Genomic DNA, 113,936 nt, shown 5'->3' with positions numbered 1-113,936 from the left:
GTAGGCGAGGTTCTCGTTGTTGAAGACGCGCTTGAGGTCGTAGGCGTAGCGGAACTCCTGGACGTCCCCGTTGCCCGCGTACTCGGTGGGCTGCACGGCCTCCCCGCTGCCGTGGATGGCTTCCTGCTTCCAGTACGCGTTCGGGTTGGTCAGCCGGGACCTGACGGCGGCGAGGTCGGCGGAGTCGACGTGCTTGGCCGCGTCGATGCGGAAGCCGTCGACGCCGAGGGTGAGCAGGTCGTTCAGGTAACCGGCGACGGTCTTGCGGACGTAGTCCTCGCCCGTGTCGAGGTCGGCGAGGCCGACGAGTTCGCAGTGCTGGACGTTCCAGCGGTCCTGATAGTCGGTCACCTGGGACGTGCAGTCGTCGAAGTCGTAGGAGGAGTACAGGCCCGGATAGTCGTACTTGGTGTACGACGAGCCGCCGGTGCCGGTGCCGCCGCCCGCCGCCATGTGGTTGACGACGGTGTCGACGACGACCTTCACCCCGGCCGCATGGCAGGTGTTCACCATGGTCCGGAAGGCCGTGCGGTCACCGAGCCGGCCCGCGATCCGGTAGCTCACCGGCTGGTAGGACGTCCACCACTGGGAGCCCTGGATGTGCTCGGCGGGCGGCGAGACCTGGACGTAGCCGTAGCCCGCCGGGCCGAGGGTGTCGGTGCACTCCTTCGCGACCGAGGCGAACTTCCACTCGAAGAGGACGGCGGTGACGTCCTTGGCGCCGGGCGGGGAGGCGTGCGCGGTGGTGGCGGGAGCGACGAGGGCCGCGGCGATGGCGGCGAGCGCGGTCGCGGTGACGGACCATCTCGATATCACAGGCGTGTACTCCTTGCGACGACGGCCAGGCGTCTTTGCCTGGCGCCGCGCGAACGTACCGCCGTGAAATGTTTACAGCAAGAGAGTTGAAACCCTGAGCAAATAATTTCACGGGGAACCGCCGAAGCGATCCCCCGTGAGAGGTGACCGGTTGTCAGGCCGTCGTCCACCACACCGTGGTGTCCGCCGGGATCTTCATCTCGCCGTCCGTCTCGGCGATCTCGTCGCTGGCGAGGAGGAGGCGGCCGTGTGCGGGGGTCGTCACCGACTCGCCGCCGGTGTTGGTGACGCACACGAACTCCCCGCGCCGGAAGGCCACAACGCCCTCCGGAGCCTTCAGCCACTCCACCGAGTCGCCCGCGCCGAGGTCGGGCTGCTCACGGCGGACGGCGAGCGCGGTGCGGTAGAGCTCGAGGGTGGAGCCGGCGGCTCCCGTCTGCGCCTCGATGCTCAGCTCCCCCCAGCTCTCCGGCTGGGGCAGCCAACTGCCGCCGCTGCCGAAGCCGTACGACGAGCCCGTGCGGGTCCACGGGATCGGCACCCGGCAGCCGTCACGGAAGCCGTCCTGGCCGGCGCCGCGGAAGTACGCGGGGTCCTGGCGCACCTCGTCGGGCAGGTCGACGACGTCCGGGAGGCCCAGCTCCTCCCCCTGGTAGATGTACGCCGAGCCGGGCAGCGCCAGCATGAGCAGGGTGGCCGCCCGGGCGCGCCGGAGGCCCAGCTCGCGATCGCCGGCGAGGCGGATCTGGGTGCCGAGGCCGGGCGGGTTGGCGAAGCGGGTGGCGTGCCGGGTGACGTCGTGGTTGGAGAGCACCCAGGTGGCGGGGGCGCCGACGGGCCGCATGGCCTCCAGGGTGAGGTCGACGACCTTGCGCAGCTCCTTCGCGTCCCAGTCGGTGCTCAGGTACTGGAAGTTGAAGGCCTGGTGCAGTTCGTCGGGGCGGACGTAGTTCGCGGTGCGCTCGACGGTCGGGGTCCACGCCTCGGCGACGAAGACACGTTCGCCCGCGTACTCGTCGAGGACCTTGCGCCACTGCCGGTAGATCTCGTGGACGCCGTCCTGGTCGAAGAACGGCATGACGTCGTTGCCCAGCAGCTTGAGCTGGTCGTGGGATCCGAGGTCGGGAAGGCCTTCCGCCTTCACCAGTCCGTGTGCCACATCGATGCGGAAGCCGTCCACGCCCATGTCGAGCCAGAACCGCAGGATCGAGCGGAACTCGTCGCCGACCGCCGGGTGTTCCCAGTTGAAGTCGGGCTGCTCGGGCGCGAAGAGGTGCAGGTACCACTCGCCGTCCTCGACGCGCGTCCAGGCGGGCCCGCCGAAGATGGACTCCCAGTCGTTGGGCGGGAGTTCGCCGTTCTTCCCGGTGCCGGGGCGGAAGTGGTAGCGCTCCCGCAGGGGTGAGCCGGGGCCCTCGGCGACGGCCCGCCGGAACCACTCGTGCTGGTCGGAGGAGTGGTTGGGCACCAGGTCGACGATGATCCTCAGGCCCAGTTCGTGGGCGTCGCGGATCAGCGCGTCGGCGTCGAGGAGGTTGCCGAACATGGGGTCGACGGCCCGGTAGTCGGCCACGTCGTAGCCGGCGTCGGCCTGCGGGGAGGCGTAGAAGGGGCTGAGCCACACGGCGTCCACGCCGAGGTCGCGCAGGTACGGGAGGCGGGATCGTACGCCTTCCAGGTCCCCCATGCCGTCGCCGTTGCTGTCGGCGAAGCTGCGCGGATAGACCTGGTAGATCACCGCGTCCCGCCACCAGTCGCGGCGCTTGGCGACGGTGGCGACGGCGGAGTTCGGTGCCGGGTCGGCGGAGTGCTGGCTCATGGTGTCCTTGGTAGGTAACGGAGTCGCGGTCACGGTCGGTGCTCTGGGTTTCGGCGGCGGGTGACGAGGCGGCCGCGGTGCCTGCGGGGTCGGAAGGGCACCGCGGCCGCCGCCCGCGCGGCGAGACGCGCGGGAGTTGTGTCCACGGCCGGGGCGTCAGCCCTTCGTGCCGCCGGCGGTGAGGCCGGTCACCAGGTTCTTCTGGACAAGGTAGAAGAAGACGGAGACGGGTATCGCGATCAGCACCGCGGTGGCGGCCATCAGGTTGCGCTGGGCGTCGTGCTCGCTGACGAAGCTCTGCAGGCCGACGGCGAAGGTGTACTTGGAGTCGGACAGCATGAACGTCGAGGCGAAGGCGACCTCACCGAAGGCGGTGAGGAAGTTGTAGAAGGCGGCGACGGCGAGGCCGGGCCTGGCCAGCGGCAGGACCAGCCGCAGGAAGGCGCCGAAGGGGCTGAGTCCGTCGACGCGTCCGGCCTCGTCGATCTCGAACGGGATGGTGTCGAAGTAGCCCTTGAGCAGCCAGGCGCTGTAGGGCACGACGGTGGTGCAGTTGACGAGGATCAGTCCGAGGTAGGTGTCGATGAGCTGCAGCTCCGACATGATCTGGTACATCGGCACGATCAGGACGGCGACCGGGAACATCTGGGTGACGAGCAGGACCCACATGAACTTCTTGTAGCCCGGGAAGCGCATCCGGGAGACGGCGTAGCCGCTGGTGGCGGCGATGATCACGCCGATGGCGGTGGTGCCGAGGACGACGACGAGCGTGCTGCGCAGCCAGTCGAAGAACGCGGTGTGCTGGAGGACGAACGTGTAGTTGTCGAGCGTCGCTTTGCGCCAGATCCCGCCGGGGTGCAGGTAGTCGTCCTTGTCCGGGCCGAGGGAGAGGAAGACCAGCCAGGCGACCGGGAAGAAGGCGACGAGGCTCGCCGCGACGAGGACGCCGTGGGTGGCGAGGGTGGCGAGGGGGCCGCGCCGGCCGCGGCGGCGGACGGCGCCCGCCGGGGCGGTCCCGGCGGGCCGGTCGGTCGTCGCGACGGAGGTGGGGGCGGTGCTGGTGCTCATGGGGGCTCCTGCCTCAGATCGCGAGCTGCTCGTCGTTGCGGCTCAGCCAGCGGCGGTAGAAGGAGGTGAAGACGATCAGGACGGCCAGCAGCAGGATGCCGTAGGCGGCCGACTGGGCGAAGTCACGCGGCTGCTGTCCGAAGCCGAGGTAGTACGCCCAGGTGACGAGGATCTGCGCGTCCGGGGCGGTGTCGCCGAACAGCAGGAAGATGATGGCGAACTGGTTGAAGGTCCAGATGACGCCGAGGAGGACGACGGTGGAGCTGACGGACCTCAGGCCGGGCAGGGTGACGTACCGGAACCGCTGCCAGGCGTCGGCCCCGTCCATCTCGGCCGCCTCGTAGAGCGAGGAGTCGATGGACTGGAGGCCGCCGAGCAGCGAGAGCATCATGAACGGCACACCGCACCAGGTGTTGACCATGATCGCGGCGAACCGCTGCCAGAAGGTGTCCTCCAGCCACAGCGGCGAGGGCAGGTGCAGGGCGTCCAACGCCGCGTTGACGACGCCGCCGTCGGCGAGCATGAAGCGCCAGCCGAAGACGGTGACGAACGTGGGGACGGCCCAGGGCAGCACGAGGATCATGCGGTAGAGGGTGCGGCCGCGGAACTCGCGGTTGAGCAGCAGCGCGAGGCCGAGTCCGATGAAGTAGTGCAGGGCGACGCAGAGCGCGGTCCAGGCGATGGTCCACAGGAAGTGCGACCAGAAGCGGTCGTAGGCCGTCGGGCCCCACAGGATGTCGGCGTAGTTGTCGAGGCCGATGAACTTGTAGGTGGCCTCGATCTCGTTGACGCCGATGGTGCGGGCCGTGTTGAGGCTGTCGGCGTCGGTGAGGGTGAGGTAGAAGCCGTAGGCGAGGGGGTAGAGCACGAGGACGCCGATGACGATCGCCACCGGGGCGATCATCGCGTAGGCGTACCAGTGCTTCTGATAGGCCTGCTTCAGGCGCCCGCCCGGCCCGGGCCGCGGGTCTCGCTCACCGCGCCGCTTGCCGGTCGCTCGGTCGATGGCGACTGTCATGGTTCGACACCTTCTGGGGGATCAGGGGGTGGGCCGGGCGGCTGGGGGCCGTCCGGCGGATCAGGTCGCAGGAAAGCAGCGGGACCGTTCGTCTGCGGCGTGATCCGCCGGACAGCCCCCGGGGCGGTGGCCGCCGGGCCTTCCCCCGAGGGAGGTCCGGCGGCCGGGCGTGCCCGCGGTGTGGCCGGCGTCCAGGGCGGCCACGGCGGGGCTCACTTGCCGAAGTCGGGCACCAGCTTGGCGATGGCCGTCTCGGCGTTGCCGAGGCCCTCGTCGAGGCTCTCCTTGCCGCCCGCGATCTTGGGCAGCTCGCTGTCGAGCGGGCCCCACAGGGAGCTGTACTCCGGCAGCGCGGGGCGCGGCCGGGCGGCGGACAGGACGGCGCCGTAGCCGGCGATGCCCGGGTCGGCCTTGACCTGGTCGGTGTAGGCGTCGTCGCGGGTGGGCAGCGTGGAGTTCTTCTGCGCGACGGTCGCCTGGGACTTCGCGGAGGTCATGAAGTTGAGGAACTTCAGCGCGGCCTTCTGGTGGGCGGCGTCGGAGCCGGCGTAGACCGACAGGTTGTGGCCGCCGGTCGGGGCGCCCGCCTTGCCGGTGGAACCGGCCGGGACGGTGGCGATGCCCAGGTTGGCCTTGTCCTTGAACGCCGAGCCCTTGTAGAAGTTCGTGATCTCCCAGGGGCCCTGGACGATCGCGGCGACCTTGCCGTTGACGAAGGCGTCCTGGATGTGGGCGTAGGCGTCGGCGGTGGTGTCGGCCTTGTGCAGGCCCTTGCCGTCGAAGAGGCCGAGCCAGGTGCCGTACGCCTTCTTCGCGGCCGGCGAGTTGACGGTGATCTTCTTGGCTTCGACGTCGACGGTGTCGGCGCCCTCGCCGTGGAGGAAGGACTGGGCGTAGTAGGCCTGGGTGGAGCCCCAGTAGCCGTCGACGCCGGTCTTGTCCTTGACGGTGGCGGCGGCCGTCTTCAGCTCGTCCCAGGTCTTCGGGGCGGCGGTGAGGCCGGCCTTGGCGAAGAGCTGCTTGTTGTAGACGAGCGCGAGCGTGTCGGTGACGATCGGCACGCCGTAGGTCTTGCCCTCGTACTGGGCCTGCTGGATCAGGTTGGGCTTGAACTTCGCCTGGTCCGCGAGGGCCTCGGTGCCGTCCAGCGGCAGGAAGAAGCCCTTCTTGGCGAAGGCGGGGGTCCAGCCGACCTCCGAGCGCAGCACGTCCGGGGCGCCCTTGGAGCCGGCGGCGGTGTCGAACTTGTTCTGCGCCTGGTCGAAGGGGACGTTGACGTACTTGACCTTGATGTCCTTGTTGGCGGCCTCGAACTCCTTGACCAGGGCCTGGTACGTCGGCGCCTCGTTGGTGGCGTTGGAGGTGTCCCACCAGGTGATGGTGACCGGGCCGCCGGCCGAGTCGCCGCTGTCGCTCCCGCCGCACGCCGTCGCCGCGAGGGCGAGGGACGCCACCAGCGCGCTGGCCGCTATGCCACGCCGCATTGAGTTCTCCTTGAGGGTGAAGGCCCGAGTAGCCGCAGGGGGCGGTCCCGTCCGCACCCCTGTCGACTTGCCGACTTGCCGACTGCGCCGTTGCGGCGGCCGCCGGGCGACGTGAACGTAACAGCGTTGTAAGCGTTGCGAAAGACCTTGCAGCAAAAAAGCGCAAGACGGCTTCGAAGTTATCCGGGCGTGACCTCTCGGCGACCGCCATGAGACGCTTGTTCACAAGGGTCGAGCGCTATACGGACGCCCCTGCAAGGCTCTGCAAGCCCTTGCCTTCACTTTCAAGAGGGAGCGCGATGACACAGCAGCCCGGGCCCGGCCGTTCGACCGGTCGGCCACTACGGCCGTCCGGTGCGCCGGGTGTCACCCGGCGGGTACAGTCCAGCCCTGTGACCACACGGCTTGCCGACATCGCAGCGCAGGCGGGGGTGAGCGAAGCGACCGTCAGCCGGGTGCTCAACGGCAAGCCCGGCGTCGCCGCCACCACCCGTGAGTCCGTGCTCGCCGCCCTCGACGTGCTGGGCTACGAGCGCCCCGTCCGGCTGCGGCAGCGCAGCGCGGGCCTCGTCGGCCTCATCACGCCGGAGCTGGAGAACCCGATCTTCCCGGCGCTGGCCCAGGTCATCGGCCAGGCCCTCACCCGCCAGGGCTACACGCCGGTCCTCGCCACCCAGACCCCGGGCGGCTCCACCGAGGACGAGCTGACCGAGATGCTGGTCGACCGCGGCGTCGCCGGCATCATCTACGTATCGGGGCTGCACGCGGACACCACGGCCGACATGCAGCGCTACGAGCAACTGCGCGCACAGGGCGTTCCCTTCGTCCTGGTCGACGGGTTCTCGCCGAAGGTCCAGGCCCCCTTCATCTCCCCCGACGACCGCGCGGCGATGATCCTCGCGGTCACCCATCTGGTCTCCCTCGGCCACACCCGCATCGGCCTCGCCCTCGGCCCGAAGCGCTTCGTCCCCGTGCAGCGCAAGATAGAGGGCTTCGTCCGCGCCGTGCAGGAGCAGCTGGGCATCAGCCCCGAGACCATCGAGTCGGAGCTGGTCCAGCACTCCCTGTACACCCTGGAGGGGGGCCAGGCGGCCGCCGCCGCCCTGTTGGAGAGGGACTGCACGGCGGTGGTCTGCGCCAGCGACATGATGGCCCTGGGCGCGATCCGGGCGGCCCGCCAACGGGGCCTCGACGTCCCCAAGGACGTCTCCGTGGTCGGTTTCGACGACTCCCCGCTGATCGCCTTCACCGACCCGCCCCTGACGACCATCCGCAAGCCGGTGCCCGCGATGGGCCAGGCCGCCGTGCGCACGCTCCTGGAGGAGATCGGCGGCACACCCGCCCCGCACAGTGAGTTCGTGTTCATGCCGGAACTGGTCGTCCGCGGCTCCACCGCCTCCGGGGACCGCAACCGCGCGTGAGCTCTCCCCTCGGCATGCGGGTGGGACGACACCGAGGGACGATTCGGAGATAACGCCGATCTGGCAGACTTTGTGTCCATGGGCGAACCGACCGTGACATGTCCGGAAGGCCACGACAAGGCCGTCCCACACCCTTTCACGGCCGCGAACCCCCTGCGGCGGCTGCGCGCTCCCCGCCGGCCCCGGGTGTGGTTCGAGGTCCTGCTCATCGCACTGAGTTACTGGACGTACTCCCTGATCCGCAACGCGGTCCCGGAACAGCGGACCGAGGCGCTGCGCAACGCCGACTGGATCTGGCGGGCCGAGCACCAGCTCGGCATCGCGGCCGAACAGTCCATCAACCACACCGTCAACTCGGCGACCTGGCTCATCGTCGGGATGAACTACTACTACGCCACCCTGCACTTCGTCGTCACCCTCGGCGTGCTGGTCTGGCTCTACCGCGCCCACCCCGGCCGCTACGCCGCCTGCCGGCTGGGCCTCTTCGCGACCACGGGCGTGGCCCTGGCCGGCTACTACTTCTACCCGCTGGCGCCGCCGCGTCTGATGACCGGCGCCCACTTCGTCGACACGGTGGTGGTCCACCGGACCTGGGGCTCGATGGCCTCCGGCGACCTGAAGAGCATGTCCAACCAGTACGCCGCGATGCCGTCCATGCACATCGGCTGGTCCCTGTGGTGCGGTCTGACGGTCTTCGCCCTGGCCGCGACGCCCTGGGCCCGCGTCCTGAGCCTGCTCTACCCGACCCTCACCCTGGTGGTGATCGTCGCCACCGCCAACCACTTCTGGCTGGACGCGGTGGGCGGCGCCCTGTGCCTCGCCTTCGGCTGCGCCCTGTCCCGCCTCTGGTACGGCACCCTCCCGCACCGCCTCCCGAGGACGACGGCACCGGGCGTGCTGCTCCCGGAGACGTAGGGCGTGGCCCGCGCGGGGCGGCTACGGGGCGTGTCCGCGCGGGCGCGGGTGCAGAGGGCGCGGCCCGCCCGGCGCGGTTACACGGGGCGTGTCCGCGCGGGCGCGGATGCACAGGGCGCGGCCCGCCCGGCGCGGTTACACGGGGCGTGTCCGCGCGGGCGCGGATGCAGAGGGCTTGGCCCCGACCGGGGCACGGCCACACGAGACACGTCCGGCCCAGGGCGCGGCCACAAGAGGCGTGTGTCCCGCCCCAGGGCGCGGCCGCACAGGCCGTGGCCTGCCTGGGGCGCGGCCACACGAGGCGCGTCCCGCCCGGGGCGCGGCCACACGAGGCGTGTGTCGCCCGGGGCGCGGCCACACGAGGCGCGTGTCGCCCGGGGCGCGGCCACACGAGGCGCGTGTCGCCCGGGGCGCGGCCACACGAGGCGCGTGTCTGCCCCGGGACGCGACTGCACAGGGCGTGGCCTGCCCGGGGCGGGGGCTCATCCGCCGTAGAACAGCTCGTCCACCACGGTCCGGGCCCGCCGGGCCGTGCGGCGGTAGTCGTCCAGCATGTCGCCCACCCGCCCCGGCCCGTACCCCAGATACCGCCCCACAGCCCCCAGCTCCCGGGCGTCCGACGGGAACGTGTCGCCCGCCCGCCCCCGCACCAGCATCACCGCGTTGCGCACCCGGGTGGCCAGCACCCACGCCTCGTCGAGCGTCGCCGCGTCCTCCTCCGACAGCAGCCCCGCGTCCCGCGCGGCGGCCAGCGCGGCACGCGTCCGCGTGGTCCGCAGCCCCGGCTCCTCGGCGCCGTGCCGCAGCTGCAGCAACTGCACGGTCCACTCCACGTCGGACAGCCCGCCGGGCCCCAGCTTGGTGTGCAGCTTGGGATCGGACCCCCGCGGCAGCCGCTCCGACTCCATCCGCGCCTTCAGCCGCCGGATCTCCCGCACGGCCTCCTCGCCCAGCCCGCCCCGCGGATACCGCAGCGGGTCGACGAGCTCCATGAACCGCCCGGCCAGCTCCTCGTCCCCGGCGACCGGTTCAGCCCGCAGCAGCGCCTGCGACTCCCACACCAGCGACCACCGCCGGTAGTACGCCTCGTACGACTTCAGGGTCCGCACCAGCGGCCCCGACTTCCCCTCGGGCCGCAGATCGGCGTCGACCAGCAGCGGCGGATCCGCGCTCGGGAGCTGCAGCAGCCGCCGCATCTCCGCCACGACGGCCGCGGCGGCCCGCGCGGCCTCCTCCTCCCCGACGCCCTCCCGCGCCTCGTGGACGAAGACGACGTCGGCGTCCGAGCCGTAGCCCAGCTCGTGCCCGCCGAACCGGCCCATGCCGATGATCGCGAACCGGGTGGGCAGGGTGTCCCCCCAGCCCGCGCGCACGACCGCGCGCAGGGTTCCGGCGAGGGTCGCCGCCGTGAGGTCGGACACCGCCCCGCCGACGAGGTCCACCAGGGCGCCCTGGTCGGCCTCGGCGGGCTGGGACTCGGTGCCGTAGGAGCCGACGATGTCCGCGGCGGCCGTACGGAACAGCTCGCGCCGCCGGACGCCGCGCGCGGCGGTGACGGCCTGGACCGCACCGTCCGCGCGGCCGACGGCGGCGAGTATCTCCTGCTCGAGAGCCCTGCGCCCGCGCGGCTCCAGGCCGCCGCCCACGCCCAGGCCGCCGCGCCCGCCGTCGCCGTCGCCGAGCAGCGCCACGGCTTCCGGGGCGCGCATCAGCAGGTCGGGGGCGAGCCGCCCGGCGGACAGCACCCGGGCGAGGTTCTCCGCGGCGGCGCCCTCGTCGCGCAGGAGGCGCAGGTACCAGGGGGTCTTGCCGAGCGCGTCGGACACCTTGCGGAAGTTCAGCAGTCCGGCGTCGGGGTCGGCGGAGTCGGCGAACCAGCCGAGCAGCACGGGCAGCAGCGTCCGCTGGATGGCGGCCTTGCGCGACACCCCGGAGGCCAGCGCCTCCAGGTGCCGCAGCGCGGCCGCGGGGTCGGCGTATCCCAGCGCGACGAGCCGCTCCCGGGCGGCGACCGTACTCAACCTGGCCTCACCCGGCGCGAGTTGGGCGACGGCGTCGAGCAGCGGCCGGTAGAACAGCTTCTCGTGCAACCGCCGCACCACGGCGGCGTGCCGCTTCCACTCGCGGTTGAGCTCGCCCACGGGGTCGGAGCGCAGCCCCAGCGACCGTCCGAGCCGCCGCTGGTCGCTCTCGTCCTCGGGCACGAGATGGGTGCGCCGCAGCCGGTACAGCTGGATCCGGTGCTCCATGGACCGCAGGAAGCGGTAGGCGTCGTCGAGCTGCACGGCGTCCGTCCGCCCCACGTACCCGCCGGCGGCCAGCGCCTGCAGCGCGTTCAGGGTCGTGCCGCTGCGCAGGGAGGCGTCCGCGCGCCCGTGCACCAGCTGGAGCAGCTGGACGGCGAACTCGACGTCCCGCAGACCGCCCGGCCCGAGTTTCAGCTCGCGCTCGACCTCGGCGGCGGGGATGTTCTCCACGACCCGGCGCCGCATCTTCTGCACGTCGGCGACGAAGTTCTCCCGCTCGGCGGCCTGCCACACCATCGGCCCGACGGCGGCGACGTACTCCTCGCCGAGGCCGAGGTCGCCGGCGACCGGCCGGGCCTTGAGCAGGGCCTGGAACTCCCAGGTCTTGGCCCAGCGCTGGTAGTAGGCGAGGTGGCTGCTGAGGGTGCGCACCAGCGGTCCGTTGCGTCCCTCGGGGCGCAGGTTGGCGTCGACGGGCCAGATCGAGCCTTCCACGGTGGTCTCGGAGCAGATCCGCATCATGTGCGAGGCGAGCTTGGTGGCGGCGCGCAGCGCCTTGCCCTCGTCGGCGCCCTCGACGGCCTCGCCGACGAAGATGACGTCCACGTCGGAGACGTAGTTGAGTTCGTGCCCGCCGCACTTGCCCATCGCGATGACGGCGAGCCGGCACAGCGCGGCGTCGTCGGGCGCGGCGGCGCGGGCCAGCGCGAGGGCGGCGCGCAGGGTGGCCGTCGCGAGGTCCGCCAGCTCGGCGGCGGTCTCGGCGACGTCGGTGGTCCCGCACACGTCCCGCGCGGCTATGGACAGCAGGCACCGGCGGTAGGCGACGCGCAGCGAGACGGGGTCGTCCGCCTCGGCGAGCCCGCGTTCGAACTCCTCCACCCCGGGGTGGAGGTCGCGCGGCTCGTAGGTGACGAGGGCCTCCCAGTCCCGCGGGTGCCGGGCGAGGTGGTCGGCGAGCGCGGCGGACGCGCCGAGCACCCCGAGCAGCCGGTCCCGCAGCGGCTTGGCGGCGATCACGGTGTCGAGCAGTTCTCGCCGTGCGGTCGCCCCGGGCTGTGCTTCCAGCAGCCGTACGAGTCCGTGCAGCGCGAGGTCGGGGTCGGCGGTCCGGCCGAGGGCCTCCAGCAGGACGGGGTCGTTGCGCACGGCGGCCAGCTCGCCGCCGTCGAGGAGGCGTTCGGCGGCGGAGGGGTCGGTGAAACCGTGCCGCAGCAGCCGAGTGAAGGTACTGCTCCTGCGTCCCGGCCCCGTCATCCCGGCCTCCTCAGTCCGATCAAGGTCGTACCCACCGAGCCTAACCGCAGACCTGGGCCGAAGCGCCGGGACAAGCGCCGGAAAGCGGCCGCGGCCGGACACGACGGCGGCGCGAACCGGCGGCCAGGCGGGATGGCGCGTTGGCGCCGACCCGGCGACGTGAACCGGCGGCCAGCCGGGACGGCGCGGCGACGCGAACCGGCGGCCAGGCGGGACGGCGCGGATGCGAACCCGCCGCCGACGGACCCGCCTCGTCACGCGAACCAGCCGGGCACGGGACGGCGCGGTGGCGTGAACCGGCGGCAGGCGGGGCGGCGCGGTGGCGCGGCGGCCGGTTTTCGGCTTCGGTGTGGAGAGCCGCAGGCAGCGGCACGCACGCCTCAGGGGAAGGGAACAGCGATGCACTACACCTTGGAAGTCGTCCCGTTGCCCGTCAGCGACATCGACCGGGCCCGGGACTTCTACCGCGACAAGGCCGGGTTCCACGTCGACATCGACCAGGAGGTCATGCCGGGCATGCGGATCGTCCAGCTGACCCCGCCCGGCTCGGGCTGTTCGATCGCTCTGGGCGACAGCATCTGGGACATGACGAAGGGACCGCGCCCGGCGCCCGGGTCGTACCAGGGGCTCCAGCTGTGCGTGGCCGACATCGAGGCCGCCCGCGCGGAGCTGGTCGCGCGCGGCCTGGACGTCTCCGAACCGGTCCGTTACTCCGAAGCGGACGGCGCGACGTTCATGTACTTCACCGACCCGGACGGCAACGGCTGGTCGATCCAGGAGTACCGCCGCCGGGCGAAGGAGCCGCTCCACGAGGTACTGGCCGGCCTTCCCCGGGAGGACTGACCACCCGCGACCGGCGGCGGGAAGGGGACCTCAGTCGCGGCGGTCGGGGCTTGCCCCGACCAGCACCGCGCCGAGCAGGACGTACGCGGCGAGGGCCACGACCGGTATGTGCCCTCCCGGCCGGTCGAGGTCGTCGATGCAGTACCCGGAGCCCACCGCCCAGAGCAACCCGCCGACGGCCACCGGCACGGCGGTGAGGGCGTCCACCGCCACCCGCAGCCCGGCCCACAGCAGAAGGGGCATCAGGACCCAGGAAGCGGCCGTGGTGAGAAGGAATTCGAACGCGCCGGAGCCCACCGTGTCCCCGTCCGTGGCCGCCTCGTCGCGGGACCAGGCATAGCCGGCGGACATGAGGGTGTGGCAGGCCGCGGTGGCGCCGGAGAAGATCAGAGCGCCTTTGACGTGTCGTGCGTAACGGATGGCGGGGTCCTCGCTCTTCGCGGGTCGCGGGCCGATGACGGCTCAGTGAGTGGAAGCCGGGGGCAGGCAACCGGTCTCGGGGTGGTGACCGTTGACTTCGGTCCACACCCGGTCCTCGGTGACGGCTCCGGTGACGCAGGCGGTCTTGCCGACCCAGACGCCGAAAGAGCTGCCTTCGACCGCTTCGTCGCCGGTACCGGGCACGAGACCTGCGACGGTGACGGAAAAGGGGGCCGCATGTCGTGCGAGGGTGGACCGCACTTCCGCGGGACCGATGCCGCCTCGTCGACGCAGCTCGTTCAGGGCTCTCTCCACATCGACGGCTGTCTGCCCGGCCCGGCTCTCGTCCTCCGGGCTCATCTCGCGAGGGTGCCGCGCGCGGGTGTTGTCGGCGTGATTCGGTGGCGTGTCAGGTCCTGGCCCGTTCGGGCCCGCCGTACCGGCGTCGGGCGGGCTGGACGACTGGGTGCCGTTGAGGTTGGAGAAGAGGTCGTCCGCGCTCTTCCCGCAACCGGTCAGAAGGACGAGGGCGGTGACGGCGAGGGCAGCGGGCTTCCGGATGGACACGACCCGATGCTTCCTCCCCAAGGGGCAGGCGGGCATGAGTACCGGTACTCAGATCCGACGGTGGGCGACTCCACGGCGGTCGGTGGCCCCACGGCCCGGGCGGGGCCCGCGGAGGGACGCCGCGGGGCCGACGGTCCACGACCGTCGGCCCCGTGCGTCGTTCGTTGCAGCGGGTACCCGCCGCGACCTGCGCCTACAGCACCGGCAGGTTCTTCCGCAGCTCGAACGCCGTGACCTCCGAGCGGTACTCCTCCCACTCCTGCCGCTTGTTACGCAGGAAGAAGTCGAAGACGTGTTCGCCGAGGGTCTCGGCGACGAGGTCGCTGCGTTCCATCAGGGTGAGGGCCTCGCCCAGGTTCTGGGGGAGCGGCTCGATGCCCATCGCGCGGCGTTCGGCGTCGGAGAGGGCCCAGACGTCGTCCTCGGCGCCCGGCGGGAGCTCGTAGCCCTCCTCGACGCCCTTGAGGCCGGCGGCGAGGAGCATCGCGTAGGCCAGGTAGGGGTTGGCGCCGGAGTCCAGGGAGCGGACCTCGATCCGCGCCGAGCCGGTCTTGCCGGGCTTGTACATCGGGACGCGGACCAGCGCGGAGCGGTTGTTGTGGCCCCAGCAGATGTAGGAGGGGGCCTCGCCGCCCGCGCCGGCGGTGCGCTCGGCGCCGCCCCAGATGCGCTTGTAGGAGTTGACCCACTGGTTGGTGACCGCGGAGATCTCCGCCGCGTGCTTGAGCAGGCCGGCGATGAAGGAGCGGCCGACCTTGGAGAGCTGGTACTCCGCACCGGACTCGTAGAACGCGTTGCGGTCGCCCTCGAACAGCGACAGGTGCGTGTGCATGCCGCTGCCGGGGTGCTCGGAGAACGGCTTGGGCATGAACGTGGCCTGGACGCCCTGCTCCAGCGCCACCTGCTTCATGACCAGGCGGAACGTCATGATGTTGTCGGCGGTGGAGAGCGCGTCGGCGTAGCGCAGGTCGATCTCCTGCTGGCCGGGGGCGCCCTCGTGGTGGGAGAACTCGACGGAGATGCCCATCGACTCCAGCATGGTGATCGCCTGGCGGCGGAAGTCCATGCCGATGTTCTGCGGGGTGTGGTCGAAGTAGCCGGAGTTGTCGGCGGGGGTGGGGCGGCTGCCGTCGAGGGGGCGGTCCTTCAGCAGGAAGAACTCGATCTCGGGGTGGGTGTAGAAGGTGAAGCCCAGGTCGGAGGTGCGGGCGAGGGCGCGCTTGAGGACGTAGCGCGGGTCGGCGAAGGAGGGCGAGCCGTCCGGCATGAGGATGTCGCAGAACATGCGGGCGGTGCCGGGGGCCTCGGCGCGCCAGGGCAGGACCTGGAAGGTGGAGGGATCCGGCTTGGCGATCATGTCGGACTCGTAGACCCGGGCGAAGCCCTCGATGGCGGAACCGTCGAATCCGATGCCCTCGTCGAACGCCTGCTCCAGCTCGGCCGGGGCCACGGCGACCGACTTGAGGAAGCCCAGCACGTCCGTGAACCACAGGCGTACGAACCGGATGTCGCGCTCCTCCAAGGTCCGGAGCACGAACTCCTGCTGCTTGTCCATCTTCCGCTTCCCCATCCTTGCTGGTCAGGCCGCCTGTCCCCCGTCCCACGGGAGGGCGGTCGGGCACCTGAGCATCCCACCACACACGCGTTTCGTACGCGTTGCGGACCTTGATCGCCGCGGCGACCCGGGCCTGAACGCCCCGCGCACGGCGGGCGTACTGCTCTGCCGCCCATCTTGCCTGCTCGGACCGACATCCGTAATGCCCGGCCCCTCGCGTCCCGCCCCGCCCCGCCGATTCCGGAGCGTTGTCGGCTGGTCCGCGGCCTACGGAAACCGCGGCGCGGCCCTTACGATCATCAGCGTTCCACGCACCGCCCCGCCCGGCCCCGCTCTACCCTTCCGCCCCCTGGATCCCCCGAAGGACAGCCCCATGGTTTCCCCCAGCAAGAGCAGCAACGCCGCGCGCAAGGCGCGCATAGAGGAGATGCGGCGCGCCGAGCAGTCCCGGGAGCGCCGCAACCGCGTCCTGATCGTCACGGCGAGCGTCGTGGCGGTCGCCGCGCTCGTCGCCGGGACCGTGGTCCTCGTGCGGTCGCAGTCGGACGACGACGGGACGGCGGCCGCCGACGCCAAGGCGACGGGCGAGTTGGTCACCGGCGCCGACGGCGTGAAGACGTGGAAGGGGAAGCTCGGCCGTACCCACGTCACCAAGAAGGTGAAGTACCCGACCGAGCCTCCCGTGGGCGGCGACCACGACCGGGCGTGGATGAACTGCAACGGCGACGTCTACACCAAGGCGCTGAACGACATGAACGCCGTGCACTCGCTGGAGCACGGCGCGGTCTGGGTGACGTACACCGACAAGGTCCCCAAGGCCGAGGTGGACGCGCTGGCGGCGAAGGTGCGGAAGACGCCGTACACACTGATGAGCCCGGTCCAGGGGCAGGCCGCTCCGATCATGCTGAGCGCGTGGGGGCACCAGCGGACGGTGACGGGGGCGAGCGACCCGAAGCTGGCCGCGTTCTTCGAGAAGTTCGTGCAGGGCGAGCAGACGCCCGAGCCGGGCGCGGCGTGCACGGGCGGTCTGTCGCAGTGAGGTACGCGTCAGTCGCCGTGGCCGTGGCGGGGGTGCTGGTCGCGGCCGGTGCGATCAGCTACTCGGTGGCCGGGGACAACGGCCCCGGCGTCCCGTCGGCCGCCTCGGCGGACGCCGGGTTCGCCCGTGACATGGCGGTGCACCACCAGCAGGCCGTCGAGATGTCGTACGTCGTGCGCGACCGCACGAAGGACGAGGAGATACGGCGGCTCGCCTACGACATCGCCCAGACCCAGGCCAACCAGCGGGGCATGCTGCTGGGCTGGCTGGATCTGTGGGAGCTGCCGAAGGTGTCGTCGGACGGGCCGATGGCGTGGATGGGTATGAAGGGCATGGCCGGCGGCGAGGACGGCGCCCTGATGCCGGGCATGGCCACCGACGCCGAGATGAAGAAGCTCGGCACTCTCGACGGCCGCCGGGCGGAGGTCTACTACCTCCAGCTCATGACGGCCCACCACCGGGGCGGCGTCCACATGGCCGAGACCTGCGTCTCGCGGTGCGAGGTCCCGGTGGAGAAGCGCCTGGCGCAGGGGATGGTCGAGGCGCAGGAGTCGGAGATCCGGTTGATGGCCGACCTCCTCAAGGAGCGCGGAGCGAAGGCCCCCTAGGCGTCCGAATCCCCAGGGGCCTGAGCCCTCAAGGCACGTAAGCCGCAAATCGCCCTGACAGAAGGCGACTTGGGAGCTTCTTGGGCTGGCCAGGGGGGTTCTTGGGGCGTCTATTCCCCTGACATGAACGGTTCATCGGGAGAGTGGCCGACGTCGAGTGATCACTCACGACGAACCACACGCAGGGGGCTCCATGAGATCCAACCGTGCTGTGCCGCGCGCCGGGGCGGCCATGGCGGCGGCACTGCCCGTGCTCGCCGGCGCGCTGGCGTTCGGCGTTCCGGCGGCGCACGCCGCGGGCGGTCCCGCGCGGGACGCGCTGGCCGGGACGAGGCCCGCGTGGGCCACGGCCGAGGCGGACCGGGGTGCGACGCCCGACGGCGCGCGGGTGTCCGCGCGGGTCTATCTGGCGGGACGGGACGCGGCCGGCCTCGCCGCGTACGCCCGGGCGGTGTCCGACCCGGGCTCGCCCTCGTACGGCGAGTACCTGAGCGCACAGCAGGCGCGGGCCCGCTTCGGTGCGACCTCGGCGCAAGTGGCCGCCGTCAAAGCGTGGTTGACGTCGGCCGGGCTCAAGGTCACGTCGGTCACGCCTCGTTACCTCGCCGTCAGCGGTGACGTCGCCGCCGCGGAGAAGGCATTCGGCACCCAGTTGCACGACTACGCCAAGGGGGCCGGGACCTACCGCGCTCCCTCGGCCGCGGCCACCGTGCCGGCGGGCCTGGACGGCGCGGTGCTCACCGTCACCGGCCTGGACAACGCGCCGCACCGGGCGAGCGCCAAGGACCAGCTGCCGCCGCCGGACGCGGTGTTCCGCAACGCCGGGCCGTTCTCCTCCTATTACGGCTCCACCGTCGCCCACACGCTGCCGTCGGCGTACGGCACGAAGATCCCGTACGCCGTGCAGGGTTACACCGGGCGGCAGTTGCGCGCCGCGTACGGGGCGGGCGGCTACACCGGCAAGGGGGTGCGCGTGGCCGTCACCGACGCGTACGCCTCCCCGACCATCGCCCGGGACGCCGCCCTCTACGCGAAGAAGCACGGCGACGCGGCATGGAAGAGCGGGCAGTTGACCCAGGTCCTGCCCGGGAACTACACCCGCACCGAGGAGTGCTCGGCGGCCGGCTGGTACGGCGAGGAGACCCTCGACATCGAGGCGGTGCACGCCCTCGCGCCGGCCGCGCAGGTCACGTACGTGGGCGCCGCCTCCTGCTACGACGACGATCTGCTGGACTCGCTCGGGAAGGTCGTCGACAACCATCTCGCCGACATCGTCTCCAACTCCTGGGGCGATGTGGAGGCCAACCAGACGCCGGACCTCGCCGCCGCCTACGACCAGGTCTTCCAGCTCGGCGCGGTCGAGGGCATCGGGTTCTACTTCTCCTCCGGGGACGACGGTGACGAGGTCGCGAACACCGGGACCAAGCAGGTCGACACCCCGGCGAACTCGGCGTGGGTGACGGCGGTCGGCGGGACCTCGCTGGCGGTCGGCAAGGGTGACCGCTACCTGTGGGAGACCGGCTGGGGCACCCTGAAGGCGACCCTGTCCGCCGACGGCTCCGCCTGGACGGACTTCCCCGGCGCCTTCAACTCGGGCGCGGGCGGCGGCACCAGCAGGACCGTGGCCGCGCCGTACTACCAGCGGGGCGTGGTGCCGAAGGCGCTCGCCACGGCCAACAGCGCGGCCGGCAACCGCGTCGTGCCGGACATCTCGGCGATCGCCGACCCGAACACCGGCTTCCGGGTCGGGCAGACGCAGACCTTCCCGGACGGCTCGCAGCGCTACAGCGAGTACCGGATCGGCGGCACCTCGCTCGCGGCGCCGGTCATCGCAGGCGTGCAGGCGCTGGCGCAGCAGGCGCGGGGCGGGGCGATCGGCTTCGCCAACCCGGCGATCTACGCCCGCTACGGCTCGGCGGCGTACCACGACGTGACCGACCGGCCGACGGGTGCGGCGGGGCTCGCGGTGGCCCGCGTCGACTACGTGAACGGCTATGACGGGGCGGAGGGGTTGACCACGTCCGTGCGCAGTCTCGGCGAGGACAGTTCGCTGTCGGCGGTGCGGGGCTACGACGACGTCACCGGCGTGGGCACGCCGGCGCGGGACTACGTGCCGTCGTTCCGCCGCCGCTGACGGCCCACCGGCCGGCCCCTGCGGGCGGGCCGGAACCGTGAAGGACCCCGGAGCCGGGCTCCGGGGTCCTTTCGCGCGCGGCGGCTGCGCGCCGTGCGGGTGGGTCAGTGGTGCAGGGCTTCCTCGCGCCGGGCCGCGGCGGACTTCGCGACGATGCGCGCCGGGGACGGGGCCGGGGTCCTGCGGCGGTCGACCGTCCAGGCCGTCGCGGCGACCGCGAGGCCGAGGACGGCCAGGGCCGCGCCCGCCACCGCGGGGGCCGTGGCGCCGAGGCCGGCCGCCAGGGCGAGGCCGCCGATCCAGGCGCCGCCGGCGTTGGCGAGGTTGAAGGCCGCCTGGTTGGCGGAGGAGGCGAGGGAGGGGGCCGAGGCGGCCTTGTCCATCACCATCAACTGCAGCGGCGATCCGGTCGCGAACGCGGCCACTCCCAGCAGGACCACGCCCAGTGCCGCGCTCCACTGCGCCGACATCAGCAGCGGGAACAGCGACAGCACGACGACCAGCGAGCCGAGGCCCCCGAACAGGGTGCCGCGCAGATGATGGTCGGCGAGGCGGCCGCCCAGCAGGTTTCCGGCCGTGGCGCCGACGCCGAACAGCGCGAGCAGCAGCGTCACGTCGGACTCGGCGAACCCGGCGGACTCGGTCAGCATCGGGGTGATGTAGCTGTACGCGGAGAACAGCGCGCCGAAGCCGGCGACGGTCGTGCCGAGCGCGAGCCACACCGGCAGCGAGCGCAGGGCGGCGAGTTCGCCGCGCAGTCCGGCGCCGGAGGCGGCGTGCTGGTGGTCGTGCGGGATGAGCAGCGCCAGGGCGGCTATCGCGACCAGGCCGATCGCGCTCACGCCGAGGAACGTGGCCCGCCAGCCGAGGTGCTGGCCCATGAGGGTGGCGACGGGGACGCCCGCGACGTTGGCGACGGTCAGGCCGAGGAACATCAGGGACACGGAGCGCGCCTTGCGCTCGGGCGCGACCATGCCGGTGGCGACGACGGCGCCGACGCCGAAGAACGCGCCGTGCGGGAGTCCGCTGAGCAGCCGGGCCGCCAGCAGCCAGTGGTGGTCGGGGGCGAGCGCCGACAGCGCGTTGCCCACGACGAACAGCCCCATCAGGGACATCAGGACCGTGCGGCGGGACATCCGGGCGGTCGCCGCGGCCAGCAGCGGGGCGCCGACGACGACGCCGAGGGCGTAGGCGGAGACCAGGTGTCCGGCGGTCGGGATCGAGATGTTCAGGTCGTCCGCGACGTCGGGCAGGAGGCCCATCATCACGAACTCGGTGGTGCCGATGCCGAAGGCACCTACGGCCAGGGCGAGCAGCGCCAAGGGCATAGAGGGGCCTGTTCCTTTCCGGGAGGGGGTTGGTTCCATCGTATGTTCAAGTACGGAACAAACCCCGCCCGGCCCGCTATTCCGGCAGTTCAGCCGCTCACGGTGTGGCGACGTTCACACGCGCCGCCACCGGCAGATGGTCGCTGCCGGTCCGCGGCAGCGTCCAGGAGGTGACCGGCTCCACGCCGGTGACCATGATCTGGTCGATGCGCGCCATCGGGAACGACGCCGGCCAGCTGAAGCCGAAGCCGCTGCCGGCCGCGCCCTGCGCCGAACGCATCTGGGAGGTGACGGCGTTCAGCGAACGGTCGTTCATGGTGCCGTTGAGGTCGCCGAGAAGGACCTTCCGGCTGAGCGAGTCGGCGGCGATCGCCTCGCCGAGCGCGTCGGCGCTCCTGTCCCGCTGGCGGGCGGTGAACCCGGCCTGGAGCTTGACGCGTACGGACGGCAGGTGGGCGACGTAGAACCCGACCGGTCCCTCGGGGGTGGTCACGGTGGCCCGCATCGCCCGCACCCAGCCCAGCTTGATGTCGACGTCCGCGACCTGGCTCATCGGGTACTTGCTCCACAGGCCGACCGTGCCCCGCACCGAGTGGTACCGGTAGGTCTCCGCCAGTGCCTTCTCGTAGACCGGGGCCGCCGAGGCGGTCAGCTCCTCCAGGGCCACCACGTCCGCGCCCGAGGCGGCGACGTCGCGGGCGGTGCCGGACGGGTCGGGGTTGTCGGCGTTGACGTTGTGGGTGGCCACGGTGAGGTCGCCGCCGGGGGCCGTCTTGTCGGTGAACAGCCCGCCGAAGAGGTTCGTCCACACGATGGCGGGCACCACCACCGCGATCAGCGCCGTCGCCGACCTGCGCACCAGGGCGAGCACCAGCAGCAGCGGGATGAAGACGCCGAGCCAGGGCAGGAACGTCTCGGTGAGGCTGCCGAGGTTGCCGAAGCGGTTGGGGATGTGGGAGTGCACCACCATCACCGCGGCCAGCAGCAGGGCCAGGGCGGCGACGACGAGGCCGCGCCGCCAGATCCTCGGGTCGCCGCGCCAGCCGTCCGGCATCCGGGCGGCCAGCCGGCCGAACAGGCGCCGGAACCGGGCTCCTCGGCGCTCGGGCCCCGAGCCGCCGTTCTCCGTCTCCGTCATGTACGCCTGCCGCGCCATACCGTCGCCTCACTGCCTGCCGTGCACCGTCCGTCCCCCGGGTACGACCCTAGGGGATGTCCGGCCCTGGTCCTGCCGTCCGTGACGGCCGTACGGCGACGATGACGAAGGGGGCGGTGCGCAGGGTTCCGGTCGTCGGAGCCGGGGACAGGCCTGTGACGAAACGCTCACATCAGGGCGTGGACGGCACCGAACTGACGTCCCGTAGGCCGGCCAGCACGGCGTCGACCATCCGCTCCGCGAGCCCGTCGGCAAGGTCGGCGTCGGGGTGCAGCACGGTCCGCACCAGCATGGGGCCGATGACGATGTCGTACATCAGCTCCAGGTCGAGGTCGGCGCGCAGATCGCCGTTCTCCCGGCCCCGGCGCAGGAGTTCGAGGCCGAGCCTGCGGCGCGGCGCGACGACCGTGTTGTGGTACTCCGCCCACAGGCTGGGGCTGCTCTTCATCTGGGCGAGGACGTTGTGCAGCAGCGCGGAGGACCGGTTGGCCAGTCCGCGCCGGCGCATCGACTCCAGCAGCACGACCAGGTCGTCGCGCAGGGAGGTGCCGGGCAGGGCGAGGTCCTCGGGTTCGACGGCCCGCAGCACGTCGATGAAGAGTTCCGCCTTGCCGCTCCAGCGGCGGTAGATGGTCGCCTTGCCGACGCCGGCGGTGCGGGCGATCCGCTCGATGGACACCTCACCGAGCGGAACCCCCTCCTCCAGCAGTCTCATCGTCCCCTCGATGATGGCCCGTTCCACCGCCTCGCTGCGGGGTCGCCCGCGTGCGGGCTGCTCCACACCGGTGTCGCTTTCGGCGAGGCTCACGTGTGTCCGTCCCTTCGTCGTACCGGGAACACTGGGGAGATTGTCGCTCAGGGGACAGCCCGCCGGCCGGACCTACGACTCGGCCCGCACCAAGTCCTCGTCCTTCTCGGCCGTTCGGGGCGCCTTCGGCTTGCCGGGCAGGAACATCCCGACGACGACGGCGCCCACCACCGCCACGCCGGCCCCCCACAGCGCGGTGACGTGCATCGCGTGCAGGAAGGCGGCGTCGGCGGGGCCGACCAGCGCCTTGCCCTGGTCGCCCAGCCTGGACGCGACGCCGAGGGTCGCCTCGATGGACTCCCCCGCCGTCTCGCGCAGCCCGGGCGGGAGCGCGCCGAGCCGGTCCTCGATGCCGGTGCGGTACGCGGTGGACAGCACGGAGCCGAGGACGGCGATGCCGAGCGCGCCGCCGACCTGGCGGAAGGTGTTGCTGAGCGCGGAGGCGGAGCCGGCCTTCTCGCGGGGCAGGGCCTGCATGATGACGACGCTGGTGGGGGTCATGATGTGGGCCATCCCGGCGCCCATGAGGAAGAAGACGACCTCGAGGATCCAGATCGGGGTGTCCTCGTCGAGCGTGGCGAACGCCACCAGGGTGGCGGCGATGACGAGCATGGCGGTCGTGGTGGTGACCTTGATGCCGAAGCGGTCGACCACCAGCCGGGCCCGCGGCGCGAAGATCATCTGGGCGGCGGCCAGCGGCAGCATCAGCAGACCGGTCTGCAGCGGCGAGTAGCCGCGCACGCTCTGGGTGTAGAAGACGGCGAAGAACGTCACGCCCATCAGCGCGAAGAAGACCAGCGCGATGACGCTGATCGCGGCCGAGAACACCTTGTTCTTGAAGTAGGTGACGTCGATGGAGGGATGGTCGCTGTGCTTCTCGAACAGGACGAACGCGACCAGGACGAGGAGGCCGGCGCCGATCGTCGACAGGACGGTCGGGTCGGAGAAGTCGGCGAGCTCGCCGCCCTTGATGATGCCGTAGACGAGCAGGACCAGGCCGACGACGGACAGGACGACGCCGACGGGGTCGATCCGGCCGGGGTTCGGGTCCCGGGAGTCGGGCACCAGCCACAGCATCAGCGCGATGGCGAGGAGCACGATCGGCACGTTGATCAGGAAGACCGAGCCCCACCAGAAGTGGTCCAGGAGCAGACCGCCGGTGATGGGGCCGATGGCGATCGCGAGACCCACCCCGCCGGCCCACAGGCCGATCGCCTTGGGCTGTTCCTCCCGCTCGAAGACGTTCATCAGGACGGCCAGGGTGGCCGGCATCACGAAGGCGGCGCCGAGCGCCATCACCGCGCGGAAGGCGATGAGCTGGGCGGGCGAGCCCGACTCGGCGGCGAGCGCGGAGCCGATGCCGAACACGGCGAGACCGCCGAGCAGGACCTTCTTGCGGCCCACGCGGTCACCGAGCAGACCGGCGGAGAACAGCAGTCCCGCGAAGACGAGCGTGTAGGAGTTGATCGCCCACTCCAGCTCGCTCTGGGTGGCGCCCAGACCGGTCGGCGCGGGGGTCGAGATGGTCTTGATCGCGACGTTGAGGATCGAGTTGTCGAGGACGACGATCAGCAGGCTCAACATCAGCACGGCGAGGATCGCCCAGCGGCGTCTGTGGACCTCTTCGGGTATGCGGGAGGCTGCCGGCCCGGTGGAAGCGGCGGGAGTAGTCATGCGGTCGAGGCTAGGGGCATTCCGATACGAGACCGTCTCGTATCGGAATTCTCTTACTGAGGTCTTACCCACAGGAGCCGGTCTGGCTCTCCCTGTGCCGAGGTGCCACCATGGGCAGTGGTCCGGGGACGCCGTGAGGGCGCCTCGAGATGACGTTAGGAGCCGTTGCAATGACGCAGCTTTCGGCTGCCCAGACTGCGAAGTCGACTCCCTCCGACGGCAGCACCGCGCTGTACGGGGGCAAGGGCACGCGCCGCATCACCGTTCGCGACATCGCCGCCGCCAAGGAGCGCGGCGAGAAGTGGCCCATGCTGACCGCCTACGACGCGATGACCGCGTCCGTCTTCGACGAGGCCGGCATCCCCGTGATGCTCGTCGGCGACTCGGCGGGCAACTGTCACCTGGGGTACGACACGACCGTCCCCGTCACCCTCGACGAGATGACCATGCTGTCGGCGGCCGTCGTACGGGGCACCCGGCGTGCCCTCATCGTCGGCGACCTGCCGTTCGGGTCCTACCAGGAGGGCCCGGTGCAGGCGCTGCGCTCGGCGACCCGCCTGGTGAAGGAGGCCGGGGTCGGCGCCGTGAAGCTGGAGGGCGGCGAGCGCTCGCACCGGCAGATCGAGCTGCTGGTGGAGTCCGGCATCCCGGTCATGGCCCACATCGGCCTGACCCCGCAGTCGGTGAACGCCATGGGCTACCGCGTCCAGGGGCGCGGCGAGGAGGCGGCCGCGCAGCTGCTGCGGGACGCGAAGGCGGTGCAGGACGCCGGGGCGTTCGCGGTCGTGCTGGAGCTGGTGCCGGCGGAGCTGGCCGCCGAGGTGACGCGCGTGCTGCACATCCCCACGGTCGGCATCGGGGCCGGGGCCGAGACGGACGCGCAGGTCCTCGTCTGGACGGACATGCTGGGCCTGACCGGTGGGCGGATGCCGAAGTTCGTCAAGCAGTACGCGAACCTCCGCGAGGTCATGAGCGGGGCGGCCAGGGCGTTCGCGGACGAGGTCGTCGGCGGGACGTTCCCGACGGAGCAGCACTCGGTCCACTGAGGTCCGCCGGCCGACGGCTGAGTCGTCCCGCCTGAGCTCTGTCGGTCGCCTGTAGGCGGTTTGCAGGCGGTCCGCGGGCGGCGGGCGCGGCTTGTCGGCCGTCTGTCGGTGGGGGGCGGCACTGTCGTTCCCATGACGCGAACCGACAAGAACCCCAGTGCCGCCACGGGGACCGCCGTCACCGTCCGGGGCCTGGTCAAGCACTACGGCGAGACCAAGGCCCTGGACGGGGTGGACCTCGACGTCCGGGAGGGCACCGTGATGGGGGTGCTCGGCCCCAACGGCGCCGGCAAGACCACCCTCGTCCGCATCCTCTCCACCCTCCTCACCCCCGACGCCGGGCAGGCCACCGTCGCCGGCTACGACGTCGTCCACCAGCCCCGCCAGTTGCGCAGGGTCATCGGTCTGACCGGCCAGTACGCCTCGGTCGACGAGAAGCTCCCGGGCTGGGAGAACCTGTACATGATCGGCCGCCTGCTGGACCTGTCCCGCAGGGAGGCCCGCGCCCGCGCCGACGAACTCCTGGAGCGGTTCTCCCTCACCGAGGCCGCCAAGCGCCCCGCGAGCACCTACTCCGGGGGCATGCGCCGCCGCCTGGACCTGGCCGCGTCGATGATCGGCCGCCCCGCGGTGCTGTACCTCGACGAGCCGACCACCGGTCTGGACCCGCGCACCCGCAACGAGGTGTGGGACGAGGTCAAGCGCATGGTCGGCGACGGTGTGACCGTGCTGCTGACCACCCAGTACATGGAGGAGGCCGAGCAGCTCGCCACCGAGCTGACCGTGGTCGACCGGGGCAAGGTCATCGCGGGCGGCGGCATCGAGGAGCTGAAGGCGAAGGTCGGCGGCCGCGCCCTGCGGGTCCGCCCGGCCGATCCGGCGCAACTGCGGCCGCTGGCGGGCTGGATCGACGACCTGGGCGTCACCGGGCTCGCCGGCACGACCGTCGACGCCGAGCGCGGTTCGGTGCTGGTGCCGGTCCTCAGCGACGAGCAACTCACCGCCGTGATCGGCGCGGTCACCGCGCGCGGCATCACGCTCTCCTCCGTCACCACCGAACTCCCCAGCCTGGACGAGGTGTTCCTGTCCCTCACCGGCCACCGCGCCGGCGCCCCGCAGGACACCGTGCCCGCCGACAACCGCGAAGAGGTCGCCGTATGAGCTCCGCCACCCTCACCCAGCCTGCCGCCGACGCGCGGATCACCCTGCGAGGCCATCTGCGCCACACCGGCGCCCTCGTCCGCCGCAACCTGCTGTGGATCCGGCAGGACCCGGAGTCGATGTTCGACGCGCTGGCCATGCCGATCGTCTTCACCCTGCTGTTCGTGTACGTCTTCGGCGGCTCGATCGGGCAGGCCCTGGGCGGCGGTCAGGACGGGTACGTGCAGTACGTGATCCCCGGCATGATCGCGATGATGAGCATGACGTTGTCGCAGGGCGTGGGGACCGGCTTCAGCCAGGACTTCAACTCCGGTGTCATGGACCGGTTCCGGTCGCTGCCGATCGGGCGCGGCTCGGTGCTGTTCGCGAAGATCTCCGTCGAGCTGATGCGGATGCTGTTCGCCACGTCCGTGCTGATGGTCGTCGCGGTGCTGGTCGGCTTCGAGATCCACAGCTGGCCCGGCCTGTTCGCGGCCGTGGGCCTGTCCACGGTGTTCGCCTCGTCGATCATGTGGGTGTTCCTCACCCTGGGCGTGATCCTCAAGAGCGCGCAGTCCGTGCAGGCCATGGGCTTCCTGGTGCTGTTCCCGCTCCAGTTCGGCTCGTCGATCTTCGCGCCGACGCAGTCGATGCCGGGCTGGCTCCAGACCTTCACCGACTACAACCCGCTGTCCACGCTGGCCGACGCGGCCCGGGGGCTGATGGTCGGCGGCCCGGTCGCGCACGACCTGTGGGTGACCCTGGCCTGGTCGGTGCTGATCACCGCGGTGGCGGCTCCCGTCGCCATCCACAAGTTCCGTACGAAGAACTGACCGGGATCCTCCTGTGAGGCGTTCAGACCAGGGCGGCGGCCTCCTCTCCGGTGAGGGCGCCGCCCTCGTCGTAGGCGGCCGTGTACTCCTCGGCGGAGAGCGCGGCCCGTACGGCGGCCTCGGCGCGCTCGCGGACGACGCGCTCCGCGGCGGTGCGCAGATGACCGGGGGGCAGTTGCGCGTCGGCGGCCCCGAGGCAGCGGGCGCCGTCGCGTGCCCCGCCGCCGGCCGCGTCCGCGTCGCCCTCGGCGAGGGCGAGGGCGGCGACGGTCAGGAACACCGACTGGACGTGCGGGGACATGGCCTGCGCCAGCGGGGTCATGGCCATCTCCAGTCCGCGCCGGATCTTCTCCCGGGACTCGGCGTGGCAGCCCTCGAGGGCGTCCAGCCAGGCCTCCTGGCTGAGGATGAACGTGTCGAAGACCACGAAGTGGGCGATCGCGAAGTCCTCGCGCAGGCTTCGGATGTGCTCGCGGGCCTCCGCGACGCGGCCGGTGATGCTGGTCCAGGCGGCGAGGACGATACGGCTGAACGGCATCGCCTCGGTGTGCGTGCCGCCCACCTCGTCCAGCACCTCCATCAGGATCCGCTCGCCCCGCTCGGTTTCTCCGGCCTCCAGCAGCGCGGCGCCCAGCCGGGCCGACAGGACGGAGAACTGGGCGCGGGCGCCGAGCCGTTCGGCGTGCTCCATGGCCTCCTCGTAGAGGGCGGCGGCCTCCAGGTAGCGGCCCAGCCGTTCGTGGGCCTCGGCACGCGCCGAGAGGGCCTCGGCGGTGCCCCAGGCGTCGCCGACACGGCGGAAGATCTCCAGCGCCTCGTCGGCGTCGGCCAGCGCGTCGCCGGCCCAGTCCGAGCGGTTGGCCAGGACGTTGGCGCGCATATGGAGGCAGGCCGCGAGCTCCCACTCGTAGCCGGGGGTGTCGCGGCAGGTGCGGATGTTGGCGTCGATGATCACGCGGACGCGGTCCGCGTCGCCGCTGAGCATCACGGCGTAGAACCAGAGCATGCCCGGCACCCGGCAGGTCTGCGGGAGACCGGGCCGGTAGGTCTCGGCGATGACCCGCAGCTTCGTCTGCGCCTCGGGGGTCTCCCAGGCAGCCAGGTCCGTGTCCATGCAGGCGAGATGGGCCAGGTGGACGCCGCGCCGGGCCTCGGCGAGGACCTCGCCGGTCATCGGCGGCGGGGCGTCGGTGCAGGGTTTCCACACGGGGGCGGCGGGGCGGACGGGCTCGGTGAAGGGGTCAGGGCCGAGGGCCATGACCGCCTCGCACCAGGCGCGGGCCTCGATGCGCAGGTCGCGCATCTGCCAGTAGGCGGCGAGGGACAGGATGAGGCAGAGCCCCTCCTGCTCGTCGCGGGCGGCGACGGCCCGGCGCAGCGCGGTGCGCAGGTTCTCGTACTCCAGCTGGAACCGGGCGATGGCGGCGCCCTGCCGGGGGCCGCGCAGCAACGGTTCGGTGGTGCGGGCCACTTCGCGGTAGTGGGTGAGGTGGGCGCGTTCGGCGGCGCCGCGGTCGCCTGACTCGTCGAGGCGTTCGCCGGCGTACTCGGCGACGGTCTCCAGGAGCCGGTAGCGCATCGCGCCGTCGGTGGCCGGGGCGGCGACGACCAGCGACTTGTCGACGAGGGAGCCGAGCGCGTCGAGGGCGGCGGGGCCGCAGACGGCCTCGGCGGCGGCGAGGTCGCAGCCGCGGGCGAACACCGAGAGCCTGCAGAGGACTTCGCGTTCGTCCTCGTCGAGCAGGTCCCAGGACCAGTCGACGACGGCGCGCAGGGTCTGCTGGCGGGGCAGGACGGTGCGGCTGCCCGAGGTGAGGAGCCGGAACCGGTCGTCGAGGCGGTCGGCGATCTGGCGGGCGGTCAGCATCCGCAGCCGGGCGGCGGCGAGTTCGATGGCGAGGGGCAGGCCGTCCAGGCGGCGGCAGATCTCGGCGCAGGCCGCGGCGGTCTCGTCGTCGGCGTCGACGCGGAAGCCGGGTCTTGCGGCGGCGCCCCGGTCGGCCAGCAGGCGCAGCGCGGCCGGTTCGGGCAGCGGGTCGACGGGACGCAGCGTCTCTCCGGGCACGCCGAGGGGTTCACGGCTGGTGGCCAGGATCGTCAGACCGGGGCAGTGCGCGAGGAGTTCCTCGGCGAGACGGGCGGCGGCCCCGACGACGTGCTCGCAGTTGTCGAGGACGATCAGCATGCGGCGCCGGGAGCAGTGCTCGATCAGCCGCTCCACGGGGTCGTCGTGCCGTTCGGCGACCGCGCGCATCTCCTCGGCGCCGGCGCCGTACAGCACGGTCTCGCGTGCGCCCAGGGCGGTGAGGACGGCCTGCGGTACGGCGTCGGGGTCGGCGACGGGCGCCAGTTCGGCCAGCCACACCCCGTCGGCCAGGCCGCCGCGCACGGCCTCGGCGGCCTCCTGCGACAGCCGTGTCTTGCCGGCCCCGCCGGGCCCGAGCAGTGTGACGAGCCGCGCGCCGGCGAGGTCGGCGCGGATGACCTCGATGTCGCCCTCCCGCCCGACGAACGAGGTGAGCCGCGCGCGGAGGTTGCCCGGGGCGGGGGCGGGAGCCGGCGCCCGGACCGGGGCAGGCGCGGGCTCCGCGGCGGGCGACGGATCGCCGGAGGAGAGCAACTCGGCGTGCACGGAGCGCAGTTCGGGCCCCGGGTCGGAGCCGAGGCGGTCGGCCAGGAGCCGGCGTATGCCGTCGTAGGCGACGAGGGCCTCGGCGGTGCGGCCGGCGGCGCGCAGGGTGCGCAGGCGCAGCGCCTGGAGCGGCTCGTCCAGGGGGTGTTCGCCGCACAGCGCGGTCAGCTCGGGCAGCGACTGCTCGCCGTGGCCGAGGGCGAGGGCGGCGGTGTGGCGGCCGCGGACGGCGTCGAGGCGGCGGGCCTCCCACCGGGCGGCCTCGGAGGTGCGGTCGGGCAGGTCGGCGAGGGCCGGGTCCCGCCACAGGGCGAGGGCGTCGTCGAGGAGGAGGGCCGCCTTGGCGGGGTCGCCGTCGGCGAGTGCGCGCAGCCCGTCGCCGGTCAGCCGCTCGAAGCGGTGCAGGTCGACGGCGTCGGGGCCGGCGGCGAGCCGGTAGCCGCCCTCCGCCGAGACGAGGGCCTCCGCGCCGAGGACCCGGCGCAGCCGCCCGACGAGCGCCTGGAGCGCGCCCGGCGCGTCGGCGGGCGGGTCCCCGGACCACACCTCCTGCACCAGCAGCCCGGCGGGCACGGTCCGCCCGGCGCGCAACGCGAGGACGGTGAGCAGCGCGCGCAGCCGCGCACCGCCGACGGCGACGGGAGTGCCGTCGGGACGGATGGCCTGAGTGGTTCCGAGGATGCGGTAGCGCACGGGGTTCATTCTCTCCGGCGACACACCCCTGACGCCCCCGGGTTTCCCGCCCCGGGCCCCGCCGTTACGGACTGATCCGCTCCGGATGTTGCGGCTCCCGGCTCGCGCGCCCCGAGGAACCCCGGGTCGCCGCGGGGCGTTCCCCTCACACCACCGGTACCGTCGACCCGCACACCCGATGTTCCGACCTCAGGAGTCCTGCCCTCATGACCACCGCCCTCAGTCGTCGCAGTGACCGGCGGATCAGTCCCGTCTTCGTCGGGATCGCGGCCGTCACCGCGGTCACGGGGTGGGCCACCTGGACCGGGTTCGCCGCGCAGCCCGGGGTGGCCGTGTTCCTGTTCGTGACGGCCGCCTGGATCGTCTCCCTGTGCCTGCACGAGTACGCGCACGCCCGTACCGCCCTGCACTCGGGGGACATCAGCGTCGGCGCCAAGGGGTATCTGACGCTCAATCCCCTGAAGTACACCCACGCCCTGCTCAGCATCGTGCTGCCCGTGCTGTTCGTGATCATGGGCGGGATCGGGTTGCCCGGCGGTGCCGTGTTCATCGAGCGGGGCCGGATCAGGGGGCGGTGGCGGCACAGTCTGATCTCGGCGGCGGGGCCGCTGACGAACGTGCTGTTCGCCGCCGTGTGCACCGCGCCGTTCTGGCTGGACTCGCTGGACGGCGTGCCGGCGGACTTCCGCTACGCGCTCGCGTTCCTGGCCCTGCTCCAGGTCACCGCGGCGCTCCTGAACTTCCTGCCGGTGCCGGGCCTCGACGGCTACGGCGTCCTGGAGCCCTGGCTGCCGTACGGGGTGAAACGCCAGGTGGAGCCGTTCGCGCCGTTCGGGCTGCTGTTCGTGTTCGCGCTGCTGTGGCTGCCGGCGGTGAACTCCGCGTTCTTCGACGTGGTCGACGCGGCGCTGCGCGGCCTCGGCATCGGGGACGTCGAGACGTACTGCGGTCAGACCCTCTACCGCTTCTGGGAGGGCACGCCGGACATCTGCTCGGTCAGCCCCTGACGGACCGGCGGATCCGCTCGCGCCGGGCGTAGTACCAGGTCATGTTGGACGTGAGGCCGGCGAGCAGCACCCATACGACGCCCAGCCAGCTGCCCTGGACGAAGGAGACCACGGCCGCGGCGACGGCGAGGACGCAGACGGCGAGGGAGTAGAGAGCGAGGCGGGGCATGGGGGCTGTTCTCCTACCAGGGCTGCCAGGGGTACCGAGGGGACACCGGTCCTACGCCGACCAGTGTCCCCCATCGCTCTCGCGTCTCACACGTCGGTGACCCGGAGCCCGGCGTGCGCCTTGTAGCGGCGGTTGACGGAGATCAGGTTGGCGACGAGCGCCTCCACCTGGTGGGCGTTGCGCAGCCGGCCGGCGAACACGCCGCGCATGCCGGGGATACGGCCGGCCAGCGCCTGCACGATCTCCACGTCGGCGCGCTCCTCGCCCAGCACCATCACGTCGGTGTCGATCTCGTCGATCGCGGGGTCCTGGAGGAGGACGGCCGACAGGTGGTGGAAGGCGGCGGCGACGCGGGAGTCGGGCAGCAGGGCTGCGGCCTGCTCGGCGGCGCTGCCCTCCTCGGGCTTCAGCGCGTAGGCGCCCTTCTTGTCGAAGCCGAGCGGGTTGACGCAGTCCACGACGAGCTTGCCCGCGAGTTCCCCGCGCAGGGCATCCAGGGTCTTGCCGTGGCCGTCCCACGGAACGGCGACGATCACGATGTCGCTGCGGCGGGCGGTCTCGGCGTTGTCGGCGCCCTCGACGCCGTGGCCGAGCTCCTCCGCTGCGGCCTGCGCGCGGTCCGCGGCACGTGAGCCGATGATCACCTTCTGGCCGGCCTTGGCGAGCCGGTAGGCGAGGCCCTTGCCCTGCGGTCCGGTCCCGCCGAGCACGCCGACCACGAGCCCGGAGACGTCGGGCAGGTCCCACGGGTCCTTGGCGGGGGCCTTCGCGGGGGCGTTCTGTGCGCTGTCGCTAGAGGTCATGGGCCGACTTTACGTGCGCCTGAGCGGCCCCGTGGGGCGGGGTGGCGGCGGGCGGGTTCCCCGGGTCGGGGGAATCCCGGGCGAATCCCGCGCCGGGCCGGGCCGGGTGCGGCAGGATGCCGGCGCATGGACGCCGTACGGGTCGCGCTGCTGCGTGAGGTGCTCGCCGGGACGGAGTGGCTGGGGGCCACCCGCAGGTTCGGCGCGGTGCTGCGGGGGTCGGTGCTCGCGCACGGGGGCGGGCTGCTGCTCGTGGGCACCGCGGAGCACGAGCCGTGGCATCTGGCCGCGCATCTGGTGGACGAGGCGGCGTGGTCGGGGACGCCGGAGCTGGCGCCCACGCTGGTGCGCCACCGCGCGCGTCCCTCGGATCCCGCGCATCTGGCGGTGGGCCTCGGCCGGATCGAGGCGGCGCGGCGGGGCGAGACGCTGCTGGTGGCGGCGCCGGAGGGGGACGCGCCGCTGCTGGAGCGGGTGTCCGACGCCCGCCGGGCCGGGGTGACGGTCCTCGCCCTCGGTCCGGGCGGGCGGGAACTGACGGCGCTGGCGCACGAGGCGCTGACGGTGCCGGACGGCTCGGAGCTGGACCTGGACACCGTGCAGCACCTGGTGAGCGCGGCGGCCGGCGAGTCCTCGCCGCCGGAACGCCCCCGCCGCCGCTTCCGCGACCGCCTGTCCCAGCTGGCGGAACACCTGACGGCCCCGCCGCCGCCCCTGTGGTGAGCGGAAAAGCGGTTGCCCCGGAACGGTCCCGTGCCGACCATGGCCCCTCGTGACCGACGATTCCCCCACCACGGCCCCTCCCCCCGCCACCGGCGCCCCGCCCTCCGGTCTGCGGGCGCTGCTTCCGGATCTCGCCCCGTGGCGGGCCTCGCGTGACTTCCGGCGGCTGTGGGCGGCCGGGCTGGTGTCGAACTTCGGCAGCTTCCTCACCTTCGTCGCGCTGCCCGTGCAGCTGAAGGAGCTGACGGGGTCCGCCGCGGCGGTCGGCGCGATCGGGGCCGTGGAGCTGGTGCCGCTGGTGGTGTTCGGGCTGTACGGCGGTGCGCTCGCGGACGCCTGGGACAAGCGGAAGCTGATCCTGTGGACGGAGGCCGGTCAGGGCCTGCTGTCGGCGGTGCTGCTGCTGAACGTGCTGCTGCCGACGCCCGCCGTGTGGCCGCTGTACGTCGTGGCGGCGCTGTCCTCGGCGCTGGTGTCGGTGCAGCGGCCGGCGCTGGACTCGCTGTGGCCGAGGATCGTGGCGCACGAGCACCTGCCCGCGGCGGCCTCGCTGAACGCGCTGCGCTGGACGGTCGGCGGGGTGGCCGGACCGGCCGTGGCGGGCGTGGTCGTGGCCTACGCGGGGCTCGGCTGGGCGTACGCGGCGGACTTCGCGACGTTCGCCGTCTCGGTGGCCCTGACGGTGGGGATCGCCGCCTCCCCCGCCGCCCACGAGGCGGCCAGGCCCTCGCTGCGGGCGATCGCCGAGGGCGCGCGGTACGCCTGGAGCCGCAAGGAGCTGCTCGGCACGTACGCCGTCGACCTGGCGGCGATGTTCCTGGCGATGCCGCTCGCGCTGCTGCCGTTCCTCGCGGACGAGCTGGACGCCGAGTGGGCGCTCGGGCTGATGTACGCGAGTGTGCCGGCGGGTGCGCTGCTGGTGAGCCTGACCAGCGGCTGGACCTCGCGGATCCACCGGCACGGCCGGATGGTCGCGCTCTCGGCCGCGTTGTGGGGCGTGGCGATAGCCGGGGCCGGGCTCACCCGGAACGTGTGGCTGGTGCTGCTGTGCCTGGTCGTCGCGGGGGCCTGCGACATGGTGAGCGGCGTCTTCCGGGCCGCCATGTGGAACCAGACGATCCCGGACGGGCTGCGCGGCCGGCTCGCCGGGATCGAGCTGCTGTCGTACTCGGTGGGTCCGCAGCTCGGGCAGGTCCGCGCGGGCGGGTTCGCCGGCCTGCTCGGAGTGCGGGCGTCCGTGTGGTCGGGCGGGCTGCTCTGCGTGGGCACGGTGGGCCTGCTGGCCCTGTGTCTGCCGGGCCTGATGCGCTACGACGCCCGGACGAACGAGCACGCGGTCCGGCTGCGCGAGCAGCGGCGCGGGAGCCGGGAGGGCTCGGCGCCCGCGGTGGGGAGCTGACCGGGGCGGGGGCCCGGCAGGCCTTGCGGCCGGGCCCCCGCCGTCAGTCGTCGTCCGTGGTGCCGCCCGTGGGGGCGTCGTGCCACTTGGGGTCGTTCTCCCACTGGAGGTTGCGCTCGCGGGCGGTCTCCATCGCGTGCTCCGCCTCACCGCGCGTGGCGTACGGACCGAAACGGTCCTTGCCCGGGCAGTCCGGGCCCTCCTCGACCTTCTTGTGCTCCAGACAGTAGAACCACTCGCCGGGCTTGCCGGCGGTGTGCTTCTTGAACAGGGGCATGACCAGCTCCTCTCGCCACCGTCATGTTCCCCCACGGCGGCTCGTTAGACTCGCCGGCATGTCCAGCCAGTCGCTGCTCGTGCCCGGGGAGCTGTCCCCCGTCCGTTCCGTGCCCGGAAACATCCGCCGTCCCGAGTACGTCGGCAAACCGGCGCCCACTCCCTACACCGGGCCGGAGGTGCAGACCCCCGAGACGATCGAGGCGATGCGCGTCGCCGGCCGGATCGCCGCGCGGGCGATGGCGGAGGCGGCGAAGCTGATCGCGCCGGGAGTGACGACCGACGAGCTGGACAGGGTGGCGCACGAGTACATGTGCGACCACGGGGCCTACCCCTCCACGCTCGGCTACCGCGGCTTCCCCAAGTCGCTGTGCACGTCGGTCAACGAGGTGATCTGCCACGGCATCCCGGACTCGACGGTGCTGCGGGACGGTGACATCGTCAACCTGGACGTGACGGCGTACATCGGCGGGGTGCACGGCGACAACAACGCGACCTACCTGGTCGGGGACGTCGACGAGGAGAGCCGGCTGCTGGTGGAGCGCACCAGGGAGTCGCTCGCCCGCGCGATCAAGGCGGTCCGGCCGGGCCGGCAGGTCAATGTGATCGGGCGGGTCATCGAGTCGTACGCGAAGCGGTTCGGCTACGGGGTGGTGCGGGACTTCACCGGTCACGGCATCAACTCGTCCTTCCACTCCGGACTGGTGATCCCGCACTACGACAGCCCGCACGCGACGACCGTGATGCGCCCCGGGATGACGTTCACCATCGAGCCGATGCTGACGCTGGGCACCCACGAGTACGACATGTGGGACGACGGCTGGACGGTCGTGACGAAGGACCGCAAGCGGACCGCGCAGTTCGAGCACACCCTGGTGGTGACGGAGTCGGGCGCGGACATCCTCACGCTGCCGTAGGACCTCGCGCTCACAAGCCCGCTCTCCTCGCGAGGGCGGGCTTTTCGCCGTACCGGGCACTCGCCCGCCGACGAGTCTTTCCGACAGGTTGTCGGTAAACTTGCCGACAGAGAGTCGGCACCTCATTGACTTAGGTGACCCTAACCACGGAAGATTCCGGGCCATGGACTCCTTCTCGAACGTCATCCGCGCCGCGTCCCACGAGCAGCACGTGGAAGCGGAGACCTCCACGTTCATGAGCGACCTGCTCGGCGGCCGTCTCGGCGTCGACGCGTACACGCGGTACACCGAGCAACTGTGGTTCGTCTACGAGGCGTTGGAGTCGGAGGCCGGGCGTCTCGCGTCGGATGCGGTGGCCGGTCCGTTCATCCGGCCGGAGCTGTTCCGGCGCGGCGCGCTGGAGCGGGACCTCGCGCATCTGCGGGGCCCCGGCTGGCGGGCCGGGATGTCCGCGCTGCCGGCAACCCGGGCGTACGCGGAGCGGGTGCGGGAGTGCGCCGAGCGCTGGCCGGCCGGGTACGTGGCCCACCACTACACCCGCTACCTCGGCGACCTCTCCGGCGGGCAGATCATCCGCGACCGCGCCGAGAAGGCCTGGGGCTTCGAGAGGAAGGGCGACGGCGTCCGCTTCTACGTCTTCGAGGAGATAGGCAACCCGGCCGCGTTCAAGCGCGGGTACCGGGAACTGCTGGACGCGGTGCGCGCCGACGACCTGGAGAAACAGCGGGTCGTGGCGGAGTGCAGGAAGGCGTTCGCGCTGAACACGGCGGTGTTCCGGGAGCTGGGCGAGGAGTTCCCGCTGTCGGCCTGACCGGGCCTCCGTCCACGGCGGGAGGAGGCCCGGTGCCGGCGCCGTGGCGGCGTCGGGTCAGCGGACGCTGTCGCAGTGCGCGCCGGCCCAGAAGATGTCGCTGGCGGCGGTGTCGACGAAGCCGATGTAGGGGCTGCACACCTCGTCCACGGCGTAGTGGTGCTTGGGGCCGTCGTGGTGCGGCTGCTCGTCGGCGACGGCGCTCGTCGCACCGGTGGCGGCCAGGGCGATCCCGAGGGCGGCGGCGGCCAGGGCAGAGCGGATACGCATGGTGCTCCTCTCACGGAGGCGGTGTGGTCACGCCCAGAGGTAACCGCTCGTCACCCAGCGCACACGCGCCACCACCCGTACGGCCCTCCAGAACACGCCGGACGCCCGCACCCTGAGTACCATTCAGCGCTCCAGCAGCACCCGGCCGCCGATCTCCACCCAGCCGAACGGCTGCGGGGCGGTGAGGATCTGGGAACCCGCACCTTGGGTGATGTTCAGCGCCCGGCCCAGGCGGTCGGTGAGGAGCAGCGCCGCCGCGCCCGTCGCCTCGTCCTCCTCGACGCCGTCGTCGCGGCCGGGGAAGCCGCGGGCGCGGATCCGCCCGGCCGGCTCGTCCTCCCACGCCCAGGCGTAGATCCACTCGCCGGGGGGCGGCACCGGCAGGTCGTCCACCTCGGCGGCGGTGGCGTACTGGCGCAGGGTGCGCGGTGGGGCCCACTCCGCGCGGGCCTCGATCCAGCTGAACTCCCCGTCCAGGCGGACGCCCACCGTGCCGGCGGGGGTGACGAGTTCGGGCACGTCGAGGAGCCAGGCGGTGCCGACGCAGGGGTGGCCGGCGAAGGGCAGGCGCAGGGTGGGGGTGTAGATGTCGACGACCCCGCGCTCGGGATCGTCCACGAACACCGTCTCGCTGAAGCCGAGTTTCGCCGCGATGTCCTGCCGGTCGCTCCGCTCGGGCACCCTGGAACCGTCGCGGACGACGCCCAGTTCGTTGCCGTATCCGCCGTTGGGCGCGCAGAAGACGCGGAGCACGTCGTAATCAGTCACGCGGGCATTGAAGCATCGCGGACGCCGGGACCACGAGCGAGAAGCCGCTGACGGATGCGCACGGACGCTCGCCGGCCTTTGTATTTTCTTTGACCTTCCCGTGGTGTCCGTTTTACCCCTTCGTGATCGTCTCGTGCTCTTACAGCGTCTATGAGAGCTGAATCACGGCACGGACAGGTACTGGGTAGATAAGGGGGAGCTAAGTTAGGCGAGCCTCACCATGCATTGAGTGCCGTCACGCTGTCTTCGCCCACCCTGGGAGCCTTCATGCACGCCGTCAGACTCTCCGTCGTCACCGCCACCGCCGCCGCGGTGGCCCTGACCGCCGTGGGCTGCACGCAGAAGAGCGACTCCGCCGACGGCGACCGCGTGATCAACGTGACCGCCACCGACGACAAGTGCGAGACCTCCACCAAGGAGATCGCGGCCGGGCACGTCGAGCTGGCCATCGAGAACAAGGGCTCCAAGGTCACCGAGGTCTACGTCCTCTTCCCCGACGACCGGGTGGTGACCGAGCGCGAGAACATCGGCCCCGGCACCAAGCAGCGCGTCACCGCCGAGGTGAAGGCCGGCGACTACGAGATCGCCTGCAAGCCGGGCATGAAGGGCGACGGCATCCGCCAGGCCCTCAAGGTCACCGGAGAGGGCGCGGCGGCCAAGCGCGACCCGCGTCTGGACAAGGCCGTGGCCTCCTACCGCGCCTACGCGCAGGCGCAGGCCGACGAGACGCTGCCCAAGGCGGAGGCGTTCGCCGCCGCGGTCAAGGCCGGGGACGTCGAGGCGGCGAAGAAGGCGTACGCGACCTCCCGCATCGGCTGGGAGCGCACCGAGCCGGTCGCGGAGTCCTTCGGCGACATCGACCCGAAGGTCGACGTCCGCGCGGACGGCCTGGAGGCCGGCCAGAAGTGGACCGGCTGGCACCGGCTGGAGAAGGCGCTCTGGCAGGACAAGAAGATCGGCGCCGAGGAGAAGGCGCTCGCCGGTCAGCTGGTCACCGACCTGAAGGACTGGCAGGAGCGGGTCGGCAAGGCGGAGATCACCCCGACCTCCATGGCCAACGGCGCGAAGGAACTGCTCGACGAGGTCGCCACCGGCAAGGTCACCGGCGAGGAGGAGCGCTACTCCCACACCGACCTGGTCGACTTCAAGGCCAACGTGGAGGGCGCGCAGCAGTCGTACGAGCTGCTCAAGCCGGTGGTGCGGGAGAACGACGCGGCGCTGGTCACCGAGCTGGACAAGCAGTTCGCCGCGCTGAAAGCGCTGCTGGACAAGTACCGCGCGAACAAGAACACCTATGACTTCACCTCGTACGACAAGGTCGACGCGGCGGGGCGCAAGGAGCTGTCGGACGGCGTGAACTCACTCGCGGAGCCGCTGTCGAAGCTCGCCGCCGCCACGGCGAAGTGAGCGGAGGGCGACGGTCATGACAGACCCCAAGGACACCGAGGCCACCAAAGGCACCGAGGACGCCGCCGGTACCACCCCCCTCTCGCCCACCCGGCGCACGCTGATCGGCTGGGGCGGGGCGGGCCTCGCGATCGGGGCCGCCGCGGCCGGCGGCGCGGCCGCGATGGCCCGCACCGGCGACGACGCCGAGCCGGCCGCCTCGGCGGGCGCGGCCGTCGCCTTCCACGGCCCGCACCAGGCGGGCATCGCCACCCCGGTGCAGGACCGGCTGCACTTCGCCGCGTTCGACGTGAAGACCGACGACCGCGCCGCGTTCGTCCAGCTGCTGAAGGACTGGACCGAGGCGGCCCGGCTGATGACGGCCGGGAAGGCCGTCGGGGAGGGCGCGTACGGCGGGCTGCCCGAGGCGCCGCCGGACGACACCGGGGAGGCGCTCGGCCTCAAGCCGTCCCGGCTGACGCTGACCGTCGGCTTCGGGCCGTCCCTGTTCTCCCGCTTCGGCCTGGCCTCGCGGCGGCCCGAGGCGCTGGTGGACCTGCCGCAGTTCGCCGGCGACAACCTGGACGCCGCCCGCAGCGGCGGCGACCTGTGCGTGCAGGCCTGCGCGGACGATCCGCAGGTCGCTGTGCACGCGATCCGCAACCTGGCCCGGATCGGCATGGGCAAGGTCGTCATCCGCTGGTCGCAGCTCGGCTTCGGCAAGACCTCCTCCACAACGCCCGACGCGCAGACCCCGCGCAACCTGATGGGCTTCAAGGACGGCACCCGCAACATCGCCGGCACCGAGACGGACCGGCTGGAGAAGTTCGTCTGGGTCGGGGACAAGGACGTCGACGCCGACTCCGCGTGGATGAAGGGCGGTTCGTATCTGGTCGCCCGCCGGATCCGTATGCACATCGAGACGTGGGACCGCACCTCGCTGCAGGAGCAGGAGGACATCTTCGGCCGGGACAAGGGCGAGGGCGCGCCCGTCGGCAAGGCCAAGGAGCGGGACGAGCCGTTCCTGAAGGCGATGAAGCCGGACGCGCACGTGCGGCTCGCGCACCCCGACTCCAACAGCGGGGTGACGATCCTGCGCCGCGGCTACTCCTTCACCGACGGCTCCGACGGCCTCGGCCGCCTCGACGCGGGCCTGTTCTTCCTCGCCTACCAGCGGGACGTGCGCAAGGGCTTCATCCCCGTCCAGCGCAACCTGGCGACCGACGCGCTCAACGAGTACATCCAGCACGTCGGTTCGGCGGTCTTCGCCGTCCCGCCCGGCGTCCGGGACGCGGACGACTGGTGGGGCCGGGCCCTGTTCGACGGCAGCGGGAAGGGTGCGTAGCCGGTGTTCTCCAACTACCTGATCGGACTGCGCGAGGGCCTGGAGGCCTCTCTCGTCGTCTGCATCCTCATCGCCTACCTGGTCAAGACCGGCCGCCGGGACGCGCTGAAGCCGGTGTGGGCAGGCATCGCCGTCGCGGTGCTGCTCGCGCTGGGCTTCGGCTCGGCGCTCGAATTCGGCTCCCAGGAGCTGACGTTCGAGGCGCAGGAGGCGCTCGGCGGCTCCCTGTCGGTCATCGCGGTCGGCCTGGTGACGTGGATGGTGTTCTGGATGCGGCGCACCGCCCGGCATCTGAAGACCGAACTGCACGACAAGCTGGACGCGGCCCTCGCCATGGGCACGGGCGCGCTGGTCGCCACCGCGTTCCTCGCCGTCGGCCGGGAGGGCCTGGAGACCGCCCTGTTCGTGTGGGCGTCGGTGCACGCGGCCGGCGACGGCACCCCGCGCCCGCTGATCGGCGTGCTCCTCGGCATCACGACGGCCGTCGCGCTCGGCTGGCTGTTCTACCGGGGCGCGCTGCGGATCAACCTGGCGAAGTTCTTCACCTGGACGGGCGGCATGCTGGTCGTCGTCGCGGCGGGCGTGCTGGCGTACGGCTTCCACGACCTCCAGGAGGCCGACTGGCTGCCGGGCCTGACGGACAAGGCCTTCGACGTCAGCGGCACGATCCCGCCGGACAGCTGGTACGGGACGCTGCTGAAGGGCGTGTTCAACTTCCAGCCCGATCCGACGGTCCTCCAGGTCACGGTGTGGCTGCTCTACCTGGTCCCGACGCTCGCCCTGTTCCTCGCCCCGGTAGGGTTCGCCTCCGGGAAGGGGAAGGTGAAGTCACCTGATGACCAGGGAACGCAGCCTGACGACCGGCCGTCCACGGCTCCTCGGGCGTGACCGGAACGCGACCGTCGCGGCCACGCTCACCGTCGTCGCGCTGACGGCGAGCGGCTGCGTGGTGGTCCACGGGGAGCGCGAGGTGCTCCCCGCCGCGACCCGGGCCGAAGCGGCCGAGGCGCTCCAGGAGTTCACGACCGCGTACAACAAGGCCGACGCGGCGTACGACGGTTCTCTCGACGCCGGTCACACCACGGGCGCTCTCGGCGCGATCGACGCCGCGCGGCTGAAGGCGGGCCGGGTCAACAACCCGGGCGGCAACCCGCGGCACACCCCGCTGAAGCTGACGGACGTCACGTACACGATCGTCAAGAAGGCGGGATGGCCGCGCTGGTTCGTCGCCGACGCCAAGGCCAACAAGGGCGGCGACGCGCGCTGGGTGCTGGTGTTCACCCGGGACGCGCTGTCGGACCCGTGGGAGGCGGCCTACCTGACGCTGGTGGCGCCGGGCGCGCTGCCCGCGTTCGCGAAGGACAAGGACGGCTGGGCGCAGGCCGTTCCGGCCGACTCGCGTCGACTCTCCCGGGTTCCGGGTGAGTTGAGCAAGGACTACACGGCGTACCTGCGCGCCGGCGGGACCTCGTTCGCCAACGGCCCGTACACGAGCGAGCTGCGCTCCGCACGGGCGAAGAACTCGATCAGGCCGGGCCTGGTCACGCAGTACATCGACGAGCCGCTCACCGACGGGGACTTCGCGCCGCTGGCGCTGCGCACGGCGGACGGCGGGGCGCTGGTGTTCTTCGCCACGCACCACTACGTGAAGCAGACGGCCGCGGCGGGGACGTCGGTGCCGGCGCCCAACCAGAACGTGCGGGCGCTGACGACGGGAGAGGTGTCGCGGGCGCTGACCATGGAGTTCGTGGCGAACGAGGCGGCCGTGGTGCGGGGTGGCTCCGCCGGGGGCTCGGCTGTGTCGTTGCTGAGCCGGCTCGAGGGGCTGACGGCGGCGAAGGGCGAGTAGGTCTCGTCGTCCGGTGCGGGTCGGTGGGGGCTGGTCGCGCCCACGCGGCGGAGCCGCACATGGTCACAGCCCCGCGCCCCTGGGTGGGTGTCCGCCCTGCGTGGTCAGTGGCGTGGGGGCCAGGCTGCCGTCGCCTGGTCCGACTCCTCGCCCACGTGCCTGGCGCACGCGTCCGTCAGGGGCTCCAGGAGGGTCAGGGGGTCCGGGAGAGGGTGCTCGGGGCCTCGCAGCCAGCGGACGGACTGGCCGTCGTCGCCGGGGAGCCGGGCGGGCGGGACGAGGACGTAGGAGCCGCGGCAGTGCCAGCGCAGGCCGGGGTGTTCGTCCATGGTCTCGGGGTGGCAGTCCAGCGCGCATGGCCACCACTCGTCCTCGTCCTCGGGGGTGCCGCGGGTGAGGGTGAAGAAGAGCATGCGGCCGTCGTCGCCGACGGCGACCGGGCCGACCTCGACGCCGGAGCCCAGCAGCCGGTCGAGGGCCTCGCGGCCGGCTTCCAGGGGCACGTCCAGCACGTCGTGCGTCATACCGGTCGCGGTGATGAAGTTGGCCTGCGGCTGGTGGCCGGCCCAGCGCTCGATCTGGGCGCGGTCGGTGGTGGCCTGCGTCTGCCAGGCGAAGGAGACGGGGTGCCGGCCGGGGGTGGGACAGCCGACCCGGTCGCAGGAGCAGCGGTAGCCGGAGACCGGGTGGGCGGCGGGCGCGAGGGGCAGTCCCGCTCCGGCGGCGGCGAGCAGCAGGGCCTCACGGCCGCCCTCGTCGGCGGCTTCCTTGGGCCGGCGTCCGCGCAGCCACTGGGAGAGTTTGCCCTGCCGGCCGCTTCGGCCACCGAACTCCGCGCTCATCTATCCCCTTGCCTCGCCGTGGTGCGGACAGCATGCCTCATGGTCGCATCTTCCTGCGCATCGGGGGTCGGGAGCGCCGAATCGGGGCAGGTGGGACGAGCGGTGCGGATGGGGCGAGGGCGTCAGCGCGGAGCGAGGCCGAACAGGGCGTAGTCGACGAGGGTGTCCGTGTACTCGTGGGTGATGGGCCCCGTGTGCTGGAGCCAGCGCTGGGCGAGCGGGGAGACGAACAGCTCCAGGGCGATGCGCGGGTCGACGTCGGCGCGGACCTGACCGGCGTGCTGCGCGGAGCGCAGGCGGGTGACGTACAGCTGGAGCTGCGGTTCGAGCAGCTTGGCGACGAACTCGCGGCCGAGCTGCTCGTTGACGAGGCCCTCGGCGGCCAGGGCGCGGGAGGGGGCGTCGAACCGGGGGTCGGCCATCTGGTCGACGGTGAGGCGCAGCACCAGCTTCAGGTCGGCGGCGAGGTCGCCGGTGTCCGGGATGGCGTAGGGCACCTGTCCGGCGTCCGCGGCGGCCTGCTCGGACAGGTCGAGGAACGCCTCCAGCAGGACGTCGGCCTTCGACCCCCACCAGCGGTAGATCGTCTGCTTGCCGACGCCGGCCCGGGCGGCGATGCCCTCGACGGTGGTCTTCGGGTAGCCGGCCTCCGCGACGAGGCCGAGTGCCGCGTCGTAGATCGCGCGGCGGGACCGCTCGCTGCGCCGGGCGGTGTCGGGGGCCGGCTTTCCGGACTGGGTGACCATGGGTCGACCGTACCAAGGTGGTGAGACGGGACGTCTCGGTCAGCTCTCGCCCGGGTAGCGGACCCCGATCCGGTCCCGTACGGCGTCCAGGGTGCGCATCACGGCGAGGGTGCCGTCCAGCGGGACCAGCGGGGACTCCGTCTCGCCGGCGCGCACGGCGCGCATGACTTCGAGGGCCTCGTGCCGCATGGTCGAGCGGGGTCCGTCGGCCGGGTCGGCGGCGAACTTCTCGGGGTCGCGGCCGGCCCGGTGCAGGACGAAGTGGTCGGGGTGGAAGAAGCCGTTCGGGATGTCGATCCGGCCGCGCGAGCCGGTCACGGAGGCGGAGGTGCCCGTACCGCCGACGACGGAGCAGTGCAGGGCGGCCAGCGCGCCGGAGTCCCAGGACAGGGCGGCCGCGGTCTGGAGGTCGACGCCCTCGGCGGAGACGACGGCCTGCGCGGCGACGCCGTCGGGTTCGCCGAGCAGCAGGTGGGCGAAGGAGACCGGGTAGACGCCGAGGTCGAGCAGGGCGCCGCCGCCCTGGACGGGGTCGCGCAGCCGGTGCGAGGGCGGGAAGGGCCCTTCGAGCCCGAAGTCGGCCTGGACGGTGCGCACCTCGCCGATCGCGCCGTCCTCGACCAGCGCCTTCAGCCGGCGGATCAGCGGGTTGCAGTACATCCACATGGCTTCCATGAGGAAGCGTCCCCGGTCGCGGGCGAGGTCGACGAGTTCCCCGGCCTCGCGCACGTTCAGCGTGAACGGCTTCTCGCACAGCACCCCACGGCCGGCCTCCAGGCAGAGCCCGGCGGCGGTCCGGTGCGCGGCGTGCGGGGTGGCGACGTAGACGACGTCGACATCCTCGTCGTCCGCGAGCGCGGCCCAGTCGCCGTAGGCGCGGGGTATGCCGAAGCGTTCGGCGAAGGCCTTCGCGGCGGTCTCGGTGCGGGAGGCGACCGCGACGACCTCCGCGTCCGGCAGGTCGATCAGGTCCGCCGTGAACGCGGCGGCGATCCCGCCGGTCGCGAGGATCCCCCACCGCACTGTGTCCCTCGTCATCCGCCCGCCCTCGTGTGCCGTCCCAGCAGTCCGTCCGAGCTGAGAGCATAGGTGGCTCGGATGTCTGAGAGGGAGGGGTCACATGCCCGAGGGCGGGGCGCCGGCGCCGGACGCGGCGCGGTGCGGGCCGAAGGACGGCGGACGGGACACGGCGGCGGGGCTCGCGGAAGCGGGCCGGGGGGCCGCGGAAGGGGCGTCGGGCGCGCGCCGCCGGACCGGGCTGCTCGTGACGCTGGTCCTCGGCGGGCTGACCGCCACTCCCCCGCTGGCGATGGACATGTACCTCCCCTCGCTCCCGGAGGTCACCCGCTCCCTGCACGCGCCGGCGGCGACCGTGCAGCTCACCCTGACCGCCTGTCTGGCAGGGATGGCGTTCGGGCAGCTGGTGGTCGGTCCGATGAGCGACCGGTGGGGCCGCCGCCGTCCGCTGCTCGCGGGCCTGGCCGTGTACGTCGTGGCGACGGTCCTGTGCGCGCTGGCGCCCACCGTCGAGGCGCTGGTCGCCTTCCGGTTGGTGCAGGGACTGGCGGGGGCCGCCGGGATAGTGATCGCGCGGGCGGTGGTGCGCGACCTGTACGACGGGGTGGCGATGGCCCGCTTCTTCTCCACCCTGATGCTGGTCTCGGGCGTCGCCCCCGTGGTGGCGCCGCTGATCGGCGGGCAGGTCCTGCGGGTGACGGACTGGCGGGGCGTGTTCGTGGTCCTGGCCGCCGTCGGGGCCGGGCTGGCGGCGCTGGTCGCGGTGAGGCTCCCGGAGACGCTGGCGCCGGCGGAACGCCATTCGGGCGGCGTCGGCGAGGCGCTGCGCGCGATGCGCGGCCTCCTCACCGACCGGCGCTTCGCGGGGTACCTCCTCACCGGCGGCTTCGCGTTCGCCGCGCTGTTCGCTTACATCTCGGCGTCGCCGTTCGTGATCCAGGAGATCTACGGCGCCTCACCGCAGACGTTCAGCCTTCTGTTCGGCGTGAACTCGGTCGGGCTGGTGGCGGTCGGGCAGCTCAACGGCAAGGTGCTGGTGGGCCGGGTCCGCCTGGACCGTGTCCTGGCCGTCGGCCTGACGGTCGTCGTGCTGGCGGCGACGGCACTGCTGCTGATGTCGGCGGGCGTGTTCGGCGAGGTGGGACTGACGCCGGTGGCGGCGGCCCTGTTCGTGCTGATGTCGGCGATGGGCGTCACGCTGCCCAACACCCAGACGCTGGCGCTGATGCGGGTGCGGCACTCCGCGGGCTCCGCCGCCGCGCTGCTCGGCACGTCGTCGTTCCTCATCGGCGCGATCGCCACTCCGCTGGTCGGCGTCGCGGGCGAGGACACCGCCGTCCCGATGGCCGTCGTCCAGCTGACGGCCGCGCTGGCGGCGGCGGCCTGCTTCGTCGGGCTGTGCCGCCCGTGGGCGGACCCGGCAGCCGAGGACAGCGGCCCCGCGCAGGCGGCCTCACTGCCCGGGGAGGACAGCTGAGCACAGCGAGACTGCGGGTCGACACCCCGGAACGGGCCGGGCTCGACCGCGAGGAGACACACCGGCTCGCCCGCGAGGTGCGGGCCCTCACCGCCGGCGACCGCCCCTGGGCGGCCGGTGTGGTCGTGGTCGCCGGGCGCGGCCCGGTGATCGCCGTGCGGGAGGCGGCCGGCTGGGCGGTCCGGTACACGGCCTACGCCCCCGAGGCCGACGCCGGTGTGGAAGCGCCGCCCGCGGCCCGCGTCCCCATGAGCGTCGACACCCCCTTCGACCTGGCCTCCCTCACCAAGCTGTTCACGTCGGTCGCCGCGGTGCAGCAGATCGAGCGCGGCACGCTGGGCATCGACGCCCTGGTGGGCGCCTACCTGCCCGACTTCCACGCGGCCGCCGCCCACGGCCTCACCGTCCGCCGACTCCTCACCCACACCTCCGGACTGCGTCCCGAGCTGCCGCTGTACGACTGCGCGGACGACGCCGAACGCCTGGAGCGGCTGCGGTCCGAGGCCCCGGTCACCGAGCCCGGCCGCCATGTCTACTCCGATGTGAACCTGCTGCTCCTCCAGCAGCTTCTGGAGCGCCTCACCGGCCGTTCCCTCGACGTGCTCGTCCGCGACGGGATCACCCGCCCGCTGGGGATGACGTCCACCCGCTTCGGCCCGTGTCCCGGCGCGGCGGCGACCGAGGACCAGCGCCGCCCCTGGGCCAAGGCGGACCGGGGCATGCTGCGGGGCGAGGTGCACGACGAGAACGCCTGGGCCCTCGGCGGGGTGGCCGGTCACGCCGGCCTCTTCTCCACCGCCGACGACCTGGCGGTGTTCTGCCGCACCCTGCTGTCGGGCGGTTCCTACGGGACCGCGCGCATCCTCGGCCCCGACTTCGTGGACCTGCTCCTGGCCCCGCCGGGCCTGGGCTTCGCGGTGGACCAGCCCTGGTTCATGGGCGAGCTGGCGGGCCGCGGCGCGGCGGGCCACACCGGCTTCACGGGCACGTCCCTGGTTTTGGACCGGGCGACGGACACTTTCCTGATCCTTCTGGCGAACACGGTTCACCCCCGCCGCCGCCCGCCGGACAGCGCGCCCCGGGCGAGGGCGGGGACCCGACTGCGGCGGGCGGTGCGGTGAGGGGGTGTGCGCGGGGGTCGTTCGTGCGGGCGGGCTCAGGAGGTGTGCGTGGGGGCCGTTCGGCTGGGCGGGCTCGTGAGATGTGCGCGGGGGCCGTTCGGCTGAGCGGGCTCAGGAGGTGTGCGCCCCTTTAGAATCTCTGGGTGAACGCCCCCGTTACCCCCACGGAAGTCCTGCGCGGCAGCCTCGCCGGCCTGCTCGACGGGCTGCCGCCCAAGCAGGCTGCCCAGGCCGTGGACCGCCTCATCGCCAGCTACCGCGGCGGCGCCACCCCCACCGACGCCCCCATCCTGCGCGACCGCGCCGACGTCGCCGCCTACGCCGCGTACCGCATGCCCGCGACGTACGAGGCGGTCCGCTCCGCGCTGGAGGCGTTCGCGGACGCCGTGCCCGAGTGGACCCCGGCCGGCCACACCGACGTCGGCGGCGGCACCGGCGCGGCGACCTGGGCGGCGGCCGCCACCTGGCCCGGCTCCCGCCCGGTCACCGTCCTCGACTGGGCCGAACCCGCCCTGGCCCTCGGCCGGGAGATCGCCGCGGCCCATCCCGACCTGCGCGAGACCCGCTGGCAGCGCGCCCGCATCGACGCGTCGCTCACCCTCGACCCCGTCGACCTGGTCACCGTCTCCTACGTGCTCAACGAGCTGCCCGCCCCCGGCCGCGCCGCCCTCGTCGACGCCGCCGCGGCCGCCGCCCGGGCCGTGGTGATCGTGGAGCCGGGCACCCCGGACGGCTACGCCCGCGTCATCGAGGCCCGCGACCGTCTGATCGCCGCCGGTTTCCGGATCGCCGCGCCCTGCCCGCACAGCGCCGCCTGCCCGATCGCCCCCGGCACGGACTGGTGCCACTTCTCGGCCCGGGTCAGCCGCTCCTCGCTGCACCGCCAGGTCAAGGGCGGCTCACTGCCGTACGAGGACGAGAAGTTCAGCTACGTCGCCGCCGCCCGCTTCCCCGTGGCGCCGGCCCCCGCCCGGGTGGTCCGGCGGCCGCAGATCCGCAAGGGCCAGGTGCTCCTGGACCTGTGCGAGAGCGGGGAGCGGCTGGACCGCACGACGGTGACGAAGCGGCACGGCGACCTGTACAAGGCGGCCAGGGACGCCGACTGGGGCGACCCCTGGCCGCCCCTCGACTGACGCCCGAATCGATCTGCACAAACGGAATGCCAACTTCCGCACCATAGTGACCGGTCGGGGGCTTATGCTCGTCCCACTCTCCACAGAAGCTTCACACTCGGAGTGTCGTACTCCCGTCGACCGCATCCGAAGGGGGAGGACGGCAGCCGTTCCACGGCGCGGGTTGGGGGTGGGTCTCGCGCGGGCCGCGAGGAACACACCGCACGGTGGAACGGCTGCCGTACGACGCGGCCCCTTGCGGGCCTGTCAGGCCTGTCCGGTCTCGAAGCGCGAGATCCGCCCGTCCTCCTCCACGACGAAGCGCCACTCGGTGCGCATCTCGCCCCAGGTGTCGTTGCTGTAGCGGGCGAGGATCGCCCGGCCGCCGTTGGACTCGTTGTCGACCCGCAGGTGGCCGTGGGTGGAGAAGATCTCGCGGTCGACCCACTCGGCGAGGTCGCGGTCGGAGCCGTCGTCGGCCATGGTCGCGTCCGGGGTGAGGAGGCGCAGGAAGGCCTCCCGGTCATGGGAGTTGACGGCGCTGACGAAGGCCCGTACGGCCGGGTCGCGGAGTTTCGCGGTCTGGATCGTCATACCGGTCACCCTCACACCGCCCCCCGCACCCCGCCACCCGAACGGCGTCCAGGACGGGCCGGACGGGTGTGAGGGGTGCGACGGTGGACAACCGGAGGGGGGACCACCCATGTCCGTCCGCGCTGGAAGCGGCTGAAGCCGGGAGTCAACATGACCGCATACGACCGACGTGATCTGGGCCTGTTGCTGCTGCGGCTGGGCACCGGCGGAGTGCTGATCGCGCACGGCACGCAGAAGCTGTTCGGCTGGTTCGGCGGCCACGGCCTGGAGGGCACGGGCCAGTTCATGGAGTCCGTCGGCTACGCGCCCGGCAAGGCGAGCGCGGCAGCGTCGGGCCTGGCGGAGACGGGCGGCGGCGCGCTGCTGGCGCTGGGCCTGGCCACCCCGGCGGCGGGCGCGGCGGCGGCCGGCGCGATGGCGGGCGCGTCCGCGGTACACGTCCCCAACGGCTTCTTCGCGCAGAGCGGCGGCTACGAGTACGCCGCCTCCCTCGCCCTGACCGGCACGTCCCTCGCTGTCACCGGCCCCGGCCGCCTCTCCCTGGACCACGTCCTCGGTCACACGGTCAACCGGAACTGGATGGTGCCGGTGGCGCTCGGCGTGACGGCGGCGGCGACGTCGGTGATCGTGGGCCTGCGCAACAAGCGGCTGCGGCAGCGCAAGGAGGGCGAGCAGGAGCCGCTGTTCGAGGAGTGAGGTCCACGGGGGCCTCTCGGTGGGGCAGGCTGGCCCCCATGACCGACAGCGCCGCCGAGACCCCCGCCGAGGCCGACGACCTCTGGACCACCGTGGACGCCCTGCACACGTGGCTGAACGCCGGCCGGCCTGCCGGGCGGGACCACGAGACCCTGCTGCTGCGCATCCTGAAGCTGTCGGAGGAGGTGGGCGAGACGGCGCAGGCGGTGATCGGCGCGACGGGCCAGAACCCGCGCAAGGGCACCACCCACACCTGGGAGCAGGTCCAGGCGGAACTGTGCGACGTGGCGATCACGGCGCTGGTGGCCCTGCGAACGCTGACCCCCGAGGCGGAGGGCGTATTCCTCCATCACCTGACCCGGGTGGCGCGGCGCTCGCTGCCCTGACCGGGCGGGCGGCGACTCACCCGGAGTCCGGCGGCACCGGAATCGCAGTACCGTTTCCCAGTACCACCAGGGAGGGTGCCGCGATGACCACAAGCGCCGGCGAGGCCCGCAGGGATCTCTTCCCGCTCATCAAGCGCGTCAACGACGACCACATTCCCGTGCGCATCAGCTCCAAGAGCGGCGACGCCGTACTGATGTCCGCCGCGGACTACGACTCCTGGCAGGAAACCGTCCACCTGCTGCGCTCCCCCGCCAACGCGCGAAGTCTCATGGAAGCCGTCGCACGGGACAGGGCCACGGCAGAACGGGAAGAGCCGGCAGGTGACGGGTGAGGAGTGTCCACTTCGCCGCGGCCGCATGGGAGAACTTCTTGTTCAGGCTCCGCTCGGATCGACGACGAGCACCGGCTCGTGTACTGGGTGGACGACAAGGAAGTCAAGATCCTCAAGGCCCGCTACCACTACTGATCGGGCTGACGGCTCGGCAGGCTCCTGCGGCGTCAGGACTTAGGGCCCTCCAGCTTGACGACGGCATGCTCTGCGCCAAGTTGTTCGGCGCGTGCCGCGTCGAAGGACTCGTGATCTTCGACGACTTCGCCGTCCACGACCTCCCCGTCCATCACTCGGTGCGACGGTTCCGCCAGCGGCAGGCCGGCGAGGTGCTTCTTGAGCCTCTTGGCCATCGGAAGGTAGGTCGCAAAAGTGAGGGTGCCTGAGACAGCGGCCCCTACGAGCGGGATGGCCTTCGAGACGGTCGTCGCGAACGACTGCTTCGTCACCTTCACGCCGATGTGGGCTGCGACTTTCTTGACCATGGGATAAATGACGCCCTTGGTGAGCGCCTTCTGGGGCAGCTTCTTGGCGACCTGCTCCGCCATCATCCCCGCGACCTTCCCCACAGCGGCATTCGCCGACTGGGTTCCGAACATCACTCCGAAGAACAGCGTGAGCACCGCCATGGTGGCGTCATCGGCCTCATCGCCCTCGTCGGAGAACAGATCGGGCCAGCTGTAGAGATAGGCGAGCTTCTGCGCGATACGCAGCATGTGGCCGAAGTACTGAGCCGTGTCGGCCGGAATCGTGGCGGGAAGGGCGAGGATGCCGGGGATCCCGGCGGCGGCCGAGAGAGCACTGACCTTGGCGGTCTCGTAGCGGATGGAGTCGTTGGCCACCTTGTCGAGAACCTCGACGGTGATGCCCGCCGCCGCGGGGGTCTCATCTATCGCGCGCCGGATGTCTTCCTCGGAGCACTGGCGCGCCAGCGCACTTCGGAGGTACGCCCCCCTGTCGATACGCACACCCGGAAGCTTCGCCGCCGCCAACAGCACCGAGAAGAAACGCGACTCGGAGTTCTCGACATCTTTACCGTGCGTCATGGCAGAAAAATCTACAGTAACTTCGTGCTACAAGAGCCCCTGTCTGTTCCGCTTCGTTGAGGCCAAGTCACGTCAGTGACGGTGCCATATGTGCGGACATGAGCAGAGCCCTCGGCAAGCACACGTCGGCCGAGGGCCACATCGTCGGGCGGCCGACATCGCGGCCGCGGCTGCCGTCTCCGCTCCTCGTCCATGGTCACAAAACGTATGACGCCGTGTGAATTGTGAGGGTGCGCAGATACCCTGACGAGGTGTACGACATGACAGACCCGGTAGCCGCTCGACAGGCGGCGAAAGCCGCTGAGCAGAAACGTCTGCAACGCGCGCGTGAACGCCGGGAGAGCCAGGGCTCCTCGACCGTGAGCGGTTTCGTTCAGCGCAAGTGGCGTTGGCTCGGTGTCGGGGGCGGCGAGGCGGTCGAAGCCGTACTGGCCATGCTCACGGAGACAGCGACCGCCGCCGGAATGCCCGAGGCGGAGCGGGCGGTCATCATCCAGGCCCTCGAAGGCGACCCTGACCGCGAGAACCTGCTGCCCGCGGTACACGCCGGGCTGAGCCTCCTGCCACCCGAGTCGGTCCTCGGTCATCTGCGGACTCTCTGGGCCACCGGCGTGCGATGGCTCAACGAGGCAGGCCTGGAGCGATGCAGAGTGTTGTGTTCGACGGCGCCCAGCCTGGACCTGGTCGGCAAGCGCGCCCACGCGATCTCGGGCGGACCGGCCTTCAGCCTCTTCGCGACCGCAGCAACACGTGGCGCGATACCCGTGCCGAACCGATTCCTCGACGAGCTTCTCGAGTGGGCACCCCTTTCCGTCATCGACGACCTGATCGACCATGGCGGCCTGATGCCCGAGGACGCGCCCTGGATGACGCGGGATGCTGAGGAAGGCCTCTATTTGCGCGCGCGTCTCACGCCCGCCACCGTCACCAGTGAACAGGCCGAGCGTCTCGCGTGGAAGGCATACCTGCGCCGACATTCCTTCCTCCTCGGCGAGACCCTCGTTCGGCAGGAACCTGACGATGTGTGGGACCTGCTGTACGACGTCGTCATGGACGGAGACGTGACGGCCGTGGATGCGCTCGACGCGGTCCTACCCCGGCCGCAGCAGATCGAGCTTCGCGACCTCAGGTCGGGTGCCCTGTCCGGGCAGTGGCAGCCGAGGATGACCGAGGACCGTGGCCTCTGGCTGTTGATGGCCACCCTGTGGCGCCCGACGAGCCTCGTCGACGCCGGACGTAGTCCGTTCTACGCCCTGGTCGCCCTGAACCGCGCCTACGACCTCGTGAAGGCCGGTGACTTGGAGTCGGCAGCCCTGCAGGCCCGCTCACTCACCCGTGACAGTGTGAACAATCGCAAGGTTTCCGAGGAACTGGTGCAGGAGGCCTGGGCCATCGCGGCGTACGTGGCCGTGGCGCAGAGCGAGCGGCTCGATTCGTCCGCAGGACGCGACAAGCTCCTCGACTCCGCCGAGGAGTACGCCGAGAGGGCTACCGCGCAGGGAGGCAGCGTCGCCGGACGCAATCACCGGCTCCTGCGTACGTGGCGAGCGACGCGAAGGAACGACCGCGGCCCGTTCAGCAATCCCTTTCTCGACATTGGCCTGGACCATGGGGCCAACGGGTGGGAGGAACGCTGCCGGGAGATCTTCCGGCAGCACGAGGGCGACGCCAGGGCCCAGTCGCAACTGAACATGGCCGAGGAGCGCATCCGTGACGCGCTGCGCTCGGAGGCGGGGTGGGGCGTCTTCTACCAACTGCCGCTCGACCGGTCGCGATATGCCCTGCCCTCCCAGGTGCCGAGTCATCTGGTGCCCCCGGTGGAGGCTTTGCCCCGCCGGACTCCGGTGACGAGCGGCAGAGAACTGGAGGCCATCCGTACCCGAGCCGCCGTAGAGCTCCTTGACGACTTCCGCACCACCGCGCCGCGCCTCGACCGTCACAGCTCCGTACGATGACCGCTCCGGCGCCGTCGTCCTGAACCTCCTCCGAGCCGAACGAAGCAGAGCAACCCTGATGCCTCCCAAGAAGAAGATTCCCAAGAGCGAGCGACCGCACCGCCCGTGCCCCGCGTGCGGCCAGACGCAGCCCGGGGCACAGGGCGCACCGGCACCGCACAAACCCGGAGGTCTGAAACGCCGCCGGGAGCGGCACGCTGATGTCCTGGCCAAGCCCGCGGAGACCGGCGCTGTCGAAGCTCCTCCCCGTCCCGATCCGATCGATGCGATGACGATCATCAAGGGGGTGGCGGCCCGCGTACCGGAGGCACTGGAGGCTGCCGGGGCCGACGAGGTGCCCTCGGCCGGCGCGCTCACCGCGGCGGTGCGCAGGGCGGTCCTGGACGAGTTCCGCACCCGCGCCCAGTTCGCCGGACGGCTCGCCGAGATCGACGCGCTGCTCTGGTCCCGGGCGGGAGACAGCAGCGAGACCGTCGAGGGCGCGATGACGGCGCACTTGCGGGAACTGCGTCTGCTACGAGTGACGGAGCCCGAGGAGAGCGACCGGTTCGTGGTGACGGAGGGCGAAGGAGACGCCTTCGAACTGCTGAGTCCGGCATATGTGGACGAGTTGACAGGGAAGGTCATCCTCGCGGGTCAGCTGCGGCGTGTCGCCGGGCCGGCAGGTGTGACGGTGGGGGAGGAAGCATGACGGCGTCGGGAATCGACTTCGGGACCACCAACTCGGTCGCGGCCCAGTGGAACGGCGAGTACGTCGAGGTCCTGGAGATCGGCGGCCAGGGCCTCGACGCGAACTGGAGGCGCGAGGGGTTCGAGCTGCTCTACCCGTCGGTCGTCGGCACCAGTTCCCTGCGGCCGGGCACCTTGTTCGGCTGGGAGGCGAAACTTCGGTCCGAGCAGGCCGTCGAGGCGTGCAAGCGCATGTTGCGCGAGGAGCCTTTCGTCAAGCTGAGCGGTGAACGGTTCGCCGCGACCACCGCCGCCGCGGGCGTCTTCCACGCCATAGCGGGGGCGGCGGAGGAGGAAGCCGCCACCGAGATCCGCGAGGCGGTCATCACCGTGCCCGCCAACGCGACCGGCGCGGCCCGTTTCCGTACGCGTGAGGCGGCGCGGGCCGCGGGCCTAACGGTGCGCACCCTGCTGAACGAGCCGACGGCCGCGGCGATCGCGTACGCGCACGAGATGGAGATCGACGGGGAGTTCCTGGTGTTCGACTGGGGCGGCGGCACGATGGACGCCACGCTCCTGCTGCACGACGACGGGTTCTTCGACGAGAAGGCGAGCCGGGGCGTCAACCAGCTCGGCGGGCTGGAGATCGACGCCCGGCTGCGCCGTATGGTCCTGGACCGGGCACCCGCGCGCGGGCGGTGGAGCGATTCCGAGAAGCGGATGTTCGCCCTGGAGATCGAGCGGGCCAAAATCCTCCTCTCCCACCAGGACTCGGTCCGCATCCAGACGCCCGACGACATCACCGTCGAGATCGGGCAGGACGAGTTCTCCGACGCGATCCAGGACCTCATCAACAAGGCTCTCGACCCGGTGGAGGAATGCCTGGAGCAGGCCCGGATCGACCCTCAGGACCTCACCGCCGTGCTGATGATCGGCGGCAGTAGCCAGATCCCGGCGGTGCGCGCCGCGGTCTCGGAGGCGCTCGACTGCGAACTCGTGGACACCTCCTTGTGCAACCCGATGACCGCGGTGGCCGAGGGGGCGGCAATCAGTGCCGCCGCCATGGACGGCGAGCTGAAGAGCATCATCCGGGTTGTCAACACACACGCCTTGGGCACGGTCACCAAGGATCGCCAGGGGAGGCGGAAGTTCAGCGCCCTCATCGACCGCAACCAGCGTCTGCCACAACAGCGCGTGAAGTCGTACGAGCCGACGAAGGACAACGTCTCCCAGCTGACCGTCGAGGTCTGGGAGGGAGACCCGGACCGCGAGGTCGACCACCCCGACAACGTCAAACTGACCGACCTGGTCCTCACCTACCCCCAGCGGTGCAAGGCGGAAGACGGCGTCTTCGACCTGGAATACACCTACAGTAAAGAAGGCCTGCTGACCGTTAGGGCGACCCTGCAGAAGAGCGGCGATGCCGTCCTCGACGGCGAGGTGAAGGTGTTCGGGGACGGGAACGTCCTGCCGGAGGTGAAGAAGGAACTCGACCGGCTGCTCGCCCTCGCACCGGCCGCCCGGCCCGCGAGCGCACCGACCCATCCCCAGCACGCAGGTTCGCACGGGCGGAGCAACAATGTGGCCAAGCCTGCTCCTCCTCGTTCCGCGGCCCCGACGGCCGGTGCGGCCGCGGTCGCACCACCACTCGTCATCGACGGATCCAACCTCGCGTGGAACGGGCGGCCTCCGCGTACGGCGGGCGGCAAGCCGAGTTTCGCGGCGCTGGAGGCCGCCGTACGGTCGCTGCGGTTCAAACACCCCGACAGCGACGTCCATGTGGTGGTCGACGCCACCCTGCGCCACGATGTGGCCCCGGAGGAACGGCCCCGGGTGGAGGCGGCGATCGCCGACGGCACCGTCGTACAACCCCCGGCCGGAACCGAGGGCCGGGGCGACGCGCTGGTGATCAGCATCGCGCACGAAGTCGCCGGGGTCATCGTCTCCAACGACAACTTCGCCCCCTTCCAGCGGGCGAATCCGTGGCTGCGGGACGTGGGGAGGGTCATGGGGGCCACACAGTCGCAGGGGGTGTGGGTGTTCAACCGACGCGTGCCCAATCCGGCGGCGTCGGCTCAGCGGAGGTGACACGCTCGGGCGGTGGCGGGGCCGGCTGCCGTCAGCGGCGGCAGGAGAAATCACCGTCACCACGGTCGCAGGCCGTCGAACCGGCCTCTACCGGTTGGTTCATCACGCAGCGGCCGATCCCGACGGCGGTCCATCCTGCATGAGCAAGTCCGTGACTCGGTAGGCGATCTCGTCCGCATCGGCCGGAAGGAATCGGCTGGCCCTGCCGCTCCACGTGACGACGAGCTCGTCACGCGCACGAGTGGCGGCGACGAACACGAGGGAACGAGCCTTCTGTTCCTCCTGCTTGTAGCGATCGGGGTTCGTGACCCGGTACTGCTCGATGCGCTGGTGCGGCACCTGACCGTCACCCACGGAGGTCAGGAACACGCGCTGAAATTCGAGCCCTTTGAACCGGTGCATGGTTCCGATCCGCACCCCCTCGGCATCGGACCGCACGCCTGCCTTGCCGAGTTCCACTGCCGGAAGGTGAAACTCTTTGACGAGGACGTTGGCGAACTCAAGGACCGAGTCCCGGTCGGGGGCGCTGATCGCCATCGCCGAGTAGGGCGTGCCGTGGGTGTCGTGACGCTCCTTGATGAGCGTGGCCACAGCGCGCATCTCGGTCAGCCGGTCGGGTGCGCGCCAGAACTGGGGCGCGAGCCCGGTCAGCACCGACCGGTAGCCGTCAAGAGTGTCGGTACCGGCGTCCAGGTCGTCGAAGGGGGCTCCGTCGATCAGACGGTTGGCGCTACCAAGAATCTGCCTAGTGGTGCGATAGTTGAGAGTCAGCCGGCGGGAAGCGCGGCCCCGGATCTCGATGCCCTGGTGGCCGAGGACGACCCGGCTGCCGTAGATGCGCTGGTGGGCGTCTCCGACAAGGAAGATGTCGTTCGGTCCTCTGCGGACCATGGCACGCAGCATCCGCCAGTGCGAGGCGGACAGGTCCTGCGCCTCGTCGACCACGATGTGCTGGTAGCGCGGCTTGAGCCACATGCCGCTGCCTGCCTCCCGGTGGACGAGGTCCCGGCCGCCCTGTTCATCCTTGTAGCGTGCCTGATCCTCGACGCGGGCCATGCGTCGCTGTTCGAGTTCGGCCGCCTGGTCGGCGATGAGCGCGTACGTCGTTCGTCGCGGCGGTGTGTCCAGGTGGTTCTTGTAGGCCTGGACGAGTTGCCATACCTCGTGCTTCTGGGCGTTGCCGAGACGCGGCCGTCCCGGTCGGCCGACGCGCCGGTAGGTCTCCCAGGAGCCGCATCGGTTCGCGAGAATCACGTGCTTGAACTCGCTGTCCAGGAAGTCGGCGTCGTACTGCGGCAGGTTCACCTCGGTGCGTACGAGGTGCCACAGGTTCATGGCCGCGTCGTCACCCAGCGGCTGTCCCACCTCCGCACGGGACTCCCGGACGATCTCGTGGGCGAGCGCGTCGACGCACTTGACGTCGACGCGGCGCAGCAGTTCGTCGCCACCCAGCAGGCGCAGCCGCTCCTCGAGGTCGCGAGCGAGGTTGGTGTTATAGGTGGTGAGCAGCACCGGGCGGGAGTGGCCGGGTGGCAGCCGGTCGACGAGGTGGCGTACGCGGTGCAGGGCGACGACGGTCTTGCCGGTGCCAGGGCCTCCCGTCACCTTCGCCGAGCCCTTGAAGTCAGCGACGGCGAGCCGCTGTTGCTCGGGGTGGAGGAAGAGCCGCCAGGCGTCGAAGCTGCGCCCCAGCGCGCCGAGGACGGCGTCGTCGTCCGTCTCCGCCTGGGAGACGGGTCGCCTGGCCGCCCGGGCCCAGTCATGGGTGTCGACATGGTCGTCGGCACGCCACTCGTCGGTGATGTGCCGACGTACGTCATCGGGTTCGACGTGGTCGCGCAGGGCGAGCAGGACGTCGCGAGTGAGTTCGGGGAGATTGTGCGTGAGGAGCTTCGCGAACTGCTCGTCCGTGGTGACCTTGCGAACGGCCGGCAGCAGCGAGTGGATGACGCCGAGGTCGATCAGAGTCTGGTCGTCGTACGCGGCGAAGAGCGGGGTGGCCCGGTCCGGCAGGGCGACGACGTTCTCGCTGACCTCGCTCTGATCGATGACCTCCACGGCCCCGGAAACGGCATTGATCTCCACGGTGAGACGGGCGAGTTCGTCGCGGGCCCGTGCTCCGTCCCGTACCGCGAGGACCCGCATTTCGTCGCCGCCGTCGGTCGACAGGAGGAGCACCATGCAGTGGGTGTCGGGATGCGCGAGGAACAGGTCTCCGTTGTCGCCCGCCTTGCGCAGGAACGACAGGCGCAGGGCTCGGTTGTTCCGGTTGTCGCGAAGACGCTGGACGAAGTCTCCCACCGCGTCCGCCACGGCCGGATCCCGGTGTTCCAGGTCTCCGTGCGCCTGGCGATTGACCTGGACCCGTGTCCTGACCCAACTCCCCGGACGACCCGCTCCTGCCCCGTAGCTCATCCCGCGCCCCCCTCCTCGCCCACCAGAAGGGCGAGTTCCTCCACGTCCCAGCCCTGCGGCGCGCGCACCTGCCAGCCGGCCGCCGAGCACCGGGCCATGTAATCCGCGTCCTCGGCATCCTCCGCCAGGACGATTCCGATCTTAGGGCCGGGCCAGGCGAGTTCCACCGTGCGTGACACGCCTTCGACGTCCCAGCTCGCTTTGCCCGCCGGGACGTCTCCGCGGCCGGCCAGGGCTTCGCCGAGCGCTGCGACTTCCGGGTCGCCCCACTTTTTCAGTTCCTCAAGGACGAGTTCCCAGGCGGTTCGCTCCAACGGGGTCATCTCATCCACCTGTTCGGGTACCGGCTCCGATCCCCCGGCGCGGTCCTCGCGCAGGTCCGGTCCATCCTCGGGCAGGCCCAGGCCCGTACGCGGAGCCTCGTCGCGCAGTGCAGCCAGCAGCCCACTGACCGGTCCGGCCGTGGCGGCGAGCAGCGCCGCGTCGAAGGTGTCGAGCGTGGTGCGGGCCAGGGCGATGCCGTCGGCCTGACCGGTTCCGGTGGGATCGAGGAACTGGATGACGTTGCCCCAGCACAGCCACGCCTTCCACCGCCGACGATGGTCGTCCCGGTCGCCCTCGACGACCTCAGGCCGGTCGTCTAGAACGGCGAGCGCGCTCCACCGCAGCCCCTTGCCGTCCGGGCGCCGGGCTCCGGCGAGGACGAGCGGCAGCCCCGAACCATCCCGGAAAGGAAGCAGCTTGAGCCCCTGGCCCGACACCGCAGGAGTGGGCTCGTCGCGGAGGGCGGCCTCGATCCAGCCGACGGCCTTGACCGGGTCCGCGTCGACCAGGTCGCGCCTGCGCTGGGCGGCGGGTGCGCTGACGGCGAGTGTCGCCAGCTGCTGCCACTTGTTCAGCCGCGGGTCGCGCAGGAATCCCAGCAGAGAAGGGATCGCCCCGGCGAACAGGAGGGCGTCGATCTCCGCGGGGTCGCGCCGTGCGGTGCGCCATTGCTCGCGCACCATCGCGCCGGGGCCCGCGACCGAGGTCACGTCGTACGGCGGCCAGGCTGCGTCGGCGGCACGGCCCGCGATGACGGCGTCGAGGGGATCGGCCGAGGCGTCCGGGTCACGTGCCGCCTCGCCCTTCAAGGTACGGTCCCAGGTCGCCACGTCGTCCCAGGTGATCTGCCAGACGAGTATCCCGTCGGCGCGCAGCCGGGCCCGCTTGGCCGCATCGGAGGCTATCCGGTTGGTGCGGGACGAGGCGTGCCAGCGGTATCCGTCCAGATAGACGGCGATGGGCAGGGGCGGGGCTCCATCAGTGGTGGTGTCCCCGGCGACGGGCCGGAACAGCAGGTCCGGGCGGGTGCGGTAGCCGTGCAGGTCCTTCTGGGCGACGACCTCCCAGTGGACGGGGCTGCCGTCGGGTCGGGTGAGGGTGAACTGCTTGCCGTCCCGTCCGGTGGGTGTCGAGGCGTGGCCCGCGTCGGCCGCGTTGCCGGGGATCGCGAGCCAGCGGTCGAGGCATTCGATGAACCTCCGCTCCAGGTCACTTTCGGCCTGGTCGGCGAAGCGGAGTTCGGCGTCGACAGCGTCCTTGCGGACATCCCATCCGCTGCTGCCGTCGGCGCCCAGCAGACTGTCCAGCATCCACAGGGCTTCTTGCCGGTTGAGGTCCTTGTACTCCCGCTCGGGGCCATAGCCCAGCAGACAGCGGTGGCAGGCGGGGCGGCTCGGGGTGTCCTTGCAGGGGCAGGCCCGCAACTCCTGCTGGGCGGCCGCCAATACGGCCCGGAACTCTTCCCCGTCGCGGTCGACGAGGCGCTGTAGGTAGCCGGTGCCCCCGGGCAGGGCGTCGTACAGGACGAGGTAGTTGCGGGTGAGGTCGCTCTCGCGGTCGGGCTCGGTGGCGGGGGCGGAGCGGATATGGGCGGGGTCGCCGCCATAGCGCAGCGCTAGGCCCAGGTGGAGCGCGGCGGAGAAGGAGGCAAGGCGTTCCGGGACGTTCAGCGTGGCGGCCGGCAGCAGGATGCGCAGGGCTTCCGTTCTGTGCTCGGTGGCGGTGATGACCGGGACGTCCTCCGGCCTGGCCTGCTTGTCGCGGCGCCGGGTGACGCACCACGGCCGGTGGTGCGCGAGTTCGGCCCGGCCGAGCAGGGACTGGCTGAGCGTGTCCTGGGCGGGCCCTTGGCCGGCCTCACGATCGGTGGCGCCGCCGCAGCGCGGGCACACGGTGAACCCTGTGATGGCCACCTCGGTGCCGGCGAAATAGGTGTCGTTGCGCCTGCCGTGGCGGCTCTTGCCGAGGTTGAAGCGGCGGATGACCGCCTCACGCACATGGTCCACACCGAAGGTGGTCTTCTGATGCCGCCAGGTCTGCTTGATGTCGGCCGGGTCGATGTCGACGGCGGTGACGGTCGTGTATTGGGTCCGTGTGCGGCTTTCATGGTCGTCGACGATGCGTGCGTCGTCCCGTTTGTCGTGGGCGGTGACCTTGCGCGGGACCACCACCCGGAACAGGGCCGTACGCCCGCCGATCCCGGGTCCGCCGCAGCGGGGACAGGGTGAGGTGTCCTCCTCGGCTCGGTCGCCGGTGCGGACGTGACCGCACTCCTTGCAAACCCGCCAGGTCCGGAGCCCGACGGGCATGCCGTCCGGCGAGTCCTGGGGGACGGGGCCGAGTTCGAAGCCGTCGACGACGTGCCGGTAGCCGCGGACGTAGTAGGCGTTGCCCGGGGCGAGTTCGGTGAGGGCGGCTTCGGCAGGGCGGTCGTACGTGCGCGGGTCGTTGCTCCAACGGGCCTTGGGTGCTTCACCCGCACCCGCCTCACCGGCCGGACGTGCCTTCCGCGCGGGCTGCTTGTAGCTGAGCTGAGCCTCCAGCCGTACGCCGTCCTCGACGAGACTGTAGTTGGGCAGCAGCCCGTGCTCGACGAGGAACCCCTGAGCGTCCGACTGGGCCATCTTCTGAAGGATCTTGGACACGCCGGCCGCTTCGCGGTTCAGGTTGCGCTTCTCGCGGGCCTCGTCCTCCACGTGTTCCTGGAGTGAATCGGCCGCGTCATTGATCAGGCCGCGGCGCCGGACGAGTTCGGCGCGCTCCTCCTCCCAGGCGTCCCTGGCCCGGTCCAGTTCGTCGGCCAGCTTGTACTCGGCGTAGCGCCGCAACGTCTTGCGGGCGTCTCGGGAAACACCGGAGCCGGGCACCCCGTCAATCTCGGGGAACAGGCTCAGGAACTCGTCGGCGAGGTCCACGCGGCCCTTCGTGGCGTCGCGGAACGTCTTCAACCATCCTTCCCGGCCCACCAGCTGGGTGGTCCGGTCGGGCAGGGGGATGACCCCCGGCAGAGCGCCCCGGGCCGCCCGGTCGATCAGGAACGCGGTGTACTGGCGGCACAGCAGCTCCCCCGCGGACAGGAAGCAGCCGGGGGGCAGGATGGGGCCGGCGATGAGGTGCTGCGGTTCGGCGAGGTGGTACAGCGCCCGGGGGCTGGTGTCGGCCAGGGTGACCATGAAGGCGTTGCCGGTGGCGCGGCCCGCACGGCCGACCCGCTGCACGTAGCCCGCGGTGGACGGCGGCAGCGAGGCGAGGATGACCGCTTCCAACTGGCCGATGTCGATGCCGAGTTCGAGGGTGGGAGTGCAGGACAGCACGTTGGGGTCAGTGTGCCGCAGCCCCAGCCGGAAGCCCTTCTCGACCTCCTCGCGTTCCTTGCGTGCCAGGACACCGGTGTGCTCGGCCGCGACGACGCTGTACGGCTCGGCCTCCCGGTACAGCCGCCGGTAGTAGTCGGAGCGGTAGTCACGAGCCGCACGACCGCCCGCCTCCTCCGAGGGCCGGGCGAGGGTCCCCTCGCAGCGCTTGAGCGGGCAGTGCGTGCCCTGCCAGACAGATGCCCGCTCGGGCGGCACGGTCTGGGTCCAACCGCACTCGGGGCAGGTGAGCGCGGCGAGCGCGGTCTGTGCGTCATCGAGCGGCCGCACCCTGATGTGCCCCGGGGTCAGCCCGTAGACGCCATGGCCCTGCTGTCTGTCCGCCTGGTCGATCCGCCGTCGAGCCAGGGCGCCGATGTCGTCGCGGGCGAGTTCCTGGAAGAGTTCGGCCAGGTACTCCCCTGCCGCCTCCCGGTCCAGGCCGAGGCACCGCCGGGTGAAGTCGGCGTACCAGCTGTCCCTGCTGTCCACGCGTTCGAAGTCGGTACGCCCGCTACCGGCGCCGACGAGGACGAATGCCGGGGCCTCGAAGTCACGGCGGTGGCCGAACGAGGGCATGCCGGGAGCACGGCCCGTGGAGACCCAGTGGCGGTTGCGGCCTTCGTCGTCTATGAACTCCTTCAGCCACTTGTGGTTGATGCCGCCGATCTGGCGGATGTGTTCCAGGAGGCCGCGCACGTACCCCTCGAAGTAGCGCAGCCGCTCAGCACCGTCCTCGGTCGGCACGAGCTCCTTCTCGCCGTCCTCCGGGTCCGCGGCCAACGGCAGTTGCCTGGCCCGCTGCCTCTCCAGATGGACTCGGTACAGGGCTTCCGCAGCCTTGGCCGCCGCCTCCGGGTCGGGCAGGTGGACCTCGGCGGCGACCGTGCGGGTGAGCTCCAGGGTGCGGCCGAGGCGGGAGTAGAGGCCGAACTCCAGCAGGGTGTTGAAAGCGAGCCGCTCACCGACGAGTTCCCACGTGGACTCGGGGATGCGCTTCTTGCCCGCGAGCAGCCGCTTGACCGGGTCCACATCGTGTAGGTCGGGCGGTACGACGGAGGCGAGCAGTCGCTGCCCTGGGGCAGCGGCGCGGCCGACCATGGAGGCGATCAGTTCGTTCAGCGGGACGCCGTCGAACGCGAACTGCGTCTCGGCACCGGTGCGTTCGGTCAGTTGCTCATGGATGAGGGAACGCAGGGAGAACTTCCAGGACCGGCTGGCGACGAAGCCGGCACGGTGGGCGGCATCCTGCACCGAGTCATTGAAGATCAGTGTCTTGCGCCGATCGCGCTTGTGCTCGTCCTCGCTCGGCAGCTCGCCACCGGTGAACAGCTGGGTGACGACGACGGAGGCGAGCGGGGCGACACCGGCACCGAGGAAGCGGATGCCCTGGGCCTGACCGCAGGCCGGGCAGCGGTCCTGCTTGGCGTAGTCACTCTGTTCCTGGTTGTCGAACCAGGTCCACACATAGACGCCGTTCTCGGGCGCCGGGGCGATCCGGTCATCGTCGAGCAGGACCTCGTCCGGGTCGAGCCGGCGCAATGCCTTGCCGTTGTCCTCCAGGACCAACAGGGTCGCGTCGTGCGCGGCGCCCCGACGGGCACGACGGGCCGCCCGGCGCGCCCGGATGGCACGGGCCTGCTCGGCGGCCTCGGCCGGCGTGGCGGCGATCATCGCCCGGACCCGGCCCTTGGCGGCCCCGCCGGCCACGCTGGCACGGTAGATCTCGTCCGGCGCGTGCACCAGGTTCTGCGGATTGCGGTCGGGGCAGATCGCCGACCAGCCGGAGCGCCCGCAGTGCCGGCAGTAGGCGGCGGGCAGTCGCCCGGACCGCTGGACCCGGCGCCGTCGCTCGACCTGGGCGGCCACGCTCAGGGCCCGTCGTTCGGCGTCCGCACGGTCGGCATCGGCAGCCGGTCCAGCGGTCTCGCTGAGGGCGGCCTGGTCGGCGTCGGACCAGGAGAACACCGGCTGGGGTGCGACGAACCGGAGTACGCGCGAGAGCGACCGCAGCCACAGGTGCGTCTCAACGAGGAGCAGTGGCCGCTCGGCGTCGGCGGGCGCCTTGGGGTCGCGGGCCACCGAGATGAGCGCGACGAAACGGGCCAGGGCGGTGGCGGCGGTCTCCGGGTCCTGCTCGGCCGCCGCGCGCCAGGCCGAGGCGTCGGGGAACGCCTGGAGCGCCGCGCCCGCCGTCAGGGGCGCGTCCTTCGAGCGCAGCAGCGCATGGGTGAGGGGATGGGCCAGCAGCCGTCGCCCCAGCTCACGCGGATCGGCGGTGTCGCATCCGACGGTCGCGCGGGCGATGGTGTCCAGGCCGTCCGGTGTCCTCGCGGGATCGGGCAGGGCGGCGAGTTCCTCGGGAGACGGCAGGGGCAGGGAGTGATCGACGCCGGACAGGAACTCCTCGACGTCCCGCCGGTCCTCCCCCACCACCGCGTCGTCCGGGAAGCGCGTCCCGAACACCTGGGAGGCCACGTTCAGCATGGCGCGAGGCCCACCCGCCGCGGTCCCGGAACCGAGGGTCGCGGAGGTCGCCACGGGACAGATCGACCCGAGCGGCCGCCCGTCCTCGGCGGCACCCACGACGGCCGCGAGCCGCCGCAGCAGCATCGCCACGTCCGTGCCCTGCGCACCGTCATAGGTGTGGAACTCGTCGATCACGACATACGCGAGGTCCGCGTCCCGCCACAGGGGGGCGTCCTGCTGCCGCTGGAGCAGCAGGTCCAGCATCTTGTAGTTGGTGATCAGGACGTCCGGCGGGTTGCGGCGGATCTCGGCCCGGTCGACCATCACCCGTTTGTACGGCGCACTCCCCCGCGCCGAGGCCTCGCCGATGTACAGCCCGGCCGTGACCTCCCGCAGACGGCCGTCCTCCAACTGGTCGCCGAGACGGTCCGCCTGGTCGCCGGCGAGCGCGTTCATCGGATACAGCAGGATTGCCTTGATGCCCGCCTTCCCGGCTTCCCTCTCCCGACGGCAGTGATCGAGTACGGGGATGAGGAAGGACTCCGTCTTGCCGGACCCGGTACCGGTGGTCACGAGCGTCGGCTGAGGCCGGTGCCCGTCCTTGCTGCTGAGCCGGGCGAACGCCTCCGCCTGATGGGCGTACGGCGGCGGGAAGTCGGCCGGATACCAGTCCAGATGCCGCTGCCACCCGTCCGCGGCGGGCCGGAAGGGCCGCCGGATCCTCAGATACGGCCCCCGGAAGAGCCCGTCGGCCGGATCGGTCAGGAAGTCCTCCAGCGCCTCCTGGGTGTCGGGCTCGGCCAGCGCGAAGGTCGTGGTCAGATATTCGACCGTCGTATCGCGCAATGTCTGCGCCGCGAGTGTGGGTCGCATGGCGTGCCCCGGCCCCCTGTCTACCGATGTCGCCCGGCTGATCAGAATTGATCACGTCCCACTCTACGAGGAGGGACTGACAGAGCGCCTGGAGATGCGGCTATGAACCACACTTCTTTCTGTACTGAATCCTGTACAGAATTCTGTCCCGGTTCTCGGTAGAGTGAGGTTATGCGCGTACCTGAGATCGTCACCGTGAGCGACGCCCGCAGCGGCCTGTCGCGGATACTGGCCGAGCTGGCCGAGGCCGGCCCGGAGGCGGAACCCGTGCTGATCGGGGCCCACCGCAAGGCGCAGGGCGTCCTCCTCTCGATCGAGGCGTACGAGAGCCTGACGGGCCGCGCCACCCGCAGGGAGGCGGTCGAATCCGCCACGGGTTCCCTGGCCGCCGAGGGCCTCCGGCCGACAGCCGCGTCCGATCAGGACGCCGAAGCCTTCGTACGCGGCTCTTTGTCTGCCGAGGAGATGGTCGACCGCGCCCTGGCCCGGCACCATCCCAAGACCCGCCGGGAAGCTGGATGACCGACCCGTACGTTCTGCCGAACGGCGTCCTGCGCAACCGCCTCGACATCACCGACGCCGTAGCGCTCGCCGCCGCCGAGGCCGACATCACGCGCGCGCGGCTTCTCCAGGTCAGCGAACAGGCCCCGCCCGGGGAGTTCGACCTGGCGCACTTATGCCGCTTCCACGCCAGGATCTTCGGCGACCTGTACGACTGGGCTGGCGAGCTGCGCACGGTGGACATCTCGAAGGACACGCCGTTCTGCCCGGTCCAGAACCTCACCTCTTACGCGGCGGAGGTCTTCGGCCGACTCGCCGCAGCCGACCGCTTTCGTGGTCTGGCCCGCGGCGATTTCGTCCGCGCGGTCGTCGAACTCTACGGCGACGTCAACGCGTTGCACCCCTTCCGCGAGGGCAACGGCCGCACCCAGCGTGCCTTCCTGGCCGAACTGAGCAGACAGGCGGGCTGGTTGATCAACTGGGCCGCGCTGGGCGCCGAAGAGAACCGGGAAGCATCGATCAAGAGCTTCCGGGGCGACAACCAGCCGCTGGAGCGAATGCTGGAACGGCTGGTCAGTCACGAGCCGAGCTGACAAGGGCCGACGGGCTCGGAAGCTCGTACTCCGCCCAGACCGTCTTGCCGGGCCCGTCCGGGCGCGGGTGCCAGTCCCAGCGGGTGGCCAGACGTGATACGAGGAGCAGCCCGCGACCGGTCTCTTTCGTGCCGCCGGTTTCCGGGGCGGTGGCGGGGCGGCGGGGCAGGTGTTCGGCGCGGGTGTCGGTGACTTCGATGTGGACGGTACGGCCGTCGGCCGGGATGTGCACGCGGAGGTGGAAGTCCCGGCCGGGGACGTGGCCGTGCCGTACGGCGTTCGCGGTGAGCTCGGCGGCGATCAGCACGAGGGTGTCGTGCGAGCCGGTGCCGTACGGGATGCCCCATGCGTCCAAGCGGAGAGCTGTGAGGCGGCGGGCGAGGCGGGCTCCTCGCGGTGTGGAGGTGAAGCGCATCTCGAAGGTGCGTGCCGGAGCGGTGGGTTGGGTGGTGCGGGTGGAGCCCGCGGGTTTGGTCGTCATGCCGACAACGGTGTCGCCGGTCGCGTAGCGTGACCAGCGGTGACGCACCGACGCGGACCGGCTGTACGTGCGGTGTCTCCACGAGTACGAGGCGCGCGGCGTCACGGCGGCAGGTGTGCGGGCGTTGGGCCAGGGAGGCGGTGGTCGATGACTGAGCGTACGGCGGGTACGACGGCTGGGAACGGGGTCGTTCCGGACGCCGGGGGTGAGGCGGGCGGGGTCGTGAGCCTCGGGGACGGGTGGGAGAACGACGACGGTGGCGGGCGGCGACCGGAGGAGGGGGCCGGGAAGGGGCTCGTCGTCGCGTTCGGGCTGACCATGAAGACGCTGCGGGTGCGGGCGGGAATGGACAGGGAGGAGTTCGGGCGGCGGATCGGGTACTCGGCGTCGACGGTCGCATCGTTCGAGCAGGGGCGGAGGATTCCGTCGCCGAGGACGATCGACACGGCCGATGAAGTGCTCGGGGCGGAGGGGATGTTGCGCGTGTGGAAGGAGGAGGTGGAGAAGGCTCAGTATCCGGTGTTCTTTCAGGGGATGGCGGCGTTGGAGAAGGAGTGCCTTGAGCTGCTCATGTACGACGCGCATGTCGTCAACGGCCTCCTCCAGAGCGAGGAGTACATGAGGGCCCTGCTCGCCATGCGCCGTCCGCCCCTGGACCAGGAGACCATCGAGCAGCGGGTAGCCGCACGGCTGGCCCGACACGACATCTTCGACCGGCGACCGGCGCCGCTGTTGAGCTTCGTGATGGATGAGGCGGTGTTGCGGCATCGGTACGGCGGCGAGGATGTGCTGCGGGGGCAACTGGAGCATCTGCTTCTGATCGGCGAGAAGCGGAACGTCGAGATTCAGGTCATGCCGATCGACTGTGAAGACAACGCGGGCGTGAACGGGCCGTTCACGGTCGTCACGCGCAAGGACGGCAAGAAGTTCGTGTACGCCGAGACGCATGCCACCAGTGCTCTTGAGACTGACCCGGAACAGGCGGTTCTCGCCGCTGCCCGTTATGGGATCATCCGATCACAGGCTCTCACTCCGCGAGAGTCAATGAGGTTCATCGAAGGATTGCTGGGATCGCTATGAACAACGCTGAATCCTCGACCGTCGTATCCGGCCTCGCCTGGTTCAAGAGCAGCTACAGCGGAACCGAGGGCGGCCAGTGTGTAGAGGTCGCGGCCGGTACGGCAGTTGTGCACGTCCGGGACTCCAAGGCCGAGGCCGGGCCCATGCTGACGGTGTCGCGTGAGGCGTGGGCGGGGTTCGTCGGGCTGGTCTGACGTTCGTACGGTCGCGAGAGCCCTGCCGCTTCCTGTTGGACGGCAGGGCTCTCGTGCGGGTGGGGTGTCCGGTCAGCCGGCCTCGTTCAGGCGGCGAGTGAACTCGGCGTGGGCGGCCCGCATTTCCTTCCTGCGGTGGGCTCGGTAGAGGGGGCCGGTGTAGCCGGGCGGGACGTTGGCCTTCTCTGGGAACTCCTCGTGTGAACTCAGTTCCTTCCAGGCGTCCTTGGGCTGGCCGTAGCCGTGCTGCTGGTGAGCCTTCGCGATGCGACGGCCGGTCGTGTCAAACCACATGTTCTCCTCGTACTGCTGGAGTACGGGGAACCTGGCGTCGTACATCGCCACCAGCTCGTCGGCGCTGATGCCGAGCCAGACCGCGACAAGGGCGTCGATCTCGACGAGTGCCGCCCGGCGGGCGAACTCCGTCCGGAGAGGGGTGTCGCGGGTCCAGATGTCGCATACGCCTTCGGATAGCGGGGGTGTGGTGTCGGGCCAGCGTGTGGAGGCGGCCCATGTGTCCTGTTGCCAGTTGGAGGCGTAGAGCTCGTTCCAGAGGCGAGCGTAGGCGTCGGTTTGGCAGTTGAGGCGGAGGGTGCGGAGGAGGAGGGCCTGCTCCAAAGGGTGGCCAGCCGTCGGAGCGGGCATGACCTCGGCCTCGCCCTTCTGAAGGTCGGAACGGCCAGTGGCCCGCAGGAAGTAGTCCAGCGGCAGGGACGCCCAGAAGCCGGCGGTGAGCGCGGTCTCTCGGTTGGTCGCCAGCGCAGCACTGTGCATCATGTGGACGTGAGCCGGTCCGGGTGGGATCAGCGCGGCGAACAGGCTGCGCTCGGTGTTCGAAGCGATCTGTCGGCGCCATGCCAACCGGTAGAAGCGCGAGTACGGGCGGCGCGCCCAGCCTCCGAGCAGCGCTCGCCGCTCGTCCTCGTCGTCGGACAGCTCCCGGAGGACGTCAGCCACCCGCTCGTCAGTCCGTAGCGCGTCGAGCAGCTCCCCGTCAGTCCAGGTGCGCCGGGCGAGGGCCGCGTAGTAATCGGCGATCGAACAGCTTTTTGCGCGCCGGTAGTTCGTGCGCGGCACCGCATCCGCCGCCAAGTTCAGATGGTTCCAGGCCTCGTAGTCACGCATGCTCTTCGAGCCCCCCTCAGGAGGCTGCTTGTGATACGGCGTGGCGATGTTGATCAATGGCCCCTGGAGGATGACGTCCTGCCAGGCGATGACCGGGCCGGGGATCCAAGAGAAGTAACCAGCTGTCCGGTCGTTTTTCTCGTCGAAGCCTCTACTGATACGCGGGCCTAGTGCGGCAAGCCGGTGCGGCCACATCGCGAGTGCCCTGACGGCTGATTCCTCCGACCGGGTCACGGGGTAGAGCAGCTTGGCCTGCTCCACCGGCGGCGGGGTCTCCTCGCCTGCCAGGGCACGCCACTCGGCGAGACGGGCCTCATCTACCGTGATGATTCTGTCTTGGTGCGGCCGCAGATCCCACTTACCCCGATCCTTCACACCCGGCACCACGCCCTTGCCATCGTGCCGAAGGGACTTGACCAGCACGCTCGGATGCAGAAGCCAGCTCATGTGCTGGAACTGAATGTCCTTGTCCCTGCCGTACACATTGACGCTGAAGTGGCTGCTGTTGCCCACCGGGTTGGCGAAGATGAGCAGCTCGTTGGTGAAGTCTGCATGGAACCGCAAGTGCCGGTAGGCCGCGCTGCGCAGCACCCCCTCCTTCGCACCCGTCAGATGGGTGGACGGATGAATCAGCCCAGCCGTCCCCCGCTCCCCCACAGCCCGCCACCCCAACAACATGAACGCCCGATACAGATCCGGCTGCGTTCCCACCAGCTCGGGGTACGTATCCACCGACGCCAGGAACTCGGCCATCGCCGCGTGGTCCGCCAGCTCCCCCATGAAGGCCGGCCGAGCCCCCGGCCAGCCCATCACCTCAGCCTTGCGCTCATCCCAAGCCTCATTGCTCGGCTTCTCCGCCAGCTCGAACCACGGCTCGAACTCGGCGAGGACCCCGCTCTCCTTCCACTCCTGTTTGACCCACGGCGGATTCCCCACCATCAAGTCGAACCCGCCCTCGCTGAAAACGTGCGCGAAGTCCAACTCCCAGTGAAAGAAACCCCGTTCCTCAGCAATCCGCACGACCGCCCCGTACCAGGGAAACGTCGAGCCCAGGTCTGTCGGACGCGCCCACGCCAGCGTCTCGATCATCTTCTGATCGAGTTCGCGCTCCTTGTCGTCAAGCTCATCCAGGCTCTTGACGCCCTCAAAGGACAGGAACGACCCCTGCTCCCCCTCCCCCGTGTCGACGTCCACCCGCCCGACCACGGCCTCGGCGAACTCCAGCCAGTCCTCCAGGGACCGCAGCGGCACCGTCCGCCGGGGGTCGTCCTTCCTGAGCGCGGTGCGGTCCTCACCACCCGGCCGGTACTGGAAATCGTCCGAGCCGTCGAGCAGTCCGATCTCCTCCAGCGGCCAGAACCACAGCGCACACCACGCGTCCATGACCTGCTTGAGCCGCCAGTAGGGCGTGCCCTTGCGATGCAGCGCCTCCAGGACCGCGTCCCGGTCCATCGACCCCCGGCCGCCCTGACCGTCCCGCGGAACCGCCGCGCCCCAGACATCGACATGCCGTGAGATCTCCTGCTCGGACAGCGTCAGCCGCATCACGACCAGGTCCCACAGGTACTCGACCCGCCGGGCGAGCTTGATCAACCGTCCGGTCTGGGTCGTCCCCTTGGGATCCCAGTCCTCGTCCGCCGAAGCCACCGCCCGTGCCGACCCAGACCCAGACCCAGAACCCGAGCCGCCGACGGCCTCCCCCAGGGTGGCCTGTTCCCAGATCCCCAGCCCGAGATCGAACGCCCCTTGTCCCAACTCGGCGTCCCTGTCGGCCAGTTCCTCTGGCGTAGGCGCGGCCTTCTGCTTCGGGACGGTGTCCTTCTTCGGAGGGCCCCCCTTCGGATTCCTCCGCATGGCCGACCGCCACTTGCGCATGGCCTCGACCAGCTCCGGCTCCAGCCAGTCGACGACATCCCCGTCGACAACGGCCTTCACCGTCTCCTCCGGCGTCCCCTTCTTCAGGGTTCGGACGCCGACCTTCTCCCCGATCGACCCCCATCCCATCGCGGGCAGCAGGAACTGATGGACCTCCCGCGCCTTCAGCTTCTCGCCGAGCGGGACATGCCGGGGCCGCTGCGGGTCCTTGGTCGTCAGCCAGCCGCCCTTGCTCAGCGACTGGCCCGGATACACCTTCCGGGCCGCGCCGATCAGCGAGTTGCCGCGGTGGAGGTGAAGGCCGTACCAAGGCGCCTTCATGCCCTGGTACATGGTGTTCAACCACAGGGAGATCTCGGCGAGTTCGACGGCGGTCTCGTTCAGGTCGACGCCGTAAGCGTTGTGCAGCGCGATGTACGCCTTCACCTTCTGCAACTCGCGCTGGTAGTCCTCGGGGTCGATCTCGACGCCCCGCTCGCGCTGGGCGAGCCGCAGATACAGCTCGGCGAGCTGGTTGACGGCTTCGTTGAGGAACGCCCCGGACCCGAGGGCCGGTTCGCACACCCGCCAGCGCAGCACGTCCGCCGCGTTGACCCACGCGCTCTCCGGTTCCTTTGGGTCGACTTCGCCCTTCTCGTCGAGCCGGAACCGCAGGGTCTGCTCGACCGTGGCCTGGGTCAGGGACTCCGGCGTGTAGTAGGAGGCGCTGGTCTGGCGGTCTCGGCCGGCCAGCCGGTACACGTACGTGCCGACCTTGCGCGGCACCGGAACCCGCTCGTTCGTCTGCGGATTCAGCTCCGTGGCGACGAACACGCTGTCGTCCGGGCCGTCCGGATACCGGCCCGACGCGACCTGACTGGCCTTGATCAGCCATGAACCCCCGCTGGGATCACCGCCCTTGGCGACCTCGTACAGCGGCTCGTCGGCGACGAACCCCGTGTACGACATCAGGCCCTCGTACACCGCCCCGAGGTGGTTGATGCTCAGGTTGGCGTAGGAGATGAAGCCGCCGCGTCCGCCCCGCCCACGGCCCTCCACGACCGTCAGGTTGCGCAGTACCTGGTGCAGGACCTTGTTGCGCAGCCGCAGGTCGAGGCAGCGGGCGGGGTCGTCGGGGTGGGTGATCACCTGGTCGACGAGCTTTATCGACTTCGGGTCGAAGAGCCGGGACTTCAGGGCCTCGATGCGTACGCCCTCGTAGCCGTCGTCCTCGGCGAGTTCGGCGGCCTCCCGCTCGGTCACATCCTGCCGTGGTGCCTCGCGCGAAGTGATCGTGTCGGCCACCGGGTGGCCGGTGAAGACCTTGTCGAATAGCAGCGCCAACGAGTCGTGGAAGTGATGGCGGTCCCTGGAGGCACTGGACAGCTTCTCCTGGACCACCAGCTCCCGCAGCCGGGCCACGCTGTACCCCTCGACGTACTCCTCGCTCTTCATGGGAAGGATGTCCAGCTCGGGGCGGGCCTCGGCGTAAAGGAGGAAGAGGACGCGATAGAGATAGCGCAGCGACTCCTTGGTGAGCACGCGCGGGAGGACGTCCGGGTCGGTGAGCGTCTCCGGCAGCCACTCCTGGAGGTCGTCGGGATGGACACCCTTGTCGCGGGCGAGTTCCAGGACCTCGTTGGCGATCAGCTGGACGGACTTCTTCAGGCCCTCGCGCAGGTCGTTGGTCACACCGACGGAATGGTCGCGGGACTCCGACACCAGGCGGGCGATGTCGTCGTCCCCGCCGTCCGCCGCCGGGCGGAGCGACGGGGCGCCGAACAGGGCGGCGATCACTTCGAGTTCGCCCGCGCTCGCACCCTTGACGCCCTTGCGGGGCAGGGCGACCTCCAGGCTCACCGCGAGATGACGTCCGCGGGCGTAATTCTCGCGGTCGGCGAGGACCATCACCCCGCCGAACAGGAGCAGCGCGTAACGCGGCGCGGCCGGGTCGGCGAGCAGCCAGGCCGCAAGATCCGTGACGGTGGTGAGGGTCTTGCCCGAGGCGACACGGACGGGCGCGGGCAGGCGGTTGGCGGAGCCCTCGGCGCGGGCGCCGGCGATGTCGTCGGCGAAGCCCCCGGTCAGGACGGCGACACCCGGCTCGTGGTGGGCCACGGGGACGGCGACGGGACCGGCAGCGCCGTGCACGGTGAGATGGCCGGGGTTCGGTGTGAAGCCGAGGGCCCGCAGGACGCGTCCGTGCCAGGCGTCCAGGCCCGCACGCCACACCTCCTCCGGGCTGCCGCCGTACTCGCGAGGACCGGAGGGTTGGAAACCGGGAGGCTCCTCAGCACCACTGTGCGCCTTGAGCGCGTCGGCCGCCGTCTGCTGGGCGGCGACGGCCCCCGGGTCGGGCAGCACGTTGAACTTCTCCGCCTCACCGCCCACGGTGAGCCGTACGTCGAGATAGGGCCCGGTGAGGTCGCGCAGCCCCTGCCGGGGCGTGGGGCGCCCCTGTCGCTCCTCGGCCGCCCACTCCTTCAGGCGGCCCGACTTGAGCTGCTTGGGCAGGATTTCGTCCAGGTAGAAGGACGGGAAGTACTCACCCTCGTTGATCAGCGCGTCGAACTTCACGCTTGCCGCTCCTGCCGGATCGCTTCAGACGTGGGACCAGTAGTGGATGTGGTGACGGCGGTCATGAGCTCGGCTCCAGAACCGCCAGGACCCGCACCATCGGGGCACCGGTCGTGCGCAGCCTGTCCGCCGCCGCCTCCAGGTTCTCGGCGGCCTTCTCGCGGGCGGTGCGTCCGCCGGTGAAGCCGGGCAGCGGCTGTTCCAGCCAGTGGCCGACCTTCTTCTCGTAGTCGCGCAGCGGACGGTTGATGTGCTCCTCCACCTCGGTCCTGCGGCGACCCATCTCACTGCGTGTGGCGAGCACGGCCTCCGGCACGAGCTGCTGGAGTGCTGCCGGATCGCCCTGCGCGAAGTGGTCCGGCATGTTCGGCCCCAGACCGAGGTCGGCGAGGAGCGGGCGGGTCAGTTCCCGTACCCGGGGTGCCTCCCCGGGCCTCCCGAGGCGGTCGACGGCCAGCCAGGCCACGACCGTCGGGCGGCCGTCCTTGTTGGACCACACGCCCTGGGTGAGAAAGACCGGCTCAGGTACGCGGGCGCGGTCCACCTGGATCACGGGCGCCTGCTGGCGGCCGAGCTGGACCAGGACCTTGTCGGTGATCCACTCAAGGACGGGGTGCAGCTCACCCACATAGTGCGCGTCCGGCCAAAGTGACGCGGAGTCGGCGTCCTCCCGGGCCCGGCGCAGGGAGTCGGCGGCGTCCTCCCGGCTGAAGGTGAGCTTCATGCGGCTGGTGATGCCGTGATCGCGCAGGTATCCGGTGGGCAGGACGTCGAGGCGGTCGGCGAGGTCCTCGGGGGTGTCGAAGCTGAGGTCGGTACCGCTGACGGTGGTGTCCAGCCGGAAAGCCTCCAGGTCCGCCAACTCCTCCAGGCCCGCGAGGACATAGTCCCGGCGGTCCGTGAACAGGCGCAGCTCCTCGACCACATGGAGGGGGGCATGAGCCTCGGAGTCGGCCGCCGGGGTCCCGACGGCCTGCGCCGTCGCGGAGGCTTCCGGAGTCTCGTCGAACTCGAACCCCGCGTCCGCCTTGAAGTCGTCGTCGAAGAAACCGCCGCTGAAGTCCGAGTCGTCGTACGGGTCGCCGTCCGCGCCGAACTCGGCGTTCAGTTGCTGGGCGATGTCGAGCCCGCCGCCGTCCAGGGAATCCAGGGACACGGACTGGAGGTCGTCCACGGCCCGGTCGGGGGCCTCCCCCTTGAAGAGCGCCTCCATCACGCGCTTCTCCTCCAGTGCCCCGTCGTTCTCCTTCGTCGCCGCCTCCACGGCGCCGAGGATGGCGTGCACCTTCTCCTCACGGGCGAGCACTTTCTCGGCGATGTCCGTGTCGTCCAGTGCGCCCTCGACGGCCGACCGGAGAACCAGCGCGCGGAACTCCGGTGGCCTGGTCTGCCCGTACCGGTCGATGCGGCCGTTGCGCTGCTCGACCCTGATCAGACTCCAGGGCAGGTCCCAGTGGATGAGATGATGGCACTGGCGGTGCAGGTTGACGCCCTCGGAGGCGCCGTCGCCTGTCAGCAGCAGCCGTACGTCGCTGCCCGCGCGGGCGAACTCGTCGACGTACTCCTGCTGCACCTTGTCGGAGATGCCGGCGCCGCTGTACATGACCTTCACGGCGGCCCTGGCGTCGTCCTCGTCCTTCCAGCCGAGCAGCGGCGGGAGGACCGCACCGAGCCAGTCGAGGGTTTCGCGGCGCTCGGAGAAGACGACGGCGCGGACGGGGCTGCCCGCCTTCACACCGATCCGGCCCAGCTCCTCGACCAGGCCCGCCAGCTTGGACGTGACGGTGAGTCCGTCATCCCCGGCGGCTGCACGCTCGATCGCGCGGGCCAGCTCCATAAGCCGCAGGAGGGAGGCGCCCTCGGGGGTGGTCGTCCGAACGGAGGGCGGCTCGTCCGTGATCTTGTGCCGAGGGGGAAGCTCGTGTCCGGTCTTCGCGAGCCGCTGCCGGACCGTGGCGAACATCGCGCGGTGCGAGGACAGGAAGGACTTGAGCAGGACGTACGGGAAGAGGTGGTCCTCAGTCCCCGCTCGTTTGTCGGCCCGCTGGTCGGGCCTCGTGAGCCAGTGTTCGGCCAGTTCCTGGAAGACCTGCTCCTCCAGGTCGCCCGCCTGACAGGGCACGGGGTGCGAGCCGCCGCGCGGTGCCCAGTGGTCCTTGAGCTGGGCCGCCACCTCGGCGCTGACCTTGGTCCGGCGCAACATCAGGTGTTCCAGCTCCGCCGCCTTCGGGTTGTTCGGGTCCTTGACCGCCATGGGGTCGAGGAGGCGGATCAGGCCGGTGAAGGCGGGCATGTTGCCGTTGTGCGGGGTCGCGCTCGCCAGGATCAACGCGTCGGTGCGTTCGGCCAGCAGGTCGGCAAGGGCGCGGCGGTCACTGCCTTGGTTGATGAGGTTGTGGGACTCGTCGATGACCACGGCGTCCCAGTGGAGGTGCTCCAGCCACGGGCGGTATCGCTTGGGGTTCTTCAGCGTGTCCATGGAAATGATCACGCGCTTGTAGTACGTGAACGGGTTGCGGCCGGCCGGGATCTTCCGCTCGATCCGGGCGATGCCGGCGCTGTCCAGCCGGACCAGCGGCAGGGAGAAGCGCGTCCACATCTCGTGCTGGAACTGTTCGAGGACGGGCGCGGGTGTCACGACGAGGATGCGCTCGCCCCGGCCGCGCCGGATCAGCTCGCCGAGCAGAACACCGATCTCCAGGGTCTTGCCGAGACCCACGACGTCACCGATCAGGAGGCGAGGGCGCAGCGGGTTCGCCAGGGCTTTCGCGGCGGGCCTCAGCTGGTAGTCCATGCGGTCGAGGAGAAAGCCGTCGGTCAGCGCCAGGCGCCGTTCCCGCTGGGGCAGAGGGGTCTTGCGCAGGACCGCCTCCACGAAGAGGCGACTGCGGCGGAAGTGGGGAGAGCTGTCGGAAACGAGTCTGGTGTCCTCGGGCCGCAGGATGCGGGGCTCGTCCATGGTGGGGGCGAGGAAGCGGGCACGCTGGCCCCGGACCAGGTCTGAGGCGCCGACGGCTTCGATCAGGTATTCGCCGGGGCGTAGCTGCTTGCTGTTGCGGACCATCCATTCCTCGTCCCGCACCTCGATGACGGTGCCGGGGGGCGGGGGGCCGTCGGGTGCGGGCATGGAGGGTCCTTCCGAGTTGTGCGGGGCGGTGTCGAGGGTATCGCCGGGGGTGGAGCCTGCCCTTGTCTACAGGTTTCCTCGGTGCGCGTAGCGCCTGCGCAGGTCGGCTGCGACCTTCTGCGCGGCTCTTGGGGGTGCCGGCGGGGCGGTGGGCTGCGGCTCCCGACGAGGATGTGGGGGCGCGAGGGGGTAGCTCGTAGGGACCGGCTGTGGGGCCGGCGGTGGGATTGGCTGTGGGGCCGGCTCGGTGGCCGGCCGGGGGGTCGGCGGTGCCGGGGCGGGCTCGGCACCGTCCACCGCGAACTCGATCTCTTCCGTGTCGACGATGCCGTAGAACCCCGGGTCCACGTCGGGCAGGTCGGCGTCGATCGCCTGGCGAGCCAACTCCCGGACCCCCGGACCAACGGGGTCGGCGAGAGCGTCGAGGGGGAGCTGCGGGGTCAGGGCCGCGGACTCGACGAGGGCGCCGAGTTGCTCCGCCGCGAGTACCGGTGTCAGGTCCGCGTCCGCGAGCAAGGTGAGCAGGCTCTCCCTCACCGCCTCGAGATCCGGGCGCTGCAGCGGGTTCGCGACGAGTATCTGGGCGAGCAGCGGCAGGTAGGCGGTGTCCACACCGTCCCACTTCGGCGGCGAGGTCAGCGGCATGACGGGATACGGCGGCCTGCCCGTCAGAGCGAAGAACAGAGTGGCGCCGAGTGCGTAGACGTCGGCGGGTTCCTTGACGTGCTTGGTGTCCCTGAGCTGTTCGACGGGCATGTACGGGCGCGTGCCCATACGGTCGCCGGTCCGGGTCAGTGCTGCGCTGGACTGTCGCTCGGACAGAACGGCAAGCCCGAAGTCCAGCACCACCGGCCCATAGGGGCCGAGGACCACGTTGCTGGGCTTGAGGTCGCGGTGCAGCAGCCTTGCACCGTGGATCGCCTGCAGCGCCTCCACGAGGCCGAGGCCGAGTGCCGCGTACGGGCCGATGCCGAAGGTGCCCGACTCCTTGACCATGGTGTGCAGAGAGGGGCCTGCGACGTAGTCCATCGCGAACCACGGCCGTTCAGCGGCCGGATCCTCCTCGAACGCGATCAGCGCCGGCACCCGGCCGCTCACCACGGCTCGGACGGCATCGATCTCCATGCCGAACCGTGCCCGGTACTGCGGATCGCCGTCCAGCAGGTCCGGCTGGATCATTTTGACCACGACGAGCCGCGACTCATCGGCCGCATCGCCATCGGGCTCCATCAGGTTGTAGGCCGCGACCAGCTCGTCCGCGAGACCGTCCAGAGGGATCGTGCGCGCCAGATAGGCGACGCCCATGCCTCCCTCGCCGAGGCGGGCCAGCAGTTCGAACGGCCCCACCACACGCGGGTCGACATCGGTGTCCAACGGCTTCATCGGCGCTCTCGAACCCCCGTGTTCTCGTCCCGGCCGGCACACCGGCCACACCTTTCTCGATCAGTTTACGGGCCACTCCCGGACGTGCACCGATAGTTCGAACTAGCACGCCAAACAGGTCAAGTAACCTCTTTCTGAAGGTAGTTGAGCACACTGCTATAAGGTCGCTCACACCTGATCACGCATCGTGTGCGCACGGTGCTCGGGAAAATACTCACGGGGAGGCACGGCATGCGGGCCTGGGTGGTGCGGGCGGGCGAGCAGGGAGAGCGGGAACGGGCCGCTCTGGATGAAGGCCTTCTCCTCACCGGGTGGGACAGGCTCAGCATGGGCGATCTCTCCGCCACTGCCACCCGTGAGAGCATCAGAGCCGCCCTGGCCGCCGCCTATCCCGACGAGGGCCCGTACACGATCGGCAACTGGACCGGTCAGCTGTACCGCTTCGCCCACGAGATGCAGCGCGGCGATCTGGTGGTTCTCCCCCTCAAGTCATGGCTCGTGGCCATCGGCCGGGTGACCGGTGACTACGAGTATCGAGCGGACGCCCCGGACGGGCACCGGCACGTCCGCCGCGTGGACTGGCTGGCCACCGACATCGACCGGCAGACCATCCAGTCCGACCTCCTGGACAGCATGGGCTCCCTCCTCACCGTCTTCGAGCTCAGCCGGTTCGGAGCGGCCGAGCGCGTGGCCGCCCTCGCCGAGGGCAAGCCCGATCCGGGGCGCCCGGACGCCGACGAGTTCGCCGCCACACTCACCGAGCCCGCGAAACTGTACGAGGAGGTCCGCGGCCGGAGTGCCGACCAGCCGCTCACCCTGTCCATCCGGGACTTCCTCGCCGTCTGGGGCGCCCAGCGGCGCTACCCGGCGGTCACCGAACAGATCAAGAACGACCTGGCGGCACGGGGGCTGGTCACCATCCCGCCGTTCACCGAGGGCACTCTGGACAGCCAGATCGCCGTGCTGGCGGGAGGCGCCGAGCCGGACGAGTCGGGCGCGAGCGCGGTGACCAGGCTCTCCGGCAGTACCGACCCGTCGGCCGCCGTCCGCAACGCCGCGCACGCCGCGGGGCTCCTGCCGGACGAGGAGGCCGAGACCGACACCATCGCGTACCGGGTGAGCAACCTCGACTCGGCGAACCGCATGCCCGAGTCCGTCCGTGTCGGCGACAGCCTCGGCACCGCCATGACGATCATGGTGCTGCGCGGCTACAGCCAGCTCCCCGTCCTCGACCCGGACGGGCGTCTGCGCGGAGTGGTCAGCTGGGAGTCGATCGGCCGGGCGCGCATGGCCGATCCCGCCGCCGATCTCAAGGCAGCCACCGTACGCGGGCAGGAAGCGGACCGCTCCGACGATCTGCTCGCCTGGATCGGGACCGTCCAGCAGTCCGGGTACGTCCTTGTCCGCGACCACGACCACAAGGTCTGCGGTCTGATCACAGCCTCCGATCTGACGGTGCAGTTCGGCACGCGCGTACGGCCCTTCGTCCTCGTGGAGGAGATCGAGCAGCGCCTGCGCCGCGTGGTCGACCGGTGCATCCCGCTCGACCGCATCAGGGCCGTCGTCCCCCGAGGGCGCGCCTCACGGGTGAACTCCGCCGCCAACCTGACCTTTGGGGCGTACGGACATCTGCTCAAACTTGCGGAGAACTGGGCCGCGCTGGGGTGGGCCATCGACCAGGAGCACTTCCTGACGGCGCTGGAGGAATGCCGGAACTTCCGCAACGGCCTGATGCACTTCAGCCCCGATCCCATCACCGACGAACAACTGCTCCCCGCACAGGGCTTGTTGGAACTGCTGCGGTCGGTGGACCCGCAGACTTGAGGGGGCGCCGGGCGGGGTGTCGGCCTACGATCTCGGCGACGATGTTGTCGTGCGGGAACGTGATCACCTCGCGGATGCATGTCTCAGGACAGTCAGCGATCAGCCGGCAAAAATGAACGAAGCCGCGAGTGGCGGCAGACGAGTCGGGCTGTACGCCGGGTTCTGTCGCCCGGCTGCCTCGCGGCGGCCGGGGAGACGGCCATCCATCTAGGGCCGGTGTTGCCACCGGCCTCGTGCGGTCTACCCGCGGACTCGGGCGGGCAGCCCTCGAACGTCCGCGCAGAAACACCGGGGTGTTTCCTTTTGACCTTGCTCCGGGTGGGGTTTACCTAGCTGCCCAGGTCACCCTGGGCACTGGTGGTCTCTTACACCACCGTTTCACCCTTACCCGGCGCCTGAGCGCCGGGCGGTCTGTTTTCTGTGGCACTGTCCCGCGGGTCACCCCGGGTGGCCGTTAGCCACCACCCTGCCCTGTGGAGCCCGGACGTTCCTCGGGAAGCCCCCTGAGGGGCCTCACGCGGCCGTCCGCCCGGCTCGTCTGCCGTGTCGACCATGGTACCGGGCTCTCAGAGGAAGTCGGACGTGTCCAGGTCGAAGGCGAAGGGCTCGGGGAGCGCGAGCGGCTTGCCGAAAGGCAGCGTGCAGCGCTGACGGTAGTCGTCCTGCTTCGGGTCGCTGAGAAGCGTGACCTCCGAGGTCTCCCGGTCGACGAGCAGGAAGAGGGGGATGCCGGCGCGCGCGTAGCACCGGCGCTTGACCTCACGGTCGGCCCGCGGCCTGGTGGATGTCACCTCCAGCACCATGGCGACGCCCTGGCTGGGCATCCAGGGGTCTGCGCCCCGGTACAGCCGCAGTGCCTGTGGGGCGAAGGTGCCGTCCGGGATCACATGATCCTGCGGGCATCCGTCCGCCTTCCCCAGCTTCAGCCCCTTGTTCCCGGAGAACTGCATGTCGATCGTGGACCGCTTGATCACCTGGCTCACGATGAGCCCGATGTAATCCTCGTGATCCCCGTCCGGCGGCGGCGTCACAACGATCTCCCCCTCGACGAGTTCCGCCCGGAAACCTTCCGGGGTGTCCAGGGCGAGGAAGCCCTCCAGCAGGACTTCTTCCTGCGTGAGCGGCTCGTGGGCCATGGCCGTCATGTCACGCCCCTCCTTCGGTCGCTCGCCAGACTGGGACATCGCCGGATCACCTGTCCGCAGGATCGGAAACCGTTCCCTCGATCGTGGCACAGGATCGCCTCCGCCGACGGGAGACCGGCGCTTGACCCTGCCGCGACGTCAACGTCTGTACTGGTGGCATGCGGATCGGAGAACTCGCCGAGGCCGTCGGCGTCACCACGCGGACCGTCCGGCACTACCACCATCTGGGGCTGCTGCCCGAGCCCGGCCGGCGTGCCAACGGGTACCGGGACTACACCCTCCGGCACGCCGTGACCCTCGCCCGGATCCGGCGGCTGACCGAGCTGGGGCTGGGACTCGCCGAGGTGCGGGACGTGCTCGCGGACGACGCGGGCAAGGACCTCGTCGAGGTGCTCACCGAGCTGGACGAGGACCTGGCCCGGCAGGAGTCGGCCCTGCGTCAACGGCGGGAGCGGCTGCGGGCCTTGCTCGAGGCGGAGGAGCTGCCCCCCGAGGGGCCGGTCTCGCCCGAGCTGGCCGCGCTGTTCGCCGGGATACCCGCCTCCGACTCCCCCATGGCCGCCCGGGACCGCGAGGTGCTCGCGCTGATCGATACGGCCGCGGCTCCCGAGGAGCGGGAGCGGCTGATGGCGGCGGTGGGCGCGGTGGTGGCGTGCCCGGAGGCGGTGGCCCGCGCCCACGAGGCGTACGCGCTGCTCGACGCGCTCGCCGACGCCGATCCCGACGACCCCCGCGTGGAGGCGGCCGCCCGCCGGCTCGCCGAGTGCACCCCTCGGGAGCTGCTCCCGCAGACCGCGGACGTCGACCAGGACCACGTCTTCCTGCGCGCCCTGTACGCAGACTTCACCCCCGCCCAGGCGGAGGCGATCCGCCGGGCACTGCGCCTCCTCGCGCGGGACGGCCGGCCTTGAGGGCGGCGGCCTCCGCGCTCGTGCGGCACGAGATGCGGCTGCTGGTGAGTCTGTGGCTCTGGGCGGCCCGGCGGGTGCACGGGGTCGGGGACGGCCGGGCGTTCGGGTACGCGCGGGGGCAGGGCGCGGTGACGGCGGCGCTCGCGTTCGTGTGCGGGGTCGAGACGGTCGCCATGTCGTTGCTGCTGCGCGCGTGGCCCACCGTGCACACGGTGGTGCTGGTCCTGGACCTGTACACCGTGTTCGTCGTCATCGGCCTGTACGCGGCCTGGCGGGTGCGCCCGCACGTCCTGCACGGCGACCGTCTGCGCGTACGTCATGCCGTCCACGTCGATCTGACGGTCCCGCTGGAGCGGATCGCCGCCGTACGGCACGAGTCGCGCACCACTCACGAGCCCGCCGGGGGCTCCTCGCGCGAGCTGAACCTGCCGGTGGGCTCGATGACCTCGGTCACGCTGGAGCTGACCGAGCCGGTTTCCCACGTCGGCTTCCTCGGGCGCCGGCGGGAGGTGAGTGTGGTGCGCCTGCACGCCGACGATCCGGGGGCGCTCGTACGGGACGTCCGGGAGGGGATGAGGGGGCTCGGGGGGACCCCGTACGCTGGCTCGGAGGCTCGGCCGTGGAGGCTGACTGGACCTGGCCGTGGAGCCTGACCGAAGGAGAAACGCTCGTGCTCGTCCTGCTGCCCCCGTCCGAAGGTAAGGCCGCCTCCGGTCGTGGCGCGCCGCTGAAGCCGCAGGCTCTGGCCCTGCCGGGGCTCGCCGACGCGCGTGAGGCCGTCCTGACCGAGCTGGTCGAGCTGTGTGCCGGGGACGAGGAGAAGGCGCGCGAGGTGCTCGGGCTGAGCGAGGGGCTGCGCGGCGAGGTCGCGAAGAACGTCGAGCTGCGTACGGCGGGTGCGCGTCCGGCCGGGGAGATCTACACGGGCGTTCTCTACGACGCCCTGGACCTGGCCTCGCTGGACACGGCCGCGAAGCGGCGGGCGGCCAGGTCGCTGCTGGTGTTCTCGGGCCTGTGGGGGGCGGTGCGGGTGACGGACCGCATCCCCTCGTACCGCTGCTCGATGGGCGTGAAGCTGCCGGGGCTCGGGGCGCTGGGCGCGTACTGGCGTACGCCGATGGCGGCCGTGCTGCCGGAGGCGGCCGGGGACGGGCTGGTGCTGGACCTGCGGTCGGCGGCCTACGCGGCGGCGTGGAAGCCGAAGGGCGAGGTCGCGGCGCGGACGGCGAGCGTGCGGGTGCTGCACGCTCCGACCCGGAAGGTCGTCAGCCACTTCAACAAGGCGACGAAGGGGCGGATCGTCCGCAGCCTGCTGACGACGGGGTCGGCGCCCAAGGACCCTGCCGAGCTGGTGGTGGCGCTGCGCGACCTCGGCTACACGGTGGAGGAGAAGGCGCCGACGCGGGCGGGGGCGGCGTGGACGTTGGACGTCCTGGTGGAGGAGATCCACTGAGACGGGCCCGCCGTCTTCCCTACGTGCGCAGGTGGGACGTGTCGTTGAGCAGTCGGACGCTGGCGTTGCCGTCGGCGTAGTACGCCACCGCCGAGAGGGAGGCCGCCGACAGTTCCATACGGAACAGGGACTCGGGCGGGGCGCCCAGGGCGAGCCGTACGAACGTCTTGATCGGTGTCACGTGGGTGACCAGCAGGACCGTGCGGCCCGCGTAGGCCGCGACCAGCTTGTCGCGGGTGGCCGCGATCCGGGTGGCGGTGGCCGCGAAGCTCTCGCCGCCGCCGGTGGGTTCGGCCTCGGGGTCGGCGAGCCACCTGGTGAGGTCCTCGGGGTGGCGCTCGCGGACCTCGCCGAAGGTCAGCCCCTCCCACGCGCCGAAGTCGGTCTCGCGCAGGCCGTCCTCGACGGTGACCTCCAGGCCTAGGCGGGCCGCGACCGCGTCGGCGGTCTCCCTGGTCCGGGCCAGCGGGGAGGCGACGATGTGCTGGATCGTCCCGCGCCGGGCGAGGGCCGCGGCGACCCGCTCGGCCTGCTCCCGGCCCACGGCGGAGAGGGAGGGATCGCTGCCGCCGCTCCCGGAGAACCGCTTCTGCGGGGTGAGCGGGGTCTCGCCGTGCCGCAGCAGGACGAGGGTGGCCGGAGCCCCGAGATCAGGAGCGGAACCCCAGCCGACGGAGGGCTGCGGGGTGGAGGAGGAGGCAGAGGGGGCGCGTGTGCCGGGCGTGGTCGAGGCGGTGGTGGCGGCGGGCGTGGTCGTGGCCTCGGCGGTGGCGTCCGTACCTGCCGGAGGCGAGCCCTCGACGGACGCGCCGGTACCTGCCGGGGCGGACGTGGCGGGGCCGCCGGCACCCGCCGGGGCCGCGGCAGCCGCGGGACGGCCTGCGTCGGCTGCGCCGGAGGCACCGGCGGAGCGACTGGCAGAACCACCGGCCAAGCCACCGGCGGAGCCCTTGGCGGTAGCACCGACACCGGCCCCCGTTGAGGCGACCTCAGCAGTGTCGAGGCCGGCGGCCTCGGGCCCGGCCCACGCGGCGACGTCGGGCTTCGCCGGGGTCGCCACAGCTCGGGCCGCCCGGGCGTCGGCCCGAGCTGATCCGGGGTGGAGAGGCCCGGCTTCCCACCGCTCCCCCCGCTTACCCGCGTCCATCGCCTCGTTGGCCAGACGGTCCGCGTGTTTGTTGTGCTCGCGCGGGATCCACTCGTAGGTGACCTGGCCGGGTGGGAAGACCCGGGCCGCCTCCGTCGCCAGCGGCTTCATGTCGGGGTGCTTGATCTTCCAGCGGCCCGACATCTGCTCGACGACGAGCTTGGAGTCCATCCGCACCCGGACCACCGCGTCCGGGTCGAGTTCGCGGGCGGCGCGCAGTCCGGACAGCAGGCCCCGGTACTCGGCCACGTTGTTGGTGGCGACACCGATGTACTCGGCCCGTTCGACGAGGGTCTCCCCCGTCGCCGCGTCGACGACCACGCTGCCGTAGCCGGCGGGCCCCGGGTTGCCCCGGGAACCGCCGTCCGCCTCGACGACGAACTCCCGCGCGCCCACGGCTACAGGCCGGACTCGGAGGTCCGCACCAGGATGCGGCCGCAGTTCTCGCACCGTACGACGGTGTCCGGGGCGGCCTTGCGGATCTCGTTGACGTCCGTGATCGACAGCTCCTGGCGGCAGCCCTGGCAGGTGCGCTGGTACAGCTTGGCCGCGCCGATGCCGCCCTGCTGGGCGCGCAGCTTGTCGTAGAGCTTGAGCAGGTCGGCGGGGACCGAGCCGGCGACGACCTCGCGGTCCTTGGTGACGGTGGCGGCCTCGCCGTCGATCTCCTGGCAGGCGGCGTCGCGGCGACTGTTCGCGTCGTCGATCTTCGCCTGCACGGAGCCGACCCGCTCGGTCAGTTCGGCGACGCGCTCCTGCGCGGCCTCGCGGCGCTCCATGACCTCCAGGACGACGTCCTCCAGGTCGCCCTGGCGCTTGGCGAGGGAGACGATCTCCTTCTGGAGGTTCTCCAGGTCCTTCGGGGAGGTGACCGCGCCGGAGTCCAGCCGCTGCTGGTCGCGGGCGGCGCGCTGGCGCACCTGGTCGACGTCCTGCTCGGCCTTGGTCTGCTCGCGTGCGGTGTCGCTCTCCTCGGTCTGCGCGGCCACCAGGAGGTCGCGCAGCTGCGTGAGGTCCTTGGTCAGCGACTCGATCTCGGCGTGCTCGGGCAGCGACTTGCGGCGGTGGGCGAGCTGCTGGAGGCGGACGTCGAGGGACTGGACGTCGAGGAGTCGGATCTGGTCGGCGGGCGCGGCGTTCAGTTGGGGGCTCCCAGGGATTCGGTGGCGGTGGACGCCGCGTGGGCGGTCCAGGGGTCGGTGACCGTGCGGGAGACGTGGACTCTGAGGCCCCATCCGTTCCGGTCGGAGATCTCGTCGAGCTGGGCGGCGGCCAGCTCGCACCAGGGCCATTCGGTGGCCCAGTGCGCCGCGTCGAGCAGCGCGAGAGGACTGTGGGCGCGGGCCTCGGACGTCGGGTGGTGGCGCAGGTCCGCGGTGAGGAAGGCGTCGACGCCGGCGGCGCGGACGTGGTCGAAGAGGCTGTCGCCGGAGCCTCCGCTGACGGCGACGGTGCGTACGACGGCGTCCGGGTCGCCGGCCACGCGGATGCCCTGCGCGGTGGCGGGCAGCCGTTCGGCGGCGCGGGCGGCGAGTTCGCCGACGGTGAGCGGGTGGTCGAGCTCGCAGATCCGGCCGAGGCCGCGCCGCCCGTCGGGGTCGGCGCGGTCGGGGACGAGGGGCCGTACGACGCGCAGGCCGAGCGCGCCGGCGAGGGCGTCGCTGACGCCGGGGTCGGCGGTGTCGGCGTTGGTGTGGGCGACGTGCAGGGCGATGTCGTTCTTGATGAGGGTGTGCACGACGCGGCCCTTGAAGGTGGAGGCCGCGACGGTGGTGGTGCCGCGCAGGTAGAGCGGGTGGTGCGTGACCAGCAGGTCGGCGCCCAGCCTCACGGCCTCGTCGACGACGTCCTGGACGGGGTCGACGGCGAAGAGGACCCGGCCGACCTCCTGCCCCGGCTCACCCACGACGGTTCCGACCGCGTCCCAGGACTCGGCCCGCTCGGCGGGCCACAGATTCTCGAGGGCGGCGATCACATCGGACAGACGAGGCAGCGGCACGGGAAAAGGCTACCTGGCCGTTCGGACGCCCGTACCGCACGGTTGCTCGGGGGCTCGTTCGACACGGGGGGCCGGCTCGGCGGTGTCCGGGGCGCAGCCCCGTGGGGGGACCGCTTGACCGACCGAGTCGGTCGGGTGGGTGGGCGGGAAACCGCGGCCCCCGCACGCACACGCCGTTCAACCGCCGGAGGAGAATCGGTTCTGCGCCACTCTTACGAGCGAAGCCCCCGTCCGCCGATCCCCCACCCCCGCGTACGAAAACTAGCTTCGTCGCCGGAGGTGACCGAACAATGACGGTCTGTGCCATCGAACCCGCCGCCGAGACCGAGGACGACGACGACCCCCCGCCGCACGCGGACTGCGTGATCACGGCGGACGGCGCCTACGCGGCCCGCCTGGCCCGTGCCCCCGGCGGCGACCCCGCGTGCTGGTTCCCGGAGCGCTGGACGCTGGACGGCCCCGAGCCGTACGCCGTGCCGCTGCCGGGCAACCAGCCGGAGGAGCCCGGCACGCGGGTACAGCCGCTCGCCGACGGCCGGGTCCTCATCCACCGCCGGTTCCAGGGACGGCACGTCTTCTCCCTGCTGTACCCGACCGGCCCCGGCACGGGCGAGTTGCCGCTGGGCGCCGTGGAGTGCCCGGACGGCGGCAGCCTGCGCCTGCTGCCGCCGGCGCCCTGCGGCGGGCGCGCGTACGCCCTCGCCGTGGGCCGGCGGACGACGGCGCTGTGGCTGGTGGCGGGCGGGGCCTTCGGCCCGGAGCGGGTCGCCGAGATCGACGGCCGCTGCACGGGCGGCGTCTGGCTGGACCGCACCGGCCGCATGCTGGCGCTGGACCGCAGGGCCGACGGCCGTACGAAGGCGATCGTGGTGGACCTGGCGCGCGGCGGCGAGGTGTCGCCGCTGCTGCAGATCGCGCCCGACAGCGACGACCGCGTCCTGCTCGCGGCCCCCGACAGCGGGCTGCTGCTCGTCAGCTCGGACGCGGCCTCCCCCGGCGTGGCCCGCCTGGGCTGGGGGGTGCTGGGCAGCGCGCTGCCGGTGCGCTTCCCGGAGTCGCTGCGGCTGCCCGACTTCCGGGTGACGCCGTTCGCGATCCAGCCGGGCCAGGTCCTGAGCCCGGAGAGCTGCGCGGTCGCCCTGCACGTCGACGGGCCGTACGGCGGCTGGGTCGGGGTGTGGCGTCCCGAGGACCGTCGGCTGCACCGGCTCGCCGCGCCGGACGGCTGGCTGGCGGGCGCCGGGCTGTGGACGGAGGACGGTGTGCTGCGCCTGCCGTACGCGACGGCGGCGGAACCCTGCGGGGTGGCGCTGCTGACCCCGCCGGCCCAGGAGACCCCGCACCAGGCTCCGCCGGCGGCGGCCTTCACGCCGACGCTCTCCGTACTCTCCTCGACTCCCGCACCCTCTTCATGTCTCACCCCCACCGAGCCCGCCGTCCCCCGCCCGGTGCCGCTCCAACAGGCCCCGTTGGACCGCCTTGTAACGAACTAGCAGCGGTGGCGTGGTCGGCTGGATCCACCCCGCCGGGCTCCGGATACACTCGCCCGGCTGTAAGAAGGATCATGTTTTGACGGGGTGAACTCTTCCGATGAGCGACGCAAGCACCACGCAGCCGCGGCAGCCGCAGGAGCCGCTGTCCGCAGACGCCTCCAGGTCCGCCGGTCACGGCCGGCACCGGGGCCAGGTCTCGTCCCACGAGGGCGGGACCTCTCCGCGCGGCCGGCACCGCAAGCCGGCCGAGGAGAAGGCCGACACGGCTGCCTGAGGCACACCGAGGGGCCCCGTCCGTCACCGAGACGGAGGGGGCCCCTGCGTATGTCCACCGGGTCCACCGGCCGGGCCCGAGCCTGGCTACTCCTGTCCCCGGCGCAGCCCCAGCACCTCCGCCGCCGCGAAGGTCTCGCCGTCCGCCTGCTCCGCGTAGTGCGCGCCGAGCACCGCGTCCAGCTCCTCGTAGCTGAACGCCTCCTGCTTGCTGTCGAACTTCGCCCGCACCCGTGGCCGTTCGACGACGGCGACCATCCCGCCGTGCACGACGAGCAGCTGCCCGTTGATCCGGCCCGCGGCGGGCGAGGCCAAGTAGCCGACGAGCGGGGCGACATGCTCGGGGGCGAGCGGGTCGAGCCCTTCCTCCGGGCGGCCGAGCCCGGCGAAGACGTCCTCGGTCATCCGGGTGCGGGCGCGCGGGCAGATGACGTTGGCGGTGACGCCGTACTTGGCGAGGGCGAGGGCGGTGGACGTCGTCAGCCCGACGATCCCGCCTTTCGCCGCAGCGTAGTTGGGCTGTCCGGCGGAGCCCGCGAGGAACGCCTCCGACGAGGTGTTCACGATCCGCCCGTGGACGGGTCCGTCGGCCGCCTTGGACCGTGCGCGCCAGTGGGCGGCGGCGAAGCGGGTGGTGTTGAAGTGCCCTTTGAGATGGACCCGGATCACCGAGTCCCACTCCTCCTCCGTCATGGAGAAGACCATGCGGTCGCGCAGGATGCCCGCGTTGTTGACGACGACGTCCAGCTTGCCGTAGGCGTCGATCGCGGCCTCGACCAGTTCGCGGGCGACGCGGAAGTCGGAGACGTCCCCGGCGTGGGCGAGCGCCGTCCCGCCGGCCGCGCGGATCTGCGCCGCGACCTCCTCGGCGGGGCCGGTCGACGCCTCGCCGGAGCCGTCGCGGCCGGGCCTTCCGTAGTCGTTGACGACGACGGCCGCGCCCAGCCGGGCCAGTTCGAGCGCCTCGGCCCGGCCGAGGCCGCGTCCGGCGCCGGTGACGATCGCCGAGAGCCCTTCGAGCGGAAGAGACATGACCCGCCCGCTCTCAGATCTCGATGCAGGTGCGCAGGGCGGCCCCGGTGCGCATCTGGTCGAGCGCCTCGTTGATCTCCGCGAGGGGTACGCGGTGCGTGATCAGACCCTCGAGGTCGATCCGGCCGGCCCGCCACAGGGCGACGGTCCGCTCGTAGGAGCGCAGCACGTCGCCGCCGCCGTACATCGAGGGCAGGATGCGCTTCTCGTCGAAGAACAGCTCGAACATGTTGAGTTGGAGAAAGTCGTCCATGGCGCCGGCGCCGACCACGACGAGGGTGCCGCCGCGCCGGGTGGTCTCGTAGGCGGTGCGGGCGGTGGCGGAGCGGCCGACGACCTCGAAGACGTAGTCGAAGCCCTCGCCGCCGGTGACCTGTTGCCTGGCGTCGCCGAGTTCCTCGGGTGAAACGGCGCGGGTGGCGCCGAACGTGAGCGCCGCCTCGCGGCGGGCGGCGACCGGGTCGACGGCGACGATCTCGGCGGCGCCCTTGAGCCGGGCGCCCTGGATCGCGGACACCCCCACGCCTCCGCAGCCGATGACGGCGACGGACGAACCGGCTTCGACGTCGGCGGTGTTGAGCGCCGCGCCGAGCCCGGTGGTCACTCCGCACCCGATGAGCGCGGCGATGTCGAAGGGCACGTCGTCGGGGATGGGGACGGCGCAGCCGGCGTCGACCACGACCTCCTCGGCGAAGGTGCCGGTGCCCGCGAAGCCGAAGACGTCCGAACGGCCGTCGGCCCGGCGGAAGTTGGGTGTTCCCGCGTTCATGAACCCGGCCAGGCACAGTTCGGTCTGGCCCCGCTTGCAGGCGGGGCAGGCGCCGCAGGCCGGCAGCCAGCACACCACCACCCGGTCGCCGGGCTTCACCCGGGTGACGCCCTCGCCGACCTCCAGGACCTCGCCCGCGCCCTCGTGGCCGGGCACGAACGGCGCGGGCTGCGGCAGCACCCCGCTCATGGCGGACAGGTCGGAGTGGCACAGCCCGGTGGCGCGCACCCGGATCCTGACCCTGCCGGGGCCGAAGCCCACCGCCTCGACGTCGTCGAGGACCTCCAGCTTGTCCTGGCCGATCTCGTGCAGTACCGCTGCGCGCATGGCGCGGCTCCCCTCGACGGCTTCGTTGTGGACGGGGTCAAACGGGTTCCGGGGCAGGGCCGGCGGCCGCGGAGGCCTTCCCCGGGCGGGTTCAGAGGTGTTCTACGACGGTGTCGGCGAGGACAGGCGCGTCGTCCCGTTCGACGGCGCTCACGGCGACCCGTACGGCGCCGCCCGGCGCGGCGGCGACGCGCCACATCCGCACCCTCAGGGTCTCCCCGGGGTGGACGACCCCGGCGAAGCGCGTGGTGTACGTCCGGACCCGGGTCACGTCCCCGTCGAGCAGGGTGTCGACGACCGCCTTGAGGGTGATCCCGTAGGTGCACAGCCCGTGCAGGATGGGCCGCTCGAAGCCGGCGAGCTTCGCGAACTCGGGGTCGGCGTGCAGGGGGTTCCAGTCCCCGGAGAGGCGGTACAGCAGGGCCTGGTCCTCGCGCACCCGGCGTTCGACGGTCCTGTCGGGCGGGCCGGCGGGCGGGTCGAGCCGGGCGGAGGGGCCGCGGTCGCCGCCCCAGCCGCCCTCGCCGCGGACGAAGATCTGGGCGTCGTTGGTCCACAACGGGCCGTCCGCGTCGGCGACTTCGGTGCGCATGACGAGGACGGCGGCCTTGCCCTTGTCGTACACGGCGGCGATCCGGCCGGTGGCGGTCGCGGTCCCCTCGGCGGGCAGCGGCCGGTGCAGGGTGAGGGTCTGGCCGCCGTGCAGGACGCGGGCGAGGTCGACGTCGATGCCGGGCAGGGAGAGTGAGCTGATCACGCCGGGCGCGCCGGAGCCGGCGACGGTGGCGAAGCTCGGCAGGACGTGCAGCCTGGACTCCAGGGTGTAGCGCAGCTCGTCGGGGTCGGTGGCGGGGACGCCCGCGCCGATGCCGAGGTGGTAGAGCAGGACGTCCTTGCGGTCCCAGGAGATCTCGCCGGACCGGGGGTCGGCGGCGAGGGCTTTGGCTGCGTCGATGGGCATGGGGCTCCTGACCGGGCGGCGTAAGACCCCGATACGGCCGTCCGCACCGTCGGCCGCACCGAGGTCGTCATGGGGCCGCGGAACCCGCCCGTTCTGGAACGCGTTCCAGTGCGGCGTCCTCTGTATAACCGAGGCCCCCGCACTTGTGAAGACTCCTGACGGCACGTCAGATATCGCTCTGACACACCGCGCCGCTCCGCCTCGCGATCCCGGAACCGATGACATTTGTCCCGCCGGGTTCGGTACGCCCGCCCCTGCCGGACCGGGCCCCCGCGGCCGTAGCGTCGGGAACCGGACGACGGACAGCGCGGGGACGGCCCGGCGAAGGGGGACGAAGTCATGAAGCGGACGCGAGGCACGCTGCGGCATTCGGTCACGTGCGGGTGGCACGCGTGGCGCACCTCGGCACGGGAGGCGCGGGAGTCCCCGGACGGCCCGCCGCCAGGCGCCTTCTCCCTGCTGCCGTGGCTGCTGCTGGGGATGGGCGCCTTCTCCAACCTCTTCCAGGGCGACACCCCGGACCCCTGGATCGGCAGCCTGGGGCTGCTGGCGTTCAACTCCCTCTACATCTACGTCGCCGTGCGCTCCTTCTCCAAGCCGCACCGCGAGGCCGTCCGCACACGGGTGGCCCTGGGGGCGATGGCGGCGGTGACCTGCGGTCTGGCCGGCGCCTACGGCGGCAACTGGCTGCTGTTCTTCCCTCTGCTCGGGCTCGCCGCCGGCGCCGCCCTGAGGGGCGGGCCCCTACGGGTCGCGGGCATCGCCGTGACCGTCCTCGCGGGGGTGGTGTCCTACCTCCACCAGGGCTGGAGCGGCCTGGACACGGCGTACGCGACCTGGATCTCGACGATGGTGACCGCCGCGATCCTGTCCCTGTCCGAGGCCGTGCGGGATCTGCGCGCCGCCCGGGAGGCACTGGCCCGGCGGGCGGTGGAGGAGGAGCGGCTGCGCTTCTCGCGTGATCTGCACGACCTGCTCGGGCACACCCTGTCGGTGATCGTGGTGAAGTCGGAGGCGGCCCGGCGGCTGGCCCCGACGGCCATGGACGCGGCCCTCCTCCAGATCACCGACATCGAGTCGGTCGGCCGCCAGGCGCTGACCGAGATCCGCGAGGCGGTCACCGGCTACCGCGAGGGCAGTCTCGCCACCGAGCTGGACCGGGCCCGTTCGGCACTGACGGCGGCGGGCGTGGAGCCGACGGTGACACGGTCGGGCCCGGCGCTCGCGCCGCAGACGGCGGCCCTGCTGGGCTGGGTGGTGCGCGAGGCGACCACCAACGTGGTCCGCCACAGCGACGCCACCGCCTGCGAGATCACCGTGTCGGGCACCCCGGAGCGGGCCCGCCTGACGATCACGGACAACGGCACGGAGACCGTCGCGGCCATGGACCGCGGCGCGCGTGCGGACTGCGACACGGGCGCGAACCACGGCCCGCGCACGGACCGTACGGCGGTCGCGGGCGAACCCTGCGAGCGTCGGGGCGGCAACGGTCTCATCGGCCTGCGTGAGCGCCTCGCGTCGGCCGGCGGCTCGCTGACCGCCGAACCCGGCCCCCACGGCGGTTTCACGATCACGGCGGAACTTCCGCTGGATACCCCGGCGGAGCCCTCCGCCCACGCGCCGGACAGGCTCCTGGCACCCTCCCCGGCCACACCGTGACTCCACCCGTCGGCCTGCCGGAGATCCGGGCGACGGGTGCCATGACCGGTGCCGTGCCCGGCGGGCGGTCCTACGCTTGGCCCGTGAACGAGATGCCCCGTGACCACCGCCCCGGCAAGTCGATCCGGGTGCTGCTGGCGGAGGACCAGGGAATGCTGCGCGGGGCACTGGCCCTGCTGCTGGGGCTGGAGCCGGACATCGAGGTCGTGGCGCAGGTGGGTGCCGGGGACGCGATCGTGGACGCGGCCCTCGTCCACCGTCCGGACGTCGCGCTCCTCGACATCGAACTGCCGGGCATGAGCGGCTTGGACGCCGCCGCCGAACTGCGCGCGCAGGCTCCCGACTGCCGGGTGCTGATCCTGACCACCTTCGGCCGGCCCGGCTATCTGCGCCGGGCCATGGAGGCGGGGGCCGCCGGGTTCCTGGTCAAGGACGGGCCGGTGGAGGAGCTGGCGGCGGCGATCCGCCGGGTGCTCACCGGCGAGACGGTCGTCGACCCGGCGCTGGCCGCCGCCGCGCTCAGCGCCGGGCCCAGTCCGCTGACGGGCCGCGAGTGCGACGTCCTCAAGGCCTGCGTGGACGGCGCGACCGTGGCCGACATCGCGGCCGGGCTGCACCTGTCGGAGTCCACGGTCCGCAACTACCTCTCCTCGGCCATCGGCAAGACGGGCACCCGCAACCGCATGGAGGCGATGCGGGAGGCACGTCGACAGGGCTGGCTCTGAGTCACGCGCCCTGGACCTCGGCGACGAGAGCCGCCAGGCGGTGAGCGGTGCCGTAGCGGACGAGGCCGCGCAGCATGTCGAGGGGGTCGCACGGGTGGGCCTGGCGCCTGTGGGGCTGGTGGGTGAAGGGGATGCCGGACCAGGGGTTGTCGGCGTGATGGTGGCTGCCGCGCGGGGCGTCTGGCTCGATCGCCCAGTGCACCCAAGTGCTGTCGTGGTGCAGGCAGATGACCTGTCCCAGGTACCAGACGGCGCCCTGGAGGAACGGCCCCTCCCGGTCCGCGTCGAAGTCGGCGAGGGTGCGGTACCGGCCGCGCACCTGCCGCTCCAGGGCGTCCAGGTCGGCCGGGGAGAAGTCCCACTCCCTCGTCTCCCCGGCCCCGGACAGCTGCCGCACCCAGTCGGGGTGGGCGGCCTGCCGGTCGGTGAGCCACCGCCGGAGCCAGTCGTCCACGGGCTGGGGGCCGATCGGGTCCAGGGGGGAGCGTTCCTTGGCCGGCTCCCAGCCGGGGGCGCTGCGGCGCAGGCCGGACACGGCGTCGGCGAGTCGTTCCCGCTCACGGGTGAACACCTCGCCGGAGCGTTCGGCGAGAGCGACGTCGATGAGGACGCCGACGGACAGCGGGGGCAGACCGAGCGCGGGATCGGGGCGGACCAGGGGTTCGCCGTCCTCGCCTCCCGTGTCGGGGTCGACGTCCCACCGGCCGCCGCACACGTCCATCAGGACTTCCCCGAGGTAGGCCGTCGCGGCCCGGCGGAAGCCGTCGTCGGGGTCCTCGTCGAGCAGTTCGTGTTCGAGCTCGGCCAGCGAGGCCGGCGTGTAGTCGAAGGGGAAGTCGCCCGGGAGATGCACCTGTCGGAGCCGTGCGGCCAGCACCTGCAGATCGTCCAGCCACCGTTCGAGGAGCGGCTCGTGAGCGGGCGGGTGCGCGTCGGCGGTCATGGCCGGCAAGCCTAGGCCGCGGACCCGCGGCGGGGCCAAGTGGGTTTCATCGATGCGTGTTCGTTGCACGGCTTGCCTGTGCAACTCCTGTGTTCGACGGGTCGTCAGCCGCTAGGGTGCCGGGCAGGCGGTGGCGTCAACGGGGGCCGTGCACCGCCCGGTTGCCTACCCTCGCCCTGCGCACAGGGGTTCAGATCCGCCCCCACGAGGGACAGACACATGCATTCTGCGATACGCGTACGCGGCTGGTTCAGGATGCGGGCGGCGATCGTCGCGATCGGTGCGACCGTACTGGTCGCCGGTCCGCTGCCCGGCGTCCGCGACAGCGCCGACGCCGCACCGCCGAAACCGATGCTGGGCCGCTGCATGGACAAGTACGGCACGAGCGCGACGCCGCCGCCGGCGTACAAGCTGCCCGGCTACAGACCCGCCGGTGCCAACCAGTGGAAGACGCCGAACGCCGAGGACCGCTTCTACGGCTACGACCACCTCGCCAAGGGCTTCGAGGCGCTCACCGACCCGGGTCTGATCGACCTGCCGGACGGGAACGACCCGAAGAAGTACGCGTGGGGGACGCCCGAGAACGCCGTCACGACCTGGCGGCAGAACCAGGCGGGCGCCAAGCCCTACGCGGGCACCTTCAACGAGTGGCTGAACAACGTCTACTCCCGCAACGAGGGCAACAACAAGCGCGGCAACGCCTTCGAGTCCGAGGTGGTGAAGTACTTCGACCTCGGCGGCGTGGACTGGATCTGCCAGAAGAACCTCCGCGACCTCAACCCGAACCTGTACAAGGACCTCGAGCGGACCCTCGGCAAGGACGTGATGAAGGACGGCCGGGTCTTCGACGCGGTCAACCAGCGCACCCGGACCGTCTACGAGATCAAGTCCGGGATCGGCTACGACGCCCGGCAGTTGAAGATCGACGCCGAGCTCGTCCGCCGGGGCTGGAGGGTCGTCTACATCAACGGGCAGGAGCCCGACGCGAAGACGGTCGAGAAGTACCGGGCCGCCGGCGTGCAGCACTACCGGCACGCCGCCACACCGAACCCGCGGTTCACCGTCGGCAAGTACACCCCCAACAGCAACCAGTTGATGACGCCGGACCCGAACCGGCCCTCCTTCGGCTCCGGCGGCGACATGGCCCGCCGGTCCGCGCCCACCCCCGAGGACGCCCGCCGTCAGATCGAACGGGCCCGGGGCCTGATCCAGCAGCCCGGCAACAGCCTGCGCGGCCCCGGCGGCGTCGACTTCTCCACCCTCGACATCTCCTACATCGGGCAGACGAAGACCGGGAACCTCTCCTACTCCTTCAGCGCGAAGAACGCCGACGAGGAGACCGCACCCGGCTACGGAGGCGAGGAGAAGGCCCAGCTCATCTCGGACGCATTCTTCACCTGGCTCGCTCTGACCCCGGACCACTTCTGGGTCAACCTCAACCCGGACGACCCGAACACGATCATGAAGGCGCCGTTCGACAAGACCGACGCCGGCCGGATCCTGCTCGAGGCCGACATGGAGATGAAGCGGGACTTCGGTCGCGCCGAGGACCCGAAGACCGACGCCGGGAAACGGTTCTGGGACGGGATCACGAAGGTCGACGGCAAGCCCTGCATGGGCTCCACCCGCAACTGGATCGTCCCGAAGAAGGCCGAGGTCCGCATCGAGGACGACGGCGCCTACATCCTCAGCGCCCCGCTCGAGGTGAAGAGCGTCGCACAGGAGTACAACACCCCCGGCCCCGGTGGCGGGATGCCCTGCACCCTGACCAAGGAGCAGACCGCCCACAACATGGACGTCTACGGGCGGACGATCCTTCCGGTGGTCCAGAGGCAGGTCAACGAGGACGCCAAGTACGCCGACCTGCGGCGCGTCTACAAGGCCCGGATCGCCGCCGAGTACGTCCGCCAGACCGTCGCCCGGGACAAGAAGGCGTTCGGCGGCTCCTTCGCCGGCATCATCGACCGCAACCAGGTGAAGCGCTGGCCGCTGCGCGGCAAGAACGCCGCCTGGGACAAGATGACCGTCTGGAAGGAGATGAAGCGGTCGTTCACCGAGGGCGACTTCAAGTACGAGATCCCCGTCGGCGGCGAGATCTGGGTCTACACGGTCGGCGGCGTCGACCTGACCCAGCAGCCTCAGGAGAAGGTCAGCAAGGCCCGCTTCCAGGCCGAGAAGCCCAACCTGCCCTCCGTCACCAAGGGTTCGCGTCATGAGGCCCTCGACTACCAGGCGACCGGCGTCACGGTGATGGGCGGCGACAACAGCGGTCAGCCCGGCGGCGGCAAGCCCGGCCCCGGCCCGTCGCCCAGCCCGACCGGCAAGCCCACGGGCAAGCCGACCGACCAGCCCACCGGATCGCCGGCCCCCTCCCACACCCCGGCGCCGGCCCCGTCCGGCAACGGCGGCCACACTCCCCTGCCCACCGGAGGGACCGGCGGAGGCGACACGGACGGCAGCCTGGCCGACACCGGCACCCAGGTCCTGACGATCGCCGGGGTCGCCGCGGCCCTCCTGGCCGCCGGCGCGGCACTCGTGTGGATCAGGCGCAGGCGTGGCGCCGGCGAGTAGGACCGGTCCGGCACCGCGCAGGTGAGCACGAACGGCCCCCGCATCCTCGTACCACCGGGATGCGGGGGCCGTTCCCGTGTTCGTTCAGATCCCCGCGCCCGTGCGCCGCAGCACGCGCAGCGAGCCCGTGTCGGAGATCTCCGTGAAGGCCCCTGACTCCAGGGCGCGCAGGTAGACGCGGTAGGGGGCCTGGCCGGTGAACTCGTCCTCCGGGTGCGGGAAGACGTCGTGGATGACGAGGAGGCCGCCGTCGGCGACGTGCGGGGCCCAGCCGTCGTAGTCGGCGTTCGCGTGCTCGTCGGTGTGGCCGCCGTCGACGAAGACGAGGCCCAGGGGCGAGTTCCAGAACGCGGCGATCTGCGGCGAGCGGCCGACCAGCGCCACCACGTGCTCCTCCAGGCCGGCCCGGTGCAGGGTGCGGCGGAAGGCGGGCAGGGTGTCCATCAGGCCCAGTTCGGGGTCGACGGTGCCGGGGTCGTGGTAATCCCAGCCGGGCTGCTGCTCCTCGCTGCCGCGGTGGTGGTCGACGGTGAGCGCGGGGACGCCGGCCCGGCGGGCGGCGTCGGCGAGGAGGATGGTGGAGCGCCCGCAGTATGTGCCGACTTCGAGCAGCGGCAGTCCGAGCGCGCCCGCGTCCACGGCCGCCGCGTACAGCGCCAGCCCCTCGTCCACGGGCATGAAGCCCTTCGCGGCCTCGAACGCGGCCAGGATCTCGGGCTCGGGCGCCGCGGTCATGGGGCTCCTCTTCGGTCGTGCGTACGTGTGCCGCCCCATGCTGCCGCACCCCCGGCCGGCGTTCGGACCGGGGGTGCGCGGGAAGCGCCGCAGTGGCGCGGGAATCTGCGCGAGCAGCCACGACGATGCCCGCATCCGCCGAACGCCCGGGCGGGCTCGTTCGGCGGCGCTAAGCGGTCACCGTCTCGCCGGGAAGCGACAGATCCAGACCCACGGCCTGCTCGTCTTTTCCGTGCGTCACCGCGGAGGCGAGGGGACCGTGGCCGGAGGCCTTCGCGGCGAGGACGTACGCGCCCTGGGCCGGGACGGCGATGACGTAGCCGCCGTCGTCGCCGGACAGGGCCGCGCCGGCGCGGCGGCCGCGCGGGTCGATGAGGGTGACCCGGGCGCCGGCGACCGGTGCGCCGCCGGCGTCGAGGACCCGGCCGTGGAAGCCGCGCAGGGCCTCCTCGGCGCGCTCCAGGTTGGCGTCCTCCTCGCTGCCGGCGCGCAGTCGCGGCTCGGCGGCGGCCGGGGTGCGGCCGGGCAGGAAGAGGGCGAGGAGCAGGCCGACGGCGACGGCGGCGGTGGCGATCAGGAAGGAGACTCGGAAGCCGTGCAGGGTGGGGATCGCGACGCCGTTCACGGTGTTCGCGGTGTTGGCGAGCACCATGCCGACGACGGCGCTGGACACCGACGTGCCGATGGACCGCATGAGCGTGTTGAGGCCGTTGGCCGCGCCGGTCTCGGAGGCGGGGACCGCGCCGACGATCAGCGCGGGCAGTGAGGAGTAGGCGAGGCCGATGCCGGCGCCGAGGACGACCGCGATGACGAGGCTCTGCCAGGCGGCGCTCATCAGGCCGAGGCCGGCGCCGTAGCCGATCGCGATGATCAGCATGCCGATGATCAGCGTGACCTTGGGGCCGTACTTGGCGGACAGACGGGCGTAGACGGGCGCGGTGAACATCATCGTCAGGCCGAGCGGGGCGACCAGCAGGCCGGCGACGACCATCGACTGGCCGAGGCCGTAGCCGGTGCTCTTCGGCAGCTGGAGCAGCTGCGGCAGGACGAGGGAGACGACGTAGAAGCTGACGCCGACCATGATCGAGGCGAGGTTGGTGAAGAGCACGGCCGGCCGGGCGGTGGTGCGCAGGTCCACCAGCGGGGCGGCGAGGCGCAGTTCCATCACGCCCCACAGGACGAGGACGACGGCGGCGGCGGCGAACAGGCCGAGCGTGGTGCCGGAGGTCCAGCCCCAGTCGCTGCCCTTGGTGATCGGCAGCAGGAACAGCACGAGGCCGGCGGAGAGGCCGAGCGCGCCGGGCAGGTCGAAGGAGCCGGCGGCGCGGGCCGGGGACTCGGGGACGACGATCAGGGTGAGGGCGATGGCGAGGGCGCCGAGGCCCGCCGCGCCGTAGAACAGGGTGTGCCAGTCGGCGTGCTGGGCGACCAGGGCGGCGGCGGGCAGCGCGAGACCGCCGCCGACGCCGATGGAGGAGCTCATCAGGGCCATGGCGGAGCCGAGCCGCTCACGGGGCAGCATGTCGCGCATCAGGCCGATGCCGAGCGGGATCGCGCCCATCGCGAAGCCCTGGAGGGTGCGGCCGGCGATCATCGTCATCAGTTCGCTGGTGACCGCGCTGACCAGCGCGCCCACGACCATCACGGCGAGGCTGGCGACGAGCATGCGCCGCTTGCCGTACAGGTCGCCGAGGCGGCCCATGATCGGTGTGGCGACCGCGCCGGACAGGAGGGTGGAGGTGAGCACCCAGGTGGCGTCGCTGGGTTCGGTGTCGAGCAGTTGCGGCAGGTCCTTGATGACCGGGACGAGCAGGGTCTGCATCACCGCGACCACGATGCCCGCGAAGGCGAGCACCGGCACGAGGGCGCCGCTCGCCGGGCGGCGGGGCGGGTCGGTCGGTGTGTGCGTCATGAAGCGGGGCCTCCGGCCTGAGGTGGGCGACGGGATGCGCGGATGAGATCGCGGGATACGTGCAGCGTGAACCCCGTATGTGTGGGCAACTATTCCGATGCTTCGCCACACTAACGAATCCTTGACCTTCTCTTGACCCTCGCCCTCGTGACCCGGCCTCGCGTCCCGCGGCTTCCCCGGGGCGGCCTCGGGTGCCCGTTAGGGTGGCAGGCGTGTCTTACGCAGGCCCTGACTTCGATTCCCCGCACCCCCGCCGCTCCCGCATGCGCCGGGCGTCGGCCGTGGCGCTCGCCGTGGTCGTGCCCGGGGCGCTGCTGGGATGGGGGGCGTACGCGGCCCTGGGCGGACCGCGGGACAGCGGGCCCGACCGGGTGAAGAGCGCGGCGCCGAGCGGGTGGACCGCCCCCTCCGACGGGACTTCCGCGAACGGCGGGATCGGCGCCGGCGCCAAGCCCGGGCCTGACTCCGCCGCAACGCCACTCAAGGGCAAGGTCGTCGTGATCGACCCCGGACACAATCCCGCCAACCACCGGCACACCGCGGAGATCAACCGCCAGGTGGACATCGGCACCAACCGCAAGGAGTGCGACACCACCGGCACCTCCACCAACTCCGGTTACAGCGAAGCCGCGTTCACGCTGGACGTGGCGCACCGGCTGCGCGCCCTGCTGCAACAGCGGGGCGCCACCGTGAAGCTGACGCAGGACGCGGACCGGCCGTACGGGCCGTGTGTGGACGAGCGGGCCCGCATCGGGAACGCGGCGCACGCCGACGCGGTCGTCTCCCTCCACGCCGACGGCTCCGGGAGCGGCAACCGCGGCTACCACGTGATCCTTCCGGGCGAGGTGCGCGCGGGCGGCGCCGACACCCGTGCCGTCGTGGGCCCTTCGCGCGAGCTGGGACGGCTGGTCTCCGCCGGCTTCGGCCGGGCCACGGGCACCGCGCCCTCCAACTACGTCGGCGACGGCAGCGGCATCGTCACGCGTAAGGACCTGGGCGGTCTCAATCTGTCAACGGTTCCCAAGGTGTTCATCGAGTGCGGCAACATGCGCGATACCAAGGACGCGGCACTGCTGACCAGCGGCGCCTGGCGGCAGAAAGCGGCGCAGGGGATCTCTGACGGAATCGTGAGTTTCCTGCGCGGGTAGTGGTCGGCGCGCTGATCCCGGCGGACAGCCCGATCGTGCGGACGATAATGTCGTCCCTCTACCGAGCCAGTATCGACGACGAGACGACTGACGAAGGACCTGAAGTGAATATCCGCTCCCTCACTAGAGGCGACGGCGTGGTGATCGGCGCAGCGGTGCTGCTGTTCATCTCGTCGTTCCTCGCCTACTACTCCGTCTCGGTCACCGGCTACACCAGCAGCCAGAACGCCTGGGACAGCCTGGGAACGGGCCTCGGCACGTACATGGGGGCCGTCATCGGCGCCGCCCTGATCGTGCTGAACCGTGTCATGCCGCAGCAGCGCAAGGTGCTCGGGCTGGACCTCGGCATGGTCGGCACGGGCTTCGCGCTGCTGTCCGCCTGGACGTTCTTCTGGTCCCTGGTCGGCGTCCCCGACAGCGTCGACGCCGGCGCCGGTCTGATCCTCGGCTTCATCGCCGCCCTCGTCCTCGCCGGCGCGGCCGTCGCCACCCCCCTGGTCCCCGCTCTCCAGGGCGCGTTGATCCCCGCGCCGAAGCCGGTGGCCCCGCAGCCCTACGGTGCGCAGCCGCCCGCCGGTTACGGCTACCCGGGCGCGCAGCAGTCGTCGTTCGGCGGTCAGCCGCCGCAGCAGGGCCAGCAGCCGGGGCAGCCGGCGTTCGGCGGCCAGCAGGCTCCGGCGCAGCCCCCGGCCGCCGACTTCTCGCCGTTCTGGTTCGCCGTGCCGGTGCCGCGCCCGCTGTTCGCGGAGGACGGCGCGCCGACGCCGATCGCCGAACTGGCTCCCGGAACCTGGTACTTGGCCGTCGAGCAGGGCGCGCAGGGCCTGATCGCGCAGACCCAGGACGGCCGCCGCGGCGTGCTCCGCGACACCTCGGGGATCCAGCGCGGCTGACCGCGAACGGCCCCCGCACACCGCGACGCACGGCCCCTCGCCCTTCCGGGCGGGGGGCCGTTGCCGTACAGTCGCCTCCCCACCCGTCGTCTGACGTACCGTCAGGAGGCAGTGATGCGGCTCGGTCTGGCGCTCGGCTACTGGGGGCGCGGCCCCTCCCCGGGGCATGTGGAACTGGCTCTGGAGGCGGAGCGGCTCGGTTACGACTCCGTGTGGACGGCGGAGTCGTGGGGCTCTGACGCCTTCACCCCGCTCACCTGGATCGCGGCCCGCACGTCAAGGATCAAGCTGGGTACGGCCGTAGCGCAGATGGCGGCCCGTTCGCCGACCACGACCGCGATGCACGCGCTCACCCTGGACCACCTCTCCGGGGGGCGGATGACGCTGGGGCTCGGCCTGTCGGGCCCGCAGGTCGTCGAGGGCTGGTACGGCCGCCCGTTCCCGAGTTCGCCGCTGACCGCGACCCGCGAGTACGTCGACGTCGTACGGCAGGTCCTCGCCCGCCGCGGGCCGGTGGAGACGGCCGGCCGGTTCCACTCCCACCCCTACCGGGGCCCGGACGCGACCGGACTGGGCAAGCCGCTGAAGCCGATCACCCATCCGCTGCGCGCCGACCTGCCCGTGCTGCTGGGCGCGGAGGGCCCCAAGAACGTCGCCCAGACCATCCGTGTCGCCGACGGCTGGCTGCCGCTGTACTGGTCGCCGAACCGTTCCGAGGCGTACGGACCGGCGGTGGCGGAGCTGCCGGAGGGCTTCCTGGTCGCGCCCCTGGTCCGGGCGCTGGTCTGCGACGAGGTCGCCGAGGGGCTGCTCCCCGTGAAGGCGATGCTCGGTTTCTACATCGGTGGCATGGGCCACGCCACCCGCAACTTCCACGCCGACCTGATGGCCCGCATGGGCTACGAGGAGGAGGCCCGGCGCGTCCAGGAACTGTTCCTGGCGGGGCGGCGCGAGGAGGCCGTCATGGCCGTCCCCGACGCGTTCGCCGACGAGATCTCCCTGGTCGGCCCGCGCGAACGGATCGCCGAGCGGCTGGAGATGTGGCGCAAGGGCCCGGTGACGGACCTGCTGGTGGTGGCCCCGGACCCGCACACCCTGGGAGTGCTGGCCGAACTCAACTCGTAGGCGCCTGGTTTCACGGGGAGGCGGGCGGCAAACCGAAGTACATGTCTCCCAGATATCGCAACGGCTCGAACCAGGCCGGCACGGTCATCGCCGTCGTGGCCGACGTGATGGCCCTCATCCTGGGCCTGTGGATTCTCATGTACCTGCTGGGCGCCAACCAGGGCAACGAATTCGTGCAGTTCGTGCACGACGTGGCCCGCTGGCTGGCCGGCTGGTCCCACGACCTGTTCACCTTCGACGAGGCCTGGGCGCGGGTGGTGGCGGGCTACGGCCTGGCAGCGGTCGTGTACCTGTTCGTGGGCCACGCCATAGCCAACCGGGTCCAGCGCCACTGAGGGGTCCTTTCATGGTGAAAGGACCCTGAGGGCCTAACCGCAGCAGTCCGGGTCCAGGCCCGTCGGCAGTCGCTCTCCGCCGAACACCGCGCAGGTGGCCTCGTGGCCGCCCAGGGCGGCGACGGCCAGCAGCAGAGAACCCGCCGTCCAGGTGGTCAACTCCTCGGGCCAGACGGCCCGGTCCTCGAAGACGAACCCCGTCCAGTACAGGCCCGACTCCGCGTCCCGCAGGTGCTGGATCGACTGGAGGATCTCCAGGGCCCGGTCGGACTCGCCCATCGCCCACAGCGCGAGGGCGAGTTCGGCCGACTCACCGCCCGTCACCCACGGGTTGGGCACGACGCAGCGCACACCGAGGCCGGGCACGACGAACCGCTCCCAGTCCGCCTCGATGCGGGACTTGGCCTCCGCACCCGTCAACGCCCCGCCGAGCACCGGGTAGTACCAGTCCATGGAGTAGCGGCCCTTGTCCAGGAACCGTTCGGGATGCCGCCGGATGGCGTGCCGCAGCGCACCGGCCGCCAACTCCCAGTCGGGCTGCGGTTCTTCGCGCTGCTCGGCGATGGCGAGCGCGCACCGGAGCGCGTGGTGGACGGAGGACGACCCGGTCAGCAGCGCGTCCGCGGTCGCCGTGCCGTCGTCGTCGCGCCGCCAGCCGATCTGCCCGCCCGGCTGCTGGAGACCCAGCACCCACTCGACGGCGGCGTAGACGGCCGGCCACATGCGGTCCAGGAACGTGTCGTCGCCGGTGGACAGGTAGTGGTGCCACACGCCGACGGCTATGTAGGCGACGAAGTTGCTCTCCCGGCCCCGGTCGGTGACGTCGGCGAAGTCGCCGTCGGCGTAGGCGGCGTACCAGGAGCCGTCCTCGTTCTGGTGCCGGGCGAGCCAGTCGTAGGCCCGCTCGGCCGCCTCGTGCTCGCCGGCCGCGTCGAGGGCCATGGCGGCCTCGGTGTGGTCCCAGGGGTCGAGGTGGTGGCCCCGGAACCACGGGATCGCACCGTCCTGACGCTGCTGGGCGAGGATGCCGCGGACGGTCGCGGCGGCCTGCCCGGCGGTCAGGACCCCGGGCAGGACGAGGTGTTCCGTCCGGGGAGTGGTCACCGCGCGTCCACCGCCGGGAGGTGGGGCTTGGTCGCGTAGGCCACGAAGCTCTTGCCGATGAGCGGGTTCAGTGCCTGCTCGGCGACCCTGGTGGCCAGCGGCTTCTTCATGATGTCCCAGACCAGCAGCTTGTGGTACGCGCGCACCGGCAGCGCCTTGTCGTTGTCGACGCCGAACGCGCACTTGAGCCACCAGTACGGCGAGTGCAGCGCGTGCGCGTGGTGGGTGCCGTACGGCTTCAGTCCCGCCTCGCGGATCTTGGCGAGCAGTTCGTCCGCCTTGTAGATGCGGATGTGGCCGCCCTCGACCTCGTGGTAGGCGTCGGACAGCGTCCAGCAGACCTTCTCGGGCCCGTAGCGCGGGACGGTGATCGCGATGCGGCCGCCGGGCCTGAGGACGCGGACCATCTCGGCGAGCACGCCCTTGTCGTCGGGGATGTGCTCCATCACCTCGGAGATGATGACGACGTCGAAGGACTCGTCGGGGAACGGCAGCGCGAGCGCGTCGCCCTCCATGGCGGTGGCGGTGGCGCCCTCGGGGGCCTCGCCGGCCTCCTTCATCGCCGCGAACCACTTGGCGACCTCGCGGATCTCCTCGGCGTTCTGGTCCAGCGCCACGACCTGCGCGCCGCGCCGGTAGCACTCGAAGGCGTGCCGGCCCGCCCCGCAGCCGAGGTCCAGGACTCGGTCGCCCGGGGCGAGCGGGAACCGGGAGAAGTCGACGGTCAGCACGTGGCCCTGCTTTCGCGATCGGATACAACGTCAACAGCTTCGGCGGCGGTGGCGCGGCCCGCGCCGGCCGCGCGGACCGCCGCCGTCGGGTCGGGGACGGCGGAGCGCGCTGGACGCCCGCCCGCGGCCCGTTCGACGGCCTCGCGGTAGCGGGCCACCGTCCCCTCGGCGGCCCGCGCCCAGGTGAACCGTTCCAGCACGCGCGCGCGGCCGGCCGCGCCGAGGCGGGCCCGCAGTGCGGCGTCGCCGAGGAGCCGGCTCAGGGCGGCGGCCAGTGCGCCGGAGTCGCCCGGCGCGACCGCCAGGCAGGTCTCCCCGTCGCGCCCGGCGACCTCGGGGATCGCTCCACCGGTGGTGGCGACGAGCGGCGTGCCGGTCGCCATGGCCTCGGCCGCCGGTAGGGAGAACCCCTCGTACAGGGACGGCACGCAGGCGACCTCGGCCGAGCGGACCAGGTCGACGAGTTCGGCGTCGGAGATGCCCTTGACGAACTCGACGGCGCCTTCGAGGCCGTAGCGCTCGACGGCCTGGGCGATGGGCCCCTCCTCGGGGCGCTTGCCGACCACGACGAGGTGGGCGTCCGGGTGTTCGGTGCGGACCTTGGCCAGCGCCTCGACGAGGAAGACCAGGCCCTTGAGCGGCACGTCCGCGCTGGAGGTGGTCACGATCCGGCCGGGGACGACGGGCACGGACGGGTCCGGGGAGAACAGGTCGGTGTCGGCGCCGATGTGGACGACGTGGATGCGCTCGCCGCGGACGCCGAGGTGGTCGGCTATCTCCTGGCGTGAGGTGCCGGAAACGGTGAGCACGGACGGCAGCCTGCGCGCGACGCGCTTCTGCATCCGGGTGAACGCGTACCAGCGGCGCACGGACAGACGCCGCTGCAGGCCCTCGGCGGCGTCGAGCTCCAACTGCCGGTCGACGGTGATGGGGTGGTGGATGGTGGTGACGAGCGGTGCGCCGACGTCGCCCAACAGCCCGTAGCCGAGGGTCTGGTTGTCGTGCACGACGTCGAACTCGCCGCGTCGGGAGCGCAGATGGCGGCGGACGCGCAGCGAGAAGGTCAGCGGCTCGGGGAAGCCGCCGGTCCACATGGTGGCGACCTCCAGCGCGTCGATCCAGTCGCGGTACTCGTCGCGTCCGGGGGTGCGGAAGGGGTCCGGCTGGCGGTAGAGGTCGAGGCTGGGCAGCTCGGTCAGGGAGAGCCGGCCGGCGTGCTCCTCGCCGAGGACGTCGAGGGCGTCGAGCACCGGGTAGGGCTGGGAGCCGATGACCTCGACACGGTGGCCGAGGCGGACCAGTTCGCGCGAGAGGTGGCGGACGTAGACGCCCTGGCCGCCGCAGAACGGGTTTCCCTTATAGGTGAGGAGCGCGATGTCGAGCGGTCGCCCGCCGTCCGCGGCGAGGGCCGGTGCGGGCCCCGCCTGACTGGCCTCAGCGGTCACTCCGGGGCCCCCTTCTGCCTGCACTGTCCCGCGAGACTACGACGGGACGCTAATCTAGAACAAGTTTCAGACTTGATCGTTCGGGAGGCTCTGAATCTACCGGCAGGTAAGGACACTGGGAGCAGTGGATCAGGTGATTCACGCCACGACCGGAGGCCCTGGTTCTGCTGTGTGATCACAGCCTTCACCGACTGTCACGGAACGGGACCAGCACCATGCCTGCGGAAGCCAGCACCCAGCGCCACTCCACACCCCACGGCTCCGCTCGCCCGGGTGAGCCGCCCTCCCCGCCGCTGACGGAACGGCAGGAGGCCCGTCGCCGGCGCATCCTGCACGCGAGCGCGCAGCTGGCCAGCCGGGGCGGGTTCGACGCGGTGCAGATGCGGGAGGTCGCGGAGTCCTCCCAGGTCGCCCTGGGCACCCTGTACCGCTACTTCCCCTCCAAGGTGCACCTGCTGGTCGCCACCATGCAGGACCAGCTGGAACGCATGCACGGCACCCTGCGCAAGAAGCCCCCGGGGGGCGACACCCCGGCGCAGCGGGTCGCGGAGACCCTGATGCGCGCCTTCCGCGCGCTCCAGCGGGAGCCCCATCTGGCCGACGCGATGGTCCGCGCCCTGACCTTCGCCGACCGCAGCGTCTCCCCCGAGGTCGACCAGGTCTCCCGCCAGACCACGGCGATCATCCTCGACGCGATGGGTCTCGACCGCCCCACCCCCGAACAGCTCTCCGCCGTCCGCGTCATCGAGCACACCTGGCACTCGGCCCTCATCACGTGGCTCTCGGGCCGCGCCTCCATCGCCCAGGTGCGCATCGACATCGAGACGGTGTGCCGGCTGATCGACCTGCCCGAGGTCATGGGCCCGGCCGCGGAGAACGAGGCTTAGGGGCTGCCCGGCGGATCATGCCGCAGACGCAGGGTCTGGCACGCCCACCTGGGGCGTTGTCGTCACTCGCCGGCGAGGAGGCGGCAGGGAGCGCGAAGAACCTACGAGACGGGTTCCCTTCGCCGGCATGGTCCGGATCAGGTGCTGGGGGTCGCCGTCCGGCCCGACTGCTGCCGTTCGGCCTCTCAGCCCTACCGTCGATGTCGGCCACAGCGGATGCGTCGGCCGAAACCTCCGCGTCGCGCCGAAGTCGGCTACTCCGGTCGGACTCCCTCACTCGCCTCGTAGGCCAATAACAGGATAGAACTCCTGAGCGAGAATGAAACCCCGAGAAAGGGACTTTTACCCTTTTTCTCACTCTTCGGGTCACTCCTCGGGCGGAAACACCGCCTCCCCGCTCTCCCGCAGTGTGATCGCGATGGCTTCCACCGGGCAGTTCTCCGCCGCCTCCAGCACCCGTTCGTTCGCGTCCGGGTCCGGGTCGACCGGATGGGACTGCCGGGCGGTGTCCAGCCGGAAGCCGCCCGGGGCGTGGTGGAGGCACTGGGCGGAGCCGATGCACAGGGAGCGGTCGACCTCGACGTGCCAGCGGTCGCCGGCGCCCACGCCCGAATCCGCTCGCGCGGCGGGTGCACCCATCGCCTCAGCCCTCCCAGCCGGCCGGCAGGTGGATCATCTTGTGCTCCAGGTACTCGCCGTACCCCTCGGGCCCGAACTCCCGCCCCAGCCCGGAGTTCTTGTAGCCGCCGAACGGTCCGAGCATGTCCAGGCTGAAGGTGTTCACCGAGTAGGTGCCGGTACGGACCCGGCGCGCGACCTCGATGCCGTGCTCGACGTCGGCCGTCCAGACACTGCCGCTGAGCCCGTAGTCGGAGTCGTTGGCGATCTTCAGGGCCTCGGACTCGTCCCCGTAGGGGAGGAGGCAGATGACCGGGCCGAAGATCTCCTCGCGGGCGATGCGCATCGTGTTGTCGACGTCGCCGAAAAGGGTGGGCTCGACGTACCAGCCGCGGTCCAGGCCGACCGGCCGGCCGCCGCCCGTGAGGACCTTCGCACCCTCCTCCTGGCCGATGCGGATGTAGTCGAGGTTGCGCTGCTGCTGGCGGCGCGCGACCAGCGGGCCGACCTGGGTCGCCGGGTCGAGCGGGTCGCCCACGACGAGGGCGCTCGCGGCCGCGGCGAAGGCGTCCGCGAACTCGTCGTAGCGGGAGCGCGGCAGGAGGATGCGGGTCTGGGCGACACAGGCCTGGCCGTTGTTCATCCAGGCCGCGGAGACGATCCCGGGGACGGCGGTGGCCAGGTCCGCGTCGGGCAGGACGACCGCCGCCGACTTGCCCCCGAGTTCCAGGGTGACGCGGGTGAGGTTGCGGGCGGCGACCTCCATCACCCGTCGGCCTGCCGCCACCGACCCGGTGAAGGACGCCTTGTCCACGCCGGGGTGCCCGACGAGGTACTCGCTCACCTCGCGGTCGGCGGGGAGGATCGACAGCACGCCCTCCGGCAGCCCCGCCTCCCGGGTGATCTCGGCCAGCAGATAGGCGTCGAGCGGCGACTCGGGGGACGGCTTGAGCACCGCCGTGCAGCCGGCGAGCAGCGCGGGCGCGAGCTTGGCGGCAGCCACGAACTGCGGGACGTTCCAGGGGACGACGGCGGCGACGACGCCCACCGGCTCCCGGCGCACGAGGATCTTCCCCAGCACGCCGTCGCGCCGCTCCTCGTGGGGGAAGTCCCGGGCGACGGTGATCGCCGCGTCCCACACCATCATCGCGCCGAGCGCCTGGGCGAGCACGCTCCAGGAGTACGGGGAGCCGTTCTCGGAGGAGATCACGCGGGCGATCTCGTCATGGCGGGCGGCGATGCCGTCCTTGATGCGGGAGACGACCGCGATCCGCTCATCGAGGGACATCCGGGGCCACGGGCCCTCGTCGAAGGCCCGGCGCGCCACCGCGACCGCCCGGTCCACGTCCGCCCGCGAGGCGTGCGGGACCCGCCCGATGACCTCCTCCGTGTGCGGGGAGATCACCTCGATGACGTCCTCGCCGAGCGGGTCGGTCAACTCCCCGCCGATGAACAGCTGTCGGTGTTCCAGGAACTCGGCCATGGCGACTGCCTTCGTTTCTGACGGTGTTTCAGAAACTGATACCAGCTCCGGTTGAAGGAGTCCACGGGGCTGAGCAGCGCCTTCCCGACGATCAAGGACGCGGGACCCGCCGAGGACGGACCGTGACCACCCTGATGCCGATCTGTGCCACAGACCACAGCGGGCGGCGGCCGCGCGGGCCCATACTGAACCATGACAAAGTCTGCGGCACCGAAGCGTCACCTGCCCACCAGCCCCTTCAGGGCCCCGGTCGTCCCGGCCCCCAAGCACTTCGCCATGGGCGACCAGGTCACCCACGACGTGCACGGCCTCGGCCGGGTGATCGGCCTCGAGGACGGAATCGCGGCCCTCGTGGACTTCGGCTCCGAGCAGCGGCGCATTCTGAGCCCGTACAGCAAGATGACCAAGCTCTGAAACACCGCCGCGCCAGGTCGCTCCCCGACCCTCGACCGAGTCGGTCGACTTGGGCACCCATTGGAACCGGTTCTAGTTATAGTGGGCCGTGGCCGTGGGATGGAGGGTGCGATGCGCAGCAGCCAGGGCGGTCGGAATCCGGGGGCCCCGTCGACGTGGGATCACGGCGGGGGTGTCCGCTCCCTTCAAGTGCCCATTCCTGACAACCCCTTGGGCCACACCCTCGTGTACGTCGTCGACACCGACCGGGGTCCGGTGCTGGTCGACACCGGCTGGGACGACCCCTCCTCGTGGGACGCCCTCACCGCCGGGCTGGCCGCCTGCGGCACCTCCGTCGGCGAGCTGTACGGGGTCGTCATCACCCACCACCATCCCGACCACCACGGCCTGTCCGGGCGGGTGCGGGAAGCGTCCGGCGCGTGGGTGGCGATGCACGCGGCCGACGCCTCGATCGTGCGCCGCACCCGCTCCACGCGCCCGGAGCGCTGGTTCACCTACATGACGGACAAGCTGGAGGCCGCGGGAGCCCCTCAGGAGCATGTGGAGCCCCTGCGCACGTCCTCCCGCCGCACCCTGCCCGGCCTGCGTCCCGCCCTGCCCGACCGGGAGATCGTCCCCGGCGAGCTCCTCGACCTGCCCGGCCGCCGCCTGCGCGCGATCTGGACCCCGGGCCACACCCCCGGCCATGTCTGCCTCCACCTGGAGGAGGAGCACCCCGCACGGCTCCCGGGGAAGGGGCGGCTGTTCTCCGGCGACCACCTGCTCCCCGAGATCACCCCGCACATCGGCCTGTACGAGGACCCCGACGACGCCACGGTCACCGATCCCCTCGGCGACTACCTCGACTCCCTGGAACGCGTCGGCCGCCTCGCCCCCGCCGAGATCCTCCCCGCCCACCAGCACGCCTTCACCGACGCGCCGGCCCGCGTGAGGGAGCTGCTGGCCCACCACGAGGACCGCCTCACCGGCCTCCTGACCCTCCTCGCCGAACCCCTCACCCCCTGGCAGCTCGCCGAACGCATGGAGTGGAACCGCCCCTGGGAGCAGATCCCCTACGGGTCGCGCACCATCGCGGTCTCCGAGGCAGAGGCCCACCTGCGACGCCTGGTGAAGCAGGGCCGCGCGGAACCCGTCACGGGCAGCGACCCGGTGACGTACGCGGCGGTGTGAGGAACGCCTTCACGGGCGCCTCCAGTGCCCCGTCAGGGGCGCCTTCAGAACGCCGGTGTCGGCCAGGGCGTGGATCAACCCGCTCGCCGCACCCAACCCCACCAGGGGGCTGCCGCGGGCCCGAGGACACCGGTCCGGCAGCCACCCCCCGGGGGCGTTCCTACGTGCGAGTACAGTAGCCGCGTCGTCATCACACCCGTACGGGGGAAAGCCGGTGTAAATCCGGCGCTGACCCTTCCCCAAGTCTCGGCTTCGCTCGACCCGGGGACGCCCCTATCCGTGAACCGTCCCCGAGGCAAGTCGCACACAGGGGCCGGTGAGCCGGATCGCCTCGGACGGGCAAGTGAGGCTCGCGTGCGTCGGCGTCCCGCCGGCGTGCGGCACCGTCGAGGTTCACGGAGCCGAGCCGCCGGGATGTCCCGCGCTGCCCGGCTCCCCACAGGGAGAGGCAACCCGCCGACCATGAACGTCCGCCGCAGCGCCGCGGTCCTGGCCGCCGCCACCGCACTGACCTGCGCCGCCACGCCCGCCATGGCCGCGTCCCCCTCGCCGTCCCCGACACCGGTGATCCCGTCCGGCCTGTACGGCGACGCCGACCCGACCTACGACGGCGTCTGGCGGCAGTCGCTCGCGCTGCTCGCCCAGGACACCGTGGGCGTGCGGCCCGCGGACCAGGCCGTTGACTGGCTGACCGGCCAGCAGTGCGCCACCGGCGCGTTCGCCGCGTTCCGCGCCGACCCCGCCACACCGTGCGATGCCAAGCTGATGGTCGACAGCAACAGCACGGCCGCCGCCGTCCAGGCCCTCGCCGCGCTCGGCGGGCACGACGCGGCGGTGGACAAGTCCGTCGGCTGGCTGAAGTCGGTGCAGAACGCCGACGGCGGCTGGGGCTACTCCCCCGGCGGCGCGAGCGACGCCAACTCCACCTCCGTCGTCATCGGCGCGCTGACGGCGGCCGGCGAGAAGCCCGCCGGGGTCGTCAAGGGCGGCCACTCCCCCTACGACGCCCTGCTGAAGCTCGCGCTCCCCTGCGACGCGGGCGGCGCCTTCGCCTACCAGCCCGACAAGCAGGGCAAGCTGACCGCCAACGCGGACGCGACGGCCGCCGGCGTCCTCGGCGCGCTCGGCCTGGGCATGGCCCCCGGGGCCGGCCGCGAGACGGACGCCGTGTGCGCCGGGACGGGCCGCGCGACCCCGCAGCAGGCCGCCGCGAGCGGGGCGGCGTACCTGGCGAAGTCCGTCGCCGAGGACAACCACCTGATGTCCGTGCTCCCCGGGGCGGAGAACCAGCCGGACTACGGCAACACCGCAGACGCGGTCGTCGCCCTCGCGGCCCAGGGAGGCGCGGAGCGGGCGGAGAAGCCTCTCGCCTGGCTCGAGAAGAACTCCGCCGCCTGGGCCGAGCAGAGCGGCCCCGCCGCCTACGCCCAGCTGATCTTCGCCGCCCACGCCACGGGCAGCGACCCGCGCGCCTTCGGCGGCACGGACCTGGTCGCCGCCCTGAACGCGACGGGCCCGACGCCGCAGCCGGCCGGGAACACCGGGAAGACGGCGACGGACGAGCCGGGCGACAAGGCCGACGACGCGAAGGGCGAGGACTCCGACGACGGCTACGGCGTGTGGTGGACCGTCGGCGTCTTCCTCGTCGCCGGCATCGGCATCGGCTTCCTGATCAGCGGCCGCCGGAAGCAGCGGCCGTGATACGGCGCTGCGCCGCCCTCGCGCTGGCCGCGCTGCTGTGGGCGCTGGCCGGTCCCGGGCAGGCCCAGGCGGCGGGTTACCGCTACTGGTCCTTCTGGGAGCGCACCGGCGACCGCTGGACCTACGCCACCCAGGGCCCCTCCACCGCCCGCCCCTCCGACGGCGACGTCCAGGGCTTCCGCTTCGCCGTCAGCGCGGACTCGGCGGACGCCTCCAGGCCGCGCGGGACGGCGTCCTTCGCGGCGATCTGCGCCACGACGCCCCCGCGCGACGGCGGCAAGCGGGTGGCGCTGGTCATCGACTTCGGCACGGCGGCGGACGCCACCTCCGGGG

At 71.7% G+C, this 113,936-nt stretch carries 94 protein-coding genes, 1 other RNA gene and 1 pseudogene (2 of these 96 cut by a window edge); 50 read left to right on the top strand and 46 right to left on the bottom strand.

The genetic code is table 11. The features are described 5' to 3' along the window. The 5 genes from EV567_RS03665 to EV567_RS03645 all read right to left on the bottom strand — a co-directional run. Window positions 1-816 carry the 5' portion of an alpha-amylase family protein gene (locus tag EV567_RS03665; RefSeq protein ID WP_207228665.1) on the bottom strand. Its footprint begins 564 nt before the window's first position, so the window shows 816 of its 1,380 coding nt (coding positions 1-816); its start codon is at window positions 814-816; its stop codon lies off the left edge, out of view. 154 nt (window positions 817-970) lie between these two features. Then, window positions 971-2,635 carry a glycoside hydrolase family 13 protein gene (locus EV567_RS03660; protein ID WP_130437099.1) on the bottom strand — a complete coding sequence of 555 codons (1,665 nt, stop codon included), beginning with the start codon at window positions 2,633-2,635 and terminating at the stop codon, window positions 971-973. A gap of 156 nt (window positions 2,636-2,791) precedes the next feature. Further along, on the bottom strand, window positions 2,792-3,703 hold the full coding sequence (locus EV567_RS03655) for a sugar ABC transporter permease (RefSeq protein WP_130437098.1): 912 nt from the start codon (window positions 3,701-3,703) through the stop codon (window positions 2,792-2,794). A gap of 13 nt (window positions 3,704-3,716) precedes the next feature. After that, window positions 3,717-4,721, bottom strand: a complete 1,005-nt coding sequence (locus EV567_RS03650) for a carbohydrate ABC transporter permease (RefSeq protein WP_130437097.1) — start codon at window positions 4,719-4,721, stop codon at window positions 3,717-3,719. 212 nt (window positions 4,722-4,933) lie between these two features. Next, window positions 4,934-6,205, bottom strand: a complete 1,272-nt coding sequence (locus EV567_RS03645; protein WP_130437096.1) for an extracellular solute-binding protein — start codon at window positions 6,203-6,205, stop codon at window positions 4,934-4,936. A gap of 392 nt (window positions 6,206-6,597) precedes the next feature. Between EV567_RS03645 and EV567_RS03640 the strand changes: the two genes are divergently transcribed. Together EV567_RS03640 and EV567_RS03635 are read left to right on the top strand one after the other, a co-directional pair. Then, window positions 6,598-7,626 carry a LacI family DNA-binding transcriptional regulator gene (locus tag EV567_RS03640; protein WP_130437095.1) on the top strand — a complete coding sequence of 343 codons (1,029 nt, stop codon included), beginning with the start codon at window positions 6,598-6,600 and terminating at the stop codon, window positions 7,624-7,626. A 78-nt stretch (window positions 7,627-7,704) separates the two neighbouring features. After that, a complete protein-coding gene (locus EV567_RS03635) occupies window positions 7,705-8,541 on the top strand; it encodes a phosphatase PAP2 family protein (RefSeq protein WP_130437094.1) in 837 nt (278 codons plus the stop codon). A gap of 482 nt (window positions 8,542-9,023) precedes the next feature. On the opposite strand, the gene EV567_RS03630 is transcribed toward EV567_RS03635, so the two are convergent. Further along, window positions 9,024-12,044: a bifunctional [glutamine synthetase] adenylyltransferase/[glutamine synthetase]-adenylyl-L-tyrosine phosphorylase gene (locus EV567_RS03630; protein WP_130437093.1), complete on the bottom strand. Its 3,021-nt coding sequence runs from the start codon at window positions 12,042-12,044 to the stop codon at window positions 9,024-9,026. A 399-nt stretch (window positions 12,045-12,443) separates the two neighbouring features. Here EV567_RS03630 and EV567_RS03625 point away from each other — a divergent pair, with 399 nt between their 5' ends. Next, the gene (locus tag EV567_RS03625) at window positions 12,444-12,887 is read left to right on the top strand and encodes a VOC family protein (RefSeq protein ID WP_130437092.1); all 444 of its coding nucleotides are present in this window, start codon (window positions 12,444-12,446) and stop codon (window positions 12,885-12,887) included. A gap of 30 nt (window positions 12,888-12,917) precedes the next feature. On the opposite strand, the gene EV567_RS03620 is transcribed toward EV567_RS03625, so the two are convergent. The 3 genes from EV567_RS03620 to glnA form a co-directional block, all read right to left on the bottom strand. After that, window positions 12,918-13,238 (bottom strand): hypothetical protein, encoded by a 321-nt coding sequence (locus tag EV567_RS03620; RefSeq protein WP_130437091.1) that lies wholly within the window; start codon window positions 13,236-13,238, stop codon window positions 12,918-12,920. Between the two features lie 111 nt (window positions 13,239-13,349). Then, window positions 13,350-13,874 (bottom strand): hypothetical protein, encoded by a 525-nt coding sequence (locus EV567_RS03615; protein WP_130437090.1) that lies wholly within the window; start codon window positions 13,872-13,874, stop codon window positions 13,350-13,352. 193 nt (window positions 13,875-14,067) lie between these two features. After that, on the bottom strand, window positions 14,068-15,429 hold the full coding sequence (glnA, locus tag EV567_RS03610) for a type I glutamate--ammonia ligase (protein WP_130437089.1): 1,362 nt from the start codon (window positions 15,427-15,429) through the stop codon (window positions 14,068-14,070). A gap of 373 nt (window positions 15,430-15,802) precedes the next feature. Between glnA and EV567_RS03605 the strand changes: the two genes are divergently transcribed. The 3 genes from EV567_RS03605 to EV567_RS03595 all read left to right on the top strand — a co-directional run bounded on the left by EV567_RS03605 (window position 15,803) and on the right by EV567_RS03595 (window position 19,210). After that, complete coding sequence (locus EV567_RS03605) at window positions 15,803-16,468, top strand: DUF3105 domain-containing protein (protein WP_130437088.1); 666 nt, start codon at window positions 15,803-15,805, stop codon at window positions 16,466-16,468. Next, a complete protein-coding gene (locus EV567_RS03600; RefSeq protein WP_130437087.1) occupies window positions 16,465-17,076 on the top strand; it encodes a DUF305 domain-containing protein in 612 nt (203 codons plus the stop codon). Before EV567_RS03605 ends, EV567_RS03600 begins: the two co-directional genes overlap by 4 nt. Before the next feature lie 193 nt (window positions 17,077-17,269). Then, a complete protein-coding gene (locus tag EV567_RS03595) occupies window positions 17,270-19,210 on the top strand; it encodes a protease pro-enzyme activation domain-containing protein (protein WP_130437086.1) in 1,941 nt (646 codons plus the stop codon). A gap of 104 nt (window positions 19,211-19,314) precedes the next feature. Here EV567_RS03595 and EV567_RS03590 read toward each other — a convergent pair whose 3' ends face one another. The 4 genes from EV567_RS03590 to EV567_RS03575 form a co-directional block, all read right to left on the bottom strand. Then, window positions 19,315-20,538 carry an MFS transporter gene (locus tag EV567_RS03590; RefSeq protein WP_130437085.1) on the bottom strand — a complete coding sequence of 408 codons (1,224 nt, stop codon included), beginning with the start codon at window positions 20,536-20,538 and terminating at the stop codon, window positions 19,315-19,317. Between the two features lie 97 nt (window positions 20,539-20,635). Next, window positions 20,636-21,592 carry an endonuclease/exonuclease/phosphatase family protein gene (locus EV567_RS03585; RefSeq protein ID WP_407071565.1) on the bottom strand — a complete coding sequence of 319 codons (957 nt, stop codon included), beginning with the start codon at window positions 21,590-21,592 and terminating at the stop codon, window positions 20,636-20,638. A 274-nt stretch (window positions 21,593-21,866) separates the two neighbouring features. Beyond that, window positions 21,867-22,502: a TetR/AcrR family transcriptional regulator gene (locus EV567_RS03580; protein WP_242620661.1), complete on the bottom strand. Its 636-nt coding sequence runs from the start codon at window positions 22,500-22,502 to the stop codon at window positions 21,867-21,869. A gap of 72 nt (window positions 22,503-22,574) precedes the next feature. Beyond that, a complete protein-coding gene (locus EV567_RS03575) occupies window positions 22,575-24,176 on the bottom strand; it encodes an MFS transporter (protein ID WP_130437083.1) in 1,602 nt (533 codons plus the stop codon). A 170-nt stretch (window positions 24,177-24,346) separates the two neighbouring features. Here EV567_RS03575 and panB point away from each other — a divergent pair, with 170 nt between their 5' ends. From panB to EV567_RS03560, 3 genes are all read left to right on the top strand, one after another. Beyond that, a complete protein-coding gene (panB, locus tag EV567_RS03570) occupies window positions 24,347-25,222 on the top strand; it encodes a 3-methyl-2-oxobutanoate hydroxymethyltransferase (RefSeq protein ID WP_130437082.1) in 876 nt (291 codons plus the stop codon). A 132-nt stretch (window positions 25,223-25,354) separates the two neighbouring features. Beyond that, window positions 25,355-26,383: an ATP-binding cassette domain-containing protein gene (locus tag EV567_RS03565; RefSeq protein WP_130437081.1), complete on the top strand. Its 1,029-nt coding sequence runs from the start codon at window positions 25,355-25,357 to the stop codon at window positions 26,381-26,383. Continuing rightward, the gene (locus EV567_RS03560; protein ID WP_130437080.1) at window positions 26,380-27,195 is read left to right on the top strand and encodes an ABC transporter permease; all 816 of its coding nucleotides are present in this window, start codon (window positions 26,380-26,382) and stop codon (window positions 27,193-27,195) included. Before EV567_RS03565 ends, EV567_RS03560 begins: the two co-directional genes overlap by 4 nt. Window positions 27,196-27,217: 22 nt before the next feature. Here EV567_RS03560 and EV567_RS03555 read toward each other — a convergent pair whose 3' ends face one another. Further along, on the bottom strand, window positions 27,218-30,529 hold the full coding sequence (locus EV567_RS03555) for a BTAD domain-containing putative transcriptional regulator (RefSeq protein WP_130437079.1): 3,312 nt from the start codon (window positions 30,527-30,529) through the stop codon (window positions 27,218-27,220). A 197-nt stretch (window positions 30,530-30,726) separates the two neighbouring features. Between EV567_RS03555 and EV567_RS03550 the strand changes: the two genes are divergently transcribed. Further along, window positions 30,727-31,527 carry a site-2 protease family protein gene (locus EV567_RS03550; RefSeq protein WP_130437078.1) on the top strand — a complete coding sequence of 267 codons (801 nt, stop codon included), beginning with the start codon at window positions 30,727-30,729 and terminating at the stop codon, window positions 31,525-31,527. On the opposite strand, the gene EV567_RS03545 is transcribed toward EV567_RS03550, so the two are convergent. Beyond that, on the bottom strand, window positions 31,517-31,696 hold the full coding sequence (locus tag EV567_RS03545; protein WP_130437077.1) for a hypothetical protein: 180 nt from the start codon (window positions 31,694-31,696) through the stop codon (window positions 31,517-31,519). The two genes, EV567_RS03550 and EV567_RS03545, sit on opposite strands and share 11 nt — an antisense overlap. Before the next feature lie 86 nt (window positions 31,697-31,782). After that, window positions 31,783-32,499 carry an NADPH-dependent F420 reductase gene (gene npdG, locus EV567_RS03540; RefSeq protein ID WP_130437076.1) on the bottom strand — a complete coding sequence of 239 codons (717 nt, stop codon included), beginning with the start codon at window positions 32,497-32,499 and terminating at the stop codon, window positions 31,783-31,785. 126 nt (window positions 32,500-32,625) lie between these two features. On the opposite strand from npdG, the gene EV567_RS03535 reads away from it, so the two are divergent. Both EV567_RS03535 and EV567_RS03530 read left to right on the top strand, forming a co-directional pair. After that, window positions 32,626-33,222 (top strand): hypothetical protein, encoded by a 597-nt coding sequence (locus tag EV567_RS03535; RefSeq protein ID WP_130437075.1) that lies wholly within the window; start codon window positions 32,626-32,628, stop codon window positions 33,220-33,222. Between the two features lie 49 nt (window positions 33,223-33,271). Continuing rightward, window positions 33,272-34,621, top strand: coding sequence for an MFS transporter (locus tag EV567_RS03530; protein WP_130437074.1), 1,350 nt, complete (start codon window positions 33,272-33,274; stop codon window positions 34,619-34,621). A gap of 43 nt (window positions 34,622-34,664) precedes the next feature. On the opposite strand, the gene EV567_RS03525 is transcribed toward EV567_RS03530, so the two are convergent. Beyond that, a complete protein-coding gene (locus EV567_RS03525) occupies window positions 34,665-34,898 on the bottom strand; it encodes a hypothetical protein (protein ID WP_130437073.1) in 234 nt (77 codons plus the stop codon). A gap of 58 nt (window positions 34,899-34,956) precedes the next feature. On the opposite strand from EV567_RS03525, the gene map reads away from it, so the two are divergent. Then, window positions 34,957-35,814, top strand: coding sequence for a type I methionyl aminopeptidase (gene map, locus EV567_RS03520; protein ID WP_130437072.1), 858 nt, complete (start codon window positions 34,957-34,959; stop codon window positions 35,812-35,814). A 163-nt stretch (window positions 35,815-35,977) separates the two neighbouring features. Next, on the top strand, window positions 35,978-36,625 hold the full coding sequence (locus EV567_RS03515; RefSeq protein WP_130437071.1) for a heme oxygenase (biliverdin-producing): 648 nt from the start codon (window positions 35,978-35,980) through the stop codon (window positions 36,623-36,625). Window positions 36,626-36,682: 57 nt separating this feature from the next. Here the strand turns inward: EV567_RS03515 and EV567_RS03510 are convergent, their stop codons facing one another. Together EV567_RS03510 and EV567_RS03505 are read right to left on the bottom strand one after the other, a co-directional pair. Beyond that, window positions 36,683-36,895 carry a hypothetical protein gene (locus EV567_RS03510; RefSeq protein WP_130437070.1) on the bottom strand — a complete coding sequence of 71 codons (213 nt, stop codon included), beginning with the start codon at window positions 36,893-36,895 and terminating at the stop codon, window positions 36,683-36,685. Window positions 36,896-37,018: 123 nt separating this feature from the next. After that, on the bottom strand, window positions 37,019-37,663 hold the full coding sequence (locus tag EV567_RS03505) for a PhzF family phenazine biosynthesis protein (RefSeq protein WP_130437069.1): 645 nt from the start codon (window positions 37,661-37,663) through the stop codon (window positions 37,019-37,021). Window positions 37,664-37,930: 267 nt separating this feature from the next. Between EV567_RS03505 and efeO the strand changes: the two genes are divergently transcribed. The 4 genes from efeO to EV567_RS03485 are packed head-to-tail and all read left to right on the top strand — an operon-like array spanning window position 37,931 to window position 42,243. Next, on the top strand, window positions 37,931-39,070 hold the full coding sequence (gene efeO / locus EV567_RS03500; RefSeq protein WP_130437068.1) for an iron uptake system protein EfeO: 1,140 nt from the start codon (window positions 37,931-37,933) through the stop codon (window positions 39,068-39,070). A 16-nt stretch (window positions 39,071-39,086) separates the two neighbouring features. Continuing rightward, on the top strand, window positions 39,087-40,394 hold the full coding sequence (efeB, locus tag EV567_RS03495; protein ID WP_130437067.1) for an iron uptake transporter deferrochelatase/peroxidase subunit: 1,308 nt from the start codon (window positions 39,087-39,089) through the stop codon (window positions 40,392-40,394). Between the two features lie 3 nt (window positions 40,395-40,397). Next, window positions 40,398-41,282: an iron uptake transporter permease EfeU gene (gene efeU, locus EV567_RS03490; protein WP_130437066.1), complete on the top strand. Its 885-nt coding sequence runs from the start codon at window positions 40,398-40,400 to the stop codon at window positions 41,280-41,282. Continuing rightward, the gene (locus EV567_RS03485; protein WP_130437065.1) at window positions 41,230-42,243 is read left to right on the top strand and encodes a hypothetical protein; all 1,014 of its coding nucleotides are present in this window, start codon (window positions 41,230-41,232) and stop codon (window positions 42,241-42,243) included. Before efeU ends, EV567_RS03485 begins: the two co-directional genes overlap by 53 nt. 104 nt (window positions 42,244-42,347) lie before the next feature. On the opposite strand, the gene EV567_RS03480 is transcribed toward EV567_RS03485, so the two are convergent. From EV567_RS03480 to EV567_RS03470, 3 genes are all read right to left on the bottom strand, one after another. Beyond that, window positions 42,348-43,085 carry a bifunctional DNA primase/polymerase gene (locus EV567_RS03480; RefSeq protein ID WP_130437064.1) on the bottom strand — a complete coding sequence of 246 codons (738 nt, stop codon included), beginning with the start codon at window positions 43,083-43,085 and terminating at the stop codon, window positions 42,348-42,350. Between the two features lie 122 nt (window positions 43,086-43,207). Further along, the gene (locus tag EV567_RS03475) at window positions 43,208-43,831 is read right to left on the bottom strand and encodes a TetR/AcrR family transcriptional regulator (protein ID WP_130437063.1); all 624 of its coding nucleotides are present in this window, start codon (window positions 43,829-43,831) and stop codon (window positions 43,208-43,210) included. Between the two features lie 39 nt (window positions 43,832-43,870). Further along, complete coding sequence (locus EV567_RS03470) at window positions 43,871-44,869, bottom strand: Gfo/Idh/MocA family protein (RefSeq protein ID WP_130437062.1); 999 nt, start codon at window positions 44,867-44,869, stop codon at window positions 43,871-43,873. 82 nt (window positions 44,870-44,951) lie between these two features. Here EV567_RS03470 and EV567_RS03465 point away from each other — a divergent pair, with 82 nt between their 5' ends. The 3 genes from EV567_RS03465 (at window position 44,952) to EV567_RS03455 (ending at window position 48,579) form a co-directional block, all read left to right on the top strand. Beyond that, complete coding sequence (locus EV567_RS03465; RefSeq protein WP_130437061.1) at window positions 44,952-46,325, top strand: multidrug effflux MFS transporter; 1,374 nt, start codon at window positions 44,952-44,954, stop codon at window positions 46,323-46,325. Next, the gene (locus tag EV567_RS03460; protein ID WP_130437060.1) at window positions 46,256-47,446 is read left to right on the top strand and encodes a serine hydrolase; all 1,191 of its coding nucleotides are present in this window, start codon (window positions 46,256-46,258) and stop codon (window positions 47,444-47,446) included. Before EV567_RS03465 ends, EV567_RS03460 begins: the two co-directional genes overlap by 70 nt. Window positions 47,447-47,589: 143 nt before the next feature. Beyond that, window positions 47,590-48,579 (top strand): small ribosomal subunit Rsm22 family protein, encoded by a 990-nt coding sequence (locus tag EV567_RS03455; RefSeq protein ID WP_130437059.1) that lies wholly within the window; start codon window positions 47,590-47,592, stop codon window positions 48,577-48,579. 246 nt (window positions 48,580-48,825) lie between these two features. Here the strand turns inward: EV567_RS03455 and EV567_RS03450 are convergent, their stop codons facing one another. Further along, window positions 48,826-49,152, bottom strand: a complete 327-nt coding sequence (locus EV567_RS03450) for a nuclear transport factor 2 family protein (protein WP_130437058.1) — start codon at window positions 49,150-49,152, stop codon at window positions 48,826-48,828. A 150-nt stretch (window positions 49,153-49,302) separates the two neighbouring features. Between EV567_RS03450 and EV567_RS03445 the strand changes: the two genes are divergently transcribed. The 4 genes and pseudogenes from EV567_RS03445 to EV567_RS03430 form a co-directional block, all read left to right on the top strand. Then, window positions 49,303-49,848 carry a DoxX family protein gene (locus EV567_RS03445; protein WP_130437057.1) on the top strand — a complete coding sequence of 182 codons (546 nt, stop codon included), beginning with the start codon at window positions 49,303-49,305 and terminating at the stop codon, window positions 49,846-49,848. 38 nt (window positions 49,849-49,886) lie between these two features. Then, a complete protein-coding gene (locus tag EV567_RS03440; RefSeq protein ID WP_130437056.1) occupies window positions 49,887-50,234 on the top strand; it encodes a MazG-like family protein in 348 nt (115 codons plus the stop codon). 83 nt (window positions 50,235-50,317) lie between these two features. Then, the gene (locus tag EV567_RS03435) at window positions 50,318-50,566 is read left to right on the top strand and encodes a type II toxin-antitoxin system Phd/YefM family antitoxin (RefSeq protein WP_130437055.1); all 249 of its coding nucleotides are present in this window, start codon (window positions 50,318-50,320) and stop codon (window positions 50,564-50,566) included. A 48-nt stretch (window positions 50,567-50,614) separates the two neighbouring features. Further along, window positions 50,615-50,701, top strand: a pseudogene (locus tag EV567_RS03430) (type II toxin-antitoxin system YoeB family toxin); the annotation flags it as partial. Between the two features lie 32 nt (window positions 50,702-50,733). On the opposite strand, the gene EV567_RS03425 reads toward EV567_RS03430, so the two are convergent. Next, window positions 50,734-51,609: a hypothetical protein gene (locus EV567_RS03425; RefSeq protein ID WP_130437053.1), complete on the bottom strand. Its 876-nt coding sequence runs from the start codon at window positions 51,607-51,609 to the stop codon at window positions 50,734-50,736. Window positions 51,610-51,869: 260 nt separating this feature from the next. Between EV567_RS03425 and EV567_RS03420 the strand changes: the two genes are divergently transcribed. From EV567_RS03420 to EV567_RS03410, 3 genes are all read left to right on the top strand, one after another. Then, entirely contained in the window at window positions 51,870-53,564 is a 1,695-nt protein-coding gene (locus EV567_RS03420) for a hypothetical protein (RefSeq protein WP_130437556.1), read from the top strand. 268 nt (window positions 53,565-53,832) lie between these two features. Then, window positions 53,833-54,255 (top strand): hypothetical protein, encoded by a 423-nt coding sequence (locus EV567_RS03415; protein WP_242620660.1) that lies wholly within the window; start codon window positions 53,833-53,835, stop codon window positions 54,253-54,255. Then, the gene (locus EV567_RS03410) at window positions 54,252-56,321 is read left to right on the top strand and encodes an Hsp70 family protein (protein ID WP_130437052.1); all 2,070 of its coding nucleotides are present in this window, start codon (window positions 54,252-54,254) and stop codon (window positions 56,319-56,321) included. The genes EV567_RS03415 and EV567_RS03410 overlap by 4 nt, the downstream gene beginning before the upstream one ends. A 102-nt stretch (window positions 56,322-56,423) precedes the next feature. Here EV567_RS03410 and EV567_RS03405 read toward each other — a convergent pair whose 3' ends face one another. Together EV567_RS03405 and EV567_RS03400 are read right to left on the bottom strand one after the other, a co-directional pair. Next, window positions 56,424-58,634 (bottom strand): UvrD-helicase domain-containing protein, encoded by a 2,211-nt coding sequence (locus tag EV567_RS03405; RefSeq protein WP_165430295.1) that lies wholly within the window; start codon window positions 58,632-58,634, stop codon window positions 56,424-56,426. A 98-nt stretch (window positions 58,635-58,732) separates the two neighbouring features. Continuing rightward, complete coding sequence (locus EV567_RS03400; RefSeq protein WP_130437050.1) at window positions 58,733-65,755, bottom strand: DEAD/DEAH box helicase; 7,023 nt, start codon at window positions 65,753-65,755, stop codon at window positions 58,733-58,735. Between the two features lie 171 nt (window positions 65,756-65,926). On the opposite strand from EV567_RS03400, the gene EV567_RS03395 reads away from it, so the two are divergent. Both EV567_RS03395 and EV567_RS03390 read left to right on the top strand, forming a co-directional pair. Continuing rightward, entirely contained in the window at window positions 65,927-66,277 is a 351-nt protein-coding gene (locus EV567_RS03395; RefSeq protein ID WP_130437049.1) for a type II toxin-antitoxin system Phd/YefM family antitoxin, read from the top strand. Next, the gene (locus tag EV567_RS03390; protein WP_130437048.1) at window positions 66,274-66,849 is read left to right on the top strand and encodes a Fic family protein; all 576 of its coding nucleotides are present in this window, start codon (window positions 66,274-66,276) and stop codon (window positions 66,847-66,849) included. Before EV567_RS03395 ends, EV567_RS03390 begins: the two co-directional genes overlap by 4 nt. Here the strand turns inward: EV567_RS03390 and EV567_RS03385 are convergent. After that, window positions 66,830-67,330, bottom strand: coding sequence for an ATP-binding protein (locus tag EV567_RS03385; RefSeq protein ID WP_130437047.1), 501 nt, complete (start codon window positions 67,328-67,330; stop codon window positions 66,830-66,832). The genes EV567_RS03390 and EV567_RS03385 overlap by 20 nt on opposite strands. Window positions 67,331-67,477: 147 nt before the next feature. On the opposite strand from EV567_RS03385, the gene EV567_RS03380 reads away from it, so the two are divergent. Both EV567_RS03380 and EV567_RS03375 read left to right on the top strand, forming a co-directional pair. After that, window positions 67,478-68,410 carry a helix-turn-helix transcriptional regulator gene (locus EV567_RS03380; protein ID WP_130437046.1) on the top strand — a complete coding sequence of 311 codons (933 nt, stop codon included), beginning with the start codon at window positions 67,478-67,480 and terminating at the stop codon, window positions 68,408-68,410. Continuing rightward, window positions 68,407-68,604 (top strand): DUF397 domain-containing protein, encoded by a 198-nt coding sequence (locus EV567_RS03375; RefSeq protein ID WP_130437045.1) that lies wholly within the window; start codon window positions 68,407-68,409, stop codon window positions 68,602-68,604. The genes EV567_RS03380 and EV567_RS03375 overlap by 4 nt, the downstream gene beginning before the upstream one ends. A gap of 72 nt (window positions 68,605-68,676) precedes the next feature. On the opposite strand, the gene EV567_RS03370 is transcribed toward EV567_RS03375, so the two are convergent. The 3 genes from EV567_RS03370 to EV567_RS03360 form a co-directional block, all read right to left on the bottom strand. After that, a complete protein-coding gene (locus EV567_RS03370; RefSeq protein ID WP_130437044.1) occupies window positions 68,677-74,160 on the bottom strand; it encodes an Eco57I restriction-modification methylase domain-containing protein in 5,484 nt (1,827 codons plus the stop codon). Between the two features lie 61 nt (window positions 74,161-74,221). After that, window positions 74,222-77,287, bottom strand: coding sequence for a DEAD/DEAH box helicase (locus tag EV567_RS03365; protein WP_130437043.1), 3,066 nt, complete (start codon window positions 77,285-77,287; stop codon window positions 74,222-74,224). Between the two features lie 66 nt (window positions 77,288-77,353). Next, a complete protein-coding gene (locus EV567_RS03360; RefSeq protein ID WP_130437042.1) occupies window positions 77,354-78,670 on the bottom strand; it encodes a serine/threonine-protein kinase in 1,317 nt (438 codons plus the stop codon). A gap of 231 nt (window positions 78,671-78,901) precedes the next feature. On the opposite strand from EV567_RS03360, the gene EV567_RS03355 reads away from it, so the two are divergent. Then, on the top strand, window positions 78,902-80,494 hold the full coding sequence (locus EV567_RS03355) for a CBS domain-containing protein (protein WP_130437041.1): 1,593 nt from the start codon (window positions 78,902-78,904) through the stop codon (window positions 80,492-80,494). A gap of 135 nt (window positions 80,495-80,629) precedes the next feature. Here the strand turns inward: EV567_RS03355 and rnpB are convergent. Both rnpB and EV567_RS03345 read right to left on the bottom strand, forming a co-directional pair. Beyond that, window positions 80,630-81,031: RNase P RNA component class A (gene rnpB, locus EV567_RS03350), an RNA gene on the bottom strand. Between the two features lie 29 nt (window positions 81,032-81,060). Then, a complete protein-coding gene (locus tag EV567_RS03345) occupies window positions 81,061-81,639 on the bottom strand; it encodes a Uma2 family endonuclease (protein WP_130437040.1) in 579 nt (192 codons plus the stop codon). 158 nt (window positions 81,640-81,797) lie between these two features. Here EV567_RS03345 and EV567_RS03340 point away from each other — a divergent pair, with 158 nt between their 5' ends. The 3 genes from EV567_RS03340 to yaaA are packed head-to-tail and all read left to right on the top strand — an operon-like array spanning window position 81,798 to window position 84,003. Continuing rightward, window positions 81,798-82,550 carry a MerR family transcriptional regulator gene (locus EV567_RS03340; RefSeq protein ID WP_130437039.1) on the top strand — a complete coding sequence of 251 codons (753 nt, stop codon included), beginning with the start codon at window positions 81,798-81,800 and terminating at the stop codon, window positions 82,548-82,550. A gap of 32 nt (window positions 82,551-82,582) precedes the next feature. Continuing rightward, a complete protein-coding gene (locus EV567_RS03335) occupies window positions 82,583-83,203 on the top strand; it encodes a hypothetical protein (RefSeq protein WP_242620687.1) in 621 nt (206 codons plus the stop codon). Window positions 83,204-83,220: 17 nt separating this feature from the next. Continuing rightward, on the top strand, window positions 83,221-84,003 hold the full coding sequence (yaaA, locus tag EV567_RS03330; protein WP_130437038.1) for a peroxide stress protein YaaA: 783 nt from the start codon (window positions 83,221-83,223) through the stop codon (window positions 84,001-84,003). Window positions 84,004-84,022: 19 nt separating this feature from the next. On the opposite strand, the gene EV567_RS03325 is transcribed toward yaaA, so the two are convergent. Genes EV567_RS03325 through EV567_RS03315 form a run of 3 tightly spaced genes read right to left on the bottom strand, consistent with a single transcriptional unit; the run spans window position 84,023 to window position 87,143 of the window. Further along, complete coding sequence (locus tag EV567_RS03325) at window positions 84,023-85,546, bottom strand: bifunctional RNase H/acid phosphatase (RefSeq protein WP_130437037.1); 1,524 nt, start codon at window positions 85,544-85,546, stop codon at window positions 84,023-84,025. 2 nt (window positions 85,547-85,548) lie between these two features. Then, window positions 85,549-86,292: a zinc ribbon domain-containing protein gene (locus tag EV567_RS03320; protein ID WP_207228687.1), complete on the bottom strand. Its 744-nt coding sequence runs from the start codon at window positions 86,290-86,292 to the stop codon at window positions 85,549-85,551. Further along, complete coding sequence (locus EV567_RS03315; RefSeq protein ID WP_130437555.1) at window positions 86,289-87,143, bottom strand: Nif3-like dinuclear metal center hexameric protein; 855 nt, start codon at window positions 87,141-87,143, stop codon at window positions 86,289-86,291. The genes EV567_RS03320 and EV567_RS03315 overlap by 4 nt, the downstream gene beginning before the upstream one ends. A gap of 296 nt (window positions 87,144-87,439) precedes the next feature. Here EV567_RS03315 and EV567_RS03310 point away from each other — a divergent pair, with 296 nt between their 5' ends. Next, window positions 87,440-88,642, top strand: coding sequence for a hypothetical protein (locus EV567_RS03310; protein WP_130437035.1), 1,203 nt, complete (start codon window positions 87,440-87,442; stop codon window positions 88,640-88,642). A gap of 97 nt (window positions 88,643-88,739) precedes the next feature. Continuing rightward, entirely contained in the window at window positions 88,740-88,916 is a 177-nt protein-coding gene (locus tag EV567_RS27755) for a hypothetical protein (RefSeq protein WP_165430294.1), read from the top strand. Between the two features lie 86 nt (window positions 88,917-89,002). On the opposite strand, the gene EV567_RS03305 is transcribed toward EV567_RS27755, so the two are convergent. From EV567_RS03305 to EV567_RS03295, 3 genes are all read right to left on the bottom strand, one after another. Further along, window positions 89,003-89,947, bottom strand: coding sequence for a 3-oxoacyl-ACP reductase (locus tag EV567_RS03305; RefSeq protein WP_130437034.1), 945 nt, complete (start codon window positions 89,945-89,947; stop codon window positions 89,003-89,005). A gap of 13 nt (window positions 89,948-89,960) precedes the next feature. Continuing rightward, the gene (locus tag EV567_RS03300; RefSeq protein WP_130437033.1) at window positions 89,961-91,043 is read right to left on the bottom strand and encodes a Zn-dependent alcohol dehydrogenase; all 1,083 of its coding nucleotides are present in this window, start codon (window positions 91,041-91,043) and stop codon (window positions 89,961-89,963) included. Between the two features lie 91 nt (window positions 91,044-91,134). Further along, window positions 91,135-92,004, bottom strand: a complete 870-nt coding sequence (locus tag EV567_RS03295) for a MaoC/PaaZ C-terminal domain-containing protein (RefSeq protein ID WP_130437032.1) — start codon at window positions 92,002-92,004, stop codon at window positions 91,135-91,137. A gap of 339 nt (window positions 92,005-92,343) precedes the next feature. On the opposite strand from EV567_RS03295, the gene EV567_RS03290 reads away from it, so the two are divergent. Next, window positions 92,344-93,663 (top strand): sensor histidine kinase, encoded by a 1,320-nt coding sequence (locus tag EV567_RS03290; protein ID WP_130437031.1) that lies wholly within the window; start codon window positions 92,344-92,346, stop codon window positions 93,661-93,663. A 92-nt stretch (window positions 93,664-93,755) separates the two neighbouring features. Beyond that, window positions 93,756-94,388: a response regulator transcription factor gene (locus EV567_RS03285; protein WP_130437554.1), complete on the top strand. Its 633-nt coding sequence runs from the start codon at window positions 93,756-93,758 to the stop codon at window positions 94,386-94,388. Window position 94,389: 1 nt separating this feature from the next. Here EV567_RS03285 and EV567_RS03280 read toward each other — a convergent pair whose 3' ends face one another. Next, window positions 94,390-95,331 carry a hypothetical protein gene (locus tag EV567_RS03280; RefSeq protein WP_130437030.1) on the bottom strand — a complete coding sequence of 314 codons (942 nt, stop codon included), beginning with the start codon at window positions 95,329-95,331 and terminating at the stop codon, window positions 94,390-94,392. Window positions 95,332-95,550: 219 nt separating this feature from the next. Here EV567_RS03280 and EV567_RS03275 point away from each other — a divergent pair, with 219 nt between their 5' ends. Next, window positions 95,551-97,902, top strand: coding sequence for an LPXTG cell wall anchor domain-containing protein (locus tag EV567_RS03275; protein ID WP_130437029.1), 2,352 nt, complete (start codon window positions 95,551-95,553; stop codon window positions 97,900-97,902). Between the two features lie 84 nt (window positions 97,903-97,986). Here EV567_RS03275 and EV567_RS03270 read toward each other — a convergent pair whose 3' ends face one another. Together EV567_RS03270 and EV567_RS03265 are read right to left on the bottom strand one after the other, a co-directional pair. After that, on the bottom strand, window positions 97,987-98,637 hold the full coding sequence (locus tag EV567_RS03270) for a class I SAM-dependent methyltransferase (RefSeq protein ID WP_165430293.1): 651 nt from the start codon (window positions 98,635-98,637) through the stop codon (window positions 97,987-97,989). A 169-nt stretch (window positions 98,638-98,806) separates the two neighbouring features. After that, window positions 98,807-100,549: an MFS transporter gene (locus EV567_RS03265; RefSeq protein WP_130437027.1), complete on the bottom strand. Its 1,743-nt coding sequence runs from the start codon at window positions 100,547-100,549 to the stop codon at window positions 98,807-98,809. Between the two features lie 212 nt (window positions 100,550-100,761). Here EV567_RS03265 and EV567_RS03260 point away from each other — a divergent pair, with 212 nt between their 5' ends. The 4 genes from EV567_RS03260 to EV567_RS03245 all read left to right on the top strand — a co-directional run bounded on the left by EV567_RS03260 (window position 100,762) and on the right by EV567_RS03245 (window position 104,050). Next, window positions 100,762-101,697: an N-acetylmuramoyl-L-alanine amidase gene (locus EV567_RS03260; protein ID WP_130437026.1), complete on the top strand. Its 936-nt coding sequence runs from the start codon at window positions 100,762-100,764 to the stop codon at window positions 101,695-101,697. Between the two features lie 137 nt (window positions 101,698-101,834). Next, a complete protein-coding gene (locus tag EV567_RS03255; RefSeq protein WP_130437025.1) occupies window positions 101,835-102,590 on the top strand; it encodes a DUF5336 domain-containing protein in 756 nt (251 codons plus the stop codon). 114 nt (window positions 102,591-102,704) lie between these two features. Continuing rightward, the gene (locus EV567_RS03250; protein ID WP_130437024.1) at window positions 102,705-103,715 is read left to right on the top strand and encodes an LLM class F420-dependent oxidoreductase; all 1,011 of its coding nucleotides are present in this window, start codon (window positions 102,705-102,707) and stop codon (window positions 103,713-103,715) included. Window positions 103,716-103,756: 41 nt separating this feature from the next. Then, window positions 103,757-104,050: a hypothetical protein gene (locus tag EV567_RS03245; protein WP_130437023.1), complete on the top strand. Its 294-nt coding sequence runs from the start codon at window positions 103,757-103,759 to the stop codon at window positions 104,048-104,050. 33 nt (window positions 104,051-104,083) lie between these two features. On the opposite strand, the gene EV567_RS03240 is transcribed toward EV567_RS03245, so the two are convergent. The 3 genes from EV567_RS03240 to EV567_RS03230 are packed head-to-tail and all read right to left on the bottom strand — an operon-like array spanning window position 104,084 to window position 107,330. Then, window positions 104,084-105,154, bottom strand: coding sequence for a prenyltransferase/squalene oxidase repeat-containing protein (locus tag EV567_RS03240; protein ID WP_130437022.1), 1,071 nt, complete (start codon window positions 105,152-105,154; stop codon window positions 104,084-104,086). Next, entirely contained in the window at window positions 105,151-105,885 is a 735-nt protein-coding gene (locus tag EV567_RS03235; RefSeq protein WP_130437021.1) for a class I SAM-dependent methyltransferase, read from the bottom strand. The genes EV567_RS03240 and EV567_RS03235 overlap by 4 nt, the downstream gene beginning before the upstream one ends. Continuing rightward, window positions 105,879-107,330: a glycosyltransferase family 4 protein gene (locus tag EV567_RS03230; protein WP_130437020.1), complete on the bottom strand. Its 1,452-nt coding sequence runs from the start codon at window positions 107,328-107,330 to the stop codon at window positions 105,879-105,881. Before EV567_RS03230 ends, EV567_RS03235 begins: the two co-directional genes overlap by 7 nt. A gap of 215 nt (window positions 107,331-107,545) precedes the next feature. Here EV567_RS03230 and EV567_RS03225 point away from each other — a divergent pair, with 215 nt between their 5' ends. After that, window positions 107,546-108,217: a TetR family transcriptional regulator gene (locus EV567_RS03225; RefSeq protein WP_207228663.1), complete on the top strand. Its 672-nt coding sequence runs from the start codon at window positions 107,546-107,548 to the stop codon at window positions 108,215-108,217. A 366-nt stretch (window positions 108,218-108,583) separates the two neighbouring features. Here the strand turns inward: EV567_RS03225 and EV567_RS03220 are convergent, their stop codons facing one another. Continuing rightward, a complete protein-coding gene (locus EV567_RS03220) occupies window positions 108,584-108,856 on the bottom strand; it encodes a ferredoxin (RefSeq protein WP_130437019.1) in 273 nt (90 codons plus the stop codon). A 4-nt stretch (window positions 108,857-108,860) separates the two neighbouring features. Then, on the bottom strand, window positions 108,861-110,318 hold the full coding sequence (locus EV567_RS03215; protein WP_130437018.1) for an aldehyde dehydrogenase: 1,458 nt from the start codon (window positions 110,316-110,318) through the stop codon (window positions 108,861-108,863). 192 nt (window positions 110,319-110,510) lie between these two features. Here EV567_RS03215 and EV567_RS03210 point away from each other — a divergent pair, with 192 nt between their 5' ends. The 4 genes from EV567_RS03210 to EV567_RS03195 all read left to right on the top strand — a co-directional run. After that, complete coding sequence (locus EV567_RS03210; protein ID WP_130437017.1) at window positions 110,511-110,732, top strand: hypothetical protein; 222 nt, start codon at window positions 110,511-110,513, stop codon at window positions 110,730-110,732. Between the two features lie 111 nt (window positions 110,733-110,843). Then, complete coding sequence (locus EV567_RS03205) at window positions 110,844-111,902, top strand: MBL fold metallo-hydrolase (protein WP_130437016.1); 1,059 nt, start codon at window positions 110,844-110,846, stop codon at window positions 111,900-111,902. Between the two features lie 462 nt (window positions 111,903-112,364). Then, entirely contained in the window at window positions 112,365-113,603 is a 1,239-nt protein-coding gene (locus tag EV567_RS03200; protein WP_130437015.1) for a prenyltransferase/squalene oxidase repeat-containing protein, read from the top strand. Further along, window positions 113,600-113,936 carry the 5' portion of an SCO2322 family protein gene (locus tag EV567_RS03195; protein WP_130437014.1) on the top strand. It continues 299 nt past the right edge of the window, so the window shows 337 of its 636 coding nt (coding positions 1-337); it begins with the start codon at window positions 113,600-113,602; its stop codon lies off the right edge, out of view. The genes EV567_RS03200 and EV567_RS03195 overlap by 4 nt, the downstream gene beginning before the upstream one ends.

This window comes from Streptomyces sp. BK239 (genome assembly GCF_004217285.1).
Classification (GTDB): domain Bacteria; phylum Actinomycetota; class Actinomycetes; order Streptomycetales; family Streptomycetaceae; genus Streptomyces.
This window is presented reverse-complemented; position numbering and strand designations above follow the sequence as displayed.

Coding starts and splice junctions, on each gene's coding strand:
- EV567_RS03660 (WP_130437099.1), bottom strand. CDS start 2,635: ATGAGCCAGCACTCCGCCGACCCGGCACCGAACTCCGCCGTCGCCACC.
- EV567_RS03655 (WP_130437098.1), bottom strand. CDS start 3,703: ATGAGCACCAGCACCGCCCCCACCTCCGTCGCGACGACCGACCGGCCC.
- EV567_RS03650 (WP_130437097.1), bottom strand. CDS start 4,721: ATGACAGTCGCCATCGACCGAGCGACCGGCAAGCGGCGCGGTGAGCGA.
- EV567_RS03645 (WP_130437096.1), bottom strand. CDS start 6,205: ATGCGGCGTGGCATAGCGGCCAGCGCGCTGGTGGCGTCCCTCGCCCTC.
- EV567_RS03635 (WP_130437094.1), top strand. CDS start 7,705: ATGGGCGAACCGACCGTGACATGTCCGGAAGGCCACGACAAGGCCGTC.
- EV567_RS03630 (WP_130437093.1), bottom strand. CDS start 12,044: ATGACGGGGCCGGGACGCAGGAGCAGTACCTTCACTCGGCTGCTGCGG.
- EV567_RS03625 (WP_130437092.1), top strand. CDS start 12,444: ATGCACTACACCTTGGAAGTCGTCCCGTTGCCCGTCAGCGACATCGAC.
- EV567_RS03620 (WP_130437091.1), bottom strand. CDS start 13,238: ATGTCCGCCGGCTATGCCTGGTCCCGCGACGAGGCGGCCACGGACGGG.
- glnA (WP_130437089.1), bottom strand. CDS start 15,429: ATGGACAAGCAGCAGGAGTTCGTGCTCCGGACCTTGGAGGAGCGCGAC.
- EV567_RS03605 (WP_130437088.1), top strand. CDS start 15,803: ATGGTTTCCCCCAGCAAGAGCAGCAACGCCGCGCGCAAGGCGCGCATA.
- EV567_RS03595 (WP_130437086.1), top strand. CDS start 17,270: ATGAGATCCAACCGTGCTGTGCCGCGCGCCGGGGCGGCCATGGCGGCG.
- EV567_RS03590 (WP_130437085.1), bottom strand. CDS start 20,538: ATGCCCTTGGCGCTGCTCGCCCTGGCCGTAGGTGCCTTCGGCATCGGC.
- EV567_RS03585 (WP_407071565.1), bottom strand. CDS start 21,592: ATGCCGGACGGCTGGCGCGGCGACCCGAGGATCTGGCGGCGCGGCCTC.
- EV567_RS03575 (WP_130437083.1), bottom strand. CDS start 24,176: ATGACTACTCCCGCCGCTTCCACCGGGCCGGCAGCCTCCCGCATACCC.
- panB (WP_130437082.1), top strand. CDS start 24,347: ATGACGCAGCTTTCGGCTGCCCAGACTGCGAAGTCGACTCCCTCCGAC.
- EV567_RS03565 (WP_130437081.1), top strand. CDS start 25,355: ATGACGCGAACCGACAAGAACCCCAGTGCCGCCACGGGGACCGCCGTC.
- EV567_RS03560 (WP_130437080.1), top strand. CDS start 26,380: ATGAGCTCCGCCACCCTCACCCAGCCTGCCGCCGACGCGCGGATCACC.
- EV567_RS03555 (WP_130437079.1), bottom strand. CDS start 30,529: ATGAACCCCGTGCGCTACCGCATCCTCGGAACCACTCAGGCCATCCGT.
- EV567_RS03550 (WP_130437078.1), top strand. CDS start 30,727: ATGACCACCGCCCTCAGTCGTCGCAGTGACCGGCGGATCAGTCCCGTC.
- EV567_RS03545 (WP_130437077.1), bottom strand. CDS start 31,696: ATGCCCCGCCTCGCTCTCTACTCCCTCGCCGTCTGCGTCCTCGCCGTC.
- npdG (WP_130437076.1), bottom strand. CDS start 32,499: ATGACCTCTAGCGACAGCGCACAGAACGCCCCCGCGAAGGCCCCCGCC.
- EV567_RS03535 (WP_130437075.1), top strand. CDS start 32,626: ATGGACGCCGTACGGGTCGCGCTGCTGCGTGAGGTGCTCGCCGGGACG.
- EV567_RS03525 (WP_130437073.1), bottom strand. CDS start 34,898: ATGCCCCTGTTCAAGAAGCACACCGCCGGCAAGCCCGGCGAGTGGTTC.
- map (WP_130437072.1), top strand. CDS start 34,957: ATGTCCAGCCAGTCGCTGCTCGTGCCCGGGGAGCTGTCCCCCGTCCGT.
- EV567_RS03515 (WP_130437071.1), top strand. CDS start 35,978: ATGGACTCCTTCTCGAACGTCATCCGCGCCGCGTCCCACGAGCAGCAC.
- EV567_RS03510 (WP_130437070.1), bottom strand. CDS start 36,895: ATGCGTATCCGCTCTGCCCTGGCCGCCGCCGCCCTCGGGATCGCCCTG.
- efeO (WP_130437068.1), top strand. CDS start 37,931: ATGCACGCCGTCAGACTCTCCGTCGTCACCGCCACCGCCGCCGCGGTG.
- efeB (WP_130437067.1), top strand. CDS start 39,087: ATGACAGACCCCAAGGACACCGAGGCCACCAAAGGCACCGAGGACGCC.
- EV567_RS03485 (WP_130437065.1), top strand. CDS start 41,230: ATGACCAGGGAACGCAGCCTGACGACCGGCCGTCCACGGCTCCTCGGG.
- EV567_RS03480 (WP_130437064.1), bottom strand. CDS start 43,085: ATGAGCGCGGAGTTCGGTGGCCGAAGCGGCCGGCAGGGCAAACTCTCC.
- EV567_RS03475 (WP_130437063.1), bottom strand. CDS start 43,831: ATGGTCACCCAGTCCGGAAAGCCGGCCCCCGACACCGCCCGGCGCAGC.
- EV567_RS03470 (WP_130437062.1), bottom strand. CDS start 44,869: ATGACGAGGGACACAGTGCGGTGGGGGATCCTCGCGACCGGCGGGATC.
- EV567_RS03465 (WP_130437061.1), top strand. CDS start 44,952: ATGCCCGAGGGCGGGGCGCCGGCGCCGGACGCGGCGCGGTGCGGGCCG.
- EV567_RS03450 (WP_130437058.1), bottom strand. CDS start 49,152: ATGACGATCCAGACCGCGAAACTCCGCGACCCGGCCGTACGGGCCTTC.
- EV567_RS03445 (WP_130437057.1), top strand. CDS start 49,303: ATGACCGCATACGACCGACGTGATCTGGGCCTGTTGCTGCTGCGGCTG.
- EV567_RS03440 (WP_130437056.1), top strand. CDS start 49,887: ATGACCGACAGCGCCGCCGAGACCCCCGCCGAGGCCGACGACCTCTGG.
- EV567_RS03435 (WP_130437055.1), top strand. CDS start 50,318: ATGACCACAAGCGCCGGCGAGGCCCGCAGGGATCTCTTCCCGCTCATC.
- EV567_RS03425 (WP_130437053.1), bottom strand. CDS start 51,609: ATGACGCACGGTAAAGATGTCGAGAACTCCGAGTCGCGTTTCTTCTCG.
- EV567_RS03420 (WP_130437556.1), top strand. CDS start 51,870: ATGACAGACCCGGTAGCCGCTCGACAGGCGGCGAAAGCCGCTGAGCAG.
- EV567_RS03415 (WP_242620660.1), top strand. CDS start 53,833: ATGACGATCATCAAGGGGGTGGCGGCCCGCGTACCGGAGGCACTGGAG.
- EV567_RS03410 (WP_130437052.1), top strand. CDS start 54,252: ATGACGGCGTCGGGAATCGACTTCGGGACCACCAACTCGGTCGCGGCC.
- EV567_RS03400 (WP_130437050.1), bottom strand. CDS start 65,755: ATGCGACCCACACTCGCGGCGCAGACATTGCGCGATACGACGGTCGAA.
- EV567_RS03395 (WP_130437049.1), top strand. CDS start 65,927: ATGCGCGTACCTGAGATCGTCACCGTGAGCGACGCCCGCAGCGGCCTG.
- EV567_RS03390 (WP_130437048.1), top strand. CDS start 66,274: ATGACCGACCCGTACGTTCTGCCGAACGGCGTCCTGCGCAACCGCCTC.
- EV567_RS03385 (WP_130437047.1), bottom strand. CDS start 67,330: ATGACGACCAAACCCGCGGGCTCCACCCGCACCACCCAACCCACCGCT.
- EV567_RS03380 (WP_130437046.1), top strand. CDS start 67,478: ATGACTGAGCGTACGGCGGGTACGACGGCTGGGAACGGGGTCGTTCCG.
- EV567_RS03375 (WP_130437045.1), top strand. CDS start 68,407: ATGAACAACGCTGAATCCTCGACCGTCGTATCCGGCCTCGCCTGGTTC.
- EV567_RS03365 (WP_130437043.1), bottom strand. CDS start 77,287: ATGCCCGCACCCGACGGCCCCCCGCCCCCCGGCACCGTCATCGAGGTG.
- EV567_RS03360 (WP_130437042.1), bottom strand. CDS start 78,670: ATGAAGCCGTTGGACACCGATGTCGACCCGCGTGTGGTGGGGCCGTTC.
- EV567_RS03355 (WP_130437041.1), top strand. CDS start 78,902: ATGCGGGCCTGGGTGGTGCGGGCGGGCGAGCAGGGAGAGCGGGAACGG.
- EV567_RS03345 (WP_130437040.1), bottom strand. CDS start 81,639: ATGACGGCCATGGCCCACGAGCCGCTCACGCAGGAAGAAGTCCTGCTG.
- EV567_RS03340 (WP_130437039.1), top strand. CDS start 81,798: ATGCGGATCGGAGAACTCGCCGAGGCCGTCGGCGTCACCACGCGGACC.
- EV567_RS03335 (WP_242620687.1), top strand. CDS start 82,583: ATGCGGCTGCTGGTGAGTCTGTGGCTCTGGGCGGCCCGGCGGGTGCAC.
- EV567_RS03310 (WP_130437035.1), top strand. CDS start 87,440: ATGACGGTCTGTGCCATCGAACCCGCCGCCGAGACCGAGGACGACGAC.
- EV567_RS27755 (WP_165430294.1), top strand. CDS start 88,740: ATGAGCGACGCAAGCACCACGCAGCCGCGGCAGCCGCAGGAGCCGCTG.
- EV567_RS03305 (WP_130437034.1), bottom strand. CDS start 89,947: ATGTCTCTTCCGCTCGAAGGGCTCTCGGCGATCGTCACCGGCGCCGGA.
- EV567_RS03300 (WP_130437033.1), bottom strand. CDS start 91,043: ATGCGCGCAGCGGTACTGCACGAGATCGGCCAGGACAAGCTGGAGGTC.
- EV567_RS03295 (WP_130437032.1), bottom strand. CDS start 92,004: ATGCCCATCGACGCAGCCAAAGCCCTCGCCGCCGACCCCCGGTCCGGC.
- EV567_RS03290 (WP_130437031.1), top strand. CDS start 92,344: ATGAAGCGGACGCGAGGCACGCTGCGGCATTCGGTCACGTGCGGGTGG.
- EV567_RS03285 (WP_130437554.1), top strand. CDS start 93,756: ATGCCCCGTGACCACCGCCCCGGCAAGTCGATCCGGGTGCTGCTGGCG.
- EV567_RS03280 (WP_130437030.1), bottom strand. CDS start 95,331: ATGACCGCCGACGCGCACCCGCCCGCTCACGAGCCGCTCCTCGAACGG.
- EV567_RS03275 (WP_130437029.1), top strand. CDS start 95,551: ATGCATTCTGCGATACGCGTACGCGGCTGGTTCAGGATGCGGGCGGCG.
- EV567_RS03270 (WP_165430293.1), bottom strand. CDS start 98,637: ATGACCGCGGCGCCCGAGCCCGAGATCCTGGCCGCGTTCGAGGCCGCG.
- EV567_RS03265 (WP_130437027.1), bottom strand. CDS start 100,549: ATGACGCACACACCGACCGACCCGCCCCGCCGCCCGGCGAGCGGCGCC.
- EV567_RS03250 (WP_130437024.1), top strand. CDS start 102,705: ATGCGGCTCGGTCTGGCGCTCGGCTACTGGGGGCGCGGCCCCTCCCCG.
- EV567_RS03245 (WP_130437023.1), top strand. CDS start 103,757: ATGTCTCCCAGATATCGCAACGGCTCGAACCAGGCCGGCACGGTCATC.
- EV567_RS03225 (WP_207228663.1), top strand. CDS start 107,546: ATGCCTGCGGAAGCCAGCACCCAGCGCCACTCCACACCCCACGGCTCC.
- EV567_RS03220 (WP_130437019.1), bottom strand. CDS start 108,856: ATGGGTGCACCCGCCGCGCGAGCGGATTCGGGCGTGGGCGCCGGCGAC.
- EV567_RS03215 (WP_130437018.1), bottom strand. CDS start 110,318: ATGGCCGAGTTCCTGGAACACCGACAGCTGTTCATCGGCGGGGAGTTG.
- EV567_RS03210 (WP_130437017.1), top strand. CDS start 110,511: ATGACAAAGTCTGCGGCACCGAAGCGTCACCTGCCCACCAGCCCCTTC.
- EV567_RS03205 (WP_130437016.1), top strand. CDS start 110,844: ATGCGCAGCAGCCAGGGCGGTCGGAATCCGGGGGCCCCGTCGACGTGG.
- EV567_RS03200 (WP_130437015.1), top strand. CDS start 112,365: ATGAACGTCCGCCGCAGCGCCGCGGTCCTGGCCGCCGCCACCGCACTG.